Annotated in this window: 98 protein-coding genes, 1 tRNA gene and 3 pseudogenes (1 of these 102 only partly in view); 78 read left to right on the forward strand and 24 right to left on the reverse strand. The window is 70.6% G+C overall.

The window, feature by feature from the left end; all coding sequences use genetic code 11:
- The 6 genes and pseudogenes from GA0111570_RS12250 to rsmD all read right to left on the reverse strand — a co-directional run.
- A pseudogene (locus GA0111570_RS12250) lies at window positions 1-644 on the reverse strand (polyribonucleotide nucleotidyltransferase); its annotated part reaches 1,516 nt to the left of the window's first position; the annotation flags it as partial.
- A 312-nt stretch (window positions 645-956) separates the two neighbouring features.
- A complete protein-coding gene (rpsO, locus tag GA0111570_RS12255) occupies window positions 957-1,220 on the reverse strand; it encodes a 30S ribosomal protein S15 (RefSeq protein ID WP_092611575.1) in 264 nt (87 codons plus the stop codon).
- A gap of 201 nt (window positions 1,221-1,421) precedes the next feature.
- Window positions 1,422-1,607 carry a 50S ribosomal protein L28 gene (gene rpmB, locus GA0111570_RS12260; protein WP_092611578.1) on the reverse strand — a complete coding sequence of 62 codons (186 nt, stop codon included), beginning with the start codon at window positions 1,605-1,607 and terminating at the stop codon, window positions 1,422-1,424.
- A gap of 111 nt (window positions 1,608-1,718) precedes the next feature.
- On the reverse strand, window positions 1,719-2,906 hold the full coding sequence (argE, locus tag GA0111570_RS12265) for an acetylornithine deacetylase (RefSeq protein WP_092611581.1): 1,188 nt from the start codon (window positions 2,904-2,906) through the stop codon (window positions 1,719-1,721).
- On the reverse strand, window positions 2,903-3,412 hold the full coding sequence (gene coaD / locus GA0111570_RS12270; protein ID WP_092611584.1) for a pantetheine-phosphate adenylyltransferase: 510 nt from the start codon (window positions 3,410-3,412) through the stop codon (window positions 2,903-2,905). The genes argE and coaD overlap by 4 nt, the downstream gene beginning before the upstream one ends.
- Window positions 3,409-3,969 (reverse strand): 16S rRNA (guanine(966)-N(2))-methyltransferase RsmD, encoded by a 561-nt coding sequence (gene rsmD / locus GA0111570_RS12275; RefSeq protein WP_092611587.1) that lies wholly within the window; start codon window positions 3,967-3,969, stop codon window positions 3,409-3,411. Before rsmD ends, coaD begins: the two co-directional genes overlap by 4 nt.
- 89 nt (window positions 3,970-4,058) lie before the next feature.
- Between rsmD and GA0111570_RS12280 the strand changes: the two genes are divergently transcribed.
- Window positions 4,059-4,490 (forward strand): pyridoxamine 5'-phosphate oxidase family protein, encoded by a 432-nt coding sequence (locus GA0111570_RS12280; protein WP_092611590.1) that lies wholly within the window; start codon window positions 4,059-4,061, stop codon window positions 4,488-4,490.
- A gap of 6 nt (window positions 4,491-4,496) precedes the next feature.
- On the opposite strand, the gene GA0111570_RS12285 is transcribed toward GA0111570_RS12280, so the two are convergent.
- Window positions 4,497-6,683 (reverse strand): ATP-dependent DNA helicase RecG, encoded by a 2,187-nt coding sequence (locus GA0111570_RS12285; protein WP_092611593.1) that lies wholly within the window; start codon window positions 6,681-6,683, stop codon window positions 4,497-4,499.
- Window positions 6,684-6,802: 119 nt separating this feature from the next.
- The gene (locus tag GA0111570_RS12290) at window positions 6,803-7,294 is read right to left on the reverse strand and encodes a GNAT family N-acetyltransferase (protein ID WP_217634148.1); all 492 of its coding nucleotides are present in this window, start codon (window positions 7,292-7,294) and stop codon (window positions 6,803-6,805) included.
- A gap of 123 nt (window positions 7,295-7,417) precedes the next feature.
- Between GA0111570_RS12290 and GA0111570_RS12295 the strand changes: the two genes are divergently transcribed.
- From GA0111570_RS12295 to GA0111570_RS12425, 27 genes and pseudogenes are all read left to right on the forward strand, one after another.
- Entirely contained in the window at window positions 7,418-8,389 is a 972-nt protein-coding gene (locus GA0111570_RS12295; protein ID WP_092611596.1) for a 1-phosphofructokinase family hexose kinase, read from the forward strand.
- Window positions 8,386-9,276, forward strand: a complete 891-nt coding sequence (gene surE / locus GA0111570_RS12300; RefSeq protein WP_092611599.1) for a 5'/3'-nucleotidase SurE — start codon at window positions 8,386-8,388, stop codon at window positions 9,274-9,276. Before GA0111570_RS12295 ends, surE begins: the two co-directional genes overlap by 4 nt.
- 10 nt (window positions 9,277-9,286) lie before the next feature.
- Window positions 9,287-9,820: pseudogene (locus tag GA0111570_RS12305) on the forward strand (YceD family protein); the annotation flags it as partial.
- 275 nt (window positions 9,821-10,095) lie between these two features.
- Window positions 10,096-10,287 carry a 50S ribosomal protein L32 gene (rpmF, locus tag GA0111570_RS12310; RefSeq protein ID WP_092611605.1) on the forward strand — a complete coding sequence of 64 codons (192 nt, stop codon included), beginning with the start codon at window positions 10,096-10,098 and terminating at the stop codon, window positions 10,285-10,287.
- A 2-nt stretch (window positions 10,288-10,289) separates the two neighbouring features.
- Window positions 10,290-11,063, forward strand: a complete 774-nt coding sequence (rnc, locus tag GA0111570_RS12315; RefSeq protein WP_245703186.1) for a ribonuclease III — start codon at window positions 10,290-10,292, stop codon at window positions 11,061-11,063.
- A complete protein-coding gene (gene mutM, locus GA0111570_RS12320; RefSeq protein WP_092611611.1) occupies window positions 11,056-11,907 on the forward strand; it encodes a bifunctional DNA-formamidopyrimidine glycosylase/DNA-(apurinic or apyrimidinic site) lyase in 852 nt (283 codons plus the stop codon). The genes rnc and mutM overlap by 8 nt, the downstream gene beginning before the upstream one ends.
- Before the next feature lie 151 nt (window positions 11,908-12,058).
- The gene (locus tag GA0111570_RS12325) at window positions 12,059-12,622 is read left to right on the forward strand and encodes a GtrA family protein (RefSeq protein WP_245703188.1); all 564 of its coding nucleotides are present in this window, start codon (window positions 12,059-12,061) and stop codon (window positions 12,620-12,622) included.
- A gap of 112 nt (window positions 12,623-12,734) precedes the next feature.
- Window positions 12,735-13,043, forward strand: a complete 309-nt coding sequence (locus tag GA0111570_RS12330) for a hypothetical protein (RefSeq protein WP_139283235.1) — start codon at window positions 12,735-12,737, stop codon at window positions 13,041-13,043.
- Between the two features lie 57 nt (window positions 13,044-13,100).
- Window positions 13,101-14,336: a signal recognition particle-docking protein FtsY gene (ftsY, locus tag GA0111570_RS12335; RefSeq protein WP_245703189.1), complete on the forward strand. Its 1,236-nt coding sequence runs from the start codon at window positions 13,101-13,103 to the stop codon at window positions 14,334-14,336.
- Window positions 14,337-14,545: 209 nt separating this feature from the next.
- A complete protein-coding gene (ffh, locus tag GA0111570_RS12340; RefSeq protein WP_092611617.1) occupies window positions 14,546-16,123 on the forward strand; it encodes a signal recognition particle protein in 1,578 nt (525 codons plus the stop codon).
- Window positions 16,124-16,173: 50 nt separating this feature from the next.
- Window positions 16,174-17,397: an amidohydrolase family protein gene (locus GA0111570_RS12345; RefSeq protein ID WP_139283236.1), complete on the forward strand. Its 1,224-nt coding sequence runs from the start codon at window positions 16,174-16,176 to the stop codon at window positions 17,395-17,397.
- Window positions 17,398-17,634: 237 nt separating this feature from the next.
- Window positions 17,635-18,090 carry a 30S ribosomal protein S16 gene (gene rpsP / locus GA0111570_RS12350; RefSeq protein ID WP_092611620.1) on the forward strand — a complete coding sequence of 152 codons (456 nt, stop codon included), beginning with the start codon at window positions 17,635-17,637 and terminating at the stop codon, window positions 18,088-18,090.
- Between the two features lie 2 nt (window positions 18,091-18,092).
- Complete coding sequence (locus GA0111570_RS12355; protein WP_092611623.1) at window positions 18,093-18,344, forward strand: RNA-binding protein; 252 nt, start codon at window positions 18,093-18,095, stop codon at window positions 18,342-18,344.
- A 78-nt stretch (window positions 18,345-18,422) separates the two neighbouring features.
- Window positions 18,423-18,995: a ribosome maturation factor RimM gene (gene rimM / locus GA0111570_RS12360; protein ID WP_092611626.1), complete on the forward strand. Its 573-nt coding sequence runs from the start codon at window positions 18,423-18,425 to the stop codon at window positions 18,993-18,995.
- Entirely contained in the window at window positions 18,988-19,740 is a 753-nt protein-coding gene (gene trmD, locus GA0111570_RS12365) for a tRNA (guanosine(37)-N1)-methyltransferase TrmD (RefSeq protein ID WP_092611629.1), read from the forward strand. Before rimM ends, trmD begins: the two co-directional genes overlap by 8 nt.
- Window positions 19,741-19,887: 147 nt before the next feature.
- Window positions 19,888-20,619: a succinate dehydrogenase cytochrome b subunit gene (locus GA0111570_RS12370; RefSeq protein WP_092611632.1), complete on the forward strand. Its 732-nt coding sequence runs from the start codon at window positions 19,888-19,890 to the stop codon at window positions 20,617-20,619.
- A gap of 14 nt (window positions 20,620-20,633) precedes the next feature.
- Window positions 20,634-22,661: a fumarate reductase/succinate dehydrogenase flavoprotein subunit gene (locus tag GA0111570_RS12375; RefSeq protein ID WP_092611635.1), complete on the forward strand. Its 2,028-nt coding sequence runs from the start codon at window positions 20,634-20,636 to the stop codon at window positions 22,659-22,661.
- Window positions 22,658-23,428, forward strand: coding sequence for a succinate dehydrogenase/fumarate reductase iron-sulfur subunit (locus GA0111570_RS12380; protein WP_092611638.1), 771 nt, complete (start codon window positions 22,658-22,660; stop codon window positions 23,426-23,428). The genes GA0111570_RS12375 and GA0111570_RS12380 overlap by 4 nt, the downstream gene beginning before the upstream one ends.
- Window positions 23,429-23,512: 84 nt before the next feature.
- Window positions 23,513-24,358, forward strand: a complete 846-nt coding sequence (locus GA0111570_RS12385) for a carbon-nitrogen hydrolase family protein (protein WP_092611641.1) — start codon at window positions 23,513-23,515, stop codon at window positions 24,356-24,358.
- A gap of 164 nt (window positions 24,359-24,522) precedes the next feature.
- A complete protein-coding gene (rplS, locus tag GA0111570_RS12390; protein ID WP_092611644.1) occupies window positions 24,523-24,873 on the forward strand; it encodes a 50S ribosomal protein L19 in 351 nt (116 codons plus the stop codon).
- A 548-nt stretch (window positions 24,874-25,421) separates the two neighbouring features.
- Window positions 25,422-28,487: a hypothetical protein gene (locus GA0111570_RS12395; RefSeq protein WP_139283237.1), complete on the forward strand. Its 3,066-nt coding sequence runs from the start codon at window positions 25,422-25,424 to the stop codon at window positions 28,485-28,487.
- A 216-nt stretch (window positions 28,488-28,703) separates the two neighbouring features.
- Window positions 28,704-29,471: a signal peptidase I gene (gene lepB, locus GA0111570_RS12400; protein WP_425438624.1), complete on the forward strand. Its 768-nt coding sequence runs from the start codon at window positions 28,704-28,706 to the stop codon at window positions 29,469-29,471.
- On the forward strand, window positions 29,471-30,121 hold the full coding sequence (locus GA0111570_RS12405) for a ribonuclease HII (protein ID WP_092611653.1): 651 nt from the start codon (window positions 29,471-29,473) through the stop codon (window positions 30,119-30,121). Before lepB ends, GA0111570_RS12405 begins: the two co-directional genes overlap by 1 nt.
- Entirely contained in the window at window positions 30,118-30,426 is a 309-nt protein-coding gene (locus GA0111570_RS12410) for a DUF2469 domain-containing protein (protein WP_092611656.1), read from the forward strand. Before GA0111570_RS12405 ends, GA0111570_RS12410 begins: the two co-directional genes overlap by 4 nt.
- A gap of 108 nt (window positions 30,427-30,534) precedes the next feature.
- Complete coding sequence (locus GA0111570_RS12415) at window positions 30,535-30,921, forward strand: YraN family protein (RefSeq protein WP_092611659.1); 387 nt, start codon at window positions 30,535-30,537, stop codon at window positions 30,919-30,921.
- The gene (locus GA0111570_RS12420; protein ID WP_092611662.1) at window positions 30,918-32,531 is read left to right on the forward strand and encodes a YifB family Mg chelatase-like AAA ATPase; all 1,614 of its coding nucleotides are present in this window, start codon (window positions 30,918-30,920) and stop codon (window positions 32,529-32,531) included. The genes GA0111570_RS12415 and GA0111570_RS12420 overlap by 4 nt, the downstream gene beginning before the upstream one ends.
- Complete coding sequence (locus tag GA0111570_RS12425) at window positions 32,531-33,706, forward strand: DNA-processing protein DprA (protein WP_092611665.1); 1,176 nt, start codon at window positions 32,531-32,533, stop codon at window positions 33,704-33,706. The genes GA0111570_RS12420 and GA0111570_RS12425 overlap by 1 nt, the downstream gene beginning before the upstream one ends.
- 32 nt (window positions 33,707-33,738) lie before the next feature.
- Here GA0111570_RS12425 and GA0111570_RS17700 read toward each other — a convergent pair whose 3' ends face one another.
- Window positions 33,739-34,011, reverse strand: a complete 273-nt coding sequence (locus GA0111570_RS17700) for a GNAT family N-acetyltransferase (RefSeq protein ID WP_175557477.1) — start codon at window positions 34,009-34,011, stop codon at window positions 33,739-33,741.
- Window positions 34,012-34,183: 172 nt separating this feature from the next.
- On the opposite strand from GA0111570_RS17700, the gene GA0111570_RS12435 reads away from it, so the two are divergent.
- The 7 genes and pseudogenes from GA0111570_RS12435 to GA0111570_RS12455 all read left to right on the forward strand — a co-directional run bounded on the left by GA0111570_RS12435 (window position 34,184) and on the right by GA0111570_RS12455 (window position 39,250).
- Window positions 34,184-35,332 carry a cystathionine gamma-synthase gene (locus GA0111570_RS12435; RefSeq protein ID WP_092611670.1) on the forward strand — a complete coding sequence of 383 codons (1,149 nt, stop codon included), beginning with the start codon at window positions 34,184-34,186 and terminating at the stop codon, window positions 35,330-35,332.
- Between the two features lie 148 nt (window positions 35,333-35,480).
- Window positions 35,481-36,377, forward strand: a complete 897-nt coding sequence (locus GA0111570_RS12440) for an aminotransferase class IV (protein WP_092611673.1) — start codon at window positions 35,481-35,483, stop codon at window positions 36,375-36,377.
- 48 nt (window positions 36,378-36,425) lie between these two features.
- The gene (locus tag GA0111570_RS17375) at window positions 36,426-36,686 is read left to right on the forward strand and encodes a hypothetical protein (RefSeq protein WP_139283238.1); all 261 of its coding nucleotides are present in this window, start codon (window positions 36,426-36,428) and stop codon (window positions 36,684-36,686) included.
- 1 nt (window position 36,687) lies between these two features.
- On the forward strand, window positions 36,688-37,161 hold the full coding sequence (locus GA0111570_RS12445) for a hypothetical protein (RefSeq protein ID WP_092611676.1): 474 nt from the start codon (window positions 36,688-36,690) through the stop codon (window positions 37,159-37,161).
- An 83-nt stretch (window positions 37,162-37,244) separates the two neighbouring features.
- Window positions 37,245-37,460: a hypothetical protein gene (locus tag GA0111570_RS12450; RefSeq protein ID WP_092611679.1), complete on the forward strand. Its 216-nt coding sequence runs from the start codon at window positions 37,245-37,247 to the stop codon at window positions 37,458-37,460.
- Window positions 37,461-37,609: 149 nt separating this feature from the next.
- Window positions 37,610-38,131, forward strand: a pseudogene (locus GA0111570_RS18340) (hypothetical protein); the annotation flags it as partial.
- An 18-nt stretch (window positions 38,132-38,149) separates the two neighbouring features.
- Window positions 38,150-39,250, forward strand: a complete 1,101-nt coding sequence (locus GA0111570_RS12455) for a hypothetical protein (RefSeq protein WP_342689714.1) — start codon at window positions 38,150-38,152, stop codon at window positions 39,248-39,250.
- A gap of 51 nt (window positions 39,251-39,301) precedes the next feature.
- Here the strand turns inward: GA0111570_RS12455 and mqo are convergent, their stop codons facing one another.
- Entirely contained in the window at window positions 39,302-40,849 is a 1,548-nt protein-coding gene (gene mqo / locus GA0111570_RS12460; RefSeq protein ID WP_092611681.1) for a malate dehydrogenase (quinone), read from the reverse strand.
- 279 nt (window positions 40,850-41,128) lie between these two features.
- Here mqo and GA0111570_RS12465 point away from each other — a divergent pair, with 279 nt between their 5' ends.
- The 5 genes from GA0111570_RS12465 to GA0111570_RS12485 all read left to right on the forward strand — a co-directional run bounded on the left by GA0111570_RS12465 (window position 41,129) and on the right by GA0111570_RS12485 (window position 46,927).
- Window positions 41,129-41,479, forward strand: coding sequence for a metallopeptidase family protein (locus tag GA0111570_RS12465; protein WP_217634149.1), 351 nt, complete (start codon window positions 41,129-41,131; stop codon window positions 41,477-41,479).
- A complete protein-coding gene (locus GA0111570_RS12470) occupies window positions 41,476-42,525 on the forward strand; it encodes a tocopherol cyclase family protein (RefSeq protein WP_092611684.1) in 1,050 nt (349 codons plus the stop codon). Before GA0111570_RS12465 ends, GA0111570_RS12470 begins: the two co-directional genes overlap by 4 nt.
- Before the next feature lie 205 nt (window positions 42,526-42,730).
- Window positions 42,731-45,124 carry a bifunctional polysaccharide deacetylase/glycosyltransferase family 2 protein gene (locus tag GA0111570_RS12475; RefSeq protein WP_139283240.1) on the forward strand — a complete coding sequence of 798 codons (2,394 nt, stop codon included), beginning with the start codon at window positions 42,731-42,733 and terminating at the stop codon, window positions 45,122-45,124.
- A gap of 50 nt (window positions 45,125-45,174) precedes the next feature.
- On the forward strand, window positions 45,175-46,278 hold the full coding sequence (locus GA0111570_RS12480; RefSeq protein WP_139283241.1) for a hypothetical protein: 1,104 nt from the start codon (window positions 45,175-45,177) through the stop codon (window positions 46,276-46,278).
- Window positions 46,279-46,288: 10 nt separating this feature from the next.
- Complete coding sequence (locus GA0111570_RS12485; protein ID WP_175557478.1) at window positions 46,289-46,927, forward strand: hypothetical protein; 639 nt, start codon at window positions 46,289-46,291, stop codon at window positions 46,925-46,927.
- Window positions 46,928-46,955: 28 nt separating this feature from the next.
- Here GA0111570_RS12485 and GA0111570_RS12490 read toward each other — a convergent pair whose 3' ends face one another.
- The 3 genes from GA0111570_RS12490 to GA0111570_RS12500 are packed head-to-tail and all read right to left on the reverse strand — an operon-like array spanning window position 46,956 to window position 49,889.
- Window positions 46,956-48,017, reverse strand: coding sequence for an LLM class flavin-dependent oxidoreductase (locus GA0111570_RS12490; protein WP_092611693.1), 1,062 nt, complete (start codon window positions 48,015-48,017; stop codon window positions 46,956-46,958).
- A 38-nt stretch (window positions 48,018-48,055) separates the two neighbouring features.
- Window positions 48,056-49,063, reverse strand: coding sequence for an MsnO8 family LLM class oxidoreductase (locus GA0111570_RS12495; RefSeq protein WP_092611696.1), 1,008 nt, complete (start codon window positions 49,061-49,063; stop codon window positions 48,056-48,058).
- Complete coding sequence (locus GA0111570_RS12500; RefSeq protein ID WP_092611699.1) at window positions 49,041-49,889, reverse strand: AfsR/SARP family transcriptional regulator; 849 nt, start codon at window positions 49,887-49,889, stop codon at window positions 49,041-49,043. Before GA0111570_RS12500 ends, GA0111570_RS12495 begins: the two co-directional genes overlap by 23 nt.
- A 367-nt stretch (window positions 49,890-50,256) precedes the next feature.
- On the opposite strand from GA0111570_RS12500, the gene GA0111570_RS12505 reads away from it, so the two are divergent.
- The 6 genes from GA0111570_RS12505 to GA0111570_RS12530 all read left to right on the forward strand — a co-directional run bounded on the left by GA0111570_RS12505 (window position 50,257) and on the right by GA0111570_RS12530 (window position 57,547).
- Entirely contained in the window at window positions 50,257-50,610 is a 354-nt protein-coding gene (locus GA0111570_RS12505; protein ID WP_092611702.1) for a hypothetical protein, read from the forward strand.
- A gap of 141 nt (window positions 50,611-50,751) precedes the next feature.
- Window positions 50,752-51,819, forward strand: coding sequence for a phosphotransferase (locus tag GA0111570_RS12510; RefSeq protein ID WP_139283242.1), 1,068 nt, complete (start codon window positions 50,752-50,754; stop codon window positions 51,817-51,819).
- Window positions 51,816-54,239, forward strand: coding sequence for a lanthionine synthetase LanC family protein (locus tag GA0111570_RS12515; protein WP_139283243.1), 2,424 nt, complete (start codon window positions 51,816-51,818; stop codon window positions 54,237-54,239). Before GA0111570_RS12510 ends, GA0111570_RS12515 begins: the two co-directional genes overlap by 4 nt.
- Window positions 54,224-55,666, forward strand: a complete 1,443-nt coding sequence (locus GA0111570_RS12520) for a S8 family peptidase (RefSeq protein ID WP_217634150.1) — start codon at window positions 54,224-54,226, stop codon at window positions 55,664-55,666. Before GA0111570_RS12515 ends, GA0111570_RS12520 begins: the two co-directional genes overlap by 16 nt.
- A 16-nt stretch (window positions 55,667-55,682) precedes the next feature.
- Window positions 55,683-55,946, forward strand: coding sequence for a hypothetical protein (locus GA0111570_RS12525; protein WP_092611711.1), 264 nt, complete (start codon window positions 55,683-55,685; stop codon window positions 55,944-55,946).
- Between the two features lie 74 nt (window positions 55,947-56,020).
- The gene (locus GA0111570_RS12530; protein WP_092611715.1) at window positions 56,021-57,547 is read left to right on the forward strand and encodes an ATP-dependent DNA ligase; all 1,527 of its coding nucleotides are present in this window, start codon (window positions 56,021-56,023) and stop codon (window positions 57,545-57,547) included.
- Between the two features lie 81 nt (window positions 57,548-57,628).
- On the opposite strand, the gene GA0111570_RS12535 is transcribed toward GA0111570_RS12530, so the two are convergent.
- Together GA0111570_RS12535 and GA0111570_RS12540 are read right to left on the reverse strand one after the other, a co-directional pair.
- Entirely contained in the window at window positions 57,629-58,465 is an 837-nt protein-coding gene (locus GA0111570_RS12535) for a class I SAM-dependent methyltransferase (RefSeq protein WP_175557479.1), read from the reverse strand.
- Window positions 58,466-58,584: 119 nt separating this feature from the next.
- Window positions 58,585-59,589, reverse strand: a complete 1,005-nt coding sequence (locus tag GA0111570_RS12540) for a DNA topoisomerase IB (RefSeq protein ID WP_092611872.1) — start codon at window positions 59,587-59,589, stop codon at window positions 58,585-58,587.
- A gap of 201 nt (window positions 59,590-59,790) precedes the next feature.
- On the opposite strand from GA0111570_RS12540, the gene GA0111570_RS12545 reads away from it, so the two are divergent.
- Complete coding sequence (locus GA0111570_RS12545; protein ID WP_092611739.1) at window positions 59,791-60,483, forward strand: haloacid dehalogenase type II; 693 nt, start codon at window positions 59,791-59,793, stop codon at window positions 60,481-60,483.
- A gap of 153 nt (window positions 60,484-60,636) precedes the next feature.
- The gene (locus GA0111570_RS12550) at window positions 60,637-60,882 is read left to right on the forward strand and encodes a hypothetical protein (RefSeq protein ID WP_092611742.1); all 246 of its coding nucleotides are present in this window, start codon (window positions 60,637-60,639) and stop codon (window positions 60,880-60,882) included.
- 93 nt (window positions 60,883-60,975) lie between these two features.
- Here the strand turns inward: GA0111570_RS12550 and GA0111570_RS12555 are convergent, their stop codons facing one another.
- The gene (locus GA0111570_RS12555) at window positions 60,976-61,512 is read right to left on the reverse strand and encodes a YceI family protein (RefSeq protein WP_092611745.1); all 537 of its coding nucleotides are present in this window, start codon (window positions 61,510-61,512) and stop codon (window positions 60,976-60,978) included.
- 284 nt (window positions 61,513-61,796) lie between these two features.
- Between GA0111570_RS12555 and GA0111570_RS12560 the strand changes: the two genes are divergently transcribed.
- Complete coding sequence (locus tag GA0111570_RS12560) at window positions 61,797-62,108, forward strand: hypothetical protein (protein ID WP_217634152.1); 312 nt, start codon at window positions 61,797-61,799, stop codon at window positions 62,106-62,108.
- On the opposite strand, the gene GA0111570_RS12565 is transcribed toward GA0111570_RS12560, so the two are convergent.
- On the reverse strand, window positions 62,097-63,230 hold the full coding sequence (locus GA0111570_RS12565) for an ATP-binding protein (protein WP_217634153.1): 1,134 nt from the start codon (window positions 63,228-63,230) through the stop codon (window positions 62,097-62,099). The genes GA0111570_RS12560 and GA0111570_RS12565 overlap by 12 nt on opposite strands.
- A 454-nt stretch (window positions 63,231-63,684) precedes the next feature.
- Window positions 63,685-63,770 (reverse strand) — tRNA-Leu (locus GA0111570_RS12570).
- Between the two features lie 113 nt (window positions 63,771-63,883).
- Here GA0111570_RS12570 and GA0111570_RS12575 point away from each other — a divergent pair.
- Window positions 63,884-64,117 (forward strand): DUF5703 family protein, encoded by a 234-nt coding sequence (locus GA0111570_RS12575; protein ID WP_245703191.1) that lies wholly within the window; start codon window positions 63,884-63,886, stop codon window positions 64,115-64,117.
- A 132-nt stretch (window positions 64,118-64,249) separates the two neighbouring features.
- Window positions 64,250-64,666, forward strand: coding sequence for a hypothetical protein (locus tag GA0111570_RS12580; protein ID WP_092611754.1), 417 nt, complete (start codon window positions 64,250-64,252; stop codon window positions 64,664-64,666).
- A 16-nt stretch (window positions 64,667-64,682) separates the two neighbouring features.
- Here GA0111570_RS12580 and GA0111570_RS12585 read toward each other — a convergent pair whose 3' ends face one another.
- Complete coding sequence (locus tag GA0111570_RS12585) at window positions 64,683-65,681, reverse strand: aldo/keto reductase (protein WP_092611757.1); 999 nt, start codon at window positions 65,679-65,681, stop codon at window positions 64,683-64,685.
- Between the two features lie 318 nt (window positions 65,682-65,999).
- Between GA0111570_RS12585 and GA0111570_RS12590 the strand changes: the two genes are divergently transcribed.
- The 8 genes from GA0111570_RS12590 (at window position 66,000) to GA0111570_RS12625 (ending at window position 71,617) form a co-directional block, all read left to right on the forward strand.
- Entirely contained in the window at window positions 66,000-66,509 is a 510-nt protein-coding gene (locus tag GA0111570_RS12590; protein ID WP_092611760.1) for a flavin reductase family protein, read from the forward strand.
- Window positions 66,510-66,548: 39 nt separating this feature from the next.
- On the forward strand, window positions 66,549-67,250 hold the full coding sequence (locus tag GA0111570_RS12595; RefSeq protein WP_092611763.1) for an MSMEG_4193 family putative phosphomutase: 702 nt from the start codon (window positions 66,549-66,551) through the stop codon (window positions 67,248-67,250).
- A 9-nt stretch (window positions 67,251-67,259) separates the two neighbouring features.
- Window positions 67,260-67,832: a DUF3090 family protein gene (locus tag GA0111570_RS12600; RefSeq protein WP_092611766.1), complete on the forward strand. Its 573-nt coding sequence runs from the start codon at window positions 67,260-67,262 to the stop codon at window positions 67,830-67,832.
- A 55-nt stretch (window positions 67,833-67,887) separates the two neighbouring features.
- Entirely contained in the window at window positions 67,888-68,673 is a 786-nt protein-coding gene (locus GA0111570_RS12605) for an SCO1664 family protein (RefSeq protein WP_092611769.1), read from the forward strand.
- Window positions 68,674-68,683: 10 nt separating this feature from the next.
- A complete protein-coding gene (gene mshC, locus GA0111570_RS12610) occupies window positions 68,684-69,943 on the forward strand; it encodes a cysteine--1-D-myo-inosityl 2-amino-2-deoxy-alpha-D-glucopyranoside ligase (protein WP_092611772.1) in 1,260 nt (419 codons plus the stop codon).
- A gap of 36 nt (window positions 69,944-69,979) precedes the next feature.
- Entirely contained in the window at window positions 69,980-70,243 is a 264-nt protein-coding gene (locus GA0111570_RS12615; RefSeq protein ID WP_092611775.1) for a phosphoribosyl-ATP diphosphatase, read from the forward strand.
- A gap of 61 nt (window positions 70,244-70,304) precedes the next feature.
- Window positions 70,305-71,165 (forward strand): ATP phosphoribosyltransferase, encoded by an 861-nt coding sequence (hisG, locus tag GA0111570_RS12620; protein WP_281245209.1) that lies wholly within the window; start codon window positions 70,305-70,307, stop codon window positions 71,163-71,165.
- Between the two features lie 2 nt (window positions 71,166-71,167).
- The gene (locus GA0111570_RS12625; RefSeq protein ID WP_092611778.1) at window positions 71,168-71,617 is read left to right on the forward strand and encodes a PH domain-containing protein; all 450 of its coding nucleotides are present in this window, start codon (window positions 71,168-71,170) and stop codon (window positions 71,615-71,617) included.
- A gap of 52 nt (window positions 71,618-71,669) precedes the next feature.
- Here GA0111570_RS12625 and GA0111570_RS12630 read toward each other — a convergent pair whose 3' ends face one another.
- Together GA0111570_RS12630 and GA0111570_RS12635 are read right to left on the reverse strand one after the other, a co-directional pair.
- Window positions 71,670-72,479, reverse strand: a complete 810-nt coding sequence (locus tag GA0111570_RS12630) for a Cof-type HAD-IIB family hydrolase (RefSeq protein WP_092611781.1) — start codon at window positions 72,477-72,479, stop codon at window positions 71,670-71,672.
- Window positions 72,479-73,030, reverse strand: coding sequence for a hypothetical protein (locus GA0111570_RS12635; protein ID WP_092611784.1), 552 nt, complete (start codon window positions 73,028-73,030; stop codon window positions 72,479-72,481). The genes GA0111570_RS12630 and GA0111570_RS12635 overlap by 1 nt, the downstream gene beginning before the upstream one ends.
- 183 nt (window positions 73,031-73,213) lie before the next feature.
- Here GA0111570_RS12635 and GA0111570_RS12640 point away from each other — a divergent pair, with 183 nt between their 5' ends.
- On the forward strand, window positions 73,214-73,630 hold the full coding sequence (locus tag GA0111570_RS12640; protein ID WP_092611787.1) for an Hsp20/alpha crystallin family protein: 417 nt from the start codon (window positions 73,214-73,216) through the stop codon (window positions 73,628-73,630).
- Window positions 73,631-73,955: 325 nt separating this feature from the next.
- On the opposite strand, the gene GA0111570_RS12645 is transcribed toward GA0111570_RS12640, so the two are convergent.
- Window positions 73,956-74,561: a hypothetical protein gene (locus GA0111570_RS12645; protein ID WP_092611879.1), complete on the reverse strand. Its 606-nt coding sequence runs from the start codon at window positions 74,559-74,561 to the stop codon at window positions 73,956-73,958.
- A gap of 52 nt (window positions 74,562-74,613) precedes the next feature.
- On the opposite strand from GA0111570_RS12645, the gene GA0111570_RS12650 reads away from it, so the two are divergent.
- The 5 genes from GA0111570_RS12650 to GA0111570_RS12670 all read left to right on the forward strand — a co-directional run bounded on the left by GA0111570_RS12650 (window position 74,614) and on the right by GA0111570_RS12670 (window position 77,731).
- Window positions 74,614-75,228 carry an SseB family protein gene (locus tag GA0111570_RS12650; RefSeq protein ID WP_175557480.1) on the forward strand — a complete coding sequence of 205 codons (615 nt, stop codon included), beginning with the start codon at window positions 74,614-74,616 and terminating at the stop codon, window positions 75,226-75,228.
- Between the two features lie 316 nt (window positions 75,229-75,544).
- Window positions 75,545-76,234 carry a translation initiation factor IF-3 gene (gene infC / locus GA0111570_RS12655; RefSeq protein WP_425438626.1) on the forward strand — a complete coding sequence of 230 codons (690 nt, stop codon included), beginning with the start codon at window positions 75,545-75,547 and terminating at the stop codon, window positions 76,232-76,234.
- 32 nt (window positions 76,235-76,266) lie between these two features.
- Window positions 76,267-76,461: a 50S ribosomal protein L35 gene (gene rpmI / locus GA0111570_RS12660; RefSeq protein ID WP_092611796.1), complete on the forward strand. Its 195-nt coding sequence runs from the start codon at window positions 76,267-76,269 to the stop codon at window positions 76,459-76,461.
- 42 nt (window positions 76,462-76,503) lie between these two features.
- Window positions 76,504-76,884 (forward strand): 50S ribosomal protein L20, encoded by a 381-nt coding sequence (gene rplT, locus GA0111570_RS12665; RefSeq protein WP_092611799.1) that lies wholly within the window; start codon window positions 76,504-76,506, stop codon window positions 76,882-76,884.
- Between the two features lie 13 nt (window positions 76,885-76,897).
- On the forward strand, window positions 76,898-77,731 hold the full coding sequence (locus GA0111570_RS12670; protein ID WP_217634154.1) for a TrmH family RNA methyltransferase: 834 nt from the start codon (window positions 76,898-76,900) through the stop codon (window positions 77,729-77,731).
- Window positions 77,732-77,830: 99 nt separating this feature from the next.
- Here GA0111570_RS12670 and GA0111570_RS12675 read toward each other — a convergent pair whose 3' ends face one another.
- Together GA0111570_RS12675 and GA0111570_RS12680 are read right to left on the reverse strand one after the other, a co-directional pair.
- Window positions 77,831-78,742 carry a hypothetical protein gene (locus GA0111570_RS12675; RefSeq protein WP_092611802.1) on the reverse strand — a complete coding sequence of 304 codons (912 nt, stop codon included), beginning with the start codon at window positions 78,740-78,742 and terminating at the stop codon, window positions 77,831-77,833.
- An 82-nt stretch (window positions 78,743-78,824) separates the two neighbouring features.
- Window positions 78,825-80,006: a glycerate kinase gene (locus GA0111570_RS12680; protein ID WP_217634155.1), complete on the reverse strand. Its 1,182-nt coding sequence runs from the start codon at window positions 80,004-80,006 to the stop codon at window positions 78,825-78,827.
- Window positions 80,007-80,205: 199 nt separating this feature from the next.
- On the opposite strand from GA0111570_RS12680, the gene GA0111570_RS12690 reads away from it, so the two are divergent.
- The 13 genes from GA0111570_RS12690 to tyrS all read left to right on the forward strand — a co-directional run bounded on the left by GA0111570_RS12690 (window position 80,206) and on the right by tyrS (window position 94,108).
- Complete coding sequence (locus GA0111570_RS12690; protein WP_092611805.1) at window positions 80,206-80,826, forward strand: alpha-ketoglutarate-dependent dioxygenase AlkB; 621 nt, start codon at window positions 80,206-80,208, stop codon at window positions 80,824-80,826.
- 147 nt (window positions 80,827-80,973) lie between these two features.
- Complete coding sequence (pheS, locus tag GA0111570_RS12695; protein WP_092611808.1) at window positions 80,974-82,083, forward strand: phenylalanine--tRNA ligase subunit alpha; 1,110 nt, start codon at window positions 80,974-80,976, stop codon at window positions 82,081-82,083.
- Window positions 82,080-84,581 carry a phenylalanine--tRNA ligase subunit beta gene (pheT, locus tag GA0111570_RS12700; protein ID WP_092611811.1) on the forward strand — a complete coding sequence of 834 codons (2,502 nt, stop codon included), beginning with the start codon at window positions 82,080-82,082 and terminating at the stop codon, window positions 84,579-84,581. Before pheS ends, pheT begins: the two co-directional genes overlap by 4 nt.
- Window positions 84,578-84,895, forward strand: coding sequence for a hypothetical protein (locus GA0111570_RS12705; protein ID WP_092611814.1), 318 nt, complete (start codon window positions 84,578-84,580; stop codon window positions 84,893-84,895). The genes pheT and GA0111570_RS12705 overlap by 4 nt, the downstream gene beginning before the upstream one ends.
- Before the next feature lie 110 nt (window positions 84,896-85,005).
- Window positions 85,006-85,470, forward strand: a complete 465-nt coding sequence (locus tag GA0111570_RS12710; protein ID WP_092611817.1) for an SRPBCC family protein — start codon at window positions 85,006-85,008, stop codon at window positions 85,468-85,470.
- Window positions 85,471-85,601: 131 nt separating this feature from the next.
- On the forward strand, window positions 85,602-86,630 hold the full coding sequence (gene argC, locus GA0111570_RS12715) for an N-acetyl-gamma-glutamyl-phosphate reductase (RefSeq protein WP_092611888.1): 1,029 nt from the start codon (window positions 85,602-85,604) through the stop codon (window positions 86,628-86,630).
- On the forward strand, window positions 86,627-87,778 hold the full coding sequence (argJ, locus tag GA0111570_RS12720) for a bifunctional glutamate N-acetyltransferase/amino-acid acetyltransferase ArgJ (RefSeq protein WP_092611820.1): 1,152 nt from the start codon (window positions 86,627-86,629) through the stop codon (window positions 87,776-87,778). Before argC ends, argJ begins: the two co-directional genes overlap by 4 nt.
- Window positions 87,775-88,716, forward strand: coding sequence for an acetylglutamate kinase (argB, locus tag GA0111570_RS12725; RefSeq protein ID WP_092611823.1), 942 nt, complete (start codon window positions 87,775-87,777; stop codon window positions 88,714-88,716). Before argJ ends, argB begins: the two co-directional genes overlap by 4 nt.
- Window positions 88,709-89,893 carry an acetylornithine transaminase gene (locus GA0111570_RS12730; protein ID WP_092611826.1) on the forward strand — a complete coding sequence of 395 codons (1,185 nt, stop codon included), beginning with the start codon at window positions 88,709-88,711 and terminating at the stop codon, window positions 89,891-89,893. Before argB ends, GA0111570_RS12730 begins: the two co-directional genes overlap by 8 nt.
- 1 nt (window position 89,894) lies before the next feature.
- Entirely contained in the window at window positions 89,895-90,830 is a 936-nt protein-coding gene (gene argF, locus GA0111570_RS12735; protein WP_092611829.1) for an ornithine carbamoyltransferase, read from the forward strand.
- A gap of 14 nt (window positions 90,831-90,844) precedes the next feature.
- Complete coding sequence (locus tag GA0111570_RS12740) at window positions 90,845-91,348, forward strand: arginine repressor (protein ID WP_092611832.1); 504 nt, start codon at window positions 90,845-90,847, stop codon at window positions 91,346-91,348.
- Entirely contained in the window at window positions 91,345-92,829 is a 1,485-nt protein-coding gene (argH, locus tag GA0111570_RS12745) for an argininosuccinate lyase (protein WP_175557481.1), read from the forward strand. Before GA0111570_RS12740 ends, argH begins: the two co-directional genes overlap by 4 nt.
- 10 nt (window positions 92,830-92,839) lie before the next feature.
- Entirely contained in the window at window positions 92,840-94,108 is a 1,269-nt protein-coding gene (gene tyrS, locus GA0111570_RS12750) for a tyrosine--tRNA ligase (protein WP_092611894.1), read from the forward strand.
- Window positions 94,109-94,505: the final 397 nt, after the last annotated feature.

Genomic DNA, 94,505 nt, shown 5'->3' on the forward strand with positions numbered 1-94,505 from the left:
TTGATCAGCTCGACCATGTTGTCGCCGCCGCCGGCCTCGACCATCATCACCGCCACGTCACCGTCGGGCAGCACCCGGCCGGCGACGACCATCTCGAAGGTCGACTCGGCGTCCTGCTCCACGGTGGGGAAGCAGACCCACTGGTCACCGATCAGTGCGACGCGGACGCCGCCGATCGGGCCGGAGAAGGGCAGGCCGGAGATCTGGGTGGACATCGAGGCGGCGTTGATGGCGACCACGTCGTAGCGGACGTTCGGGTTCAGCGCCAGGATGGTCACGACGACCTGTACCTCGTTGCGCAGGCCCTTGACGAAGGACGGGCGCAACGGGCGGTCGATCAGGCGCGCGGTCAGCACCGCGGAGGTGCCGGGGCGACCCTCGCGACGGAAGAACGAGCCGGGGATCTTGCCCGCGGCGTACATCCGCTCCTCGACGTCGATGGTCAGCGGGAAGAAGTCGAAGCCCTCGCGCGGGTGCTTGCCGGCGCTGGTCGCCGACAGCAGCATGGTGTCACCGTCGAGGTAGACGGCGGCAGCGCCGTCGGCCTGCTGGGCCAGTGCGCCGGCCTCGAAGCGGACGACGTGCTTGCCGAACGAACCGTTGTCGATGATGGCTTCGGAGAAATGAACGTTGGGTCCCTCCATGGGGACTCCTTTCGTGTATGCCCGCAGGGGCACACGGCCGGTCCGTGCTCGGAGACCGGTCTTCGATCGAGGTCCGCGGGCCTGCACGTCCCTCGAGGGGACGGCTTCCCGAAGACCACTACCGAGGACCGAGGACTCCCGAAGCGACCGGGCCCTACGTTTGTGGCAGGTGGACAGATGCCTGTGTGGACCACAGACATCGGCGAGTCTACCCGACAGTCCCTGCCGGGTCGATTCTGGCGTGGGTGTGCCGGGACAGAGGAGAGGCGGCCCCCCGTGGGGGACCGCCTCTCCTCGATGCTGCGGGACGCCTCAGCGACGCAGGCCCAGCCGCGCGATCAGGGCGCGGTAGTGCTCGATGTCGTTCTTGGCGATGTAGTTCAGCAGACGGCGGCGCTGGCCGACCATGAGCATCAGGCCACGACGGGAGTGGTGGTCACCCTTGTGCTCCTTGAGGTGCTCGGTCAGGTGTGCGATCCGCTTGGTCAGCAGGGCCACCTGGACGTCCGGAGAGCCGGTGTCGCCAGGGTGGGTCGCATAGTCTTCGATGATCTTCTGCTTCTCGGCAGCATCCATGGCTGCTCTCCTTTCGTCGGTCCCGTTGCGCGGCGCTGGTTCTACAGCTCTTGGGTGTCCGCGGCCGATCAGACGGCAAATGGGGGGATCAGGCGACCTGCTGGTCGTGATGCCCATCCGGGGGTGGGGGTGATGCGTTTGTCAGGCCTGACCCGAAGGGACCCGCCGGCGGCGGATCCCCCCAAGGTCGGGGTGGCAGGGTCAGCGAGAGACCTTGCCGGCCTTGAGGCACGAGGTGCACACGTTCATGCGCCTGGTCGTCCCGTTCATCGTCACGCGGATGCGCTGGATGTTCGGGTTCCAACGACGGTTCGTCTTCTTCTTCGACCAGGGCACGTTGTGTCCAAAGCCCGGGCCCTTGGCGCAGATGTCACATACGGCAGCCACTGGTGGATCTCCTTCTGGAACGTGTCGGTTGTCACCGTGTCGCGTCGGATCGACACGAAAGCAACCGGCACAGCATAGCGGACCGCGGCGGCGGATGGGAAATCCGCCGTCCTACCGCTGGACCGACAGGTGGTCGACCATCGAGCGGAGGAAGTCCTGGCAGGCCTCCAGCTGCGCGATCTCGACGTACTCGTCGGGCCCGTGCGCCTGGGCGATGTCACCCGGCCCGCAGATCACCGTCTCCACGCCCGCGGCGCAGAACGGGCCACCGTCGGTGCCGTACGTCACGTGCTCGTCGCTGGGCCGGCCACCGAAGTCCAGCGCCGCGCGGACCGTGGGGGAGCCGGGGTCGGTGGAGAGCGCCGGGACCGAGTCCCGCACCGTGACGACCATCCCGGCACCGGGGTGCTCGGCGCGCATCTGCTCGGTGAGCTCGGCGGCCAGGTTGTGCAGGGTCGCCACCACCTCCTCGGGGTCCACCGCGGGGATGGTCCGGAACTCCAGCACCACCTGGCACGCGGCCGGGACGATGTTCTGCGCGGTACCGCCCTCGATCGTCATCACCCCACCGGTGGAGTAGGGCACCACGTACGAGTCGTCGTACGGGCCGTGCTCGCGCCAGTTGTCGAGGACCTGCCGGAACCCGGTGCACAGCCGGGCCGCGTACTCGATGGCGTTGCAGCCCTCGGCCGGCAACGAGGAGTGGGCGGCGGCGCCCCGGACCTCGACCCCCACGATGGTCACCGACTTGTGGCCGGTGATCACCGCCATCGAGGTCGGCTCACCGACGATGCAGGAGCGGGGCTGCAGGCCCAGGTCGGCCAGGTCCTTGACGATCTGGTTGCCGCCGCGGGCGGCGAGCTCCTCGTCGAAGGTCAGCGCCAGGTGGACCGGTTCGGACAGTTCGGCGGCGGCGAGCGTGGGCAGGGCGGCCACGACGAGGGCGAGGAAGCCCTTCATGTCGGCCGACCCCCGGGCGTACAGCCGCCCATCACGGACCTGCGGACGGAACGGCTCGGTGGTCCAGTCCTGGCCGTCGACGGGAACGGTGTCCATGTGGCCGCTGAGGGCGATACCGCCCTGCACGGTGCCGTCCGCGGCCGGGACGGTGGCGACCAGGTTGGCCTTGGTGCCCGTGGGGTCGGGGCACAGCCGGACCTGGATGCCCAGCCCGCGGCACTCCTCGGCGATCGCCTCGGCCACCGGCAGGTTGGACAGTCTGCTCGTCGAGTCGATCGCCAGCAGTCGCCCGATCCACTCCACGGCCCGGTCGTCGAGCCGGCCCCAGTCCCCACTCATGCCTGGTCCTCCTCGTCGCCGGACCGGCCGGCGGGCCGCTCGGCCCGCGACTTCAGGGCGGCCACGACGAAGCCGGGGACGAACGGTGACACGTCCCCGTGCATCATCGCGATCTCGCGGACCAGGGTGGAGGAGACGTACGACCACTGGGCGGCGGTCGGCAGCAGGATCGTCTCGATCCCGGTGAGCTGCTTGTTCATCTGGGCCATCTGCAGCTCGTAGTCGAAGTCGGAGGCGAACCTCAGCCCCTTCACGATGGCGCTGATGTCGTGCTCGCGGCAGTAGTCGGCCAGCAGCCCGTCGATCGGGCTGACCCTCACGTTGGGTACCTGGGCACAGGCCTGGGTGAGCATCGAGACCCGCTCGTCGAGGCTGAACAGCCCGTTCTTCGAGGTGTTCCGGCCCACGCCGACCACTACTTCGTCGAAGAACCGGGCGGTCCGCTCGATGATGTCGAGATGGCCATGGGTCACAGGGTCGAACGACCCGGGGCAGATGGCCCTCATCGGTCCTCCTGTGCGTAGTAGATCGTGGTTTCACCATAACGGCGCGACCAGCCGTCGATGCCCTCGGGCCAGACCGGCGCGGCGTCGCGCGAGGCCCGCTCCAGCACCAGCAGGCCGTTGCCGGCCAGCCAGCCGGAGGCCCAGGCGCCGCCCAGCAGGCGCTCCAGGTGGTCGGTGGGAACCGGGTAGGGCGGGTCGGCCCAGATGATGTCGTACGCCCGAGGCGGGGTCCCGGCCAGCACGTCGTCGACCGAGGCGGCCCGGACGTCGACGGCCAGCCCCAGGCTGCGGGCGTTGGCGCGGGCCAGGTCGGCGGTGCGCCGGTCGGACTCCACGGCGGTCACCGGGCCCGCTCCCCGGCTGGCCGCCTCAAGGGCCATCGCCCCGGAGCCGGCGTAGAGGTCCAGGAAGGCGAGTCCGCGCAACCCCTCGCCCGACCACGCCTCCAGGGCGGAGAAGACAGCCTCGCGGACCCGGTCGGTGGTCGGACGGGTCCGGTCACCGGGCGGCGTCGCCAGTCGTCGCCCCCCATGGGACCCGGAGATGATGCGTGTCACGCCAGACAGGCTACCGACCCGTGCCGGACCCGGTCGCTGCGAGGCTAGAGTCGGATCAACTGGACACCTAGTCGCGGAGGCGAAGAGCGATGGCGTACGAGGACAACGAGGCGGTCACCGAGCTCACCGAGCAGGAGGCCTGGGAGCTGCTCGCCGGCGCACCGATCGGCCGGTTGGCGACCACTGTCGGCGATGACATCGAGATGTTCCCGGTCAACCACGTCGTCGACGACGGGACGGTGGTGTTCCGCACGGCCGCGGGCAGCAAGCTGTTCGAGCTGACGGTCAACTCCCGGGTCGCGTACGAGGTCGACTCGTACGACGAGCAGCAGGGCTGGAGCGTGGTGGTGCACGGAGCTGCCGAGGTGCTCTCCGGGTCAGAGGAGCTGGCGAAGGCCGAGCAGCTGCCGCTGCGGCCCTGGATCGCCACGGTCAAGACGCACTACGTGCGGATCACCCCGCACAGCGTGTCGGGTCGGCGGTTCCAGTTCGGCCCCGAACCCGAGGGCTGGCACCTGTGAGCCCGTTCACTCGTCGAGGCTGACCAGCTCCATCCGCCTGATCGCGTCCCGGAAGCCCGGGGTCTGCGCGTCCGGATCGAGCGCGACGGCCCGCTCCGCCACGTCGCGGGCCAGCCCGATCAGGTCGGCGTCCCGGGTGACGTTGAGCAGGCGCATGCCGGTGTGCGAGCCGGCCTGGTTGGTGCCCAGGACGTTGCCCTCGCGGCGCTGGGCCAGGTCGAGGTCGGCCAGCGCGAAGCCGTCACGGGTGGCCGCGAGCCCGTGCAGGCGCTCCATCGTCCGCTCCATCGTGGTGTCCTCCTGGGCGGCCGCCAGTAGCAGGCAGAGGCCGGGAAACTGGCCGCGGCCGATCCGGCCCCGGAGCTGGTGCAGCTGGGAGATGCCGAAGCGTCCGGCGTCGCAGACCACCATCATCGAGGCGTTCGGCACGTCGACCCCGACCTCGATCACGGTGGTGGCGACCAGCACGTCGATAGCGCCGGCGGCGAACTCCGACATCACCCGGTCCTTGTCCTCGGTCGCCATCTGGCCGTGCAGGGCGGCGATCCGGACCCCGCCGAGCGGCGTCCCGGCGAGCCGGTCGACGACCTCCTCCAGCGACCAGCCGTTCTCCGGGTCGTACGCATCGCCCTCCGGGGTGATCCGCGGGCAGACCACGAACACCTGCCGGCCCTGCGCGACCTCCTCGCGGGCCCGCTCCCAGGCCCGCTCGACCCAGCGGGGGTGGGCCTGCACGTCGACCACGTTCGTGGTCACGTCCGAGCGCCCGGCCGGCACCTCCCGCAGCGTCGAGACCTCCAGGTCCCCGTAGATCGTCAGTGCGACCGAGCGGGGGATCGGGGTCGCCGTCATCACCAGCACGTGCGGGTGCAGGGCTGCCTTCGCGTTCAGCGCGTTGCGCTGCTCCACGCCGAAGCGGTGCTGCTCGTCGACCACGACCAGGCCGAGGTCGGCGAACTGCACGGCGTCCGAGAGCAGCGCGTGGGTCCCGATCGCGATGCCGGCCTCACCGGAGGCGATCGCCAGCAGCGCCTTCTTCTTCTGCGCGGCGGTCATCGACCCGGTCAGCAGGACCACCCGGGTGCCACCGAACATGCCGCCGCCGGCCAGGTCGCCCAGCATCGTGCTGATCGAGCGGAAGTGCTGTACGGCCAGCACCTCGGTCGGGGCGAGCAGGGCGGACTGGCCGCCGGTGTCGACCACCGACAGCATCGCCCGCAGTGCCACCACCGTCTTGCCGGAGCCGACCTCGCCCTGCAGCAGCCGCTGCATGGCCAGGTCCTTGCCCAGGTCGGCGGCGATCTCCGCCCCCACCTGCTGCTGGCCCTCGGTCAGCTCGAACGGCAGCCGCTGGTCGAAGGCCTCCAGCAGGCCCCCGGTCGCAGGATCGCGCGGGATGGCTGCCAGTCGGCCGTGGTCGGCCCGTCGGTAGGCCATCGTCAGCTGGACCTCGAGTGCCTCGTCGAAGCTGAGCCGTTCCAGTCCGGCCTCGACCTGGCCCAGGTCGGGGGGCTGGTGCACCGCCCGCAGCGCCTCGACCAGTGGCAGCACGTCACCGGCCTCTCGCACCCAGTCCGGCCAGGGGTCCGGCAGGTCGCCCAGGGCGTGCAGCGTCAGGCCGGCGGCCTCGGCGATGTCCCAGGTCGGCAGCTTGGCGGAGGCGGGGTAGATGCCGATCGGCCCGCCACGGAACACGCTGGCCATCGACCGGTTGCGGTCCGACCCGGCGACGAAGAAGCCCTGCTCGTCGACGATCACGTAGTCGGGGTGGGACAGCTGGGGCTCCCCGCGGAACTCGCCGACCTTGGCCGAGAAGATGCCACGGGCCCCGGGCTGCAGCGACCGCTGCCACCACTCGAGCAGGTGGTTGGCACCGAAGAAAGTGGCGGGGAGCTTGGTCCGGCCGTCGGTGAGACGGACCTCCAGCCGCCCCCGGCCCTTGCGTCCCGGTGGTCCCGGGTGGGCGCGCACCTCGGCGACCCGGGCCAGGAGGGCCACGTGGGTGCCGACCTCTACCTCCGACAGGTCGCTGAGCTCGGTGCCGACGACGTACCGGCGGGGCACATGGTGCATCAGGTCACCGACGGTACGGATGCCCATCGCCGCGAACGACTTCTCCTGGGCGCCGACGACCAACCCGATGCGCTGGTCCAGCGCCGCGTACGCCTCGGACCTCCAGCCGCCCGCTGCCATCGGTGTCCCCTCTCCAGTCTGGGGCAGGCCAAGGGGCCGCCCTCGGCGCAAGCCTAGGAGGCACCCCTGACGATCCGGCTTCCCGGCCCACGGGCCGGTCGGTGCTCAGAGGTCCCTGCTCAAAGGTCCTTGGCCACGAACACGGTCGCCGTCGTGTCGGCCCGGAACCGCTCGACCGGGACGTAGCCGTGTACGCGGGCCAGCTGCAGCCCGGCGACCATCTCCTCGTTCAGGGACATCGCCGCGCGCCGTGCGCCCAGGGCCCGGGCCCGGTTCTCCAGCGTACGCAGCAGCCGGCGGCCGAAGCCCTGCCCGCGGCGGCTCGGCTCGACCCACATCCGGCGCAGCTCGGCGGTGTCGGGGTCGATCAGCCGGACGGCTCCGCAGGCGATCACCGCATCATCGGTCAGCGCGGTGATCAGCAGGAAGTCGCCACGCGGGGGAGTGACCTCCTCGTCGGCGGTCACCTCGGTCAGGGCGGGGTCGAAGCCGTCCTCGAGCATCTCGTCCAGTTCGCGGACGTACGCCTCCATGGCGCGCGTCGCCCGGGAGCTGGCGACCTGCCCCTCGAGGATCCGTACCGGCAGGCGGGCTGGGGTGTTGGTGTCCACGCACCCATCGTGCCCGCTCGGAGCGTCCCGCGGGTCCCGGCTCGGGTACCGGTCCCGTTTCGATCCCGTTGCAGGTCCGTTGCGGCCTTCCGGGCAGGCCTCCCCGGCGAGTAGCGTCCCGCTATGACACCCAGCCCGTCCGGCGCGCCGCCCCGTGTCGCCATCCTCGTGCCCACGCCCTTGCTGGTGGTCGAGGTGACTCCCCCGTACGCCCATCGTGATCGCAGCAAGCACGAGTCGGACGTCCACCTGCACCCGGGCGGCCAGGGCTTGTGGGTGGCCCGGATGGCCGTCTCGCTCGGTGCCCGGGTGACCGTCTGCGGCCCGTTCGGCGGCGAACTCGGGCCGGTCGTCACCGCGATGGTGCAGGGCCACGGCATCGACGTCCACTCGGTGCCCTACTCGATCGGTAACGGCGGCTACGTCTACGACCTGCGCGGGGAGGACCGGGTCGTCTGGGCCCACATGCCCCCGCCCGAGCTCTCCCGCCACGAGGTCGACGACCTGTACGGCTCGGCCCTGGTCGACGCACTGGAGGCCGACGTGTTCGTGCTGACCGGTGCCGAGCCGGCCGACGTCCTGCCGGCACGCTTCTACGGTCGGCTGGTGCGCGACGTCCGCGCCGGGGGAGGCCTGGTGGTCGCGGACCTCAGCGGGGCGGCCGCCGAGGCCGCCGTCGACGCGGGGGTGGACGTGCTGAAGATCAGCCACGAGGAGATGGTCGAGGCCGGCCTGTCCAGTGACGCGTCGGGGGAGGCCCTCGCCGCCGGGGCCGCCCGACTGGTCACGCGCGGCGCCGGCGCAGTGGTCGTCTCGCGGGCCGACGAGGCGGCCCTGCTGGTCGACGCCGACGGCGTGCACGAGGTCCGCGGTCCTCGGATCACGCCGCTGGACCACCGTGGTGCCGGCGACTCGATGACCGCCGGGATCGCCGTCGGCCTGGGCCGCGGGGAACCGCTGGTCGAGGCCGTGCGACTGGGCGCCTCGGCCGGCACGCTGAACGTCACCCGGCACGGACTGGGAACGGGCCGGCGGGACACGATCGAGCGGTTCGCCCAGCAGATCCGCGTGCGACGTCCCAAGGGTGTGGCATGACCCCCCGGGACCGGGCCGAACGGCCGGGCCGGGTACTGGTCACCAATGACGACGGCATCGACTCACCGGGCCTGACCGTGCTGGTGCGTGCCGCGCTGGCACGCGGCCACGAGGTGGTGGTCGCAGCCCCCGCCGAGCAGTACTCCGGTGCCAGCGCGTCGCTGGCCGGTGAGGAGGTCGACGGGCGGATCTCGCTGGTCCACCGGGACCCGCCCGGCCTTCCCCCCGGGGTGCTGTCGATCGGGGTCCGGGCCGCCCCCGCGCTGATCACCTTCCTGGCCGGCTACGGCGCCTTCGGTCCGCCACCGCGCTACGTCATGTCAGGGGTCAACCTCGGGGCGAACACCGGCCGGGCGACCCTGCACTCCGGCACCGTGGGGGCGGCGCTGTCGGCGACCACCCACGGGATCCGCTCGATGGCCGTCTCGATCGCCTCGGGCGCTCCCCAGCACTGGGACACCGCCGAGCTCGTGGCCGGACATGCCCTGGCCTGGCTGGAGGCCAACGACCCCGGTGACGGAGTGCTGAACGTCAACGTCCCCGACATCGCCCCGGACCGGCTGCGCGGCCTGCGACCGGCAGCCCTGGCCTCCTTCGGAGCCGTCCAGGCCCAGGTCCGCCGTGTCGGGGAGGAACAGGTCCAGGTCAGCTACTCGGCCGAGGAGGCCCGTGAGGAGCCCGAGAGCGACCACTACCTGCTCTCCCGCGGCTGGGCGACCGTCACCCTGCTGCGGGCGCCGGTGGCGGCCGTCGGCGGGCCCCCGCTGCCGACGTTCGAGGGGGCGGCGCCGGCCCCCTCCGACGATGCCCCGATCGCCGTCGACGCGGCCCGGGTGATGACGTCACGAGCGGCCCCGTCCGCGGCCGGCCCCCGGGAACACGCATAGACTTCGGCCCATGACCACCCACCACCACCTCGATCCCCGTTCACCGCTCGTTCTGGACACCCACGACCTCGGCCGCCGGGCAGGGGCGATGCGCGAGCTGCACGAGACCATCCCGGCGCCCGCAGGCATCGGCACCCCGGTGATCGGGATCCCCGAGGGCTCCCCGATCGAGCTGGACCTGCGGCTGGAGTCGGTCAGCGAGGGCGTCCTGGTCAGCGGCATCGCCGATGTCCGGCTCGAGGGCGAGTGCTCGCGCTGCCTGACCCCGATCCAGGACAGTTCCGACGTCGACCTCCAGGAGCTGTTCCTGTACGCGGACCAGCACCTGGAGGGCGAGGACGAGGAGGACGTGGCCCGGATGCAGGGCGAACTGCTCGACCTGGAGCCCGCCCTGCGCGACGCCGTGGTGCTCGACCTGCCGTTCACCCCGCTGTGCCGCGAGGACTGCGCCGGCCTGTGCCAGGTGTGCGGCGCCAACCTCAACGACGACCCCGACCACGACCACGGTCCGGCCACCGATTCCCGCTGGGTAGCGCTGGAGGGGTGGAGCTCCGAGGACGGCGATGACGTCGAGGACGACGCCGTGGAGGACGAGGACGCCGAGTACGGGGACGAGGACGCCGAGTACGGGGACGAGGACGTGCCGGACGAGGACGCGGGCGATGGCGAAGCGGCGCAGGCCGGCCCCGCCCCGCGGTCCTGAACGGCCCCGTTTTGCGTTCCGGCGGCCCGGCCGCCTATAGTTATCGCTTGCGTCTACGCGCATTCCCAGACTCAACGCTTGCGTCTACACGCAATCCCAGATAGAAGGAGAGACCCGTGGCAGTTCCCAAGCGGAAGATGTCCCGCTCCAACACGCGTAACCGTCGTTCCCAGTGGAAGGCCGTCGTGCCGACCCTGGTCACCTGCGCCAACCCGGCCTGCCGTGCGAAGCACCTGCCTCACACCGCTTGCCCCGAGTGCGGCCAGTACGGGCCCCGTGGCGAGCGCCGTCAGGTTCTGGACGCCTGACCGTGACCGGTGGCGTAGCACACGCCTCCACAGCTGAACAGCTTCTGGAAGAGCTGGGGGTCGCACCTGATCCCCAGCTCTTCGAGCTTGCCCTCACCCACCGCTCGTACGCGTACGAGCACGGGCGGATCCCGACCAACGAACGCCTGGAGTTCCTCGGGGACTCCGTGCTGGGAGTGGTCGTGACCGAGTACATCTTCACGACCTATCCCGACCTCGCGGAGGGCCGACTCGCCAAGCTGCGGGCCGCGGTCGTGTCCACCCAGGCGCTCGCCCGGGTCGCCCGCACCCTCGGGGTGGGGGAACTGCTCCGGCTCGGCCGTGGTGAGCTGACCACCGGTGGCCGCGACAAGGACTCGCTCCTCGCCGACGCCATGGAGGCGATCATCGGCGCCGTCCACGTCCAGTACGGAATCGACGGCGCTCGCAGGTTCGTCCACCACGTGCTGGACGGCCCCATCGCGGAGGCCGCGACCCTCGGCGCCGGCCTGGACTGGAAGACCTCGGTGCAGGAGATGGCGGCCACCCTGGGGTACGACTCGCCGGTCTACACGGCCTCCTCGGCCGGCCCCGACCACGACAAGCGGTTCACCGCGCACGTCAGCGTGGGGGACCGTACGTTCGGGCCGGGCCTCGGCCGCTCGAAGAAGTCCGCCGAGCAGGACGCCGCCGAGATCGCCTACCGCAGCCTGCTCGCCGAGCACGACCGGCTCGAGCAGCAGCTGGCGCAGCAGGGTGTCCCCGACCGATCCGTCGGCGAGTCGAGCGGTGCCTGAGCTTCCCGAGGTCGAGGTCGTCCGGCGCGGCCTGGTGCCGCACGTGGTCGGGCGGGAGATCAGCTCGGTCGAGGTGCTCCACCCCCGACCCGTCCGACGCCACCTGCCCGGCCCGATCGACTTCGCCGACCGGCTGGTGGGTCGCACGTTGCTGGAGCCGGCCCGCCGGGGCAAGTACCTGTGGCTGCCGCTGGACGACGGCGAGGCGATCCTGACCCACCTGGGCATGAGCGGCCAGTTCCGCGTCGACCCGCCGGGTACGCCCGACCAGGCCCACGTACGGGTCCGCCTCCGTTTCGCCGACGGCGGTCCGGAACTGCGCTTCTGCGACCAGCGGATGTTCGGCGGCATGCAGGTCAGTGACGCGGACGGCGGGATCCCGCCCGAGATCGCCCACATCGCCCCCGACCCGTTCGAGGACGCGTACGACCCGGACCGCGTCGTGGCGGCGATCCGCAGGCGCCGGACCGGCATCAAGCGGGCCCTGCTGGACCAGACCCTCGTCTCCGGCATCGGGAACATCTACGCCGACGAGTCGCTCTGGCTGGCCCGGGTGCACTATGCCCAGGCGACCGATGCGATGTCCGCGCCGCGGGTCCGGGAGCTGCTCGCCGCCGTGCGTACGGTCATGGGGGAAGCTCTCGAACAGGGTGGCACCTCCTTCGACAGCCTCTACGTCCACGTCAACGGGGAGAGCGGTTACTTCGACCGCTCCCTGAACGCGTACGGGCAGGAGGACCTGCCCTGCCCCCGGTGCGGCACGCCGATCCGCCGGGAGGCCTTCATGAACAGGTCGTCCTACCGCTGTCCGCGGTGCCAGCGGCTTCCGCGCAGTCGCCGCTGACCGCTCGTCCGTCCCGGGCGACACCCCAGGCCGGGGCCCCGGTCGCGTACGGCAAGGCCGCTGGGTCCGCGTCATCGGCGCGGTGAGGACGCTGAGCCCACGCCACCCGTGGACGTCACCGCCGGCGCAGGCAGGATAGGATCCTCGATTTGTGACATCCGTGAGCCAAGTCCTGCACCGCTACCGCAACGCCCTGAGGGAGTTCGCGTCCTTCGGCGTCATCGGTGGATCCGGTGTGCTGGTCAACATGGTCGTCTTCGCGGGCGCCAACAACGTCGCGATCCACGTGTTCAACAGCCACGAGTACGACTCCTTCGTCGGGATCCCGGGCACCGACTTCGCGATCCGCAACTACATCGTCTACAACGTGGTTGCGTTCCTGTTCGCCAACGTCTACAACTTCGTGCTGAACCGTCACCTGACCTTCCGCCACGGCCAGCGCGCGCCCTTCCTGAAGGAGTACGGGCCCTTCCTGCTGGTCGGGGCCGTGGCGCAGGTGATGGGCATCGTGATCCTGCAGCTGCTGATGAACCGCACCTCGCCGCTGTACCTGCACAACTCCTTCTTCGTCGACGGGGAGCCGTTCTGGCGCCGCCGCGTCTACTGGGCCCAGTTCATCCAGATCCTGGTCGTGATGCCGATCAACTTCGTGGTGAACAAGGTCTGGACGTTCCGGGTGGTCCGGCAGCGCCACGCCGCCGGCAAGGAGTCGTAGCGCACCGAGGTGGACCGCGGCTGGGGAAGGACCTCCCTCGGCCGTTATCCTGAGGTGGTCCACGCCGGTCGCCAGTCGATCGCGACAGCCGCCGTGGGATCGAGGGGGAGTAGTGGGAGTTGTCGTCGTCTCCGTAGTGGTGGCGTTGGTGGTCGCAGTCGTGGTGGCCGGGATCGTCGTGGTGGGGATGCGGGGTGAGCTGCCCGAGGTCTCCGAGAAGGCCCCCGAGCTCGCCGGCCGCTTCGAGTGGGCCGCCCGGCACCTGTCCGGCGCCGCCGCCCCGTCGAAGCGCATGGCCGACCTGGAGAACGCCGTGACCAGCCGATTCGGGACGCGCGAGCCGGTACAGGCCCCGGCCCCGTCGGCCGAGCCGGTTCCCGCCCGCACGCTCCCGGCGACGGGTGACTTCGGCCGCCCCTGAGCACAAGCCTCACAGGGCGGGGCTGGTCCGGGCCCCGTGCCGTGACAAGATGGGGGCGTGTTGCAGACTCCCATCATCATCAGCATCGTCGTAGCCCTCGTGCTGATCGTGGGCATCATCGCGATCGCGGCGTCCCAGAAGAAGCTTCCCCCGGGTCCGCCCACGCGGCAGATCCCCGGCACACCACCCGCCCCGAAGGACGTGCACGACCAGGAGGCCGACACCGCTGGGCGGGGCTCCACCGGCGTCGCCGTCGAGGAGCGTCCGGCCGAGCCCGGCGGCCCCACCACCGTTGCCCCCGGTGAGCCGGTCGAGGAGGCGGTCGAGGCCCCCGAGGTCGCGGTTCCGCTCGACATCCCCGAGTCCCCGCGGACCCGGATGGCCCGGCTGCGTGCCCGACTCGCAGGTTCGAACAACGCCCTGGCCCGAGGCCTGCTCATGCTGCTGTCCAGCGACAAGCTGGACGAGGAGACCTGGGAGGACTTCGAGGACACCCTGCTGACCTCCGACCTCGGCGTCGGCCCCACCACCGAGCTGGTCGAGAAGCTGCGGACCCGGCTGCGGGTGGAGGGCATCTCCGAGCCGTCCCAGGCGGCTGCCGCGCTGCGCGAGGAACTCGTCGCACTGGTCGACCCCACCCTGGACCGCAGCCTCAACGTGGACCGCAACGGGGCGCTGCCGGCCGTCGTGATGGTCGTCGGCGTCAACGGCACAGGCAAGACCACCACCTGCGGCAAGCTGGCCCGCGTCCTGGTCGCCGACGACAAGGACGTCCTGCTCGGGGCTGCCGACACCTTCCGTGCCGCCGCCGTGGAGCAGCTGGCCACCTGGGGCGACCGGGTCGGTGTCCCGACCGTACGGGGCGCCGAGGGTGCCGATCCGGCCTCGGTCGCCTTCGACGCAGTCGCCAAGGGCATCGAGCAGGAGGTCGACGTCGTCCTGATCGACACCGCCGGCCGGCTGCACACCAAGACCGGCCTGATGGACGAGCTCGGCAAGGTCAAGCGGGTCGTCGAGAAGAAGGCGCCCGTCGGGGAGGTCCTGCTCGTGCTCGACGCGACCACCGGCCAGAACGGCCTGACCCAGGCCCGCGTCTTCGCGCAGGAGGTAGGGATCACCGGCATCGTGCTGACCAAGCTCGACGGCTCGGCCAAGGGCGGCATCGTGATCCAGGTGCAGCGCGAACTCGGCGTCCCGGTCAAGTTGATCGGCCTCGGCGAGGGTGTCGACGACCTGGCACCGTTCGACGCCGAGTCGTTCGTGGACGCCCTGCTGGAACCCGCCACGCGCTGATCCCCGGCCCCTTCCGCCACCGCAGCGGCCCCGCCCGACACCCCGTCGGCGGGGCCGCTGCCACGTCCGCTACGACGGCCCCCGGTGCACCGACGGACCTGTGGTGGGCCACGGCGCCCGCTGATGGGTATCCTTGGGCGACAGGTGCCGCCCGCACCGGGCGTACGCCCTGCACCTGACCACAGCGTCGAGTAACCCCGAGGACCATCTTGTTCGACACCCTGCAGGACCGCCTGGCCGCGACATTCAAGAGCCTGCGCGGCAAAGGCCGGCTGACCGACGCCGACATCGACGCGACCGCACGAGAGATCCGCATCGCGCTGCTCGAGGCCGATGTCAACCTCTCCGTGGTCAAGGAGTTCGTCAACGCCGTCAAGGTACGGGCCCGCAACGCGGAGCTCTCCCAGGCGCTGAACCCGTCGCAGCAGATCGTCAAGATCGTGAACGAGGAGCTCGTCGAGATCCTCGGCGGGGAGACCCGTACGGTCCGCTTCGCGAAGCAGCCGCCGACGGTCATCATGCTCGCCGGCCTCCAGGGCGCCGGCAAGACGACCTTGGCCGGCAAGCTCGCCACCTGGCTCAAGCGTGAGGGCCACAGCCCGCTGCTGGTCGCCGCCGACCTCCAGCGGCCCAACGCCGTCAACCAGCTCCAGGTCGTCGGCCAGCGCGCCGGCGTGCACGTCTATGCCCCGGAGCCGGGCAACGGCGCCGGCGACCCGGTCCAGGTCGCCCGCGACTCGATCGAGGAGGCCCGCCGCAAGCTCTACGACGTGGTCGTCGTCGACACCGCCGGTCGCCTCGGCATCGATGCGGAGATGATGCAGCAGGCGGCCGACATCCGCGCGGCCGTCCAGCCGGACGAGGTGCTGTTCGTCGTCGACGCGATGATCGGCCAGGACGCGGTCAACACCGCCAACGCCTTCCAGGAGGGCGTCGGCTTCGACGGCGTCGTGCTGACCAAGCTCGACGGCGATGCCCGCGGTGGTGCCGCCCTGTCGATCCGCAAGGTCACCGGCAAGCCCATCATGTTCGCCTCCAGCGGCGAGAAGCTCGAGGACTTCGACGTCTTCCATCCCGACCGGATGGCGTCGCGGATCCTTGGCATGGGCGACATCCTCACGCTGATCGAGCAGGCCGAGCGTACGTTCGACGCCGAGGAGTCCGCCAAGGCCGCTGCCAAGCTGGCCACGTCCAAGGGCGGCAAGGAGTTCGGCCTCCAGGACTTCTTGGACCAGATGAAGGCCGTCCGCAGGATGGGCCCGCTCTCCAAGGTCTTCGGGATGCTGCCCGGGATGGGCGACATCAAGAGCCAGATCGAGAACATTGACGAGAAGGAGATCGACCGGATCGAGGCGATCATCCTGTCGATGACCCCGGCCGAGCGCGCCGACGTCGCGATCCTGAACGGCTCGCGCCGGTCCCGGATCGCCAAGGGCTCCGGCGTCACCGTCACCGAGGTCAACAGCCTGGTCAACCGCTTCGTCGAGGCGCGCAAGATGATGGCCTCGATGGCCGGCGGGATGGGCGGGATGCCCGGCATGCCGGGCATGGGCGGTGCGCCCAAGGCCGGCAAGCAGCAGCCCAAGAAGGTCAAGAAGAAGGGCAACAAGGTCTCCGGCAACCCGGCCCGCCGCAGCGTCACCGCGGGGCCCGAGGACCAGGCCGCCACAGCGGACGGTTCCGCGTTCGGTGCGATGCCCGACGAGGTCGACATGGGCAAGGCGATGCAAGACTTCCAGCTCTCGCCCGAGCTGCAGCGGATGTTCGACCAGCAGCGGAAGGGCTGACAGGCCGGGCGCGGGACACCAGACTGGGGACCGACCCCAGGAGGTGCCCCATGTCCGACCCCGGCGACGTCCACGGCTCGCATCCGCAGGCCCACGGGCCGAGCGTCCACCCCCATGAGCCGTACGTCCACTCCCACGACGGCGGTGTCCCGCACCTGCACCACCACGGTCACGCCGCCGTCCCGGCCCCCGACCTCCGCGAACCGGGCCCGGACCTGCACATCTCCGGCGTCCTGCTGCCCGAGGAGGAGTCCGTCGACCTGTGGGTCAGCGGTGGTCGCTTCGTCGAGGGCCCGCTCGCGGGTGCCACGACGCTGGCCCGCGACGTGTGGATCCTGCCGGGCCTGGTCGACGCGCACTGCCACATCGGCCTGGACCACCACGGTGCCGTCGACGCCGAGCATGCCGAGCAGCAGGCCCTCACGGAACGTACGGCGGGCACGCTGCTGATCCGCGACGCGGGCTCGCCGGCGGACACGCATTGGATGGACGAGCGCGAGGACCTGCCGCGGGTGATCCGCGCGGGGCGCCACATCGCGCGTCCCAAGCGCTACATCCGCAACTACGCCCAGGAGGTCGAGCCGGAGGACCTGGTCGCGGCCGTCGAGGAGCAGGCCGGTCGCGGCGACGGCTGGGTGAAACTGGTCGGTGACTGGATCGACCGGGACAAGGGTGACCTGGCCCCGCTGTGGTCCCCGGCCGTGGCCGCCGAGGCAATCGCCCGGGCCCATCGGCTGGGTGCCCGGGTGACGGCCCACTGCTTCGATGAGCAGTCCGCGGCCGAGTTGGTCGAGGCGGGCATCGACGGCGTCGAGCACGGGCCCGGCCTGACCGACGACGTGATCGAGCTGATGGCGGAGAACCAGGTCGCCCTGGTGCCGACCATGGTCAACCTGGAGACCTTCCCCGAGATCGCCGCGGCGGGGGAGGCGAAGTTCCCCAGCTACGCCGCCCACATGCGCGACATGCACGCGCGACGGTTCGAGACGATCGGCCGGGCGCGCGAGGCGGGGGTGCCGATCTACGCGGGGACCGATGCCGGGGGAGCGCTGCCGCACGGGCTGATCGGGACCGAGATCGAACTGCTGGCGAAGGTCGGCGGCATAGCGTTCGCACTGGGGGCTGCCTCCTGGCGGGCCCGGGAATGGCTCGAGGTACCGGCGATCGAGGTCGGTGCCTCGGCGGACCTGGTCCTCTACGACGCCGATCCGCGCACCGATCCGGGCATCATCCGCCATCCGCGGGCGGTCGTCCTGCGGGGACGGGTGCGCTGAGCGACCTGGCCGCCACAGAGGGCGATCGCGGGCGCGTCCCGGATCTCTACCGGATCGGGATTTCCTTCGGGCAGGTGGACGTGGCACAATGGCGGATGCATCTGTGCCCTCGGTCCCCTCTCATGCCGGGCGGTACGGATCCATCCGGGCCGAGGTGCCGGTGTCCCCACGCCGAACCCCGTCCCATCCGACCTCCCCGGGGTGTCCCGGGAAATTCGTACAGGAGTATCCACACACGTGGCTGTCAAGATTCGACTGAAGCGGCTCGGCAAGATCCGCACCCCGCACTACCGTGTCGTCGTCATGGACTCGCGCTCCAAGCGTGATGGTCGCGCCATCGAGGAGATCGGCCAGTACCACCCCAAGAACGACCCCTCGATCATCGTGATCGACTCCGAGCGGGCCCAGTACTGGCTCGGCGTGGGTGCCCAGCCGACCGAGGCCGTCGTGGCGCTGATGAAGCGTACCGGTGACTGGCAGAAGCACACCGGCGACGACTCGATCCCCTCCGGTGTCGACCCGCAGCCGGCCCGCCCCGACAAGGACGCCATCTTCAACGCGCAGCTCGCCGACGCCAACGGCCTGTCCGTCGTCGAGGCGTTCAGCGCCAAGAAGGCGGAGGCGAAGAAGCCCGAGGCTCCTGCCGAGGCTTCCGCCGACGAGTCTGCCGCTGACGAGCCGGCCGAGGCCTGATCATGCTCGCCGAGGCACTCGAGCACCTGGTCCGCGGCATCGTGCCGCATCCCGATGACGTCCAGGTGGAGGACAAGACCCTTCGTCGTGGCCGCATGCTCGAGGTGCACGTCCACCCCGACGACATCGGCAAGGTGATCGGTCGCCGTGGTCGCACGGCCACCGCCCTGCGTACCGTCATCGGTGCGCTGGCCGGTCGTGAGTCCGTCCGCGTCGACTTCGCCGACATCGATCGCCCGCGCGCCCGTCGCTGAGGGCGGTCGCCGAACTGTACAACCCGCGTGCCCCGCAGTCTCCTGGCTGCGGGGCACGCGACGTCCCTGGGAGGAACCATGAGCGAGACCACCACCGTGGTCGTCGGCCGGATCGGCAAGCCGCACGGCATCAAGGGTGAGGTGTCGGTCGAGCTGCGCACCGACGAGCCGGAGCGTCGCTTCGCGCCCGGGGAGCGCCTGGTCGCCGAGGACTCGGGACGTACGTTCGTCGTCGCCGGGTACCGCTGGCACCAGGGGCGGCTGCTGGTCAGGTTCGATGGGCTCGGCGACCGCACCGCGGCCGAGGCCGCCCGCGGGTCGATGCTGACCGCCCTGGTCGACCCGGCCGAATTGCCCGAGGAGCAGGACGCCTACTACGACCGCCAACTGGTCGGGCTGCGCGTGCTCGCCGCCGACGGCACACAGGCGGGCGAGGTCACCTTCGTGGTGCACCTGCCGGCCCAGGACCTGCTCGAGATCCGCACCCCGGAGGGCGACCGCCTGGTGCCCTTCGTGTCCGCGCTGGTCCCGACCGTCGACCTGGCCGCCGGAACCCTCACCCTGGCCGACATGGAGGGCCTGCTCGACGACCTCGACGCGCCGGCCGAGGACGACGGCCCCGGCCCGGAGCGAGGCTCCGACGATGCATGAGCCGCCGCGCCACGACGAACCGGTCCAGCGGATCGACATCGTCTCCATCTTCCCGGAGTACTTCGCCCCGCTGGGCCTGTCCCTGGTCGGCAAGGCGGTGGCCTCGGGGCTGCTGGCGGTCGACGTGCACGACCTGCGGGACTGGACCCACGACCGCCACCGTACGGTCGACGACACCCCCTACGGCGGGGGAGCGGGCATGGTGATGAAGCCCGAGCCGTGGGGCGAGGCGCTCGATGCGCTGGTCGACCCGGAGCAGCCGCCGGTGCTGGTCGTACCGACGCCCTCCGGGGTCCCGTTCACCCAGGCGCTGGCCCACGAGTGGGCGCACGAGCCCCGGCTGCTGTTCGCCTGCGGCAGGTACGAGGGCATCGACGCCCGGGTGATGGACCACGCCCGTACCCGGATGCAGGTCCGCGAGGTCAGTCTGGGGGACTACGTCCTCAACGGTGGCGAGGTCGCGGTGCTGGCCATGGTCGAGGCCGTGGTCCGGCTCATCCCCGGGGTGATCGGCAACCCCGAGTCCCTGGTCGAGGAGTCGTACGCAGAGGGCCAGGACGGGCTGCTGGAATACCCCGTCTACACCAAGCCCGCCAGCTGGCGCGGCCTGGAGGTTCCCCCGGTGCTGCTGTCCGGGGACCATGGCAAGGTTGATGCGTGGCGTCGCGAGCAGTCCCTCGACCGCACCCGTGCCCGTCGCCCCGACCTGCTGGCCGCCGAAGGGGCCGTGGCGGACGCGTCGTAAGGGTGTATTAGGGTGTGAGAGTGGTCACACCTCCGGTGACGGACCTCGGCCCGGCGCCGTGCAGGTGTGACCGGGGCGACAGCAACTGGGTCACAGTTTGGCCTGTCCGCGGTCACCACGCCTCAAGGGTGCTCTAGGGTGTGTGCCGTGGCGACAGTAACCCTCACAACCAAGCAGCGAGCAGCACGCTCCACCGTGGTCTGGAAGGCCGTCATGGCCCTCACCGGACTACTCATGGTGGGCTTCCTGCTCTTTCACATGTACGGCAACCTCAAGCTCTTCGCGGGCATGGAGGCCTACGACACCTACGCGCACCACCTGCGCATCTTCTTCGAGCCGATCCTGGCGAACCGGGTATTCCTCTGGATCGTCCGCGTCGTGATGCTGGCAGCAGTGGTGCTGCACATCGTGTCCGCGATCGTCGTCAGCCGCTCCGCCTGGAGCGCGGCAGGTGCGGGACGGCGCTACCAGTCCGGCAAGAACAAGAGCGGTCTGCAGCGGACCTACGCCTCGCGCACCATGCGCTGGGGCGGCGTGATCATCTTCGTGTTCGTTATCGCGCACCTGCTGCAGTTCACGGTGTCCTCGCTGCGGACCGAGGCGATCATGCAGACCTCCCCGTACGCCCGTGTGGTGGCGGCCTTCGAGGTGTGGTGGGTCTGGCTGGCCTACCTCATCGCCCTGACCGCGGTGCTCTTCCACCTGCGGCACGGCATCTGGAGCGCCTTCACCACCCTGGGCCTGCACATCGGCCCGGTCGCGCGCCGCAACCTCGATGCACTCTCGTGGATCGTTGCAGGAGTCCTGTGGGTCGGCTTCCTGGCCCCCGTCACCTGGATCCTGATCGCCCAGCCGCCCATTCCGGGCGCGAGTGCCTGAGGAGGACTCTGAACATGACCACCACTACTCGTGAGTCCCAGCGGCTCACCACTCCCGAGTCCCTCTGGCTCGAGGGCAATGACATCCACGACACCAAGGCTCCGCTGGATGCCCCCATCGACAAGATGTGGGAGCAGCGCAAGTTCAGCGCCAAGCTGGTGAACCCTGCCAACCGGCGCAAGATGTCCATCATCATGGTCGGCACCGGCCTGGCCGGTGGCGCCGGCGCGGCCTCGCTCGGCGAGATGGGCTACAACGTCCTGAACTTCTGCTACCAGGACAGCCCGCGCCGCGCGCACTCGATCGCTGCCCAGGGCGGCATCAACGCGGCGAAGAACTACCGCAACGACGGTGACTCGACCTACCGCCTCTTCTACGACACGGTCAAGGGTGGCGACTACCGTGCCCGGGAGACCAACGCGTACCGCCTGGCGCAGGTCTCGGCCAACATCATCGACCAGTGCGTCGCCCAGGGCGTGCCCTTCGCCCGCGAGTACGGCGGCCTGCTGGACAACCGCTCCTTCGGCGGCGTGCAGGTGTCCCGTACGTTCTACGCCCGGGGCCAGACCGGCCAGCAGCTGCTGATCGGTGCGTACCAGGCGCTGGAGCGCCAGGTCGCGGCCGGCACCGTGAAGATGTACGCCCGGCACGAGATGCAGGACGTCATCGTGGCCGACGGCCGCGCCCGCGGCATCGTGGTGCGCAACATGGTCACCGGTGCGATCGAGACGTACTACGCCGACGTGGTCATCCTGGCCACCGGCGGCTACGGCAACGTCTTCTACCTGTCGACCAACGCCATGGGCTCCAACGTGACCGCCGCCTGGCGTGCGCACAAGCGCGGCGCCTACTTCGGCAACCCGTGCTACACGCAGATCCACCCGACCTGCATCCCGGTCGCCGGTGACTACCAGTCGAAGCTGACGCTGATGTCGGAGTCGCTGCGAAACGACGGCCGGATCTGGGTACCCAAGCGCGTGGAGGACTGTGCGAAGGACCCGCGCCAGATCCCCGAGGAGGATCGCGACTACTACCTGGAGCGCATCTACCCGGCGTTCGGCAACCTGGTCCCGCGTGACATCGCGTCCCGCCAGGCCAAGTACATGTGCGACGAGGGCCGCGGCGTGGGCCCGGCGATCGAGGAGACCGACCGGACCACTGGCGAGACCGTCGTCCGTCGCCGTGGCGTGTACCTGGACTTCACCGACGTCATGCAGCGCCTGGGCCGCAAGGCGGTCGAGGCCAAGTACGGCAACCTGTTCGACATGTACGCGCAGATCACCGGTGAGGACCCCTACGCGACCCCGATGCGCATCTACCCCGCGGTGCACTACACCATGGGCGGCCTCTGGGTGGACTACGACCTGGAGACCTCGATCCCGGGCCTGTTCTGCGCCGGCGAGGCGAACTTCTCCGACCAGGGCGCGAACCGCCTCGGCGCCTCGGCGCTGATGCAGGGTCTTGCCGACGGCTACTTCGTGATGCCGACGACGATCCCGAACTACCTGGCCGGTGCCCCGTTCGAGCCGATCGACGACTCGCACCCGGCAGCCCAGGAGGCGATCGCCGCCGTCAAGGAGCGCACCCAGAAGCTGCTCTCGATCAAGGGCTCCCGCAGCGTCGACAGCTTCCACAAGGAGCTGGGGCACATCATGTGGGAATACTGCGGCATGGAGCGCACCGAGCCCGGCCTGATCACGGCGATCGGCCAGATCCGCGACCTCAAGGCGGAGTTCTGGCAGAACGTCAACATCACCGGCGAAGGCGTCGGCCTGAACCAGACCCTCGAGCGTGCGCTGCGCGTGGTGGACTTCATCGAGCTGGGCGAGCTGATGTGCATCGACGCGCTGCAGCGGCGCGAGTCGTGTGGTGGCCACTTCCGCGCCGAGTCGCGTACTGAGGACGGCGAGGCCCTGCGCCACGACGACCAGTTCCTCTACGTGTCCGCGTGGGAGGCTGCGGGCCAGGACGGCAAGCCGATCCTGCACCGCGAGCCGCTGGCCTACAACAACATCGAGCTGAAGACACGGAGCTACAAGTGAACGTCACCTTGCGCGTATGGCGCCAGAAGGACGCCCAGTCCAAGGGCAAGATGGTCGACTACAAGCTGCAGGACATCGACGACCACATGTCGTTCCTGGAGATGCTCGACGTCCTGAACGAGCAGCTGACCGCCAGTGGCGAGGAGCCGGTGGCCTTCGACTCCGACTGCCGTGAGGGTATCTGCGGCATGTGCGGCGTCGTGATCAACGGTGTTCCGCACGGCCGTGGCCAGACCACGTACCAGACCACCACGTGCCAGCTGCACATGCGTGAGTTCCGCGACGGCGATGTCATCGACGTCGAGCCGTGGCGGGCCAAGCCGTTCCCGGTGATCAAGGACCTGGTCGTCGACCGGACCTCCTTCGACCGGATCATCGAGGCCGGTGGCTTCATCTCCGCCCCCACCGGGACGGCCCCCGAGGCCCACTCGGTCCCGGTCCCCAAGGCGGATGCCGATCGTGCGTTCGACGCCGCGACCTGCATCGGCTGTGGCGCCTGCGTGGCCGCCTGCCCGAACGGCTCGGCGATGCTGTTCACCGCTGCGAAGATCACCCACCTCGGGTCGCTCCCGCAGGGCCAGCCGGAGCGTCGCTCGCGCGCGCTCAGCATGGTCGCGCAGCACGACGCCGAGGGCTTCGGCAACTGCAGCAACATCGGTGAGTGCAGCGCGGCCTGCCCCAAGGGCATCCCGCTGCAGTTCATCTCCCGCCTCAACCGCGACCTGTGGGGCGCGCTGAGCACGGTGGACGGCAAGCACCTCGGCTGACCACCACGCCTGACCTGGGCCCCCATCCCGCTGCGGCGGGGTGGGGGCCTCGTGCGTCCCGCCTCCGTCGCCTACGGTGGGCACATGCGTATCGCTCTCGCCCAGATGGTCGCCGGACCAGATCCGCAGGACAACCTCGCCGAGCTCGGCGGGTGGGTGGCCCGGGCCGCCGACGCCGGTGCCGACCTGGTGGTGTTTCCCGAGGCCACGATGAAGGCCTTCGGCGGCTCCCTGAGGGGTGTCGCCGAGCCGCTGGACGGTCCCTGGGCCAGGGGTGTGGCCGCGTCCGCCGAGGAGCACGACATCGTCGTCGTGGCAGGCATGTTCACTCCGGGAGCCCCCGGAGAAGGGGATCGGCCCCGGGTCCGGAACACCCTGCTGGTGACCGGTCGAGGGATCCATGACGGCTACGACAAGGTCCACCTGTTCGACGCGTTCGGCTTCCAGGAGTCGCGCACCGTCGAGCAGGGGGAGGCCCCGTGCTCGGTGAGCGTCCCCGCCCGGGCCGGCGGAGGCACCGTGATGGGCCTGACGGTCTGCTACGACGTACGCTTCCCGGCGCTCTACACCGCTCTCGCCGAGGCCGGCGCCACCACCCATGTCGTCGCCGCCTCCTGGCAGGACGGTCCCGGGAAGCTGGAGCAGTGGCGGCTGGTCTGCCGCGCCCGCGCGATCGACACCGGCAGCTGGGTGCTCGCCTGCGGCCAGGCCGTCCCGGCCGACCCCGCCGCGCGCCGCAGCGCCGCCCCCACCGGCGTCGGGCACTCGATGGTGGTCGATCCCGTCGGCATGGTCGTGGCCGAGCTGGGGAAGGAGCCGGGACTGCTGGTGCACGACATCGATCCGGGACTCGCTGCGGCGACCCGTCGGGAGCTCCCGGTACTGGCCAACCGGGTGGCCGACCTACCCGCCGTCCGACGCCTGGCCTGATCGGCTCCGCCCCGGGATTTGGGGCGCCGGGTCGGGGTGTGACAGAATGACTGGCTGTTGCCCGCGCAGGTCGCGGCTCCTGCCACAGGGGGGCTGTCTGCGATGCGGGGGCTGATATCCATCCTGACTGCAAGGTGGCCTGTGGCACCGGCGAGGAACGAACAATGAGCAAGCTGATCGAGGCGGTCAACGCCGCCTCCCTGCGTAACGACATCCCGGACTTCCGTCCCGGCGACTCCGTCAAGGTGCACGTGAAGGTCGTCGAGGGCAACCGCTCCCGTGTCCAGATCTTCGCCGGCGTCGTGATCGCCCGCGCCGGTGCCGGCGTGGCCGAGACCTTCATCGTCCGCAAGGTGAGCTTCGGTGTGGGCGTGGAGCGTACGTTCCCCGTGCACAGCCCGATCATCGAGAAGATCGATGTCGACCGCCGCGGTGACGTCCGCCGCGCCAAGCTGTACTACCTGCGCGATCGCCGCGGCAAGGCCGCCAAGATCAAGGAGAAGCGCTTCAACTGAGCGAGCTTCTCCCGCGACGGTCCCCGTACTCCGGAGTGACCTGTCGCTCGAGCTGCGATCAGCCCCCACCGCCCCTGACCTCGGGGATCGGTGGGGGCTGAATCCGTCTCTCCAACGTAGGTGCTGGTCGGCGATGGGACCCTCCCGCGCTCGCGGTGGAGACTTTTGTAGACATGACGAGGCGGCGCGACCGTCCTAGGCTCTTGTCAGATTCATGGGAACGCCCGGCTGTCGATGCCGGCACCATGAAGGAGGCAGCCATGGCCAGCAAGGGCGACCACCGTCTCATCCCGGTGACGGGACACCAGGTTGTCAGTGCGCCGTCTCGGCGCCACGGCGTGATGTTCAGTCCCTCGTCATCCCGGTCCCGGCTCGGTGTGGTCGACAGTGGGCGCCGGTACGAGGTACGTCTCACGTCCGGAGGTCTCGTTGAGTACAGCACCGACGCAGGTGTGACCTGGCGGCCCGTCCTCCCGCTCGCCGATCCCTGCACCGGCTCGGTGCCCGCTCCCGTCCTCTCCTTCGACGAGCGGCGCAGGGGCGAGGCGATGTCGAACGTCCGTTTCGACATGATCTCGGTGGGGCGCGGACGCATCCTCGCCAAGGAGGCGGGGACCGATCGGATCTTCCACCTCGTCATGGATGAGCTCTTCCGGACCTATCGCGTCACCGGCCCGGACTGCGACCTCGGCCTGACCCCTGGCAGGCACGAGGACCCCCCGGTGCCTGGCTTCTACATGAAGCTCGACCCGGAGTTCTTCCGCCCCGGCGCCGCCGACCTCACGGTGCCGCCTGGGGCTGCGCGAGACTACGCAGAGCATCCGGCCAGCCTGAGGCTCCCCGTCTTCGCCGAGCTGCTGAAACTCGAGGCGACCGACCTCATGCTCGTTCTGCAGCAGCCGCGGGTCTGGTACCTGGTCGATGCCCGTTCGCCACTGATGATCACGGGACCGGATGACCTCCGAGTGTCCGAGGCCGACTTCCGGGACATCTTCACCGAAGCCAGGCTCCGCGAGATCCTGCAGGCGGTGGTCGACGGATACGCGGAGCAGCTCCGCCTCGCGGTGCGCGGCCGCTCCGAAGACGAATTGCGTCGTGCCCTCGGCAGTCTCAGCACCGATCAGTTGCGCGGACTGGTCGAGGACGAGATCCGTGACCGCGCGGGGGATTGGGTCGCCGAGACGGCTGTCGAGGTCTTCCGTGGCCTGATCGACGCGCTGCTGACAGCGGTCCGAGACTGGTTGCGTGACGTGGCGGCGCCGTTGGTGGCGCAAGCCGTCGGTGAGGCGATCGGGCCCGCGATCATCGGCCCGCTGGCGTCCGCGATGCGTCGCCAGATCGAGCAGGAAGGCTTCGGTGCCCTGTTGGTGCCCGGCAATGGCCTTCTTCTCTTGACCCTCTACAACCTTCGGCGATCCGATGCGTTGCGCAGTGCTCCCGGGGGCCGACTGGCGCTCCATCCTGCCAAAGCACTTGAAGCGCTGACGGGCATGCCTGGCGTCGAGCCCCTCGACGAGGCGATCGCAGAGCTGATGCTGCGGGCGCGGCGCCGGGCGGTGGAGGCTCCGCCGGGCGGCTGGTCCGATGGACTTCCGACGCCCAACCAGCCGCCCCATTGGCTGCCGACCTATGAGCACATCCGTTACGAGAGGGCCGATGGATCGGCGCCACAACCTCGCTACGGCATCCAATTCTCCGAAGTCCTCGACATCGGCGTCGGGTACAGCCATTGGTCAGAGCACTGGCAGAGCCACTTCGGCGGAGAGATCCACTCATTGCTCGCGACGCGTCCAGCCTTCCAGCAGGAGCGCTACAACCTCATGCAGTACCGCTTCCTCAACGGTCCGGTGATGGATGGAGACGCCTTCAACGACGGCACCACCAACTTCTACCTCCTGGTCAGACTCGGAAAGGTGGAAGAGGCGCAGGCGGTTCAACGGCAGCGATTCGCCATCCTGTGGATCGATGAGCAGACCTACTTCACGCAGCGCTGGCGACTCCTTCACCCGACAGCCGACGTGCTCGGCGATCTCTTCTCGCTCGCCCACACCATCAAGGACAACCCCACGTGGTTTCCCTACTCCGATGAGACGTTCTGGCAGGAGCGGTACTGGTCGCCGTTCGACGACGAGCTCATCACCGAGGACAGTCGCATGGTGGTCCGTCGCCAGATCGTGGCCGTGACCGGCTACGACCCCGACCGGGGCACGCACGAGATCTACACGATCTGTTTCAATTACGGCGTCTCCGACTACACCTGGCGCTGGCGCCGATACCCATCCGCGGAACAGGTGCTCATCGACCGCGAACATGCCCAGGACCGCGACCCGACCTATCCGGACACCGTCCCAACCGGTCCCGCCGACGCCTACGTACTGGTCAACACGCTGGACATGAGGGACGACACGACACTGCAGGTACGAGGAACCATGCGCCTGGGCGTGGTGGCACCTCCGAATCCGCCCCCGCGTCCCGACCCGGCTCCCGCGTTGCGCCCGGTCAGGTGGGTGCAACGCTATCTGCCCGCGGACGGCCGGCACGTGCCGCGCCCCTACCAGCTCACAGGCGGCAAGCCCGCCGTCGGCTTCGGGCACCCATGGGACGTCGTGTCGGAGGAGGCCTACCGTCGGGCCGACCGCTACTACCAGTTCGGCGTCTACACGGACTCCATAGACTCCCGCTGCCAGTACTACAGCGTCGAGCTGCTCCCGGGCGATGACGGCACGGTGCCGACCCTGGCCGACGTGACGGGCGCCGTATGGCGCAACGGCTGGGATGACGGCTCCGGCTACGCCGACTGCGGGAGCGCGCCCACCCCCGCAGGGCGCTTGGACATCAACACTGTGAACTTCGCCTGGACACTCGCGCACGATGCTGATGATCCGGCCTACATCGACGTCGGCTCGGGGAAGTTGCTCCGCAATCGACGGTGCCTGCCGACCATCTCCATGTACGAGCGAACGACGAGATTCAAGCTGCTGCAACGTGACCCACTCGGTCTGATCGCCGTATTCGCCGACAAGCGGGACGACGAGCTGCAGCCAGCCAGTGACCTGCCACGTGAGATCGTGCTCACCGAGGACTTCGAGCACTCGACGGTCCCTGACGAGTGGGAACAGGAGACGGGAGGAGTGGCGAAGCCACCTCCGGTCACGACACCTCGCACGATCCGGCTGCTGGTCCGATCCAACACCAGGCTCGTCCACCCACCCGTGGTGACGAAGGCACGTGTCATGCGCGTCAAGGGCCAGGGCAAGCACGGCCTGCGGGTGACCTTCTGGACGCCACAGGACGAGAATGAGGTGTGCCGCAACATCTGGCAGGTCAGTCTGGCCGGTGTGGACGCTTCAGGGGTGCTGCCGATCTTCCAGCGCGTGAGGTTCCCGTCCTTCGTCCGGCAGGGCCAACCGACGGCGCCGCTGCCCCTGGACCACACCGGCGAACTGGGGGACACCTGGAGGTATGAGTGGGTCTGGGAGGACATCGACAAGGAGATGGCGGCCCGAATCGATCGGCTCTGCACACCGGCGGGACACATCGACTACGCCACGAGTCTCTGGTTCGAGGACGTGGTCGGTCACGTCAGCACAGCCGACCTCCTGGTGTTCGAGTGAGCGTGGACGAGCGCCCTGCGGTCAACGGTGAGGTTGTCCAGGCCGGGGCTCGTCGCTGAGCCGGCCGGCGTGTAGGCCCCGAGCGCCGCCCATGGTCGGCGCGGACGATTGCGGTGACCCGGCCGAGCCTGGCGGAGCGCTGGGTTTGCTGATCCTTGCGGTGCTGGGCGTACGATCGTCGTGGCCGACTGCGCCCGGGGAAGGAATCCGATCACGGTGGAGAACAACAGCGAGTACGTGCCCAGTACTGGGCATCGCATCTGGCGCGTCGTCAAGGAAGCCTTCATCGTCCTGTTCGGCGCGCTCGTCGTCTCCGCGGTCCTGCAGCACTTCGTCGGACAGATGTTCATCATCCCGTCCGGCTCGATGGAGAACACCCTCAAGGTCGGGGACCGTGTCATCGCGGAGAAGCTCACCGACGTCAAGCGCGGCGACATCGTCGTGTTCCGCGACTCGGGCGGATGGCTCGGCCCGCACCCGATGGTCGAGCGGACCGGGGTCGGCAAGGCCCTGGAGTTCGTCGGGCTGCTGCCGGACACCTCGCAGAACTACCTGATCAAGCGCGTGATCGGGATGCCGGGCGACACCGTGCTCTGTTGCGACGCGGAGGGCAGGATCACCGTGAACGGCTTCGCCCTCAACGAGAAGGCCTACCTGTACCGCTCCGAGGAGGGTGAGCAGGTCACACCGTCCGACGTCGCCTTCCGCGTCGTGGTGCCCCAGGGGCGGATGTTCGTCATGGGCGACCACCGCAATGCCAGCGCCGACTCGCGCTGCCACCTGTCCGACGGGGTTCCCGGCCAGCCCCAGGGATCCGATGCCTTCGTCCCGCTGAGTGACGTGTCGGGCACCGGGTGGGCGATCTTCGCCCCCTTCAACCGGACCCGGCTGCTGCCGACCCAGGACGCCTTCGCGAACGTCCCCGCGCCCGTGGCGCCCGCGCCCCAGCGGGGCGTCATCGAGCCCGCCGGCGTCACCTGCTGATGTCCACGTCCCTGGAGACCTCGGTCCCCGACCTGTACGGGTACGAGCGCGCCCTGGTGGCCCGCGGGTTCGGCCCGGTGGCCGGAGCCGACGAGGCGGGTCGTGGTGCCTGTGCGGGTCCGCTGGTGGCCGCTGCGGCGATCCTGGACGACTCCGTCGGTGCGGAGATCCCCGGCCTTCGTGACTCCAAGCTGATGACCCCCCGGCAGCGGGACGTCGCCTTCGATGCGATCCGCGAGCAGGCCGTGGCCTGGGCGGTGGTGGCGATCGCGCCGGGAGAATGCGATCACCGGGGCCTCCAGCCGGCCAACCTCGAGGCACTCCGGCGGGCCCTGCTGCGCCTCGACGTCCCGGCCCGCTACTGCCTGACCGACGGCTTCGCCGTCGACGGGCTCGGCGTCCCCGGGCTCGCCCTGTGGAAGGGGGACCGGGTGGCCGCCTGCGTCGCCGCCGCCTCGGTGCTGGCCAAGGTGACCAGGGACCGGATCATGGTGGCGATGGAGGAGGAGTACCCCGGCTACGGCTTCGCCCAGCACAAGGGCTACTCGACGCGGATCCACCAGGACGCCCTGGAGCAGCTCGGCCCGTGCCCACAGCATCGGATGAGCTATGACAACGTCATCCGCGCGGCTAGGCTGGCCACACGATGAGCGCCGAGGACCTGGAACAGTACGAGAGCGAACTCGAACTGCAGTTGTACAAGGAGTACAAGGCAGTCGTCGAGATCTTCACCTACGCCGTGGAGACGGAGCGCCGCTTCTACCTCTGCAACGGCGTCGACCTGAAGGTGCGCACCGAGGGCGGTGACGTCTACTACGAGGTCTCCATGGCCGACGCGTGGGTCTGGGACATGTACCGCCCGGCGCGGTTCGTGAAGAGCGCCAAGGTCCTCACCTTCCGGGACGTGTCGATCGAGGAGATCGACCATTCCGACCTGAACGTACCGCGTCCCTGACCTCCTGCGCCCACAGCCCCCGCGCCGGCGGCGTGGTTGTCCACAGCCGGACCAGTCGATAGCACCCGTCTCCCGGACCCGGACCATCCTCTGGCCGGAGGTGTGGTCATGGATGCACAACAGGAGCAGGAACGACGCGTCGTCGCCGGCTGGGGTGAGGACCTCGCGGCGCAGACCCTCGAGGCCGACGGCATGGTCGTGGTCGCCAGGAACTGGCGGTGCCGTGCCGGCGAGGTCGACATCATCGCGCTCGAGGATGATCCGGACGATGGCACGGTGCTCGTCGTCTGCGAGGTGAAGACGCGCGTCGGGTACGACTTCGGCGACCCGCTGGAGGCGATCACCCCACAGAAGATGTCACGGATGCGGACCGTCACCACCGCCTACCTGGCCGAGGGGCGGGTCCGGGCAGCCCGGGTGCGGTTCGACGCCGTGGGCATCGTCGTCAGCGGCGACCGCCCGCCCGTGCTGACCCACGTACGGGGGATCGCATGACCGCCCGCCCGGACCTGTCCCCACCCGAGGTCTCGTTGCCGGCACACCGGAACGCCCGGCCGCCGCGCACCGCAGTGGCGCACTCGATCGCCCTGATCGGCATGGACGGCCAGGAGGTGGAGGTCGAGGCGATGATCGCCGCCGGGCTGCCCCGCACCATCCTGGTCGGGTTGCCCGATGCCGCCGTCTACGAGGCGCGTGACCGCTGCAAGGCGGCCGTCGCGGCCAGCGGTCTGTCGTGGCCGCCCACCGCCCTCACCATCAACCTGACCCCGGCCAGCCTGCCCAAGGCCGGATCCCACCATGACCTCGCCATCGCGGCAGCCGTCCTGGCGGCGTCCGGAACTGTCCCCGAGGCAGCCGTCCGGTCCGTCGTCATGCTCGGCGAGCTCGGACTGGATGGACGGGTCCGGCGGGTCCGGGGACTCCTGCCCGCCGTCCTCGCGGCCCGCTCGCTCGGCCACCGGACCGTGGTGGTCCCGGTGGGGCAGGGGGCCGAGGCGCGCCTGGTCGAGGGGATCGCCGTGAAGACCGCGGCGAGCCTCACCGAACTGGTGGCCCTGCTCCGCGGAGAGGCCACGCCCCCGACGCCGGTCGAGGAGACGTCGCCCGAGGAGCCGGCCGAGGGCCGGGAGGAGCCGGACTTCGCGGACGTGGTGGGGCAGGGCCAGGCCCGGTGGGCCGCGGAGATTGCCGCCGCCGGGCGCCACCACCTGATGCTCACCGGACCACCGGGAATCGGCAAGACGCTCATCGCCTCCCGGATCCCCGGGATCCTGCCCGAGCTCGACCTGAGCGGGGCCCTGCAGATCGCAGCGGTGTCCTCACTGCTGGCCCAACCCGTGCACGGCCTGGACCGGCGACCCCCGTTCGCGGCACCGCACCACTCCTGCTCGGTTGCTGCGATGGTCGGCGGCGGGGCCCGCCTGGCCCGGCCCGGCGCGGTCTCGCGTGCCCACGGCGGGCTGCTCTTCCTGGACGAGGCGGCCGAGTTCAGGCCGAACGTCCTCGATGCGCTGCGGACCCCGCTGGAGTCCGGGGAGGTGGTCCTGTCGCGTTCGCACGGCGATGCGCGCTACCCCGCACGCTTCCAGCTCGTCCTGGCCACCAACCCTTGTCCGTGCGGCAACGCCGGTGTGGTCGGCCGGGAGTGCCGGTGCTCGCCGACCGTGGTGCGCCGCTACCGCGGACGGATCTCCGGACCACTGCGGGACCGGATCGACATCACCGTCAGGATGACACCACCGCCCTCCGCCTATCTGGCCCTGGGGGCCCAGCTGCCGACTCCCGAGTCGTCCGCCGTGATCGCCGTGCGGGTCGCCGAGGCCCGCGATCGGCAGTCCCGGCGACTGGCCCGCACACGGTGGGCGACCAACGGTGAGGTACCCGGCTCCTACCTGCGTAGCCACCTGCCGCTGCCGGAGGCGACCCACCTGCTCGACGAGGCGACGATGCGGGGCCTGTTGAGCAGCCGGGGGGTCGAGCGGACGCTGCGGATCGCGTGGACGGTCGCCGACCTCGCCGGCCACGACCTACCGGATGCCGACGACCTGCGGATGGCCCTGGCCCTGCGCCGCGGCGAGACGTACGCACTGCCCGGGGGCCGGTGATGGCTGCCCCCGACCAGGATCAGGAGTACTGGACGGACGAGCGCAGCGCCAGACTCGCCCTGGCCCACGTGGTCGAGCCGGGGGACCCCGGCACGGCGGAGCTGGTGGCGACGTACGGCGTGCTGGATGTCTGGCATCGGCTCCGGGCCCGCGGCTCGCGGAGCCGGTGGGCCGGCCGGGCGGCCGCCTTCGACCTGCGGGCCGCCATCGAGCGGACCCGGGCGTGCGGTGCGCGGTTCGTCGTCCCCGGGGACGAGGAGTGGCCCGGCCAACTGGACGTGCTTGCGGGCTGCGAGGCCGTGCAGGACCGGACCGGGCCACCGATGGGGCTGTGGGCCCGCGGGGCCCGGGACCTGGGGGCGGTCACCGCCCGAGGCGTGGCGATGGTCGGCTCGAGGGCCTCCACGTCGTACGGCGAACACGTCGCCCTGCAGCTCGGCCACGACCTGGTCGAGAGTGGGATCCCTGTGGTCTCCGGAGCCGCGTACGGGATTGACGCGGCGGCACACCGGGGTGCACTCAGTGCCGGTCCGGGCGACGACGGGCCGGTGACCGTGGCCGTACTGGCCTGTGGCGTTGACCAGGTGTACCCGGCCGCGCATGCCGACCTGTTGGCACAGGTCGCCGCGCGGGGAAGCGTGGTCTCGGAACTGCCGCCGGGGGAACATCCCACCCGGCTCCGGTTCCTGGCCAGGAACCGGCTGATCGCCGCGCTGTCGCGGGCGACGCTGATCGTGGAGGCCGCCTATCGCTCCGGGGCACGCAACACCGTCACCTGGGCGCAGGCCTGCGGCCGTCCGGTGATGGCGGTGCCGGGGCCGGTGACCTCGGCCCTGTCGGTGACACCGAACCGGCTGCTGCGCGACCACGAGGCCGAGCTCGTCTCCTCGGTGGAGGACGTCCGGGCGCTGTTGTCCCCGACCGGGCAGGACACCCTGGTCGGCCACCAGGAGCCGCCGGCACCGATCGACCTGCTCGGGGAGACCGAGAAGGTCGTCCTGGAGGCGCTACCCGGGCGCGGCTCGGTCGGGCTCGACGAGCTGTCGGTGCGCGCAGCACTGCCACTGGCGAGGTGCGCCGCGGACCTGGAGGCGCTCAGTGCCAGGGGACTGGTCACCGAGACGCTGATGGGGGAGTGGCAGCTGACCCACCGCCACCTGGTCCGCCGGGCGTGAGCCCGGGGCCAGGTGCTGGTGGGACCGGTCCGTCAGAGGACGTCGCTGTACTCGGGATGCTGGTCGATGAAGAGCTTGGCGTACGAGCACTTCGGGTCCACGACCAAGCCGCGGGTGCGCGCCTCGTCGAAGACGTGGCGGGTGAGGCGCCGGGCGATGCCCTGCCCGCGGAAGTCGTTATGGGTATGGGTGCTCTCGATGACCAGCTTCTTGCCGGCCAGGGAGTAGTCGAGGGTTCCGACCACGTCGTCACCCAGGATCGCCTGGTAGCGGTTCTGGTCGGGCTGGTGGGTGAAGGTCGGCATGTTACTGTTCCCGTCGCTCGAATCGGCTGGAAACGGTGGGACAGCGGTGGCGCAGGTTTCCTTGTGCAGGTTACCCGCCGCCGGGGTCCATTCCAATCCTCGTGCCCTCGCGACTGGCGGGCACCCGTTCCAGCAGCGGTTCCGGGATGGTGCCATTAGGTACGGTGTCCCCATGGAATACGGCTTCAGCACCCGGGCCATCCGCGCCGGCCAGACCCCCGATCCCACGACCGGCGCCGTGGTGCCCCCCCTCCACCTGACCTCCACGTTCGTGCAGGACGGTGTGAACGTGCTGCGCGGGGGGTACGAGTACTCGCGCGCAGGGAACCCAACCAGGGACGCGGCAGCCACCCAGCTGGCGGCGCTGGAGGGCGGTCGGCGTGCCTTCATCACCGGCTCCGGCCTGTCCGCCACCGACCTGGTGCTGCGGACGCTGCTGCGTCCGGGCGGGCGGGTGCTGATCGGTGCCGACGCCTACGGGGGCACGACCCGCCTGCTCACCCAGGTGCTCTCGACCTGGGGGATCGAGGTCGTGACGGTGGACGCCTGCGAGCCGGCCGCGATGGAGAGCTCGCTTGCGGCGCCCGGCGCACAGGACCAGGTCGTCTGGGTGGAATCCCCCTCCAACCCGCTGCTGCGGGTCTGTGACCTGGCCGCCATCGCCGCCATCGCCCATTCCCACGGCGCCCGGATGGTGGTCGACAACACCTTCGCCTCCCCGTACCTGCAGAACCCGCTCGCCCTGGGTGCCGATGTGGTGGTCCACTCGACCACCAAGTACCTCGGCGGGCACTCCGACCTGGTCGGTGGGGCCGTCGTCCTAGACGACGAGGAACTCGCCGAGGCGATCGGCTTCCTGCAGAACGCCGCGGGCTACGTGTCGTCACCGTTCGACGCCTGGTTGCTGATGCGTGGCATGAAGACCCTGGCGGTCCGGATGGACCGGCACTGCTCGAACGCGATGCGTGTGGCGCAGTTCCTGCAGGACCATCCGCGGGTCTCCCGCGTGCACTACCCGGGGCTGGCCTCCGACCCGGGTCACGAGGTGGCAGCGCGCCAGATGCGTGGCTTCGGCGGTATGGTCTCCTTCCGGCTGGCCGGCGGACGCGCCGAGGCGCTCCGGGTCGCGGAGGCGACGCGGATCTTCCTGCTGGCCGAGTCGCTCGGCGGCGTCGAGTCGCTGATCGAGCACCCCGCCGCCATGACCCACGCCTCCGTCGAGGGCACCGCCGCCGCCGTCGACGACGACCTGCTGCGCCTGTCGGTGGGCATCGAGGACATCGACGACCTGCTCGCGGACCTGGCCCAGGCGCTGGGCTGATCGTTCCCTGACCGTCCCCACCAGGGACGGCCCGGACAGCATCCCCACGGCAGTGACGTGTTGAGTGTGTCCGGCGCACAATGGATGCCACCGGTCGGGCCCTGACCTACGCGGATCCGACCTCCGGTGGCCCGGACGAGGAGTGACCATGGACAGCGTGCTGGTGATGATCGACCACCCGGACCGACCACGGCAGGACCCCGCCGAGGCGCTGCGCCCCGAGGATGCGGCCGATCCCCAGGTGCTGGTCAACGACCTGGGTATCACCCGCGGCGACGGCATCTTCGAGGTCGCCGGCTCGGTCGACGGCCGGGTGCACGCCCTCCAGGCCCACCTCGACAGGTTCGCCCGCTCCGCCCGGCTGATGGACCTGCCGGCCCCGGACCAGCCCGTCTACCGGGCCGCCGTGCACACCGCGCTCGGCCGACTGGCAGCCCGCCTGCCCGGTCGCGAGCTCTCCTGCAAGTTCATCATGACCCGTGGCCTGGAGTACCCGCCCGGCGCGCACGGCCCGACCGGCTGGGCGGTCGCGATGATCGCTCCGGACTACCGCCCGCAACGGCGGGCAGGGATCGTCGTGGTCACGCTGGACCGTGGCGTGCGCCGCGACGTCATGCAGACCTCGCCCTGGCTGCTCGCCGGCGCCAAGTCCTTGTCGTACGCCGTCAATCGATCGGTGGTCCGCGAAGCGGTCCGGCGCGGGGCTGACGACACCCTGCTGGTGTCCTCGGACGGCTACGTCCTGGAGGGCCCCTCCGCGTCGTTCCTGGCACTGATCGACGGTGAGGTGGTGACCCCGCCGGCCTCCGACGGCGTGCTGCCCGGCACCACCCAGGCGGATGCCTTCGCCTGGTTCGCCCAGCAGGGCATCCCCACCCGCGTACGGTCGATCGACTGCGAGGAGCTCGCCGGCGTACGGTCCGCGTGGCTGACCTCCAGCACTCGGCTCGCCGCGCCGATCCGTGAGCTCGACGGGCGACCCCTCGACTTCGACCCCGACCTCACCGCACGCCTGAACGAGCACCTGCTCGGCCGCGACGGCTGAGCCCGCGACGGGCCTGCTGGCCGGGCCCAGCGCGGGTACGCTGCCACCATGGGTGAAGTCCGCTGGTTGCACCCCGGCGACAGGTTGCTCTCCACCGACCCGATGTCGTGGAGTTTCCGTGACCTGTGTCAGGCCGCTGCAATGCTCGACACCGACGACCGCATGGTCGAACACCTGGCGCACCACGCCACGCGTCCGGAGGTTCGCCGGCGCCTGGCGGTCCTGCTGAGGTTGATCGACGACGAGGGCGCCACGGCACCGTTCAGCCAGGCGGCCCGGTCGCACCTGAACAGGCTGGCGGCGGACTGACGTGTTCGGCCTCCAATCCGGGTGGGAGGCCTGGTTGGTCGCCTTCGGGCTGCTGTTCGCCCTGCTCGGTGTCGGCGCGTTGGCCCGCAGGCGCCACCATCGCGGCTGGCTCGACCCGGCCGACGAGCACGAGGTGGAGGAGTTGTTCGCCCACGTCGACGAGGAGGCCGACCAGGCCGCACTCCTGGTCCGGGTCACCGACGACCTGGAGCGTTTGATCGCCCGGCGGACCCCGTTGCGGGTGGTCCGGGCGGCGCCGCGCAGTGGACTGGTCCGGCTCGGGTTCGCCGACTCGACGGTGCTGGTCGCCAGTAGCCTGCAGCCGACCGAACTCGCCGCGTTGGTCCTCGTCGTCGCCGACCACCATGTGGTCCCGATCACCTACCTGGCCGACGTCGACGGGGTGCGAGTGCTGCTGGGCTGGGAGACCGGAACGGCCTCCCTGGTCGTGCTGGGTCCGGACCAGGCCGACTGATCGGGCCCCCCTACGCTGGTCCGCCCCGCCGTTCCGGGGGAGGATGGAGCTGCACACGTAGGCGAGCGAAGGGCACACGCGACATGTCCAACGAGATCGAGTTCGTCAAGGGCGTCAACAAGCTGCACGCCTTCTACACCGAGCACGTGCGGATGCTGGCCCATGCGTACGACCTGAGCGATGAGCAGGCGGCCAGGGTCCTGGACGACTACGGCTACCACAATGTGGCGCGGTCCATCCTCTACCCGCCTCGGGTGCAGCAGATCCCGGACGGAATGGACGACGATTCCGGTCTGTGACGACCCTCCCGGTAGTGTCGCCCTGACCATTCGAGCGGCGGGGAGACCACCGGTGAACACGAACCACAACAGCCCCGCACTGTGGGACGACCAGCACCACTTCCGGTGGTCCCTGGAGCGGCTGGCGAGCGAGTCCCCTCGACGCCGCCGGGACCTCCGCCGATCCGCGCGCCTCCCTGATCGGGTTCCCCCTGGGGGTGCCTGGTGAGGTTGTCCTGGAGCCGTTGCGGGGTGCCTTCGACACCGAGCCGCTGGCCGGCGTGCTCGAGCTGGCCGCGCGACGCTTCCGCGGCCACGAGGCGCAGGCCGACGCCCCTGAGGACCCGGCCCTGCGGGCCTCGTTCCTCAACGAGCTCGCCGAGCACTGCCGGGTCCTGGTCCTGACCGAGGCCCTGACCGCGGCCGCACGCACCGGTGACCGCCGCTACCTCGTGGGTCGGTCCGCGATCGTCGGCGACCACCGGATCTTCCCGGTCATCTCGGTCGAGCGCGATGCCTGGTACGAGGCGCCGATGCTGCACACGCCGGCGGACGTCCTTGACCCGGTCGAGCGCAGCTTCACCGAATCCGTGGTCCGGGCCGCCCTCGACGTCGCGACGTACGAGCTCGGGCGCCGCGAACCGCTCGGCGTCACCAACGTCGAACCGGCCACCATCCTGCACGCCGCGGCCGATTCCTTCGTGGCCGGGGTGCTGCGGCTGACCGGCCAGGAGTTCGGCCAGGGCGCCCGGCAGGCGATCGACCTGGTCTCCGCCCAGCCGTACGAGGGCCGCGCCGGCGTCGGCGGGGTCGTCCTCGCCCGCCCCGGTCATCCGGATGTCGCGGTGGAGATCGAGTTCGAGGCGCCGGTATCGGTGCAGACCACCGGTTCGTTCCGCAAGGTGCTGGAGATGGCCGGCCACGGACTGTCCCTGCTCAGCGACGGCCGGGCCGTCTACGGTCTGGGCTGGCTCGATCCCTCGTACGACTCCGCCCGCCAGGACTGCTTCGTGTGCAGCATCAGTCGCACCGGGACCTGGGAGCTGTGGCACGGCACCACTCCGTACCTGCGCGTGGACAACGGGATGCCCTCACTGCCGCGCGAGCAGCTGGGCGCCGACGAGTTCGCCGACGTGGTCGACCGGGTCTTCGGCGACATCGACGGCCGGGACGCGACACGGCTGTGGGACGTGGCGGATGCGTGCGCCAAGCAGGCCCACGGCACCATGGTGGTGGTCCATCCGGACGCCGCCACCGAGCGGGAGCGGCTGATGCCGCAGGCGTACGCGATCCGTCCCGCCCGACTGGCCGGGCGGGCGTTGCAGGCTGCGACCTCCATCGACGGCGCCGTGCTGGTCTCACCGGACGGACGTTGCCACGCGGTCGGGGTGATCCTCGACGGCCAAGCCACCGGCACCGGTGACGCGTCGCGGGGCTCGCGGTACAACTCGGCGATCCGCTACCTGGCCGGTGCCGGCAAGGGCTCGATGGTGATCATCGTGAGCGAGGACGGGCGGATCGACCTGTTGCCCCGGCTGATGAAGCGGATCCGCCGTTCGCACGTCGAGCGGGTGGTCGAGCGGCTGGTCGGGGCCTCCGGTGACGGCACGGACTTCGAGACCTTCGCCCGGCTCGACCGGTACGCGCAGGGTCTGGAGTTCTACTTCGACCAGGCCCAGTGCGACGCGGTCAATGCGGCCCGGGAGCGGGTGGAGGAACGCCAGTGGACCGAGGAGGGGATGCGGGTCACCACCGTCCCCATCTCACCGGACCCGGCGATGGACCCGAGCTACTACCTGGTCGAGGGCTGAACGCGCGAGCGGCGCCCCCCGGCAAGGGGAGCGCCGCTCGTGGTCGATCGATCAGACGCCGTCAGGCTTGGCCGGAGGCGTCAGGTTGAGCACCTTGGCGGTGTGCGTCATGACCTCGTAGGCCTTGGCCGGGTCGTCGGAGAGCTTCTCGCCGTACGTCGGGATGACCTCCTTGATCTTCGGACGCCACCCCTCGATCTGCTCGGGGAAGCAGCGCTCCAGCAGCTCCAGCATGATCGGCACGGCGGTCGAGGCGCCCGGGGAGGCGCCCAGCACGGCGGCCAGGGTGCCGTCGTTGGACGTGATGACCTCGGTGCCGAACTCGAGCTTGCCGTGGCCCTCGGCGTTGGTCTTGATGATCTGGGCACGCTGGCCGGCCTTGATCATCCGCCAGTCGGTGATGTGCGCGTCCGGCGCGAAGTCGCGCAGTTCGTTGAGCTTCTGGCGCGGCGTCATGAAGATCATCCCGGCCAGCATCTTGATCAGGGGGATGTTCTCCCGGCCGACGTTTAGCACGGCCAGGAGGTTGTGCGTCCGGATCATCTTCGGCAGGTCGAGCAGCGAGCCGTACTTCAGGAAGCGCGGGTCGACGCCGGCGTACGGGCCGAACAGCACCGAACGGTTGGTGTTGATGATCCGGGCGTCCATGTGCGGGTTGGACATCGGCGGCGCACCGACCTTGGCCTTGCCGTAGACCTTCACCTTGTGGGTGTTCACGATGGTCGGGTCCGTGGTGTTCAGGAAGGCGCCGGAGACCGGGAACAGGGCGTAGCCCTCGACTTCCGGGATGCCTGCCTTCTGCAGCATCTTCAGTGCCCAGCCGCCGGCACCGTTGAACACGAACTTGGCGCGGACGAACTTGTCCGGGCCGCGGCCCTCGTCCCGGCGGCGGTGGTCGGCGACGCGCAGGGTCCAGCTACCGTCCGAGTTCTGCTTGAGGTCGGTGACCTCCTTGGAGGTCTCCACGAACACGCCGTGGTACTCGAGGTAGTTGAACATCTGCCGCGTGACCGAGCCGAAGTTCACATCGGTGCCGGTCGGGTCGTACGTGACGGCGATGTGCTCCTTCGGGTCACGCCCCTGGACGATCAGCGGCGCCCATTCCTTGATCTTCTCCTGGTCGTCGGAGAACTCCATCGCCGCGAACAGCGGGTTCTCCTTCAGGCCCTCCCAGCGACGACGCAGGAAATCGACGTCCTGGTCGCCGTGCACCAGCGACATGTGCGGGGTGGGGTTGATGAAGGTCTCCGGGTGGCCCAGCACCCCGGTCTCCACGAAGTGGGCCCACAGCTGGCGCGACACCTGGAACTGCTCGTTGATGTCGATGGGCTTGGAGTTGTCCATCGTCCCGTCGGACTTCTCCTTGGTGTAGTTCAGCTCGCAGAGGCCGGCGTGGCCGGTGCCTGCGTTGTTCCAAGGGTTGGAGGACTCCTTGGCCACCTTGGGCAGACGCTCGAACCCCATGATCGTCCAGTCCGGCTGCAGCATGTGCAGCATCAGGCCGAACGTGGCGCTGAGGACGCCACCGCCGATCAGTGCGACGTCGACCTCCTGTGCCTCGACGGGCCACTTACTGGGCTTGCGCTTGTCGAACGCCACGACTGCTCCTCACGAAATCCATCGAACAAAGGCGGTGTCCGAGGCCACACCCCCGGCTTGCCACCGAGGATTGCAGTCAACTGCACGACACCGTGCTCCCTGACCGGGGCCGGAACACGGCCACCTGGTGAAGGATGTGCGTTAACTACGCTACGACCTCTGGTGCAACTGGTTCCAATCGCGGTACCACCCAGAGGGTCGATGTGATCATCCTCACATACGCGTGTGCCTAGGCTGGAGGCGCATGGTGGACGTGGGGGCGTCGTGGGAGGAGGAACCGTGCTGGAGATCTCGCCCGAGGAGTTCGAGGCGTACGTGGACGCGGCCATCGAGACGGTTCCCGACGCCCTGCTGGACCTGGTCGAGAACTGCATCCTGGTGATCGAGGACGCGCCTCCTGCCGGTTTCCCGCCCCTGCTCGGCTACTACGAGGGGATCGCCCTGGACCGCCGCGGCCATGACTACTCGGGGGTGCTGCCCGATCGCATCGTCATCTTCCGGGAACCGCTGCTGCGCTTCTGTGCCACCCGTGAGGAGTTGCAGGAGCAGGTGCGGATCACCGTGGTGCACGAGATCGCCCACTTCTTCGGCATCGATGACCGCCGTCTGGACGAACTGGGCTACGGATGATCCTCGACCGGGTCGTCGCCGCCTACCGTGCCACGGGTGCCGACCTGCCGTGGGGGGACCCGGTCCGCGCCCACGGGGTGGCGATGGAGGGCTACTTCTGGCGGTTCACCGATCCGGAGCGGTCCCGGGTCGTGATCGCCCTGATCGGCGTGAACCGGGGGCCGCGCGGACCGTGGTCGACCGTCGCCCTGGCCGGCAGTGATGGGTTCCTGCGGACCGCCGCGGTGCGGGGCGGCCTGGCCGATCCGGTGGCGGGGGCGTCGGTCGGTTCGGTCTTCGCCGCCGACGATCGTACGGTCCGGGTGGACCTCGGGCCGGGGGCGAGGATGGACCTTCGGCTCGAGGCGGTGGTGCCGTGGCCCGGGCGCGTCTTCGGCGGCTCGAGCGGGTTCCAGCTGGTCCCCGGACTCAACCAGTACTGGCACCCCTGGCTGCTGGGTGGACGAGCCACTGGCGAAGTGGTGCTGGGGGAGTCCGTGTGGCGGCTGGACGGGGCACAGGTATACGCAGAGAAGAACTGGGGCCGGGAGGGGTTCCCGGATCGTTGGTGGTGGGGGCAGGCGCATGGCTTCGCCGAGCACGATGCCTGCGTGGCTTTCGCCGGCGGGCAGGTCCGGGCTGGGCCGGTGGCGACGACGGTCACCGCCCTGGTCGTCCGACTGCCGGACGGGCGCGTGCTGCGACTGGGCAACCCGGTCTCCAGCCCCGTCGTTGCTCGGGTAGGTGGAGGGGGCTGGCTGCTGTCGGGCCGGGCCCGCGGCCGGGGGTGGCGGGTCGACCTCGAGGCGCAGGCGCCGTACGCGACGGCGCACGTCCTGCCGGTGCCGCTGCCCAGCGAGGATCGCCAGGTCCCCGGGGCCGTGGAGCACCTCACCGGCACCATGCGGGTCCGGGTGTCCCGGGGCGATCGGACAGTGTGGTCCGGTGAGAGTCGGCTGGCGGGCCTCGAGGAGGGTGGCTTCGAGCTGGCGGCGCGGGAAATGGCCGGCCGGAATGCCGATGCTGCCGCCACGGGTGCCGGTCCACGTGGATCCGGGGTGGTTTGACTGCTGGGCCGGTGGCCGACTCCGTGTGCCGTCAGTGACAGTCAACCTCAGGATGCCGCCAATTGTCCACCGACTATTGGCCAGGCGGCGAGACACGCCTAGACTTATCGACATTCATGGGGTGGGGTCCGAGCGGACCTCCTTCGGTTCCAGTGGGCCTGGTTGGACACCCCTTCGAGTGTGACCGACACCTGGGGGTGACTCGGTGTTCGACAAGAGCCAGGAGGCGGTGCGCACGGTCGCGCGCCAGTACGAGCGGAGCGGACCGGTGTTCGCGGATGCGACCGGACGCCGGTGGAGGCGGGTTCGCCGCGTAGTCGCTGTGCTGCTCCTGCTGGTCGCCGCGCTGGTCGCGTACGCCGCGCCGAACCTGTACCGCTCACCCCTCCCCGGAAGCCTTGCGCTGGTCTCGCCCATCTCGGACGCCGAGCTGGGGGACGCGGTCGCGGTCCTGGGGACGGGGCCGATGGACCGGCTGCTGCGGGTGCGCAGGGTGGGGTCGGAGGTCGTGGGGACCGATGTCCGGAGCGGGCAACGGATCGTGACGTTCTCCGGGAGTGAGGCCGCCGCTGCCTTGAAGTCGGGCTTCGTTATCTGGCGGTACGGGTATCCCGCCACTGAGGGACGGACCATCTCCCTGACCTTCGACGACGGCCCCGATCCGGTCGTGACCCCCCAGTTGCTCGACGTGCTCAGCCGCCACCACGTGCCGGCGACCTTCTTCGTCGTAGGCCGCCAGGTCGCAGGGAATCCCGCCATCGTCGAGCGGATGTCGCGCGAGGGCCACGGTATCGGCATCCACACCCTGACCCACCCCGACATCGCGCACCAACCCGACTGGCTGGCGCAGTGGGAGCTCGTCTCGACCCAGCGGATGATCCGCGCCGCCACCGGGCACGACGCCACCTACTGGCGGATGCCGTACGACTCCCCGGATCCCACCGACCAGCAGGCCACCGTGAACGGCCTGGCCCGGGCCGACATCCTCGGGTACCGGCACGCCTCGTACGACTTCGACTCGCTGGACTGGTTCGTCGAGTCCAGGGCCGGGCAGACTGCCGCCGACATCAAGCTGCCGCCGCTGGACGGCTCGGAACCGCATCTCACGGTGCTGCTGCACGACGGCGGGGGTGACCGCCGCGAGACCGTCCGCTACGTCGAGCGGCTGATCAGTGCGGCGCAGGCGCAGGGCTACACGTTCACGTCCATGCCGCAGGTCCAGCCGGCCCTCGCCGACGGGAACCAGCCGGTCGTCGTCACCGGGTGGGACCGGCTGACGCTCGCCCTGGGCCAGGCGATGTTCGCGCTGCCCCGGGTCACCCTGGCCGGACTCTTCTGGTTCGCCATCGTGTCGGTGGTGCTGGTCTCGGTGACCAACCTCGGCCTGGCCCTGGTGCGTCGCGCCCACCGGTCCCGGGCCGTCTGGCCAGCGCCCGATGACATGGGCCCGCGCGTCTCGGTGGTCCTGGCCGCCTACAACGAGGAGCCGGTGATCGCGCGGACACTTCGTTCCGTCCTCGCCTCGGACCACCCGCTGCTCGAGGTGCTGGTGGTCGACGACGGGTCGGCGGACAGGACGTCCGAGGAGGTCCTGTCCGTGGCAGCCACGGACCATCGGGTGCGACTGCTCAAGCAGGACAACTCCGGCAAGTCCGGCGCGCTGAACAACGGCGTCCGACAGTCGCGGGGGGACGTCGTGGTGACGCTGGATGCGGACACGATCGTCACCCCGGCGACGATCACCAGCCTGGTCCGGCAATTCGCCACGGACACCTCGGGACGTCTCGGCGCAGTGGCCGGGGTCGTGCGGGTCGGCAACCGCCGCCGCAACCTCCTCACCCGCTGGCAGGCCCTGGAGTACATCACCCAGATCGGCATCGACCGCTCCGCCCAAGACGCCCTCGGCGCGATCTCCATCGTCCCGGGTGCCTGCGCGGCCTGGCGGCGGGAGGCGATCCTCGACGCCGGCGGGTACTCCGAGGACACCCTCGCGGAGGACTGTGACCTGGCCCTGATGCTGCACCGACGCGGCTGGCGGGTCAGCCAGGACGACGACGCGCTGGCCTACACGGAGGCCCCGGAGACCGCTGACGACCTGCTGGCACAGCGGACGCGCTGGACGTACGGCACGTTGCAGGCCATGTGGAAGCACCGCGGGATGGTGCTGCGACCACGGTACGGGTGGCTGGGAATGTGGGTGATGCCCAACTACGTGCTCTCCATCGTGGTGCCCGTCCTCTTCCTCCCGTTCATGGCGTTGATGACCTTCGCGGCGCTGGAGAACGGCGCCCTGCCGATGCTGGCGCTCTACTTCGGGTCCTTCGTCGCGGTCCACGCACTGGTCGCGCTCGTGGCCGTCCGGCTGATGCGGGAGGACCTGGACAACCTGGTGGTCGTCCCCGTCTATCGATTGCTGTACGAGCCGTTGCGCGCCTACCTGCTCTACTCGTCGATCCTGCTGGCGATCAAGGGCGTGAAGGCGGGATGGAACAAGCTGGCCCGTACCGGCTCCATGGATGCCCACGCCCTGACCGCCTCCCAGCGCGTCGAGCCCGTCCCGGCCCGGGCGTACCGGGCCGAGCCGGAAGGGACATCGTGACCGCGCCCGCCGGGGCCATGGGGCGATGGGGGTCGGCGGCGGAGGAACGGGTGGCAGATCCCCTTCCCACCCCCCGGCGACAGGTCACCGGCGTGCAGCGACCGGGCCGCCCGGCTCGAGGGCGACCGCGATGCAGCCACGGACGCGACGACCGCCACCCCGACGACCGCTACCTGGCCATCGTGGTCGGTCTGGCCGTGCTGACGACGATCGTGCCGACCATCTACACCGAGCAGGCCTGGCTCCCGGTGGTCGTGCCCGGCACCGCCCTGGTCGTCGCGGGGCTCGGGGCCTGGACCTCGCGGGTCCTGCGGCGGCACGAGGGGGCACCGGTGAGGGCCACGACCGCGATCCTGGCTAGGATCCTCGCGCCCCCGATCCTGCTGGTCGGCGTGGCACTGCCCCTTCGGCAAGCCATGGGCCTGGTCGTCGTGCCGCGGCTGGAGGACCTGGCCGATCCGTCGATCGACGGCGTGGCGAGGGCCGCGGTGCTGGCCGCGATGCTCGTGCTCTCCGTGTGCTCCGCCCCTCTGGTGTGGCTGTTCCGCCACTGGCCGCGGGTGGTCGGGGCCGTTCCGCTGGTCGTGCTCCTGGTCATGTCCACCGGATTGATGCACGTCGAGATGGTTGCGGCCCCGGCGGTGTCCGCCCTGGTCACGTACGGCACGGCGTGGTTCCTCGGGGTGGCGCGGCAGGAGGGGACCCTGGGCGCGGTCCGGGCCTGGAAGGTAGCCGCCGGTGCCTCCCTGCTGGTCGCCGCAGGGATGGGCTGGACGCAGTTCCATCGCGACCCGGTGCTTGGCGCCGACGTCACCCGCACCCCGATCGCCGCCGCCCTGATCGGGACCGGCCTGGTCCTGGTGGTCCTGCGGATCCGAGCGGCGGAGGCGAGTCGAGCGCAAAGTGTGCGCATCAGCGGACTGATCGCGCGCCGGCTGGTTACGGTCTACCTGTGGCTGGGCTGGTCGGCGACGGTGGTGATGACCGCCCGATCGCTGCTGGCGATGCGGGTCGGTCTCGACCCGGGCGGAGGTCCCGGTGTCGATGTCGCCCTGGCGCTCGTCTGCACCGCCGTTCCGGTGGTCGTCCTCGGCGCGGCGGAGGCCTTCCTGGCACGTCGGGCGCTGCAGCGCAGTACGCAACCATCGGAATGAGGGATAGCGGATGAGTTCTCGGGGTCGACGGGGGCGCAGGCGCGTCGCGCTGGCGGCACTCCTCGGTGCGGTCGGGACAGGGGGGTGCGCGGTCCCGGGTACCCCGCAGCCCTCGCCCTCAGCCCTGCACGAGGGCGAGACGCTCACCTCGACCATGTACGTGACCGCGTACAGCTGGTATGACAACACCCCGACCGGAGCGCGGATCTCGCACCCGGTGCTGCACAAGGAGGCAGGCGGGACGGGTACCTACGACGATCCGGTGACCGTCGCGGTCGGCCACCAACGGCTGCCCGATGCGCACGTCCTGGACCACCCGGCGGGCACCCGCTTCTACCTCCCGTTCGCGCAGCGGTACTTCATCGTGGAGGACACCTGCGGGGACGGGCCCTCGCCCCAGAACGGTCCCTGCCACCGGCTGGACACGCCGACCAACCCGGCTCCGCAGGGGGCCACCGGATGGATCGACGTCTGGCTGGACGGACATGACCTGCCGCGCGCCACCGTCAAGGACTGTGCTCGCTCGGCCACGGGAATGCACGTGGTGGTGATCGATGCCCGCCCCGGCTACCGGGTCGCACCCGGGGCGGGGCTGATGCACGACGGGGGCTGCGACGTCGGACACGGGGAGATTCCACTGCCCCAGTAGGCCAGCCCAGCAGGCCGGGGCCGGCTCGTCAGCGCGCGGTGTCCAGCTCCCGGCGCACCACGGGCAAGACCTCGGTGGCCAGCAGTTCGACGGCATCGGCGGTCATGGCGAACGGGAGCCCGCCCAGGCCGATCTGGGCCAGGAAGCGGCGGTGTCCCAGCAGCTCCGCTTCCCAGAGGATCTTCTCGACCACCTGCTGCGGGCTGCCGGCGAACAGCGCCCCGCGGGGGCCGGCCCAGGCCTCGAAGGCGTCGCGCGGCAGCGGCGCACCGTGCGCGCCCGGCATGTTCTCGCCGATGTAGCGGCTGTAGTAGGGGTAGAAGTCGTCGCGGGCCTGCTGGGACGTACGGGCCACGTGGACGTGGCTGGTGACCCCGAGGGTCAGTGACCCCGGCGCGTGGCCGTGCTCCGCCGCGGTCCGCCGGTACAGGTCGGCCAGCGGGACGAAGCGCTCGGGCTGGCCGAGGATCGCCAGGTACATCGGCAGCCCGAGGCGACCGGCCCGGACGACGCTGGCAGGGGTCCCGCCGACGGCGATCCAGACCGGCAGCTGCTCCTGCACCGGGCGGGGGTAGATCCCGGCATTGTCGAGCGCCGGCCGGAACCTGCCCTGCCAGGTCACCTCGGGGGAGGCGTTGATGTCCAGCAGCAGCTCGAGCTTCTCGTCGAAGAGGGCGTCGTAGTCCTCCAGCCGGTTGCCGAAGAGCGGGAAGGACTCGACGTACGCGCCACGTCCGGCGGTGATCTCCGCCCGGCCCTGCGAGAGCAGGTCGACGGTGGCGAAGTCCTCGAAGACCTTCACCGGGTCGGCGGTCGACAGGACCGTGACGGTGCTGGTCAGCCGGATCCGCTCGGTCGCCTGGGCGATCGCCGCCAGCACCACCGGGGGAGAGGCGATCGCGAAGTCGGGCCGGTGGTGCTCGCCGACCCCGAAGACATCCAGTCCGGCCGAATCGGCCAGCACGGCCAGGTCGACGAACTCGCGGAGCCTCCGGGCGGCCGGCAGCAGGTGTCCGGTGCCGGGATCGCGCGTGAGCTCACCGAAGGTGAACAGGCCGAGCTCGAAGGAGGCGTGCGGGTCGGTTGTCATGACTCCATCAGACCGCAAGCTAGTTGAAGAGTCAATATTTATGCTGGCCGGCGGTTCGCGCCGGCCACCAACTCGTACATCCGGATCCGCTCGGCGAGCCCCGGACAGGTCGTGGTGAGGACGAGTTCGTCCGCGCCGTAGACATCGGCCAGTTCGGTCAGGCGAGCCATGACCCCGCCAGGGTCCCCGGTCACCGTCGCCCAGGGCATGGACTCTGCACAGGCCCGCTCCTCGGGGGAGCGACGGTGGCCGGCGAGGTCGGTCCGGGACGGGTAGGTGTCATGGGGCCAGCCCTCGGAGGTGGGCCCGGATTCGCGGCCCTGGATCGGCCACCAGACCGCGGCGGCGAGTTCCTCTGCCTCGACCCTGGTCGGGGCGCAGCTGATCCGGACGGCGATGACCACCTGGGGATCGGAGCCGAAGGGACCCGGGCGGAAGGCCGACCGGTACTCCTCGACGATGTCGGGCCGCGGCGACGGGTGGGCGAACTGGGCGAAGGCGAAGGGCAGCCCGAAGGAGGCGGCGGTCCGCGCGCCCCCGCTGGAGGAACCCATCAGCCACGGTTCGGGCGGGCTCGCACCCAGCGGCACGGCCATCGGGGCTCCCGATCCGGCCGCGTGTCCCAGCAGTTGCAGCAACTCGGCGACCTGTGACTCGTACGCCTCGGTGGTGGTGCCGTACGCGGGGAGGAGCGCTGCCGTGGCCGCGGCGGTGCCCTGGCCCCGGCCGATCCCGAGGTCGATCCGCCCGGGGGCGAGCGCCGCCAGCAGGCGATGGGCCTCGGCCGTTCGTAGCGGGCTGGTGTAGGGGAGCAGGGTGCAGCCGGTCCCGACGCGCAGCGTCGTCGTACGGGCAGCGATGGAGGCGGCCAGCACGTCCGGGGCGGCGCATGCCCGGGACGGGTCGCCATGGTGCTCGGCCACCCAGAACCGGTGGTAGCCCAGGCCCTCCAGGGCCACGGCGAGGGTGACACTCTCCCGGACAGCCGTCGGGGCATCCAGGTCACGGAACACCGGCAGCTGGTCAAGCGCGCTGAGCGTGAGCACGTCGCCCTCCTTCCGGGGGCCCTAGCCGACGAGCCGCCCCGGGCGGGAGCATGGCCCACAGCTCCTCGGAGGGGGTCACTCCCAGCTCGTCCCACAGGCGCGCACTGAAGGATGCGTGGAACCGGCGGGCCTCGACCGCGTTGCCCGCCCTCAGGTGGGTGGCGATCACCGCTGCCGCGGCACTCTCGCGCAGCGGTTCCATCCGTGCGACCTCGAGGGCCACCTGCAGGGCGAGACCGTGCTGGCCCCGATCGTTCAGGCTCGCGCACAGGGCCTCCAGGGCATGCAGCCGCAGCAGGCGGACCCGCTCACGCGGATCATCGAGCCAGTCGTCGTACCAGCCGGGCAGGAGCTCGGCCCCCGTGCAGGCCCGCAACAACTGTTCCCCGGTGCCGTACGCAGCCGGCTGCGGGTCGCCACCCATGAGGGTCCAGGCCAGGCGTCGGAAGCGATCGAGGTCGACCTCGACGTCGGGAGCCAGCCGAGCGCTGCCCCGGGTGACCGAGAGGCAGTCGGGGCAGGTGTGGGTCAGGGTCCACAGGGCCGTACGCAGTGAGGCCCGGGCGCACTTCTCGGTGTTCTCCGGCCAGAGGTTGCCGCACAGGACGTTGCGGTGGGTCGGGCCGATGACAGCCAGGTAGGCCAGCAGACGTTCGCACACCCCGGGGAGCGGGATGCTCTGGCCGTCCAGCTGCAGGTCGAAGGTCTGCAGGACGTGCAGGCGAAGTAGACCCGGCCGCTGCTCGTGCTCCTGCTCTCGCGGCGGCCTCGGCGTAGCGGTGGGGGTGGCGGTGGCCGACTGTGCTGTCGGAAGGGTGCTTCTCATGCTGGTTCTCCCGCGGACGGGTGATCTCGGTCTTCGACGGGCGTGCGGCCCGGTGCCGGGCCGCACGGGGCGCAGGTGGCGCCGGCGTGACGTGGTGGGGAAAGAGCCGTGTGGTGGGGAAGGAGAGGTGCTGAAAAAGGTGAGGACGAGAGCCGGGTCTCGACTCCTCGAACTCTAGGCCGCCGCCGACGCCCGCCGTCATGACCTTTCGGCTACAGCGGACCACCGCACTGACGAGCCCCTGACGAGTCCCTGACGGGCCGATGACGGTGTCGTGATGATCCGTGGATGCCCGGCTGACGGGGCGGGGAGTGAGCTGGAGCACAGGCGAGGGGAGGTGCCCCTCGCACCACGACCGGAGGTCGACATGCCCGAAAGCAGTGACGCCCAGCGTCTCCAGGAACTCGAAGCGCGGCTCAACGCCCTCGAGGCCGCCAGCGGCAAGCAGGATTCCCCATCCGCTCAGCAGCAGTCCGATACCGCCAGGACCGAGGGCCAGGCAGCCCTCATCCAGGCCTTCCTCCAGGGCGCCCTGATGGGCAACGCCCTCAAGGACGCCACTCCCGGCGGTGCCGCCGGCGGGGAGGGCGCGGCGCCCCAGTTCCTGTCCATCTTCAGCTGTGGTGGCGGGGGTGGCTGGTCGCCGACCAACTACGACTCGGTCTTCTGGTGCAAGAGCCGGTTCATGTGCAACCCGACCTCCCTCTCCTGCCTCTGCTGAGCCGCAGCCCCCACGACGCCGTCGACCGTCGCGTCTCCCCCCGACGCGACGGTCGACGGTACCGGCGGAATCGGTGACCCGGCACAACCGCCCTCCCGAAACCTGAACCGTTCGACCCGAAAAGGACCTGCCGTGCTGTCCATGACCGAAGTGATCCCCTACCTGCGCGACCGGAAGTTGCTGGGCGCGGCGAGCGTGGTGTCGGGCGACGTACGCGTGTTCGACGCCTCCCGGCGCAACCGGAACTTCAAGGTGCTGCGAAGTGACGGTCCATCGCTGTTCGTCAAGCAGGGCACGCTGCGCGCAGGCTTCAGTGCCGTACGCCGTGAGGCGGAGGTCTACGGCCTGCTGAACGGACCGGAGGTCGGCCATCCGCCCTATCCCCACGCGCCCCGCTTCGTCGGCTACGACCCGGACCAGGACGTGCTGGTCATCGAGCTGCTGGCCGACACCGTGGACCTGCGCCGGCACGACACCGGGCGACGGACCGTACCACTGAGGGCGGCCGCGGCGCTGGGCGCGGCACTGGCCGGCCTGCATGCGCTCGTCCCGCCCTCGACCGCCGCCGCACGGCTGGGGGACGGTGAGCCGGGCGTACTGACGGCGCATCGCCCGGGGCTCGCCCTCCTGCGCGACTTCAGCGCTGCCAGCATCGAGCTCGTCCGGTTGATCCAGTCCCACGCCGAGGTCGTCGCCCAGTTGGAGGACCTGCGGGCCGGCTGGCGGGCGGACGCACTGATCCACCACGACGCCCGGTGGGACAACGTCCTGGTCGGCCGAGGCGGGAGGGCCACCACGCTGATCGACTGGGAGACCGCGGCGGTGGGCGACCCCGCCTGGGACGTCGGCGGGGTGCTCGCCGACTACCTCAGCCAATGGTTGCTCTCGATCCCGAGCACCGGCAGCACCCCACCGGAGCAGGCCCTGCACCTGGCCCGGCGACCGCTGACCACCCTGCAACCGGCGATGGCGGCCCTGTGGCGGGCCTACCGGGAGAGTGCGAGGCTCAGCACCGCTGCAGGGGAGGAGCTGCTCCGGCGTACGACCCGGTTCGCCGGCCTGAAGCTGGTCCAGTCCGCCATCGAGCAGGTCCAGAACACGCCTCGCTGGACCGTCGCCTCGCTCTGCCAGCTCCAGGTGGGCAGCAACCTGATGGCGCGCCCGGACGAGGGTTCCCGACTCATCCTCATCCCGGAGGCACTGGCATGACCGACCACGCCACCCCTTTCGACGCCGTCATCCATGCCTGCCAGGTCCGACCGCCTCGCGGCTACACCTGGTTCGGGACCCCCCGGACAGCCGTCCCCCCGAGCCTGCGCGGCCTCCCACCCGAGGACCTGCGCCGCTACCTGAGGTCGGCGATCCAGGAGCGGCTCTACCAGGACGCGTACTGCCTCGGCGGGGCCCGTGCCTCGTCCGCCCCGGAGGACGTCCTGTCCGCCGCGCCGGACCAGGGACTGGCCGACGCCCTCGCCCGGGCGAACACCGCGGCGGGCTGCTGGGAGCCGGGATGGACGGTCGTCGACGTCGACGAGGACAGCTACGGCATCGACTCCGGCGACCTGGTGCTCTGGGTGGCCCGCTCCGACCTCCGCCCCGCCCCGGGCCGCGAGATCCGGATCGGCGACAGCGTCCGGGTCCGGATGCCGACCGGCTCGCGTGAGCTCTCCCCGGGCTACTTCAGTGCCTTCAGCGATGCCCCCACCTCCGCCCTGGCGACGCAACCGGTGGTCCGGGTCTACCTGGCACTGACCCCCGCGGGGGCCCCGCCGGCGATGGCGGCCCTCACCGGCGAGCTCAACACCCGCCAGGTGCCCTTCCGGCTCAAGATGCTCAGCGAACCGTCGCACTACCGCCGAGCGGACAGCGCCGTGCTCTACCTGGGCCAGGACTACCTGCCCACCGTGGGCCCGCACCTGGCGCGCGTGTTCGCCGACCTGGCCCCCGTCCTGCGCGACACCACTCCCCTCTTCACCCGGCGCCTGGCGCCTGGCATCGGGCTGGCGGAGGAACCCGAGGTGTCGGACAGCTTCGGCCAGCACCGCTGCGGCCTGGTCGCCGAGGGACTGATCGCCGCCGCGGAGCGTGGCGCACACTCCCACCACGAACGCCTCGGCCACCTCCTGCAGGTCTGGCAGGAGGCGGGGCTCCAGGTGGAACGGCCGCACCTCAACCCCGGTTCCGACGACTCCCGATATGACTGCCTGGTGCCCGTTGGCGGGAGGGGAATGCCCATCAGCGTCGGGCGATCGGCAACCGGTCCCGGGGCCGGAGGCGTGGGGATGGACGCCGTCGCCGACGCGGCGCCGGACCCGGCCCCCGCACCCCTGGCACTGGCGGCCGCGCTCGGGGAGCGACTGGTCGCGTCCGCGACCTGGCACCAGGACCGGTGCACCTGGCTCGGCGTCGTCCCGACCACCGATGACCAGGGTCGCCCCACCCTGGCGCATGGGGCGGTCGGACGATCGCTGTACGACGGCAGCTCGGGGATCGCCCTGTTCCTCGCCCTGCTCGGCACCGTGATCGAATCCTCCGGCGCTCGCGAGACCGCCCGGGCGGCCGCCCGGCAGTCGCTGGATCCCGACCGCGAACCGGCCGGCCCGGGCCTCTATACCGGGACCGCCGGCCGGGCGATGGCGGCGGTGACGACCGGCCTGCTGCTGCGCGACGACGCCCTGGTCCGGGACGCCCTCGCCTCGCTCGGGACACTGGCCGAGAACACCCACACCGACGTGCTCTCCGGGTCGGCCGGCACCGTCCTGGCGCTGCTGACCATTGCGGAACTGGTGGATGAGCCCCGTTGGGTGGGGCTGGCCACCACGTACGGCGATCACCTGCTGCGCACCGCTCGGCCCGGTCGGCACGGCCTCTCGTGGCCACCGCCCGGCCGACTCACCTCACCCGACCTCACCGGCCTCTCGCACGGCGCGGGAGGCGTCGGGGCCGCCCTGGTCGAACTCGCCGTCGCCACCGGGGACGAGCGCTACGCAGATGCTGCCCGCGGCGCCTTCGCGTACGAGCGCAGCTGGTTCGACACCGACGAGGGCAACTGGGCCGACCTGCGCGACCAGCCGCGCCGGACGCGCAGGAACTCGGCGGCCGTCTTCCGCAGCCAGTGGTGCCACGGAGCACCCGGGCTGGCGCTGACCCGGATCCGGGCAGCGGAGGTGCTCGGGGAGGCCGCCCTGCGGGAGGAGGCGACCGTGGCACTGGGAACCACCGTCCGCGACACCTCCGCGGCCCTGCTGACCGGATCGCTCGGCTTCAGCCTCTGCCACGGCCTGGCCGGCAATGCCGACGCACTGCTCGACGGACTGCGGACCATGCCGCCCGAAGAGGCCGGGAAGGCGCGGAGGCTGGTCGACCGGATCGCGCTGGTCGGGCACCGCCGACACGTCATCGGCTCGGCCCCCTGGCCCTGTGGGGTGCCGGTCCCGGACCTGGAGGTGCCAGGACTGCTGCTCGGCCTGGCGGGGATCGGCCACCACTTCCTGCGAGCAGCCGTCCCCGGCATCCCCTCGGTCCTCCTCCCGGACCCGGCCGGCTGGGCCACCAGCATCCATACCCTCGCCCACACGCCGTCCCGTACGCGCACCGACATCGGAGGAACGCCATGCCCGACTTCATGACCTTGGGACTGCTGCCCCCACTGCACCCCCGGACCATCGTGCTCAGGACCGCCTCGGTCCCCGGCGGGGGAGGGCTGGCCGCCGCCTTCGCCAACGACGTGCCCCTGGTGGAGGCCGTCGGGGGCGGCGGCCTGGCCCGGCTGGCCCGGCTGGAGAAGGACGGGGGTGTCGTCGCCGTCGACCCGGTCGGCGGGTCGAGCGGCGCAGCCTCAGCCGGTGCGCCCCGGGCCTGGTCGGCGTTGTCGGCCATGGCGGCCCAGGCAGGGGAGGACGACCCCGGGGCTGCCACCATCGTCACCCTCACGCCGGGGGTCGACGTCGACGACCTGCTGGCAGATCTGGTGGCCGACGCGCAGGTCGAGTACGCCGACCGGGTCCCCGCACGCTACGTGGCGATGCCGGGCCCGATGGCCGACCAGCCGGGCATGATGGCCACCGGCGTCCCGCCGGCGAGCGATCCCTGGAACCTGGTGAGGATCGGCCTGCCGCAGGTCGAGGCGCAGGGGATCGACGATGCACGGGACATCCGCGTCGGCGTCCTCGACACCGGCGTCGACGAGGGACATCCGGCGTTGCGGGACCTGCTGGCGGCGTACACCCATGGTGGGAGCGGGTCCACCGGCACGGTGTCGGCCAGTGACGTCGTGGGGCACGGGACGCACGTCAGTGGGACGGTGGCCAGCGCTCCCTCGGTACGGGTCGGTGCCCGGGGGATCTGCCGCGCCGGGGTGAAGGTCTGGAAGATCTTCGACGACCAGCCGGACTACTTCGCCCGGGCCGGGGTGTACTGGTACCTCGTCGATCCCGTGATGTACCGCTCGGCACTGGCCGACTGCATCGGCAAGGTGGACGTGCTCAACCTCAGCATCGGGGGGCCGCAGCCGCCGGACCGCCAGGAGTCGGCGCTGTACCAGCAGCTGCTCGACAGCGGCGTGTCGGTGGTGGCGGCGATGGGCAACGAACGCAGCAACGGCAGCCCGATCTCGTACCCCGCCGCGATCCCCGGGGTGATCGCCGTGGGAGCGACCAACACCGCCGACACCGTCGCCCCCTTCTCGAACAGCGGCGGCCACATCAGCCTGGTGGCCCCGGGCACCGGCATCTGGTCGACCCTGCCCACCTATCCCGGCCAGATCGGCTACCGCGCCGACCGGAGCACCGGCGTGCTGCGGCCGGGGGTGCCCTTCCCGCGGGACACCTACTACGCTGCGATGGACGGCACCTCGATGGCCGCCCCGCACGTGACCGCGGCAGTGGCGCTGCTGCTGGCCAACAGCCCGCACGGGCGTTCTCCCCAGGAGGTCCGGGACCTGTTGATGGTGACCGCGACCAGGCTGCCGGCCATGAACGAGGCCCGCTGGACCCCGGACTACGGCACCGGGCTGCTGAACCTGCGCCGACTGGTCTTCGCCGCCCGCAACCTCTGACCACGAAGGAGCCACCATGCCGGACCCCGTCATCAGCTTCGCGGTCGGGCCCGACGTGCCCGAGGAGGAGATCGATTCCCTCTTCGCGACGATCCGCTGGGTCCGGGGAGTGACCGCCGCCCGACCGCTCGCGCCGGCCTCCGACGTTCCCGCGCTGCGCCGGATGGGCACCGCGACCGTCGACCCCCGCAGCGACATCCGGGCCGTGGCGGGGGAGATCGCGGGCCTGGACGGGATCGAGTACGCCGACGTCGCCTCCGACCGGGGGCCGGTGCAGTAGGGCCTCCGGCGACGAGCAGCGTCGGGGCACCGTGCGGGGTCGACGGGCCGCGCCCCGAGCGGGATGATCGGACCATGCGCCTGGCCGACCTCGTACGCACCTCGACCGCGGTCGCCGCGACCCGCTCGAGGCTGGAGAAGCGACACCTGCTGGCAGCGGCCCTGGCCGACGTCGATCCGGACGAGGCGGATGTGGTGGCCACCTTCCTGTCCGGACAGCTCCGGCAACGACGGACGGGGCTGGGCTGGCGCTCCCTGGGCAGTGTCCCCGAGCCGGCGGACGAGCCGACACTGGCGCCTCTCCAGGTCGACGCCGCCCTGGAGGCGCTCTCGCAGCTGTCCGGGCCCGGATCGCGGCAGTCGCGTGAGGCAGCCGTGGTCGAGCTGTTCGGCCGCGCCACCGCCCCCGAACAGGACTTCCTGCGCCGCCTGGTCACCGGGGAGCTGCGACAGGGCGCCCTGGACGCCCTGCTGCTGGAGGCGATCGCGGAGGCGGCGGACGTACCGATCACCGCGGTGCGCAGGGCCGCGATGTACAGCGCCTACACCGGTCCCGTCGCCGCTGCGGCACTGGCCGGCGGGGAGGCGGCGCTCGTCGACTTCCGGCTACAGGTGCTGCGCCCGGTCCGCCCGATGCTCGCCTCGCCCGCCGCGGACGTCGACGCGGCCCTCGATGACCTGGACGGTGCCCAGGTGGCGGTCGACGCCAAGCTCGACGGGGTCCGGATCCAGGTGCACCGCGCCGGCGCGGAGGTCATGGTCCTCACCCGTTCGCTGGAAGACATCACCGAGCGCGTGCCGGAGATCGTCGAACTGGTCGGCACCCTGGGCGTACGCAGCGTCATCCTCGACGGTGAGGCGCTTGTGCTGGGCGCCGACGGTCGTCCGCGCCCGTTCCAGGAGACCGGGGCCCGCGCGCTGAGCCGGGACGCCGAGACCCTGCGCGGGGCCACGCCCCTGACCAGCTACTTCTTCGACGTCCTGCACCTGGACGGCCGCGACCTGGTCGACCTCCCCGCTCGGGACCGCTTCGCCCTGCTCGACTCCGTCCTCCCCGCAGCCGCGGTCGTGCCGCGCCGGATGATGGCCGATGCCGCCGACGTCCGTGCCTTCTTCGACGAGGTACTGGCACGGGGGCACGAGGGGATCGTGGTCAAGGACCTGGCCGCCCCCTACGCGGCCGGACGGCGGGGAGCGGCCTGGCGGAAGGTCAAGCCGCGGCACACCCTGGACCTGGTCGTGCTGGCCGTGGAGTGGGGCAGCGGCCGGCGCCACGGCAAGCTCTCCAACATCCATCTCGGGGCGCGCGACGGTGATTCCCTGGTGATGCTCGGCAAGACCTTCAAGGGGATGACCGACGAGATGCTCGCCTGGCAGACGCAGCGCTTCCTGGAGCTCGAGACCGGGCGGCACGGCAACGTGGTCGAGGTGCGTCCCGAGCAGGTGGTGGAGGTCGCCTTCGACGGGGTGCAGCGCTCCTCGCGCTACCCCGGCGGGGTAGCGCTGCGGTTCGCCCGGGTGCTGCGCTATCGCGAGGACAAGACGGCCGCGGAGGCCGACACCCTCGACAGCGTGCGTACGATCGGCGGCCTCGGGACGTGACCCGGTGCCCCCGCCCGGGGCGGGTCCGGGTTGGCCCGGTGTCGGGGCAGGTGGGTGCCGACCTCGCGCCGCGGTGCCGGATCAGCGGGTACGGGCGGTGGTGTAGCGGACCTGTTGGGTCAGGTGCAGCAGCCCGTCCTCGCCTCGATCCTGCTCCAGGATCCGTCCGGCCCGGTCGAGGATGTCGGGCAGCGCATCGGGTGGGACCAGGTCCCAGAACTGGCGCATGCCCAGCGACATCGTCCAGGCCCGCCAGGCCCGGACATCGGTCAGGGTGATCTCGAGGGGCTCATCGTGGCTCTCGACGTCGGTCGCACCGCAGTCCTCGAAGAAGGTCGCCAGGCTGCCGGTACTGGCGAACGGGCCCTGCGTGCCCGACGTCCGCGCATCGGCCATCCCGGGTGGAGCGGTCGCGAGTAGGACAGCCTCGGCGCGCTGCCAGGCATCATCCTGCGGGCCGAACGTGCTGATCCCGATTCGCCCGGACCCGGGACGGACCTGACGGAGCCAGCTACGCAGGGTCTGCGCCGGATCGGGGTCGAAGAACAGCACCAGGGAGGCAGCCACGACGTCGTACGGACCGTCGTCGACCGTGGGCGGACCGGCCTCGCCGACCCGGACGTCGAGGTTCGTCACACCGGCGCGGTCCGCGTCGGCGCGGAGCAGGTCGGCCATGGCGGGGGAGAGATCGACGGCCACCACTCTCCCGGCGCTCCCGACCGCCGCACAGAGCGGGAAAGTCGCCGCTCCGCGCCCCGCCCCGATGTCCAGGGCGGACTCGCCCGCCCGGGGATCGAGCAGGTCGACCAGTCGGGCGGCGATCGGCCGGAACCACGGCACCGGACCCTGGTCATACCCCGGGGCGAGCTGGTCGAAGAGCCCGGCCACCCGAGCACGCTGTGCGGCGGTGTCACCCATAGCCGGATTGTCCCCGTCCGACGCCGCAACGGCAACTATCCGTGGGCTCCTGGCCATCTTCGCAACGGATCCGCAGCGGCCCGCGCCGCGCCCAGGGTCCGGCCGACGGATCGCCGATCTCAGGTGTCCCGGAGGAGTGCAATGGTCTGGGCCTCCAGCGAAGCCCGCCGGGCGGCCGCCTCGGACTGCCGGTCGGCCGCGTCGGGATCGATCGTCACCCCGCTCTCGTAGCGGTCGATCACGCGCGGGTCGATGTAGGAGCTGCGTGCCACCGTCGGAGTGTTGCCCAGGTACCCGGCGACCTCGACCACCGCGGCGCGGACGGCCCGCTTCCGGGAGGCCGCGGTGCGGCCCGGCTCCTCCGACCTGGCCAGGGCGGCGGCCGCCAGCACGGTGGCGTGCCAGGTCCGGAAGTCCTTGGCGGTGATCTCCCCCTGGAACAGGTCGTCCAGGTAGCGGTTGACCGCGGTCGAATCCAGGTCGCGCCACCGGCCGTCCTCGCGGTAGGCCATCAGCCGTTCGCCGGGGGATCGGCGCCGGCGCATCGTCTCCAGTGCGCGGATCGCGTCCTCGTCATCGATCTCCACGATGTGCTCGATGCCCGACTTCCCGACGAACCGGAAGACCATCACGTCACCGCGGCGGTGGACGTGGTCGCGCTGCAGGGTGGTCAGCCCGAAGCTGCCGTGCGCATCGGCGTACGCGTCGTTGCCGATCCGGAAGTAGCCCAGGTCGAGCAGCCGGAACGCGACGGCATCGGCCCGGGACAACGGCATGCCCGGCAGGTTGATGTCCTCGGCGACGGTGTCGCGAGCGGCGGCCAGCTTCTCGGCGGCGGCCAGCACCCGCTCGAACTTCGCCCGGTCCCGCTTCTGGCGCCAGACCGGGTGGTAGAGGTACTGGCGCCGCCCGGCATCGTCGGTGCCGACCGCCTGGAGGTGCCCGTTCGGGTACGGGCAGATCCACACGTCCGTCCACGCCGGAGGAATCACCAGCTCCTTGACCCGGGCGACTTGCTCGGGATCCAGCCGCTCGCCGTGCTCGTCGAGGTAGGTGAAGCCCTTCCCCGTACGCCGCCGCGTCCAGCCGGCCATCCGGGGCGAGACCCTGCGCAACCGAGTCATGCGGACCATGATGCCCCACGGGTCCTCGTGGCCGGGGCAGGCAGATCGGCCGATCGTCGGCTGGATCTCCCCTGGGAGTCTTGCCGTACCGGCCGGCGGCCGGGGACGATGGGGGAGCGGGCCCCGGCCCGTCCGCGCTGGGCTCCCGGGTCATGTCCGGAATCGCCCCGCGGTCCCCGCCGCCTGCCTGGAGGAGTTCCGATGGCCCCCGACACGTCAGTGATCGTCTTCGACGTCAACGAGACCCTGTCCGACATGTCACTGATGGCCGACCGCTTCGAGGAGGTCTGTGCCCCCGGCTACCTGGCCCGGTTGTGGTTCGCGACCGTGCTGCGCGAGGGGTTCGCCCTGGCTGCCGCCGGCGCCAGCGCCCGCTTCGCCGACATCGGCACCGAGGTGCTGCGGACCGTCCTGTCCGGCGCAGACCTTGACCGCGGACTGGACGCCGCCGTCTCGTACGTGATGGCTGGCATGAAGGAGCTCAAGCTGCACCCGGACGTGGCGCCGGGGATGAGGCTCCTCAAGGAGCACGGCTACCGGCTGGTCACCCTGAGCAACGGGTCGACCGACGTGGCCGAGCAGCTCCTCGGCCCGGCGGGACTGCGGGACGAGGTCGACCTGGTGCTCTCGGTGGAGGATGCCGGCGTCTGGAAGCCGGCGCAGGCGGCGTACGAGTACGCGGCCGAGGCCTGCGGGGTGCGTCCCGAGCAGATGATGATGGTCGCGGTGCACCCCTGGGACCTGCACGGGGCCGCCGGTGCAGGGCTCCGGACAGGCTGGATCAACCGGACCCATGCCCGCTACCCGGAGTACTTCCGGGCACCCGACGCCACGGCCGCCACGCTGGTCGCCCTGGCCGGCGAGATCGGGCCCGGGCCGGGCGCCGCGGCCTGAGGACGACCCGGCCCGCCGACCCGGCCCGAACGTCCACGTCCCCTGATCGGGCCGACGTTCCGCCACCGACCGGATCGGCTCGTCAAAGCCGTTGTCGCCACCCGGACGGACTGCCAGACTGGCAACGTCGACATCATCCAACGGAGGTACGTCATGGCTGAGAACGTCGCGAGCGAAGGATCCTCGGCAGGCCCCGAGGAGCAGCCGCACACCCATCCCGAGCACTTCGAGACCGCCTACTCCGACTACGCGCCGGAGCCGATGGACCCCACCGAGCTGGGAACCGAGAAGGCCCACCCGGAGCACTTCGAGACCGCCTACTCCGACTACGCCCCGGAGACGGACGATCCCACCGAGGAGAACTGGCACGAGCACCACCAGCACAAGCACCCCGAGTGAGGACCCCTCCGGCCTGATCGGCCGGTCCGGCCTGATCGGCCGGTCCGGCCTGATCGAGCTGTTCGGCCTGATCGAGCTGTTCGGCCGGATCGGTCAGAAGTGTGCGGTGGCCTGCACCTCGACCACGTCCCCGACCTTGAGCGCCCCCATCATGATCGCGAAGGGCTTGATGCCGTAGCGGGTCTGGGTGATCTGGCCGGTCAGCTCGTACGCGCCATCGCCGGCGACCACCCGGAAGTCCTGCGGCTGGGTCTGGCCGTGCAGGGCGAGCTGCCCGTGCAGGATGATGGCGTCCCAGGTGCCCTCGGCCGAGGTCGACCGGAAGTTCACCTGGCCGTACTTCTGGGTCTGCAGGGCCTTGGCGGCATGGCCGACGATGTCCGTACGGTCCTTGGCCGGTACGTCCTTGGTGCGGTCGCGGTTGCCCGACACCCTGAGGGAGGTGAGGTCCGCGGTGAAGACGAGCGTGGTCGCCTCGGGGGTATCGCCCACGGTTACGGTGGCCTCCCAGCGCCCGATCCTGAGGACCAGCTCGTGACCCATCTTGGCCATCGGGCCCTCAACGGTCGTCAGCAGGTGCAGGTCGGTGTCGTCGGGGCCGAGGCGGTGGGGTCCAGTGGCAGGAGTCATGGACCCATCATCCACGCCGGTCCAGGAGCCGACCGAGTGGCCCCTCGCATGCTCGATCGCGACCGGATCCGAGGCGTTCGAGGGTCAGGAACAGACCGCAGTCCTCGAGGGGGTCTCGATCCGAGTCGGTCGTGGCACAGGGAGACGCGCGCCGCCGCCGAGGTGTCTGTCGATATTTGGCCGTTGTCCCCTAGCGGACGGCGTCGCAGCGTGGAAGGTGCCGGGAAAGCCGGTCTGTCAGGTGCAGTCGCACATCCGTACGATGCTGGGAAAGACACACGACCATGGCCAACGAGCCCCAGAGCCCTCTCAGGGACCCCCGGTACGACTTGATCGCCGTCCTGGAAGCATCCCTGGACATGGCATGGCGGGTGGAGTCCTCCATCAAGGATGCAGAGGAAGCCGGCGACGCCGAGCTTGCCGAGTGGGTCCGCAAGATCCAGCACAGCAACGTCAAGGCCGGCGAGCAGATGCTGCTCCAGCGCCTGCAGAAGCAGAGTGACTGGCGTCCCGCCGATCAGCGCCCCCTGGAGGATCCCGACCCAGCCTGTGATCCGAAGGCGATGGCTGGCCGGCGGGGGCGATTATTCGGCTGACTCCTGTCGCTGGACGAACGCAGCCATGGCGGGGACGGTGTAGGCGACCATTCCGTGGTCGGGGGAGTAGATCAGGCCCTTGTTGATCAGGTTGGCCCGCGCGGGTCCGAGGGCCGTCGTCTTCTTGTGCAGACGAGCGGCCACCTCGCCGGAGGCGCTGCCGCGGTCCCCATCGACGGCCATGGCCCGCAGGTACTCCTTCTCGGCGCTGGTGGCGCGCTCCCACCTGATGCGGAAGAAGCCGTTGTCGAGGGCGAGTTGACCCTCCGCAACACCCAGTTGCGCATCGTGGAAGGTGATGGGGGATCCGGGCGCGACGTTCCAGGTTTCCTGCCCGTACTGCTGCAGGAAGTACGGGTAGCCTCCAGCCGCCTCGATCACGCGGTCCATGGCGTCGACCTGCCACGATGCGCCCTCGGTCTCGGCAGGCGACTCCAGCGCAGCGATCGCGTCATCCCGCGTCAGCGCATCCACGGTGTGGTAGCTGAAGAGGCGTTCGGCGTAGGACTTGGCCTCGGCCAGCTTCCGGGGCAGGCTCGGCAGGCCCGCAAGGGCGACGACGAGGCGATCCTGGCGTTGGTTGGCCGCGTGGACGATCGAGCACAAGGCGATCAGCTCGTCCTCGGGCAGGTCCTGGGCCTCGTCGACGAGGAGAGCCAGACCTGCATCGCCTTCCTCGGCGGCGGCGCTGAGATCGCGCAAGAGCTTGCCGAGGTCGGATTCGAAGGTTCCGGTGTCCGCCCCTCCGCCGGGGCTGTCATCGAGGTCCAGCCCGAAGCTCCAGGTACCGGAGGAGTCGTACGAGGCCTTGAAACTCAGAGCGGTCTTGAGCGCTTTCAGCACGCGAACACCCACGCCAGGACGGGCGAGGTCCACCAAGTTGTCGTGCAGGGCCTCTCCCACCATCGCGCGCATGGACCGGCCCGACTTCGCTTCCACCTGAGCAACGATCCAAGCGCGATCACGCGCCATCTGGGCGAACCGCGTGAGCAGGACGGTCTTGCCCACGCCCCGCAGCCCGTACAGGACCAACGATTGGGCGTCGCGGCCGGTCGATATACGCCGGATGGCGATGTCCCAGGCGGTGAGCTGGCTCTCTCGTCCGACCAGTGCAGCGGGCAACCTGCCAGCTCCCGGTGAATAGGGGTTCCGGACCGGATCCACGACGCTCCTCGAGGAAGGTATAGCGGCTTTGTGCCATGTATAGCGATCTGTTATAAGGCACTATAAACTGCTACTCGGTCTTCTTCCTAGCCCGTCATCCGACACCGGACGACGCGGATGCGACCATCGGGCAGGCGCCACGGCGCGGTCTTGACCCAGCGCTGATGGGGCCGAGGATCCTCCCTCGACTTTGGACAGAGGCGCTCGATCGCCTGGCGGAGACCAGCAAGTAGGGTCGACAACGGTGGATGGGAATCGACAGCGATCGACGCGGCCAGGAGGGCCCCCGTAGATGGGGTGCAGGTGGTGGTGCTGGCGTACGAGTCCGGTTTCGCTCGGCGGCGCTGGATGGGCCGGACCGTTACAAGAAAGAAGAAGGCCCATCCCGCCGGGGATGGGCCTTCTGTCGTTGTGTCCGAGAGGGGACTTGAACCCCTATGCCCTATAACGGGCACTAGCACCTCAAGCTAGCGCGTCTACCAATTCCGCCACCCGGACAGGTGTGCTTGCTGTTTCCGGAGCTTCCCGGGCAGCGATGTAGAACTATACCCAACTCGCCCCGGAGTGCCAACTCGGCCCCCGCGGTTGACGCCGCAGGCACAATGGAGCGCGTGACAACCCGGACCCGAGTGCGCCAGCGACCCGACGCCGACTACGACGTCAGGCGCCTGACCATCGACCGCGAGATGTCCCGCAACGCGCTGCGCCAGATGCTCACCGAGGAGGCCGAGCGCGAGGGCTGGGAACTGCATCGTCTGCGGCGCTACCGCGACGGCCGGCGCGAGGTGTGGATGCGCCGCCGGATCATCCGCGTACGCGCCACCTGGGAGTCCTACCCGGAGTGAGCCGGGGGCCGTCCCTCCTGGCCGGTCCGGACCGCCCACGTATCCGCCCGGTCGACTCACCGACCGTCCGACGGCTCGCCCGGATCCCCGAAGGCTGCCTGGTCGACCCCTCGGCTCGCTAGCCTCGATGCCATGGAACACCGGCGGGGGGTACCGCACCGGTACGGGATCGTGCTCGGGTTGCAGCTGTTCAACGCCATCTCGGCCATCGGCGGGGGGATCGCCCTGATGATCGGCCTGATCGACCAACCGGTGTGGGTCACGCACACGGCCTTCCCGGACCTCTACCTGCCCGGCGTGATCCTGTTCGCCATCGTGGGGGGAAGCGCCCTGGTGGCGGCCCTGGCGATGGCCAAGCGGGTGGTCGGACGTGAACTGGCCAGCATCCTGGCCGGGGTGGTCATGCTCGCCTGGATCATCGGGGAGATCGCCTCCATCCGGGGCCTCCACGTGCTGCAGGCGGTCTACCTGGTCACCGGGGCGGTGGCCATCTGGTTGACGCCTGGTGGTGACGGCTCGGGGCAGCGCCGGGTGGATCCCGGCGCCTGACCCTGGCTGAACCTTCTCAGCCGTGCATCGGCGGCTCGATCGGCCGCCCGGCGCCGTCACGGGATGCCAGCGGGCCACCCGACACGTCGTCCAGGGCCGCGGCGATCTCGTCCGGCAGGTCCATCTCCTCGACGGCCAGGCACTCCTCGAGCTGCTCGGGACTGCGGGCCCCCAGCAGGGGAGCGGTCACTCCCGGGGCGTCGCGTACCCACAACAGCGCGACCTCCAGCGGCTTCATCCCCAGCCCGTCAGCGGCGCGCGCCACGGCGTCGACGATGCCGCGGGAACGGGGCTGCAGGTAGGGCTCGACGAACCAGGCGAAGTGCTCCGCGGCGGCACGGGAGTCCTTCGGTGTGCCGCGACGGTACTTCCCGGTCAGCACTCCCCGGCCCAGCGGCGACCACGGGAAGAAGCCGAGCCCGGCGGCCCGGACCGCCGGCAGGATCTCCACCTCGGCCCGGCGCGTCATCAGCGAGTACTCGACCTGGGCCGACGCCAGCGGCGTACGTGTCGTCACCGCCCGCTGCCAGGTGGCGGCCGCCGCCGTCTGCCACCCGACGAAGTTGGACAGCCCGAGGTAGCGGACCCGGCCCGACGTGACAGCGGTGTCCATCGCCGCCAGGGTCTCCTCGATCGGCGCCTGCCCCCAGGCGTGCACCTGCCACAGGTCGATCCAGTCGGTGCCGAGCCGCTCCAACGAGGCATCGAGGTCGGCGAGCATCGCCCGGGCGGAGGTGTCGACGCGGCGCTCGCCGTCCCGTACGACGAATCCGGCCTTGGAGGCGATGACCAGGTCCTCGCGGTCGAACTCATGGGCCATCAGCGCCCCGAGGATCTGCTCGGCATCGCCGGCCCCGTACGCCGCCGCGGTGTCGACCAGGGTTCCGCCGGCGTCGACGAAGGTGGCGAGCAACTCGTACGCCGCCTGTGGAGCCGTGTCGCGTCCCCAGGTGAGCGTTCCGAGGCCCAGCCGGGACACCTGCAGACCGGTGGAGCCGACGCGTCGCTGTTCCATGGCCCAGACTCTAGGGCCCCAGCCGGTCCGGGCCGCCGTCGTTCCGCAGGTCCACGATGCGCAGGCCCACGTTCCGCTGGTCCGCGATCCCAGCGGCCGGGCTGCCAGGATGCGTGCCGTCCTCGGGCCTGTACTGATTCCCAATGGGATCGCCCGATCCCAGCAGTTGCGTCACGCAACTGCGTCGATCAGCGGGGGCAACTGGGAATCAGTACAGGGACCCCGGTGGCTCGAGCCAGGATCCGTCGCGGCTGCGTGCCAGGCGGCATCCGTGGGTCGAGGCCCGGACCGTACGGAGGGCTGCGCCAGACTGGCCCCATGAGCATCCACGGCGAGCATCCGTTCCTCACCCCGCCCGAGCTCCGCGATCCGGTCCGCCGCCTGCGCGGCCACCTGCCGGCCCCGGTCACGGTCTGGGCCTCCGCGCACGGTGGCCGTCGCGACGGCTGGACCATCTCCTCGGTCCTGGTCGGGGAGGGCGAACCGGCCGAACTCGTCGCCCTGGTCGATGAGGACTGCGACTGGTGGGACCTGTTCCGGGATGCCGGCACTGCCACCGTGAGCGTCCTCGCCGCGGGCCAGGGAGCGGTCGCCGACGCCTTCGCCCGCGTTGCCCCCTCACCCGGGGGCCCGTTCCGGACGGGGGAGTGGGTCGATGCCCCGCACGGGCCGCGCCTGTCGGGTGCAGCGGGTTGGGTCGGAGTGCGTCTGGTCGACCCTGACCCGCCCCGGGCCGGGTGGGGCCTGCTGGTCCGCGCCAGGATCGAGGACGTCGCGCTCTCCGAGGGACTGGAGGCGTTGGAACACCGGCGCGGTCGCTACCGCTGAGGTGGGGGCCCGCTGGGACCCTCCCGTACGCTGGGCGCCATGACGATCCTGCTGCTGGTGCGCCACGGACGGACCACCGCCAACGCCTCCGGCATCCTGGCCGGACGGCTGCCCGGCGTGTGCCTCGACGAGACCGGTATCGAACAGGCCCGTGAAGCCGGACGGCGGCTGGCGGGGCTCTCCGTGGTGGCCGAGGTGTCCTCGCCGATGGAGCGTTGCCTGCAGACCGCTGACGAGATCCGCCGGGTTCGGGAGGTCGCCACCGCGGCGGACGTCATCGTCGACGAGGCCCTCGCCGAGGTCGACTACGGCTCCTGGAGCGGGCGCCCGCTCAAGGAACTCGCGGAGGAGGAGCTGTGGCGAACCGTCCAGTCCCACCCCTCGGCGGCCACGTTCCCAGAGGGTGAGTCGATGGTGGCCATGGCCCAGCGTGCCGTCGCCGCGATCCGCTCGCGGCAGGACCGGATCGCCGACGAGGCCGGCCCCGAGGCGATCTGGATGGCCGTCAGCCACGGCGACATCATCAAGGCGATCCTCGCCGATGCCCTCGGCCTGCACCTGGACCACTTCCAGCGGCTCGTGGTCAACCCGGCCTCGGTCAGCGTCGTCCGCTACACCAGCGCCCGCCCGTACGTGCTGGCCACCAACACCTCGTCCGGCGCCCTGGCCGACCTGCTGCCCAAGGTGGCCCCGACCAGCGATGACGCCGTCGTCGGTGGCGGTGCCGGGCCGGGGAAGTAGGGTGGAAGCGTGACCGCGTTCACCCTGCGCTACGACAACCCGGACCGCTTCGTCTCCGGTACCGTCGGCGAGCCCGGCGACCGTACGTTCTACCTGCAGGTGCGTGAGGCCAACCGGCTGTCCTCCCTGGTCTGCGAGAAGCAGCAGGTCGAGGTGCTGGCCAACCAGATCGCCCACCTCCTGGACGAGGTCGCGGCCCGTTCGCTCAGCACCGTCGACATCCCCCCGCCGGTGGAGTCCGCGCTCGACAACCGTCCCCTGGACGCGCCGATCACCGACGACTTCACCGTCGGACCGATGAGCCTGGCCTGGGACGGCCGCCAGGACAGGGTGGTGCTGGAGCTGTTCTCCGACGACGTCGAGGAGACGATCACCGGGATCAGCGAGATCGACACGTCCGCGCTGCAGGAAGGCACGGTCTGCGTGATCACGCTCAGCCCCGCCGCGGCTCGACAGTTCGTCGCCCGGGCGCTGACGGTCGTGGCCGCCGGCCGGCCGGTGTGCCCCTTCTGTCGCCAGGCGATGGCGGCCGAAGGGCACGTCTGTCCCCGCGCCAACGGCTACGTCAATCCCCTGCACTGAACCCCGCTGCACTGAACCCCGCTGCCATCCGCACCGAGAGGAGGTCCCCCAGCCGATGCACCCCGCACTGACCACACCGCCGCCCTCGGGCACCGGCACGTCCCTGCGCATCCTGGGCCGGATCCGGACTGCCTCGAACGCGACGTTCCTGGCCGAGGCCCTCGAGCCCGGAGCGGAGCCGCGTCGCTGCGTCTGGAAGCCGGTGGCCGGCGAGCGTCCGTTGTGGGACTTCCCGGACGGCACGCTGGCCGCCCGTGAGGTGGCGGCGTACGAACTGTCGGCCGCCGTCGGGTTCGACGTGGTCCCCAGCACGGTTCTGGTGGAGACCGATGAGGGGGGAGGGGCGCTGCAGACCTGGGTCGACGTCGACGAGGACCTACGCGACCTGGTCGACCTGGTCCCGGTCCGGCGCGTCCCGGAGGGCTGGTTCCCGATCGTCGAGGGTCTGGACGTGCACGGGCACCGGACCACGTTGGTGCACCGGGACGACCCGAGGCTGCGACGGCTGGCCCTGTTCGACGCCGTCACCAACAACTCCGACCGCAAGGGAGCCCACCTGCTGCCCAGCGGCGGCACCATCATGGGCTGCGACCACGGCCTGTGCTTCCACGTCGAGCCGAAACTGCGCACCATCCTGTGGGGCTGGGCCGAGCAGCCGCTGCTGCCGGGCGAGGTCACCCTGCTGGAACGCGTGCTGGACGTCGCCCCCGACGTGCTCGGCGACCTGCTCGACCCCGAGGAGGTCGAGGCGGTGCTGCGACGCACCCACAGCCTGCTGGGCCAGGGCACCCTTCCCACACCGCAGGACGGCTGGCCGTCGATCCCTTGGCCACCGCTGTAAAGTCCGCTGCATGCGTGCCTGGAGCTCCCCTGACCTGCCGACCGTCCCTGGTGACGGGAGTGCCCCCCTCGTCGTCCACGACACCGCCGCCCAAGGGCCGGTGCGTGTCGGTCCGGACCAGGGTGAGGCCCGCATGTACGTGTGCGGCATCACCCCGTACGACGCGACCCACATGGGCCACGCCGCCACGTACGTGGCCTTCGACCTGCTGAACCGGACCTGGCGCGACCGCGGCCTGGACGTCAACTACGTGCAGAACGTCACCGACGTCGACGACCCGCTGCTGGAGCGCGCCACCGCCACCGGTGTGGACTGGACCGAGCTGGCGCTGAGCCAGATCGACCTGTTCCGCTCGGACATGGAGGCACTGCGCGTCCTCCCGCCCCGGGACTACATCGGCGCGGTCGAGGCGATCCCGCTGGTCATCGAGGTGGCCGAGACGCTGCAGGAGCGCGGGCTGGTGTACAGCCTGGACCCTGCCGTCCCCGGCGTCGAGGCCGCGGACCTGTACTTCCGGTCCCGTCGGGTGCCCGGCTTCGGCGAGGTCTCGCACCTGCCCGAGGACGAGGCCCGCGAGGTCTTCGCCGACCGCGGCGGGGATCCGGACCAGCCCGGCAAGGAGGATCCGTTCGACTGCCTGGTCTGGCGCCAGGAGCGCGAGGGCGAGCCGTCCTGGGAGTCCTCGCTCGGCCGCGGCCGGCCCGGCTGGCACATCGAGTGCTCCGCCATCGCGCAGCACTACCTGGGCGACACCTTCGACGTGCAGGGCGGCGGCGCCGACCTGGCCTTCCCGCACCACGAGATGAGTGCCGCCGAGGGCCGGTCCACCAGCGGACACCGCTTCGCCTCCGCGTACGTCCATGCCGGCATGGTCGGCCTGGACGGGGAGAAGATGTCGAAGTCCAAGGGCAACCTGGTGCTCGTCTCCCGGCTGGTGTCCGCCGGCACCGACCCGATGGCCGTCCGCCTGGCCATCATGGCGAACCACTACCGCTCCGACTGGTCCTGGACGAACGAGGGCCTCGCCGCCGCCTGTGACCGGCTCGACCTGTGGCGGCGGGCCTTCGCGGCCGGTACCGGGGCGCCCGCGGAGCCGACGGTGGCCGCGATGCGTGCCGCCCTGCGCGACGACCTGGACGCACCGACGGCCCTGGCCGCGCTGGACGACTGGTGCCGCGCCACCCTCGCCGGGACCGGCGCGGACGCCACCGCGCCGGCGCTGGTCGCCCTGGCCGCCGACGCGCTGCTCGGTATCGTCGTCGCTCGCTGAGCTTCACCCCCCGGGCCGTTCGGTTAGGCTCAGGGGGTGAAGACCTTCGAGAGCCTTTTTGCCGAACTGCAGGACAAGGCCCGTACCCGCCCCGAGGGGTCCGGTACGGTCGCCGAGCTCGACGCGGGCGTGCACCACATCGGCAAGAAGGTCATCGAGGAGGCCGGCGAGGTCTGGATGGCCGCCGAGTACGAGGGCAAGGACGCGACCGCGCTGGAGATCTCCCAGCTGCTGTACCACGTGCAGGTGATGATGATCGCCACCGGACTGTCCCTGGAGGACGTCTACCGCAAGCTCTGACCGGTCCGCCGTCGGCCACCGTGTTGGCCGGTGTCGGTCGGCCCCAGTAGTGTGTGGTCTCGTGAACGCTGATCGCCCCTTCCTGAAGGTCGCCGTCCCGAACAAGGGCTCACTGGCAGACGCCTCGATGCAGATGTTGCGGGAGGCCGGGTACAAGCAGCGCTCGGAGTCCAAGGAACTGATGGTGGTCGACGAGGCCAACCGGGTCGAGTTCTACTACCTGCGCCCGCGCGACATCGCGATCTACGTAGGGGAGGGCACCCTCGACATCGGCTTCACCGGTCGTGACATGCTGCTCGACTCCGGTGCGGCCGCGACCGAGATCAAGGCCCTCGGCTTCGGCGGGACCCGCTTCCGCTTCGCCGCCCCCAACGGCTCCGGGATCACCGAGGAGCAGCTCGACGGCCAGCGGATCGCGACCTCCTACCCGGGTCTGGTCCAGGCCTGGCTGGACGCCCGCGGCATGTCGGCACGACTGATCAACCTGGACGGCGCGGTGGAGAACTCCATCCGGCTCGGTGTCGCCGACGTGATCGCCGACGTGGTCGAGACCGGGACCACCCTGAAGCGCGCGGGCCTGTCGGTCTTCGGCGATCCGATCATGCAGTCCGAGGGCATCCTCGTCCAGCGCAACGGCGACGTCCCGGACGGCCTGGAGCACTTCGTCCAGCGGATCGAGGGCGTCATGGTGGCCCGTACGTACGTCCTGATGGACTACGATGTCGCTGCCGCCGACCTCGACGCCGCACTGGCGCTCACCCCGGGCTTCGAGTCCCCGACCGTCTCCGAGCTCGCCCGCGAGGGCTGGTACGCCGTCCGCGCCATGGTGAAGGCCTCCGATGCCCACCTGGTCATGGACGAGCTCTGGGACCTGGGCGCCCGAGCCATCCTCGTCACTGATCTGGCCGCCTGCCGGCTCTGACGGTGTCGACGCTGCTGCGGGTCCGCTCCCGCGCGATGCTGATAACCGGCAGCATCGTCTCGGCCCTCGTCCTCGGGAGCCCGATCGTCACCTGGATCGCCCTGCCGGGCGAGATCCGAAAGCTGGCCGTCGGTGTCGACCTGGTCATGATCGGGTTCATCCTGCTGGCGATCGTCGCTACCGTGATGCTGCTGGCGACGTCCTCGGTCAGCGCCGACGAGGAGGGCCTGACCATCGTCAACGGGCCGGTCCGGCACCGCTACGCCTGGCACGAGATCGTCAACATCCACTTCCGCGAGGGCGATCCGTGGGCGTACGTGTCCACCTTCCGCAGTGACCGTGACGGTGACCCGGAGCGCCGGATGGTCATGGCCATCCAGGCACCGGACGGCGACCGGGCCCGCCTGCAGGCCGCCCGGCTGCGCCAGATCTGGATGAGCCACCGCCTCTGAGCCCGGTCGGTGGCGCGGGTCGAGGGTCTCGACACCCGCGCCCGCAGAGGACTCAGACCAGCAGTTCGTCCCCGTCCAGCACGCGGGCGATCCCATGGTCATCGTTGCTGGAGGTCACCACGTCGGCGGCCTCCTTCAGGACGTCCACCGCATTGCCCATCGCGACCCCGAGGCCCGCGGTACGGATCATGGTCAGGTCGTTCTCGTTGTCACCGAAGGCGATGGTGTCCTCCAGCGGGATCCCGCGTGCCGCGCAGAACGCGGCCAGGGCGGCGCCCTTGCTCACGCCGGCGGCGTTCACCTCGTAGTAGAAGGTGGACGAGAAGCAGGTCTCGACATCGGTCCCGCCCAGTTCGTCGATCCTCGCCCGGTACGCGCTCAGCACCTCGTACGGAGCCGCGACCAGGATCTTGGGCGGATTGGGGGCAGCGCTGGCCAGGTCCTGGACCAGCACCTCGCGGGTGGCGTTGGCGCGCGACTCGACGTGGACCATGTAGCCCTCCTCGTCCTCGATGAAGACGTCGTCGCCGACCGGGACGATGGTGGAGACCGGCATGTGGCGCAGGCCCCGGTAGAGGCGCGCACTGACGTGGGAGGGCAAAAGGTTCGAGGCGAACACCTCACCGGTGACGGCGTCCTCCACCACTGCCCCGTTGAACCCGGCCAGTACCAGCCCGTCGATCGGGATGCCGAGCCGCCGGACCTGGTGCCGCAGCCCGGCGACGGGCCGGCCCGAGGCGATCATCAGCGTCGCACCGGCGGCCCGCGCCCGGGCCAGGGCATCGCGGGTGCTGTCGAGGAGGTCGTGGCCGGAGGTGAGTAGCGTGCCGTCGACGTCCACGGCTACCAGACGCGGCGCCATCAGTTGATCCCTCGCTTGCGCAGGATGGCCTCGATCTCGTCGAGGTCGTCGTCCTGGCCAGCCTTGCCGGCGCCGGGGGCTGCGCCCGGCCGCGCGGCAGGCTTCGCCTGGGCGGCCGCGGGGGTGGTCGTCGCCGTCCGGGCAGCGCTGGGGCGGGCGGTGGCCGGATCGGCGCCCTTCTTGTCCGCGCGGGCGGCGACGCGGGCCTGGCGCCGTTCGGCGCGGTCCTGCTTGGTGAGGACGCCGATGCCGCGGCGGTTCAGGGCACCGGCGACGACCCAGAGCACCACCGCCACGGCCAGGGCACCGATACCAGCCTGGACCTGCGTGGTCCACACCAGGGCGCGACCCCAGGCGACGAGGGCCGCGAGCAGGTCGTAGGCCAGTTGCATCAGCCCGGACAGGTACAGGCCGACGGACAGGCCGGCGAGCCCGAGACCCTCCAGGACGTGCCCGGCGCCATAGCCGGCCCGCCAGGCGATGAGCGTGTACACCAGGCCGATCACGACCAGGGCCAGACAGGCGATGAGCAGGACGTCCGCGGGGTTCATGTCCACAGGCTACCCGGCCGTTCCCGGTGACCCCGAGAATGCCCCGCAGGGACCGGGGCGAGCGGGGGGAACCCCCGTGAGAGCCGGATCACCCGGATCCGTCCGATTCGGGGCCCACGCCTCTTGATCCTGCCCGACGACCGGCACACGCTGGAGACGAGCCCTCGTGAAAGGAGTCTGACAATGGCACTGGTCCGTCGACCACGTTCTCCATGGCCCGACCTGCAGGACATGGTTGAGCGCCTGTTCGAGACAACCGACGATTCGCTCCTCCGTACGGAGGAGTACCAGGACGGCACGACCCTGGTGGTACGCGCCGAGGCACCCGGGATCGACCCCGAGAAGGACGTCGACATCTCGGTGCAGAACGGGCAGCTGCACATCCAGGCCCACCGGGAGGAGAGGTCGGAGCACAAGGAGAAGGACTCCTACCGGTCCGAGTTCCACTACGGATCCTTCGAGCGCACCCTCCCGCTGCCCGCCGGCGCCACCGAGGACGACGTGACCGCGACCTACGCCGACGGTGTCCTGGAGATCCGCGTCCCGGTCGGTCCGGAGCTCCCGCCGAGCTCCCGGAAGGTTCAGGTGACCCGCGGCTGACAGGTGGCCTCGCATCCGATCCATCCACTACGCAGCACGACGCCCCGACCGGCAAGGGTCGGGGCGTCGTGACGTGGGTGCTATTGGCTGCCATGTCCGCAGGTCGGCCGGAGGGCACCGTGCGTCGGCTGGAGATGAGGCAGGCCGCCCCCGAAGGGCGGGGAACCGGAAGAGTTTGGGTCGGACCGGGAGCGCCTCTCGGCGATTGGCCGCTCGTAGCGGCAGGAGTTGAGGCCCGGGGCTACCGCGGCCCGACACCCATGAGAATAGTTCCTCGACCGGCCCGAGCCAAACGACGCTGGCCGCCGTACGGACCCTTCCCCCGTCAGTGCAGGGCGTCGGCCCGCCACAGCCGCGCGCAGGCGGCCAGGTCCTGGGCCATGGTCTGCATCCGGGCGGCCTGGACCGCCGCCCCGGGTCCCTCCGAGACGTCGGCGCGGCCCGAGGAGACGACGTGGCAGAACGCCGCGGCCCGCTCCAGGGCGATGGCGAAGTCGCCGGTGAACGCGCCGCGCAGGATCGCGTCGGTGACGCGCCGGACCTCGTCGGGTCCGGTGGGGTCACCGGCCCCGGCGACCGCGTGGTCGGGCTCGGTGAACCGGATCCCGGCCGCGTACTCGCGGGCAGCGCCGTACGGATCGGTCAGCACCCACTCGTGCAGGACGTACAACCGCCAGAGTGCTCCGGGGAGCGAACGTGCCGGACGGCCGGCCCACAGGTCCGCGAGCGTGTCCAATCCGATCTCGCCCACCAGGGCCACCAGCCGTTCCGTCACCGCGGGATCATCGGCCGCCCGACCCGCATGCAGCAGCACCGCTGCCGACTCGTGCGCGACGTGGAGGTCGGCGATCGGATCGGTGCGTTCTCCGAGCGCTTCGAGCGCCTCCGGCGGCACGAGGCCCGGACGTCGTGGTCTGCGGTGCTCAGTCACCACTTCAGGCTAGGCGATGGCACCTCATCGCGATCCTCTACGCTGGGGCACCATGACCGGACACCACGAACACCTCCTCGGTGACACCAACCACGAGTTCGCCGAGGACGATGGCTCCGCGCCGGAGGGCCTGCGCGAGGCGATGGCCGCAGCCTCCTCGGGCGACCAGGCCGCCTACCTGGACGCCATCGTGGAACTGTGCCTGGCCCGACTGCTCATCCCGATCGTCGCGGCGGGGGAGAACCTGCACCCCGAGGGGCCCGATCCGGATCGGCACGCGGAGATGTCGGCGGTCCTGCTGCAGCAGGCCGACGGGGCAAAGGCGATGCTCGCCTTCACCGGGGTGGATGCCCTGGCGGCCTGGAATCCGCGGGCACGGCCGATCCCCGCGACCCTTGACCGGGTCGCCGAGGCGGCCGTGATGTCCGGTGCAGGCACCCTGCTGATCGACCTGCAGGGCCCGATCACGATGTCGTTGGAGGAGCCGTTGCTCTCCAACCTGGGTCGGGGTCGTCGCCTGGTCCGGATGGAGGACGGCTATGGCTGGCTGGCCACCCGGGACGAGTCCGCGCCCGCCGAGAGCGCCCACGACCACGGGCATGACCATGGGCACGGTCACCACCACGGCCATGACCATGAGCACGGGCACCAGGGGCACGGCCACTGAGCCGTACCTCACGTCGTCCCCCCGCGTCGAGGGCGCCCGATTAGGGTGAGTGCCTTCGGTACGGTACAGTTGACGCCGACCGTCCGGACTTGTCCCGGATACTCAAGCGGGGACCTGATCTCCCACCCGTACGACGCATCTCGCCCTTGGGCGTCAAGTCGTCGGGTCGGTCGTACGAGGCATCGGACTCGTCACCCACCCAATTGCGGGGGGCGGCTCCGACGTGTCGTACGTACCTTTCAGGACCCCGTGCAAGCGGGGTCCTTTTTCGTGCCCCGGGTCAAGGGCTGCGAAACTACCTGATCTTGGAGGAAGCATTACCACTGAACCGCGCATCAATGACCGCATCCGTGTTCCGGAGGTCCGACTCGTCGGCCCGAACGGGGAGCAGGTCGGCATCGTACGAATCGAAGACGCCTTGCGTCTGGCCCGCGAGTCCGAGCTCGACCTGGTCGAGGTGGCACCGCAGGCCAAGCCGCCGGTCGCCAAGCTCATGGACTACGGCAAGTTCAAGTACGAGAACGCGCAGAAGGAACGTGAGAATCGGCGCAACCAGTCGAACGTTCTCGTCAAGGAGATGAAGCTTCGTCCGAAGATCGACGAGCACGACTACGAGACCAAGAAGGGTCACGTCGTCCGCTTCCTCAAGGGTGGTGACAAGGTCAAGATCACCATCATGTTCCGCGGTCGTGAACAGAGCCGTCCCGAGCTGGGGTTCAACCTGCTCAAGCGTCTTGCCGAAGACGTGGATGAGTTCGGCACCATCGAGTTCCCCCCCAAGCAGGAGGGGCGCAACATGCTGATGATCCTGACGCCGACGCGCAAGAAGGGGCAGGCGCGCGTCGAGCACGAGAAGGAGAAGGAACTCAAGGCGGCCGAGCGTGCGGCCGACGAAGAGCTGGAGCGTGAGTCCCTGGCCGCGACGCGTGCGCGCGCCGAGGCCGAGGAGAAGAAAGCCAAGAAGAAGGGTCCGGCCGACAACATGGACCCCGATATCGACCTGTGATCGCCGCAGGGCGTTAGGAAACGGAGCACAACATGCCCAAGATGAAGACGCATTCCGGTGCAAAGAAGCGCTTCCGGATCACCGGGTCCGGCAAGGTCATGCACCGCCAGGCCGGGAAGATGCACCTCAACGAGCACAAGTCCAGCAAGCGGACCCGCCGCCTGACCGGCGACGCCGTTCTCCCCAAGGGCGACGCGCAGAAGGCCAAGAAGCTGCTCGGCAAGTGAGCATCCCCCACCCTGACTTTTTGAACTGAAGGAGAAACAACCATGGCACGCGTCAAGCGTTCTGTGAATGCGCACAAGAAGCGCCGCGAGGTCCTGGACCGCGCATCCGGCTACCGCGGCCAGCGCTCGCGCTCGTACCGCAAGGCCAAGGAGCAGCTGCTCCACTCCGGCGTCTACAGCTACCGTGACCGTCGCGCCAAGAAGGGCGACTTCCGCAAGCTCTGGATCCAGCGCATCAACGCGGCGGCTCGTGCCGAGGGCATGACCTACAACCGCTTCATCTCCGGCCTGAAGAACGCCGGTATCGAGGTGGACCGCAAGATGCTGGCCGAGATGGCCGTCAACGACGCCCCGGCGTTCGCTGCCCTGGTCAAGATCGCCAAGGAGAACCAGCCGGCCGTCGCGGAGACCGCAGCCGCCTGATGTTCCCGGACGCATGATGCACCAGGACCAGTACGGACCGGCCGGACTGCAGGAGCCCTCGGGCGCCCGCGTCCGGTCGGTCCGTCGTCTCACCGCCCGCAAGAACCGCGAGGAGGACGGCCAGTTCCTGGCCGAGGGTCCCCAGGCCGTCCGCGAGGCCCTCGCGTACGGCGACGTCGTCGCCCTCTGGGTCGAGGAGGATGCCGCCGAGCGCCATGCCGACCTGGTCGAGCTGGCCACCGAGCGTGCCGTCCCCGTCTACGGGATCGGTGCCCGGCTGCTGGCCCAGCTCAGCGACACGGTCACCCCGCAGGGGATCGTGGCGCAGGTGACCACCCCGACGTACGCCCTGGAGGACGTCGTCGCCGCGGCGCCCCGGCTGGTTCTGGTCTGCGCCCAGATCCGCGATCCGGGCAACCTGGGTGCCGTGCTGCGGTGTGCCGACGCCTTCGGTGCCGATGCTGTGGTCTGCACCAAGGGCTCGGTCGAGTGGACCAACCCCAAGGTCGTACGCGCCAGCGTCGGCTCGGTCTTCCATCTCCCGGTCGTCACCGGGCTCGGGCTCGACGAGGCCACGGCCCGTCTCCGCGAGGCGGGACTGCAGATACTGGCCGCCGATGGTGGCGGGGACGACCTGCAGGACTACGCCGCCCGAGGCCTGCTGGCCCATCCGACCGCCTGGGTGATGGGCAACGAGGCCTGGGGCCTGCCCGAGGAGGACTCCGCCATGGCTGACGCGGTGGTAGGGGTCCCGATCTGGGGCCGCGCCGAGAGCCTCAACCTGGCCACCGCTGCAGCGGTGTGCCTGTGGACCACGGCCTCCGCCCAGCGGACTCCGGGGGAGTGACTTCCGGCTCGTTGTGAACCAGCGGCCCCCGGGGTCACTGAAGAAACGACCGATGTACGGCCCGACGGCTCCCCCAGGGGGAGTCGTCGGGCCGTTCGGTCATCCGGAGTTGCCGCCGAGCCTTGGCAGGCTGGGCAGGTTGATACTCGGCAACGCGGTCGGGAACTGTGAGGGCAGCGTGGTCGGGAACCGCGACGGCAGGGTGGTCGGGACCTGGATACTCGGAAGCTCGATGCTGGGCAGCGTGGTCGGGATCTGGGTCGGCAGCGACGTCGGGATCCGGGTCGGCACCGGCAGGACCGGGGTCCGGGTCACCGTCGGCGTGCTGACCGTCCGGCTCGGGGTGGTCGTCGCGGTGGGGGCCGGAGCCGGCCCGGGGGTTCCTGCGCGGAGGGCGTTCCAGAGCGCGAAGGCCGCGAGCGCGACGATGATGGCCAGGGCCAGCAGGATCCAGCCGCGGGAGCGCTTGCGCCCCCGCCCGTCGTCGCGCTCGTCATGGTCCCAGTCGTCGTCGCCCCGGTCGTACGGCCCCGGCGGGGGAGGGATCGGGGGCTGGGCGGGAGGCTGGGGCTGCTCGTACCGGCGCGCGTAGTTCGGGTCGTACGAGTGCTCGCGAACCTCGCGGAGGCCGCCCTGCCCCGACTGGTCGGGCATGTCGTCGACACCCTCGTGGTAGGTGGGGATCCGCGTGGTCGGCGGCTCCCCGACCGAGCCGAAGACCTGGGTGGGCTCCTCCGCACCGGGACCGCCGGCCCGATCGTCGCGCGGCGCGGTGGGACCGAGGGGACGGGTGCTTTCGTCGGGACCGCCGGCCCGATCGTCGCGCGGCGCGGTGGGACCGAGGGGACGGGTGCTTTCGTCGGGGCCGAACGTGCGCGTGGCGTCCGGATCCGAGGGACCGAGGCGGCGGGTGCTGTCATCGGGGCCGATGCGGCGGGTCGGGTCCGGGTCGGTGCGATCAGGCTCGTCCGGTTCGCCGAAGGCCCGCATCGGGCGGTCGTCGTCACCCATGTCGCCTCCTGGTCCGGTGCACAGTGCGACGCTAGCGGGGGGTTGCCGGGCAATCAAGCAGCCGCCAGGGGCCTGCCTGCCCTCAGGCGCTGCTGCCGGAGGCGCGGCCGGCGAGGAAGATCCGCATCGCGGCCGTCGTGGCGCGGTGCAGGTTCCGGGGACCCTCGCGAAGGGCAACGGGCAGGTCGGCGGGCTCGGGAAGGATCGGGAGCAAGGCGGTGACGCCCCGGCCCAGCAGGACCTCCGAGCCGGGACCGAGGCGCCCCGCGAACACGATGCACGGAACCCCCGCGCCGGCACAGATCCCGGCCACCCCGGCCACCGTCTTGCCGGACAGGGTCTGCGCGTCGACCGAGCCCTCACCGGTCAGGACCAGGCTGGCCCCGGCCACGGCCGCCGGCAGGTCCACCGTCTCGGCGAGCAGCTCGACCCCGGGCCGGGTCAGGGCACCCAGGTAGCCCATCAATGCCCATCCGAGCCCACCGGCAGCCCCTGCGCCCGGAGCCGCTGCCAGCGACCGGACGGGCTCGGGGGACAGTCGGACGAAGCCGGAGAGGATGGCATCCAGTTCTCGGACGAGGACCTCGGATGCGCCCTTCTGTGGACCGAAGACCGCGCTGGCGCCCAGTTCTCCCAGGAGCGGATTCGTCACGTCGCACGCAGCCTGGACCTGCAGCCGGGCCAGGCGAGGGTCGAGACCGGACAGGTCGATCCGTGCCAGCCGTCGCAATCCCTCGGGGGTCGGCGGTAGCTCGCGGCCGTCGGCGTCGGTCAGTACCGCCCCGAGCGCCACCAGCATCCCGGCGCCCCCGTCATTGGTCGCCGAGCCGCCGAGGCCAATGATGAGGCGCCTCGCCCCGCCGTCGAGGGCGGCCCGGACGAGGTCACCCACGCCTCGCGAATCGGAGTGCATCACGTCGCGCCCGGTCGGCTCGACCATGGCCAGCCCCACGGCCGAGGCGACGTCGATGACGGCCAGGTCACCGGAACGCATCAGGGTCGCCTGCGCGGCGCGTCCCCGGGCATCCCTGACCGCCACCGGGACGCGCTCGGCGCCCAGGGCCGTCCCGATCGCCTCGGCGAACCCCTCGCCGCCGTCGGACATCGGGATGCGTACGCAGGTGGCACCAGGGTCCGCTGCCAGGACGCCGGCGGCCATGGCTTCGGTCGCCTGCGCCGCCGTCATCGACTCCTTGAAGGAGTCTGGGGCCAGGACGACCCGGACGGCGGGACCGACCGCCGGTCCCTTCGTCTCCATCCCCATCTGATCCCCTCGGTTGTCGGTTGTCGGTTGTCGGTTGTCGGTTGTCGGTTGTCGGTTGTCGGTTGTTTGTTGTCCGTTGGCGGTGGTCCCGTTGCCTACGAGCCGGCCGCCAGCGGAAGCCCGGGAGGCCGACATGCTCCGAGCGTACGGCACCCCCGCACCCTTGTCCTCGAACGTCTGATCGAATAATCTTGCCTGCATGTTGCAACCGTCCCTGCTCGACCTGTCCGAGGCGCCCGCGGTGGGCGACGTCCGCCGGGGTCGCGTACGGCATCCGCTGGCCGAGGGCGCCTGGATTGACCTCAGACGAGGGTGGCTGGGCGGGTCCGACGTCCTGTTCGATGCGTTGGCCACCACGGTCGACTGGCGCGCCGAGCGCCGGCAGATGTACGACGCGGTGGTCGACGTGCCCCGGCTCACCCGGTTCTACGGCGGTGGGGAGGAGTTGCCCCACCCGGTGCTCGAGGAGTGCCGGGTGGTGCTCAACGAGAGCTATGGCGGCGAACTGGGGGAGGACTTCGTCACCGTCGGGCTGTGCCTGTACCGCGGCGGCCGGGATTCGGTGGCCTGGCACGGGGACAGGGTCGGGCGCTCCCGCACACAGGACACCATGGTGGCGATCGTGTCCGTGGGGGAGCCTCGCCCGCTGATGCTGCGGCCGCGGGGCGGGGGCTCCTCGATCGCGGTCCCGCTCGGCCACGGCGACCTGATCGTGATGGGCGGCTCCTGCCAACGGACCTGGGACCACTGCATCCCGAAGACCGAACGCCCGGTGGGCCCGCGGATCTCGATCCAGTTCCGGCCACAGGGCGTCCTGTGACTCCACCCGGCCACGCGTCGGCCGTGGTCCGGCTGGCCTCTGGGCCGTGGTTCCATCCCACCGGTTAGCCCCGACAGGCGCCGACTCCTAGACTTGGGCCCGGGTGTCGACAGGGTGTCGGGGCCGTACGGAACGCGAGGGGAGCCCATGTCAGGGCCGAACACGAACTATGACCCGGTGGAGACCACGCCGCTGCAGGTGGAGGCACTCGAGCAGATGGTTGCCGAGGCCAAGGCTGCCTTTGCGCAGGCGGTGACCGTCGCGGACCTGAAGGCCGCCCGCATCGCCCACACCGGTGACCGTTCCCCCCTCGCCCTCGCCAACCGCGAGATCGGGGCGCTGCCGCCGCAGGCACGCAAGGAGGCCGGCCAGCGCATCGGCAAGGCCCGTGGCGAGGTCAACCAGGCCCTCAAGGTCCGCGACGAGGAGGTCCGCGCGGCCGAGCTGCAGCGCGTCCTGGTCGAGGAGCGGATCGACGTCTCCCTGCCGACCGAGATCCAGCCGCGTGGTGCCGTGCACCCGATCACCGGCCTGATGGACCGGATGGGTGAGGTCTTCGTGGCGATGGGCTGGGAGGTCGCCGAGGGACCCGAGGCGGAGGCCGAGTGGGTCAACTTCGACGCCCTCAACATCCATCCCGACCACCCCGCGCGCCAGATGCAGGACACGCTGTACCTGGAGCCGCTGGAGACGAACACCCTGCTGCGTACGCACACCTCCCCGGTACAGATGCGGACGATGCTCGACCGCGAGGTGCCGATCTACATCGTCTGTCCGGGCAAGGTGTACCGGGCCGACGAGCTCGACGCCACGCACGTACCCGTGTTCCACCAGATCGAGGGCCTGTGCGTCGACAAGGGCATCACCTTCGCGCACCTGCGCGGCACTCTGGAACACCTCGCGAAGGCGATGTTCGGTGAGGTCCGCACCCGGATGCGCCCGAACTACTTCCCGTTCACCGAGCCGAGCGCCGAGGTCGACCTGGAGTGCTTCGTCTGCCACGGTGAGTCGGTCGGCAACCCCGACCGCCCTTGCCGCACCTGCAACTCCGAGGGCTGGATCGAGTGGGGTGGCTGTGGCGTGGTCAACCCCCGCGTCCTCCGGGCCGCCGGCATCGACCCGGAGGTCTACTCCGGCTTCGCCTTCGGGATGGGCATCGAGCGCACGCTGATGTTCCGCAACGACGCCGCCGACATGCGCGACATGGTCGAGGGCGACATCCGTTTCAGCCGTTCTCTGATGGGAGGCGCCCGATGAAGGCCCCGATCTCCTGGCTGCGCGAGTACGTCGCGCTGCCCGACACCCTCGATGCGCACGAGCTCGCGACCAGGCTGATCGGCTACGGCCACGAGGTCGAGCGGGTCGAGAGCGCCGGCGCCGACGTCATGGGCCCGGTCGTGGTCGGCCGCGTCCTCGACCTCGAGAAGAACGAGCAGAAGAACGGCAAGCTGATCAACTGGTGCCACGTCGACGTCGGTGAGCTGAACGACCCGGAGACCGGCAACCGCGGCATCATCTGCGGCGCGCACAACTTCGTCGCCGGTGACTACGTCGTCGTCGCCCTGCCCGGTGCCGTCCTGCCCGGTGACTTCGCCATCGCCGCGCGCAAGACGTACGGCCACGTCTCCGACGGCATGATCTGCTCCACCTCCGAACTAGGCCTCGGCGACGACGGCACCCACGGCATCATCGTGCTCGGTGACACCGACGACGCCGGCCGGCTCCTGGTCCCGGGCCAGGACGCCGGGCCGTTGCTGCACCTGCGCGAGGACGTCCTCGACATCGCCGTCACCCCGGACATGGGGTACTGCCTGTCGATCCGCGGACTGGCGCGGGAAGCGGCCGAGGCCACAGGCTCGTCGTTCACCGACGTAATCGACCGCGACGTCCCCTCCCCGGTCTCCGACGGGTTCCCCGTCAGCGTGGAGGACCCGACCGGTTGTCCGGTGTTCGTCGCCCTGCGCCTGACCGGGCTGGACCCGCAGGCGCAGAGCCCGCGCTGGATGCGGCGCCGCCTGGCCCTGTCCGGGATGCGCCCGATCTCGCTCGGCGTTGACGTCACCAACTACGTCATGCTCGAGACCGGCCAGCCGCTGCACGCGTACGACGCCGCCACCCTGCAGGACGGGATCGTCGTCCGCCGTGCCCGGGCGGGGGAGAAACTCACCACCCTCGACGGGGTCGTCCGTACGCTGGACCCCCAGGACCTGCTGATCACCGACGGGTCGGGCCCGATCGGCCTGGCCGGCGTGATGGGTGGGGAGCACACCGAACTGCGGGAGACGACCACCGAGGTCATCCTGGAGTCGGCCAACTTCGACGCCCTGTCGATGTCACGGACCGCGCGCCGCCATGCCCTGGGTTCCGAGGCCGCCCGCCGCAACGAGCGCGGCGTCGACCCCAATGCCGCCTACGCCGCCGCCCACCGGGCAGCCGCCCTGCTGGTCGAGTACGGAGGGGCGACGCTGGACCCGGCCGAGACCGTGGTCGGGGCCGTTCCGGTCACCCCTGTGCAGACCATCGCGGTCGACCTGCCCTCGCGCATCCTCGGCACCACGATCTCGGTCGCCGACACTATCCGTCACCTGGAGGGTGGCGGAACCCTGGTGGAGCGCCACGGTGGCCAGCTGGCGCTGGTCCCGCCGACCTGGCGACCGGACCTGATGGACCCCTACGACTACGTCGAGGAGGTCGGTCGCAAGGTCGGGCTCGACTCGATCGAGGGAATCCTGCCGGCGGCCCCCGCCGGTGCCGGCTTCACCGCCTCCCAGCGGGCCCGGCGTGCCCTCAACCTGGCGTTGCCGACGGCAGGGTTCACCGAGGTGCTCAGCTTTCCGTTCATCGCGGTCGACGACCTCGACCGGATGGGGGTGCCCGCCGACGATGCCCGCCGTGACGTGGTGACCGTGGCGAACCCGCTCTCCGACGTCCAGCCGAAGCTGCGCACCACGCTGCTGCCCGGCCTGTTCGGGGCGGTCGCGCGCAACACCTCGCGCAGCCTGGATGACCTGGCCCTCTACGAGCAGGGCGCGATCTTCCGCGGCACCGAGCGTCCCGCGGCACCGCGGTTGCCCGTCGACCGGCGTCCCTCCGGTAAGGAGACCGCCGCCCTGACCAGCGCCCTGCCCGAGCAGCCGCGTCACCTGGCCTGCGTGCTCACCGGGTACTGGCGCCGTCCCGGCTGGCCCGGTGCCGGCGAGCCGGTCTCCTGGGTGCACGCGGCGCACTTCGCCGAGACCGCGGCGGAGACCGTGGGCCTGGTGCTGGAGCGCCGCGCCGCCGAGGTCGCCCCCTGGCACCCCGGCCGTTGCGCAGAGCTGTCGGTCGCCGGTACGGTCGTCGGCCACGCCGGTGAGCTGCACCCCACGGTCTGCGAGGCGTACGGCCTGCCGGCGCGCACCTGTGCCGCGGAGCTGGACCTCGACCTGCTGATTGCGCTCGCGCCCGAGGGCGGCCAGGTCGCCTCGATCTCCTCGCACCCGGTCGCCAAGGAGGATGTCGCCCTCGTCGTCGACGCCTCGGTGGCCTCGGCCGACGTCGAGGCGGCGCTCGTACGCGGCGCCGGTGACCTGCTGGAGTCGGTGCGCCTGTTCGACGTGTACGAGGGGGAGCAGATCCCGGCCGGCAAGAAGTCGCTGGCCTACGCGCTGCGCTTCCGTGCAGCCGACCGGACGCTCAAGGACAAGGAAGCCATCGCGGCCCGGGACGCCGCCGTGGCGGCTGCCGCCGAGCTGGGGGCCGAACTGCGCTCATGACCGTCGTCATCAGGATCGCCTGGGTCGTCTTCGGGCTCTACCAGCTGCTGATGGCGCTCGGCTCCTTCCCGTTCGGGCTGCTCGGCGCCCTGGCCTTCTGGGGCGCTGCAGCCGGCACGATCGCGTTCTTCGCGGCGCGCTCGGTCACCTCGGCGTACGTCGCGGGGGCGTTGAGCGCGCTGGGGCCGTTCCTGGTGAACACGAGCCATCCCCAGCTGTTCGGGCCGGTCTACCTGACCGTCAACCTGCTGGTGGCGATCCTGATGGCCTGGCTGGCCTTCGTCCACGAACGACGCCGGGTCGCCGGCTGGTAGGACGCCGGGTTGCCGGCTGGTGGTGAGTCGACCGCTCCGGCGAGGAGGGGCTTCTCCACCTGGCGAAGTACTCCGTGGCATCGTTGTCGCCCGGGTGGGACCATGGATCCATGGACGCCTCGGCAGCAGGGTTCACCCTCGAACAGGAACGGGTGGTCCAGGCCACACCGGAGCGGGTCTTCGCGCTGCTGACCGACCGGGCCGGGCTGTTCGCGTGGTGGGGGCCACGCGGTTTCTCCACGCCCGGGATCGACATCGATCTTCGGGTGGGCGGACGCTATCGCTTCACCATGCAGCCGCCGGAGGGCGACGCGTTCCACCTCTCCGGCGAGTACCTCGACCTTCGGCCCCCGCACACGCTCAGCTTCACCTTTCGCTGGGACGAGCCCGCTCCCGATGACCGTGAGACGATCGTTGTCATCTCGCTGGATCCGGTGGGTGGGGCAACGAAGGTGTCGCTGTCGCAAGGCCCCTTCGCCACCAGGGAACGCCTCGAACTGCATCGCAACGGTTGGACGGAAAGCTTCGACAAACTCGACGACGTGCTCCGATCCCCTGGACCTTCCGAGCGATAGGCGAGCCGGCATCGGCCACCGCTGCGGCCACCGCCAGCCATGAAGCGTCCTCGGCGACGGTGAAGGACGAGCATCGAGCAACGATGCACAGATGCGTGCATATTCATTCGCCCTGTGGCATAGTTATGCGCATGTCCATTCGTGTTGCTGTTGCCGGATGCACCGGGTACGCCGGCGGTGAGGTACTCCGCCTGTTGCTCGGCCATCCCGACGTCGAGATCGGAACCCTGACCGCGGGTTCCTCCGCCGGTTCGACGCTGGGCGAGCACCAGCGCCACCTCACGCCGCTCGCCGGCCGGCGTATCGAGGAGACGACGGTCGAGGCCCTGCGCGGCCATGACGTGGTCTTCCTGGCCCTGCCGCACGGGACGTCCGGTGCGATCGCCGCCCAGCTCGACCCGGGCACCGTGGTGGTCGACTGTGGGGCCGACTTCCGGCTCGAGGACCCCGCTGCCTGGGAACAGTTCTACGGCACCCCGCACGCCGGCACCTGGCCGTACGGCCTGCCGGAACTGCCCGGCCAGCGCGAGGTGCTGTCCGCGACCAAGCGGATCGCCGTCCCGGGCTGCTACCCGACCGGCGCCACGCTCGCGATCGCCCCGGCCCTGACCCATGGGCTGGTCGACGGCCACGACGTGGTCGTCGTGTCCGCCTCGGGCACCTCGGGTGCCGGCAAGTCCGCCAAGCCGCACCTGCTCGGCTCGGAGGTGATGGGCTCGGTGAGCGCCTACGGCGTCGGCGGGGTCCACCGGCACACCCCCGAGATCCTGCAGAACATGGCCCGCCTCGGCGCGACCCACCCCAGCCTCTCGTTCACCCCGCTGCTGGTGCCGATGCCCCGCGGCATCCTCTCGACGGTCACCGCCCCGATCTCGGGGACCAGCGCCGACGAGGCGTACGCCACCTACGTCGAGGCGTACGCCGACGAGCCCTTCGTCCACGTGCTGCCGCAGGGCACCTGGCCCGCGACCTCCGCCATCGTCGGCTCCAACGTCGTGCACGTCCAGGTCACCGTCGACGAGGCGGCTGGCCGGCTGGTCGCCTGCTCCGCGATCGACAACCTGACCAAGGGGACGGCCGGCGGGGCCATCCAGTCCATGAACCTCGCCTGTGGCCTGCCCGAGACCACCGGCCTTCCGCTGATCGGAGTTGCACCGTGAGCGTCACCGCAGCACAGGGATTCACCGCCACCGGCATCAAGGCCGGCATCAAGGCCTCCGGCAACAAGGACCTCGCCATGGTCCGCAACAACGGCCCGCGCTTCGACGCGGCCGCGGTGTTCACCTCCAACCGGATCTGCGCCGCCCCCGTCACCTGGTCCCGCCAGGTCCTCGCCGACGGCCGGGTCGACGCCGTCGTCCTCAACTCCGGCGGTGCGAACGCCTGCACCGGCCCCGAGGGCTTCGCCGACACCCACCACACCGCGGAGAAGGTCGGCGAGGCGCTCGACATCGCCCCGGGCGACGTGGTCGTCTGCTCCACCGGACTGATCGGCGTACGCCTGCCGATGGAGGCACTGCTCGCCGGCATCGACACCGCTGCAGCAGCGCTGTCCGCGGACGGCGGCACGGACGCGGCCGAGGCGATCATGACCACCGACACCCATCCCAAGCAGGTCACCCGTACCGTCGAGGGCTGGACCATCGGCGGGATGGCCAAGGGCGCCGGCATGCTGGCCCCGGGCCTGGCGACGATGCTGGTGGTCATCACCACCGATGCCGTCGTCCCGGCCGGGCAGCTGCAGCCCGCGCTGCGCGAGTCCACCCGGCTGACCTTCGACCGGCTCGACTCCGACGGCTGCATGTCCACCAACGACACCGTGCTCGCGATGGCCTCCGGCGCCTCCGGCATCACCCCGGACGCCGACGCGTTCCAGCGGGCCCTGACCGAGGTCTGCCACGAGCTCGGCCAGCTGCTGCTGGGCGATGCCGAGGGCGCCAGCCACGACATCGCGGTCCGGGTCGTCAACGCCGCCTCCGAGGCGGACGCACTCGAGGTGGGCCGCTCGATCACCGCCTCCAACCTGTTCAAGTGCGCGATCTTCGGCAACGATCCGAACTGGGGCCGCGTGCTGTCCGCGCTCGGCACCACCGGCGCGGCGTACGAGCCGGACGGCGTCGACGTCTCCTTCAACGGCGTGATGGTCTGCCGCGGCGGTGCGATCGGCGAACCGCGCGAGTTGGTCGACCTGCACCCGCGCCAGGTCGACGTCCTGGTCGACCTGCACGCCGGCAGTGTCGAGGCCACCGTGTGGACCAACGACCTGACGTACGACTACGTCAAGGAGAACGCGGAGTACTCCTCATGACCGAGGCACTCGAGGCGCTGACACTCAGCGACAAGGCATCGATCCTGATCGAGGCGCTGCCGTGGATCGACCGCTACACCGGCCGCACCATCGTGATCAAGTACGGCGGCAACGCGATGATCAACGAGGACCTGCAGCGGGCCTTCGCCGAGGACATCGTCTTCCTGCGCCGCTGCGGGGTGCACCCGGTGATCGTGCACGGCGGTGGCCCGCAGATCTCCGCGATGCTCAAGCGCCTCGACATCCCCTCGGAGTTCCGCGGCGGGTTCCGGGTGACCACCCCGGAGACCATGGAGGTCGTCCGGATGGTGCTGATGGGCCAGGTCGGGCGCGAGCTGGTCGGGCTGGTCAACCAGCACGGACCGCTGGCCGTCGGCTCCTCCGGTGAGGACGCCGGACTGTTCCGCGCCGAGCGGCGGACGGCGACCGTCGACGGTGAGGAGGTCGAGCTGGGGCTGGTGGGGGACGTGGTGAACGTCCGTCCGCAGGCGATCCAGGACCTGATCCAGGCAGGTCGCATCCCCGTGGTCGCGACCGTCGCCCCCGACGAGACCGGCCAGGTGCTGAACGTGAACGCCGACACCGCGGCCTCGGCACTGGCCGTCGCCCTGGGCGCCGACAAGCTGGTCGTGCTCACCGATGTCGAGGGGCTCTACCGCGACTGGCCCGCCAGCGAGGACATCATCACCGAGATCTCCGCCAGCGAGCTCGAGGAGCTGCTGCCGCAGCTGGCCTCAGGCATGGTGCCGAAGATGGAGGCCTGCCTGCGGGCCGTCCGCGGTGGTCTCGATCGCGCCACCGTGATCGACGGCAGGGTCTCGCACGCCCTGCTGCTGGAGATCTTCACCGATGCCGGCATCGGCACCATGGTCGTGGCCGACCGGGAGCCACGCGCCGAGCGGGAGTCCCGGACCGACAAGGAGCACGTGAATGACTGACACCGCCGCCTGGCTGCAGCGTTACGACGCCGCCTACATGCCGAACTTCGGCCCGCCCAAGCGCGTCCTGGTCCGCGGCCAGGGCTGCCGGGTCTGGGACGCCGACGGACGCGAGTACCTGGACCTGCTGGCCGGCATCGCGGTCAACTCGCTGGGCCACGCGCACCCGGCAATGGTGGCCGCGATCAGCGAGCAGATCGCCACCCTCGGGCACATCTCGAACCTCTACACCTCCCCGTGGCAGGTCGAGCTCTCGGAGCGACTGGATGCGCTGGTCACCACCAACGCTCCGGGCACCGAGGCGCGGGTCTTCCTGTGCAACTCGGGCTCGGAGGCCAACGACACCGGCTTCAAGCTCACCCGGCGCACCGGTCGGACCAAGATCGTCGCCATGGAGGGCTCCTTCCACGGTCGTACCGTCGGCGCCGTCAGCCTGACGGCCAAGGCCGCCTACCGCGAGCCGTTCGAGCCGCTGCCGGCCGGGGTCGTCTTCGTGCCGTACGGCGACGTCGCGGCCCTCGAGGCGGCCGTGGACGACGACACGGCCGCCGTGGTGCTGGAACCGATCCAGGGCGAGAGTGGCGTCATCGTCGGCTCGGACGACTACCTGCGCGCGGCCCGGCGGATCACCACCGAGCACGGCGCGCTGCTGTGGGTCGACGAGGTCCAGACGGGCATCGCCCGGACCGGGGAGTGGCTGGCCTACCTGCCATCCGGCATCACCCCCGACGTCGTCACGCTGGCCAAGGGGCTGGGCGCCGGCATCCCGATCGGTGCCTGCATCGCCACCGGCCCGGCCGCGGTCCTGCTCGGCCCGGGCTCGCACGGCTCCACCTTCGGCGGCAACCCGCTGGCGTCCCGGGCCGGACTGACCGTGCTCGACGTCATCGAGGCCGACGGGCTGCTCGCCCATGTCCGGGAGGTCGGCGACCACCTGGCCGATGCCGTGATGGCGCTGGGCCATCCGGAGATCGTCGAGGTGACCGGACGGGGGCTGCTGCGCGGCATCGTGCTCGCCCACGACATCGCCGCGGCAGCGAACGACCGGGCCATGGAGGCCGGCTTCCTGATCAATGCGCCGCGCCCCGACCGGCTACGCATCGCGCCCCCGCTCATCATCACCACTGCCGAGATCGACACCTTCGTCTCCGCTCTCCCGTCCCTCCTGGAAGGCTGACATGACGCTTCGACATTTCCTCGCCGACGACGACCTCACCCCCGAGGAGCAGTCCAAGATCCTCGACCTGGCGGTGGCGCTGAAGGCCGACCCGACCGCACGTCGCCCCTTCGACGGCCGCACCGTCGCGGTGATCTTCGACAAGTCCTCGACCCGGACCCGGATCTCCTTCGAGGTCGGCGTCACTGAGCTCGGCGGACACCCGATGATCATCGACGGCAGCAGCTCGCAGATGGGCCGCGGGGAGTCGATCTCCGACACCGCCCACGTGCTGGGCCGCAACGTCGCCGCCGTGGTCTGGCGCACGATGGGCCAGGAGCGCGTCGAGGAGATGGCGGCCAATGCCGGGGTCCCGGTGGTCAACGCGCTGACCGACGAGTACCACCCGTGCCAGATCCTGGCCGACTTGCAGACGATCCGCGAGCACAAGGGCGCCACGCAGGGCCTCACCTTCACGTACGTCGGCGACGCGGCGAACAACATGGGCAACTCGTACGCGCTGGGCATGGTCCTGGCGGGCATGCACGTGCGCCTGGCCGGCCCGGAGGGCTACCTGCCCGACCCGGAGATCGTGGCCCGCGCCGAGCGGCTCGCCGCCTCCACCGGTGGCAGCATCGACGTCACCACCGATGTCCGGGCCGCGACCGAGGGCAGCGATGTCGTCGTCACCGACACCTGGGTGTCGATGGGCATGGCGTACGAGGGCCGGGAGACCGTCTTCATGCCGTACCAGGTCAACCACGAGCTGATGTCTCTGGCCGACCCCGAGGCGATCGTCCTGCACTGCCTGCCCGCCTACCGCGGGAAGGAGATCACGGCCGAGGTCCTGGACGGTCCGCAGTCGAGGATCTGGGACGAGGCCGAGAACCGACGCCACGCCCAGAAGGCCGTGCTCACCTTCCTCGCCGACGCCGCCGACATCTCCTCCGACCGCTAGGCAGTCCGGCCCCGATGAGCGAGTCGTCCCGGGCACCGTTGACGAAGATCGCCCGCCACTCCAAGATCCGGCAGATCCTCTCCGAGTGTGCGGTCCCCTCCCAGACCGCCCTCGGCGAGCTGCTCAGGGCCGAGGGGATGGTGGTCAACCAGTCGACCCTGTCCCGGGACCTCGTCGAGCTCGGTGCGGTCCGGGTGCGCGAGGACGACCGGACCGTCTATCGGGTGCCCAACGAGGGCGCTGCCTCCGGGCTGCGCTCCCGACCCGCCGAGTACGACGACCAGCTGGCCCGGACGTGCCAGGACCTGCTGGTGTCGGCGGAGGACTCCGCCAACCTCGTGGTCCTGCGCACGCCACCGGGCGCCGCGCAGTACCTTGCTGCCGTACTGGACCGCGCCGCCTGGTCGGACATCCTCGGCACCATCGCCGGCGACGACACGGTCGTCGTCATCACCCGTGATCCCCTGGGCGGCCAGGACGTCGCCGCCCGCCTGCTCTCCCTGGGAGGAACCCCATGACCCCGTCCCCCGACGGACCCACCAGCACCGGCCCCGTGACCAACGGCGCCCCGACCGACCAAGGCCCGGCGCACGCCGGCGAGGGCATGCTGTGGGGTGGCCGCTTCAGTGGTGGCCCGGCCGACGCGATGTTCGCGCTGAGCAAGTCGACCCAGTTCGACTGGCGTCTGGCCCACTACGACATTGCCGGCTCCCGCGCGCATGCCAACGCGTTGCAGCGTGCCGGCCTGCTGACCGGACAGGAGCACTCCGACATGCTGGCCGGTCTGGACGAGCTCGACCGCCGGGTACGGACCGGCGAGTTCGGTCCGGCGCCGACCGACGAGGACGTCCACGGCGCCCTCGAACGCGGACTGATGGACGTGGTGGGCGCCGAGCTGGGCGGCCGGCTGCGGGCCGGGCGTTCGCGCAACGACCAGATCGCCACCCTCGTGCGGGCCTACCTGCGCGACGAGATCCGCGTCGTCGCCGAGGAACTGCTCGGCGTCATCGACGCCCTGCGCTCCCAGGCCGACAAGCACCTCGGCGTGCCGATGCCCGGACGTACGCACATGCAGCACGCCCAACCGATCCTGCTCTCCCACGAGCTGCTCGCGCACGCCTGGCCCCTGGTCCGCGACATCGACCGGCTCAGGGACCTGGACAAGCGGCTGGCGGTCAGCCCGTACGGATCCTCGGCCCTGGCCGGTACCTCGCTGGGCCTGGACCCGGAGGCGGTCGCGGCCGACCTCGGCTTCTCCTCCTCGGTGTCCAACTCCATCGACGGCACCGCAGCCCGCGACCAGGTCGCCGAGGCCGCGTACGTCCTGGCCCAGATCGGTGTGGACCTGTCCCGCCTCAGCGAGGACGTCATCACCTGGTGCACGGTCGAGTTCGGCTTCGCCACGCTCGCCGACGCCTGGTCGACCGGGTCGAGCATCATGCCGCAGAAGAAGAACCCGGACGTCGCCGAGCTGGCCCGGGGCAAGTCCGGCCGGCTGATCGGCAACCTCGCCGGCCTGCTGGCCACCCTCAAGGGCCTTCCGCTCGCCTACGACCGGGACCTGCAGGAGGACAAGGAACCGATCTTCGACTCGCTGGACCAGCTCCGCGTCCTGCTGCCCGCGATGGCCGGCATGGTGGGCACGCTCACCTTCCACCCGGATCGTACGTCCGAGCTCGCACCGCGCGGCTTCTCCCTCGCCACCGACGTCGCCGACTGGCTGGTCCGCCAGCGCGTCCCCTTCGCCCAGGCCCACGAGATCGCCGGTGCCGCCGTCCGCTACTGCGAGGGCAAGGGCATCGACCTGCCCGACCTGACCCCGGCGGACCTGCCACATATCGCGCCTGAGCTGGGGGAGGGAGTGCTGCAGGTGCTCACCGTCGAGGGTGCCATCGCGTCCCGCTCGGCGCGCGGCGGGACGGCCGCCGTCGCCGTCCGTGCCCAGCTCGAGGAACTGTCGGGCGAGATGGACTCGGCCAGGACCTTCCTGTCTCGGTAGGGTGACCTGCGTGAGCGACCTGTTCGATGAACTGAAGCTGAGGGGCCTCGTTGCCCAGACCACCGACGAGGCGGCGCTGCGCGCGCACCTGGAGGCGGGGCCCGTCAACTTCTATGTGGGCTTCGATCCGACCGCCCCGTCGATCCACCACGGCCACCTGGTCCAGATCATCCTCGCCAAGCGGCTCCAAGACGCCGGACACAATCCGATCCTGCTGGTCGGGGGCGCCACCGGACTCATCGGTGACCCCCGCCAGAGTGGCGAGCGGGTGATGAACGAGGCCGACACCGTCGCCGAGTGGACCGAGAAGATCCGCAGCCAGGTCAGCAGGTTCCTGGACTTCGAGGGTCCACACGCCGCCCGGGTCGTCAACAACTACGACTGGGCCTCGCAGACCAGCGTCATCGACTTCCTGCGCGATGTCGGCAAGCACTTCCCGGTCAACCGGATGCTGGCCCGGGAGGTGGTGAAGTCGCGGCTGGAATCGGGGATCTCCTTCACCGAGTTCTCCTACGTCCTGCTGCAGTCCTCGGACTTCCGTCACCTCTTCCGCGAGTACGGGGTGACCCTGCAGACAGGTGGCAACGACCAGTGGGGCAATCTCTCCGCCGGCGTCGAGCTGATCCGTCGCTCCGACGGCGGTCGGGCACACGCGATGTCGACCCCGCTGATCACGAAGGCGGACGGCAGCAAGTTCGGCAAGTCCGAGGGCGGGGCGATCTGGCTCGACCCGGAGATGCTGAGCCCCTACTCCTTGCACCAGTTCTTCCTGAACGCGGAGGACGAGAAGGTCATCGAGTACCTGAGGGTGTTCACCTTCCGCAGTGATGAGCAGATCGCCGAGCTCGAGCACAGCCTGAGGTCCGAACCGTGGCGTCGCGCGGCCCAGCACGCCCTCGCCGACGACGTCACGACCTTCGTCCATGGCCAGGAGGAGACCCGGAAGGCGATCGCCGCGGCCGAGGCTGTCTTCGGCCGGTCGGACCTGGCGGAGCTGGATGCCCGTACGCTCCGCTCGGTGCTGTCGGACATCTCGTTGACCGAGGTCACCGCGGGGGAGGAGCTCCCCCTCGTGGTGGACATCCTCGAGGCCTCCGGGGTGGTGGCCTCGAAGTCGGCCGGCCGGCGCGCTGTGAACGAGGGCGGGGCCTACCTGAACAACACCAAGGTCACCGACCCCGATGCCCGGCTGACCGACGAGGACCTGCTCCATGGGTCGTACGTCGTGGCGCGGCGCGGCAAGAAGACCATCGGAGGGGTCGAGGTCCGCAGGGGCTGAGCACCGCTCGGGACCGCCGGGAGCATGTGACAAGGGTCACATGCTCCCGGTTTGACGTTTCCCGGACCGACGCGTAATGTTCATCTGGCTCTGAGGGTTAGGGCCTCCGTGAGGGGGTGCTCTTCCAGGGCTATCCCAACACTTCCATCAGCTCGAGTGGTGGTTCGCGTCCCCTGGTGGAGGCGGATCGTCGGTCGTGACGATGGGGCGACGGGATGGGGAGCGGCTCGCACGAAGTTTTGACTTCAAGCGGCGGTTTCTCTAGGGTAGTCGAGTTGCCTTGTTCCGGGGAATGCTTTTCGGAGTGTTCGTGGGAATGGGTAGCGGGTGTTCTGGAATTGGTTTGCGGGAATGCTTTCGGGTGTTTCCGGGAATGAGTTCCGGGGTGCTGGCGGGG

Source organism: Raineyella antarctica (assembly GCF_900092135.1).
Lineage (GTDB): Bacteria > Actinomycetota > Actinomycetes > Propionibacteriales > Propionibacteriaceae > Raineyella > Raineyella antarctica.

Coding starts and splice junctions, on each gene's coding strand:
- rpsO (WP_092611575.1), bottom strand. CDS start 1,220: ATGGATGCTGCCGAGAAGCAGAAGATCATCGAAGACTATGCGACCCAC.
- argE (WP_092611581.1), bottom strand. CDS start 2,906: ATGAGTGGGGACTGGGGCCGGCTCGACGACCGGGCCGTGGAGTGGATC.
- coaD (WP_092611584.1), bottom strand. CDS start 3,412: ATGAGGGCCATCTGCCCCGGGTCGTTCGACCCTGTGACCCATGGCCAT.
- GA0111570_RS12280 (WP_092611590.1), top strand. CDS start 4,059: ATGGCGTACGAGGACAACGAGGCGGTCACCGAGCTCACCGAGCAGGAG.
- GA0111570_RS12285 (WP_092611593.1), bottom strand. CDS start 6,683: ATGGCAGCGGGCGGCTGGAGGTCCGAGGCGTACGCGGCGCTGGACCAG.
- GA0111570_RS12295 (WP_092611596.1), top strand. CDS start 7,418: ATGACACCCAGCCCGTCCGGCGCGCCGCCCCGTGTCGCCATCCTCGTG.
- surE (WP_092611599.1), top strand. CDS start 8,386: ATGACCCCCCGGGACCGGGCCGAACGGCCGGGCCGGGTACTGGTCACC.
- GA0111570_RS12345 (WP_139283236.1), top strand. CDS start 16,174: ATGTCCGACCCCGGCGACGTCCACGGCTCGCATCCGCAGGCCCACGGG.
- GA0111570_RS12355 (WP_092611623.1), top strand. CDS start 18,093: ATGCTCGCCGAGGCACTCGAGCACCTGGTCCGCGGCATCGTGCCGCAT.
- rimM (WP_092611626.1), top strand. CDS start 18,423: ATGAGCGAGACCACCACCGTGGTCGTCGGCCGGATCGGCAAGCCGCAC.
- trmD (WP_092611629.1), top strand. CDS start 18,988: ATGCATGAGCCGCCGCGCCACGACGAACCGGTCCAGCGGATCGACATC.
- GA0111570_RS12375 (WP_092611635.1), top strand. CDS start 20,634: ATGACCACCACTACTCGTGAGTCCCAGCGGCTCACCACTCCCGAGTCC.
- GA0111570_RS12385 (WP_092611641.1), top strand. CDS start 23,513: ATGCGTATCGCTCTCGCCCAGATGGTCGCCGGACCAGATCCGCAGGAC.
- rplS (WP_092611644.1), top strand. CDS start 24,523: ATGAGCAAGCTGATCGAGGCGGTCAACGCCGCCTCCCTGCGTAACGAC.
- GA0111570_RS12395 (WP_139283237.1), top strand. CDS start 25,422: ATGTCGAACGTCCGTTTCGACATGATCTCGGTGGGGCGCGGACGCATC.
- GA0111570_RS12405 (WP_092611653.1), top strand. CDS start 29,471: ATGTCCACGTCCCTGGAGACCTCGGTCCCCGACCTGTACGGGTACGAG.
- GA0111570_RS12410 (WP_092611656.1), top strand. CDS start 30,118: ATGAGCGCCGAGGACCTGGAACAGTACGAGAGCGAACTCGAACTGCAG.
- GA0111570_RS12415 (WP_092611659.1), top strand. CDS start 30,535: ATGGATGCACAACAGGAGCAGGAACGACGCGTCGTCGCCGGCTGGGGT.
- GA0111570_RS12420 (WP_092611662.1), top strand. CDS start 30,918: ATGACCGCCCGCCCGGACCTGTCCCCACCCGAGGTCTCGTTGCCGGCA.
- GA0111570_RS12425 (WP_092611665.1), top strand. CDS start 32,531: ATGGCTGCCCCCGACCAGGATCAGGAGTACTGGACGGACGAGCGCAGC.
- GA0111570_RS17700 (WP_175557477.1), bottom strand. CDS start 34,011: ATGCCGACCTTCACCCACCAGCCCGACCAGAACCGCTACCAGGCGATC.
- GA0111570_RS12435 (WP_092611670.1), top strand. CDS start 34,184: ATGGAATACGGCTTCAGCACCCGGGCCATCCGCGCCGGCCAGACCCCC.
- GA0111570_RS12440 (WP_092611673.1), top strand. CDS start 35,481: ATGGACAGCGTGCTGGTGATGATCGACCACCCGGACCGACCACGGCAG.
- GA0111570_RS17375 (WP_139283238.1), top strand. CDS start 36,426: ATGGGTGAAGTCCGCTGGTTGCACCCCGGCGACAGGTTGCTCTCCACC.
- GA0111570_RS12450 (WP_092611679.1), top strand. CDS start 37,245: ATGTCCAACGAGATCGAGTTCGTCAAGGGCGTCAACAAGCTGCACGCC.
- GA0111570_RS12470 (WP_092611684.1), top strand. CDS start 41,476: ATGATCCTCGACCGGGTCGTCGCCGCCTACCGTGCCACGGGTGCCGAC.
- GA0111570_RS12485 (WP_175557478.1), top strand. CDS start 46,289: ATGAGTTCTCGGGGTCGACGGGGGCGCAGGCGCGTCGCGCTGGCGGCA.
- GA0111570_RS12490 (WP_092611693.1), bottom strand. CDS start 48,017: ATGACAACCGACCCGCACGCCTCCTTCGAGCTCGGCCTGTTCACCTTC.
- GA0111570_RS12500 (WP_092611699.1), bottom strand. CDS start 49,889: ATGAGAAGCACCCTTCCGACAGCACAGTCGGCCACCGCCACCCCCACC.
- GA0111570_RS12505 (WP_092611702.1), top strand. CDS start 50,257: ATGCCCGAAAGCAGTGACGCCCAGCGTCTCCAGGAACTCGAAGCGCGG.
- GA0111570_RS12510 (WP_139283242.1), top strand. CDS start 50,752: ATGACCGAAGTGATCCCCTACCTGCGCGACCGGAAGTTGCTGGGCGCG.
- GA0111570_RS12515 (WP_139283243.1), top strand. CDS start 51,816: ATGACCGACCACGCCACCCCTTTCGACGCCGTCATCCATGCCTGCCAG.
- GA0111570_RS12520 (WP_217634150.1), top strand. CDS start 54,224: ATGCCCGACTTCATGACCTTGGGACTGCTGCCCCCACTGCACCCCCGG.
- GA0111570_RS12525 (WP_092611711.1), top strand. CDS start 55,683: ATGCCGGACCCCGTCATCAGCTTCGCGGTCGGGCCCGACGTGCCCGAG.
- GA0111570_RS12530 (WP_092611715.1), top strand. CDS start 56,021: ATGCGCCTGGCCGACCTCGTACGCACCTCGACCGCGGTCGCCGCGACC.
- GA0111570_RS12535 (WP_175557479.1), bottom strand. CDS start 58,465: ATGGGTGACACCGCCGCACAGCGTGCTCGGGTGGCCGGGCTCTTCGAC.
- GA0111570_RS12540 (WP_092611872.1), bottom strand. CDS start 59,589: ATGACTCGGTTGCGCAGGGTCTCGCCCCGGATGGCCGGCTGGACGCGG.
- GA0111570_RS12545 (WP_092611739.1), top strand. CDS start 59,791: ATGGCCCCCGACACGTCAGTGATCGTCTTCGACGTCAACGAGACCCTG.
- GA0111570_RS12550 (WP_092611742.1), top strand. CDS start 60,637: ATGGCTGAGAACGTCGCGAGCGAAGGATCCTCGGCAGGCCCCGAGGAG.
- GA0111570_RS12555 (WP_092611745.1), bottom strand. CDS start 61,512: ATGACTCCTGCCACTGGACCCCACCGCCTCGGCCCCGACGACACCGAC.
- GA0111570_RS12560 (WP_217634152.1), top strand. CDS start 61,797: ATGGCCAACGAGCCCCAGAGCCCTCTCAGGGACCCCCGGTACGACTTG.
- GA0111570_RS12580 (WP_092611754.1), top strand. CDS start 64,250: ATGGAACACCGGCGGGGGGTACCGCACCGGTACGGGATCGTGCTCGGG.
- GA0111570_RS12585 (WP_092611757.1), bottom strand. CDS start 65,681: ATGGAACAGCGACGCGTCGGCTCCACCGGTCTGCAGGTGTCCCGGCTG.
- GA0111570_RS12590 (WP_092611760.1), top strand. CDS start 66,000: ATGAGCATCCACGGCGAGCATCCGTTCCTCACCCCGCCCGAGCTCCGC.
- GA0111570_RS12595 (WP_092611763.1), top strand. CDS start 66,549: ATGACGATCCTGCTGCTGGTGCGCCACGGACGGACCACCGCCAACGCC.
- GA0111570_RS12605 (WP_092611769.1), top strand. CDS start 67,888: ATGCACCCCGCACTGACCACACCGCCGCCCTCGGGCACCGGCACGTCC.
- mshC (WP_092611772.1), top strand. CDS start 68,684: ATGCGTGCCTGGAGCTCCCCTGACCTGCCGACCGTCCCTGGTGACGGG.
- GA0111570_RS12630 (WP_092611781.1), bottom strand. CDS start 72,479: ATGGCGCCGCGTCTGGTAGCCGTGGACGTCGACGGCACGCTACTCACC.
- GA0111570_RS12635 (WP_092611784.1), bottom strand. CDS start 73,030: ATGAACCCCGCGGACGTCCTGCTCATCGCCTGTCTGGCCCTGGTCGTG.
- GA0111570_RS12640 (WP_092611787.1), top strand. CDS start 73,214: ATGGCACTGGTCCGTCGACCACGTTCTCCATGGCCCGACCTGCAGGAC.
- GA0111570_RS12650 (WP_175557480.1), top strand. CDS start 74,614: ATGACCGGACACCACGAACACCTCCTCGGTGACACCAACCACGAGTTC.
- rpmI (WP_092611796.1), top strand. CDS start 76,267: ATGCCCAAGATGAAGACGCATTCCGGTGCAAAGAAGCGCTTCCGGATC.
- rplT (WP_092611799.1), top strand. CDS start 76,504: ATGGCACGCGTCAAGCGTTCTGTGAATGCGCACAAGAAGCGCCGCGAG.
- GA0111570_RS12670 (WP_217634154.1), top strand. CDS start 76,898: ATGATGCACCAGGACCAGTACGGACCGGCCGGACTGCAGGAGCCCTCG.
- GA0111570_RS12675 (WP_092611802.1), bottom strand. CDS start 78,742: ATGGGTGACGACGACCGCCCGATGCGGGCCTTCGGCGAACCGGACGAG.
- GA0111570_RS12680 (WP_217634155.1), bottom strand. CDS start 80,006: ATGGGGATGGAGACGAAGGGACCGGCGGTCGGTCCCGCCGTCCGGGTC.
- GA0111570_RS12690 (WP_092611805.1), top strand. CDS start 80,206: ATGTTGCAACCGTCCCTGCTCGACCTGTCCGAGGCGCCCGCGGTGGGC.
- pheS (WP_092611808.1), top strand. CDS start 80,974: ATGTCAGGGCCGAACACGAACTATGACCCGGTGGAGACCACGCCGCTG.
- pheT (WP_092611811.1), top strand. CDS start 82,080: ATGAAGGCCCCGATCTCCTGGCTGCGCGAGTACGTCGCGCTGCCCGAC.
- GA0111570_RS12705 (WP_092611814.1), top strand. CDS start 84,578: ATGACCGTCGTCATCAGGATCGCCTGGGTCGTCTTCGGGCTCTACCAG.
- GA0111570_RS12710 (WP_092611817.1), top strand. CDS start 85,006: ATGGACGCCTCGGCAGCAGGGTTCACCCTCGAACAGGAACGGGTGGTC.
- argC (WP_092611888.1), top strand. CDS start 85,602: ATGTCCATTCGTGTTGCTGTTGCCGGATGCACCGGGTACGCCGGCGGT.
- argB (WP_092611823.1), top strand. CDS start 87,775: ATGACCGAGGCACTCGAGGCGCTGACACTCAGCGACAAGGCATCGATC.
- GA0111570_RS12730 (WP_092611826.1), top strand. CDS start 88,709: ATGACTGACACCGCCGCCTGGCTGCAGCGTTACGACGCCGCCTACATG.
- argF (WP_092611829.1), top strand. CDS start 89,895: ATGACGCTTCGACATTTCCTCGCCGACGACGACCTCACCCCCGAGGAG.
- GA0111570_RS12740 (WP_092611832.1), top strand. CDS start 90,845: ATGAGCGAGTCGTCCCGGGCACCGTTGACGAAGATCGCCCGCCACTCC.
- argH (WP_175557481.1), top strand. CDS start 91,345: ATGACCCCGTCCCCCGACGGACCCACCAGCACCGGCCCCGTGACCAAC.